Below are 111,581 nucleotides of genomic sequence, written 5' to 3' on the forward strand. Positions count from 1 at the left end.
ACTCGATGTTCACACCGGTGCTCGTGAGGTCGTCATGGACCTCACGAGCCGGTGTGAACAGTTCGTTTCGGGGCGCGGCGACGGACTGCTGCACGTCTTCGTCCCGCACGCGACCGCCGGCGTCGCGATCCTGGAGACCGGCGCGGGCAGCGACAGCGATCTGCTGGCCGTGCTCGAGGACCTGCTGCCGCGGGACTTCGGCTGGCGGCACCGGCACGGCTCGCCCGGACACGGCCGCGATCACGTGCTGCCCGCGCTGATCCCGCCGTACGCGACCGTTCCGGTGCTCGCCGGCCGGCTGACGCTCGGCACGTGGCAATCGATCTGCCTCGTCGACACCAATCGCGACAATCCCGACCGGCATGTTCGGCTGTCGTTCCTGGCCGGTTAGTGGACTACCCGGTAACTCCCGGCGGACGTATTTTCGTGACTTATCGTGATGTTGCGGATGGCGTTACGTTTGCGAAACACGACTCCGCTTGAATTGCAGCATGGCAGCCCTGGACACCCTGCGCGACGTCACCGTTGAGCTGCTGGTCCGCGCGACCCGAGGGGTTTGTGACGGCAGCTTGCTGAATGCCGATGCGGGTCGCGCCGACACCAGCGCGCGTCTCGACGACTGGTCCGGCATCCTTTCTTTGTATACCGCCGAAAATGAATCCCACCCGGTTCGCGCAACTGCTTGAAACACGTATTTCTGATCCCGCAGCTATTCCCTTCAGGCGCATTTTCGTTGCTTCGGTCAACAAGTTCTGTGACCCAGGCCGCATCCCGCACGCCGGTCGACCCCGCCACACAAGCCCTGGTCACGCTATGTTGTGACAGGAACGTGGGGCCTCCAGAGGGGTGACATGCTGTGTCGGACACGGATGGCCGGGCTGGCGGTCGGCGGGGTTTCGCCGATCTGTTGCTCGACCTCAGGGTCCAGGCCGGATTGTCCCAGGAGGAGCTGGCCGACCGCGCCGGGCTGAGTGTGCGCTCGATCCGCGAGATCGAGGCCGGCCGGGTCGCGCGGCCGCGCAAGGATTCGGTCCGGCTGCTGGCGTCTGCGCTGGGTCTGCAGGACACGTCGCAGTTCCTCGCCGCGGCCGGTCACGGTACTGCGCGTCGCGTCGTACAGCCGCCCGTCGTTTCGGTTGCCGACGCCGCCCCAACCGGTCTGCGCTGGCGTGGCACCCGGCCGATCCCGGACGGACTCGTCGGCCGTGAGCAGGAGCTGTTGGAGCTGGAGTCGCTGCTGCGGCAGAACCGGCTCGTCACGCTCGTCGGCCCCGGCGGCGTCGGCAAGACCGAGCTCGCACTGGCCGCGGCCGACCGCTTCTCCGGTGCGGAGACAACCGTCGTGGTCGTCGACCTCACGACCGTCCAGCGCGATGCCGCCGTACCGTCGGCCATCCTCGACGCCTTCGGCACAGCCCCAGGTACGTCGGACCTGGACGACGTGCTGTCCGGTCGCAAGCCGGGTGATCTGGTCATCGTCGAGGACAACGCCGAGCACGTGCTCGACGGCGTCGCAACAGTCGCCAACCGGATGGTCCGCAGCTTCCCGGGCGTCGGCGTGCTGGTGACGTCACGCATCCCGCTGGGCCTGCCGGATGAAGTCGTACGTCGGGTGCAGGTGCTCGGCGTACCGGCGAACGACGAGAACTTCGAGGAGATCGCGGCGTCACCGGCCGTCGAGATGTTCTGCCGCCGGGTGGCGCGGGTCAGGCCGGACTTCGTGCTGACGCCTGCCAACGCTCCGACCGTGGCGCGGCTGTGCCGGCGGTTGGACGGCCTGCCATTGGCGCTTGAGTTGGCGGCTGCGCGGGCTGGGTCGCTGTCGGTGGAGACGATCCTGGCGGCCCTGGACGACCGGTTCCGGTTGCTGTCGGGGCCGCGGCGGTTCGGCGCACCCCATCAGCGGACGCTGGCCGACACGATCGCCTGGAGCGTCGACGCGCTCTCCGATGCGGCGCGGCAGCTGCTGTACCGGTGCTCGGTGCTCGGTTCGCCGTTCACGCTCGAGGCGGTGGCCGGGGTATGCACGGGCGATCCGATCGACGGTCTCGACGTACCGATGCTGCTGGCCGAGCTGGTGGAGAAGTCGTTGCTGCAGCCGGTGCTCGAGTTCGAGCAGTTGTACGGCTCGCGGTACAAGCTGCTGGAGACGATCCGGGAGCACGCGTACGCAGGTCTGTCGTCGCAGGGCGGTGATCTGGTCGAGTTCCGGGACCGGGCGGTCGCGTGGTGTTCGACGTACGTCGCGGGGCTGGAGGGCGCGTGGTCGTCGCCGGACCGCGACCGGCAGTACCGGGCGGCACATGCGAACTCTGCGCTCTTCGAGGTGGCCTTGGAGCGGGCAGGCGAGCTGGGGGAGTGGGACGCGGCTGCCCGGATCGTGCTCGGCTTCCGGATCGCATGGCAGTACCAGGCGAGTGTGGCCGAGAGCGGGATCCGGTGGGCGACGCTATGCGCTTCTCAGGTGTCCGACAAAGAGGTCAGCGGGCGCCTACTTGCTATCGCGGGCCGGCTGTCCAGCCTGACAGGTGACATCCGTGGAGCGCGCCGGCACTACGAGGAAGCGCGCACACTGATCCCGGGTGAGACCGAGATGGGGCTGGTCGCTCGCGGCGGGTGGGTGTCGTCCGGTTCGCACCTGCTCGATACCCAGAGCCTGGCCGAGATCCCGGCGCTGGTGGATGACGCTCGCAAGCATGGCGACGTACAGCGGTCCGCGACCGTGCAGGCGACCTGTGGGCTGGCCTTGCTGCGGTGGGGTCGTCTGGAGGAGGCCAAGGAGCTTCTGCTCGCGTGGGAGGCCGCACTGGTCAATCCGGGCGTCTACCCGGACGAGATCGCGTATATGGCGCTCAGCCGGGTCGACCTCGAGTTGGGGAACCTGCCCGAAGCACGTCACTGGGCAGTGCTCGCTCGCGACAGCCAGGCGTCGGACGATCCGGAGCGGACCAAGGTGGCCGGGTGTCTGGCGATGGTCGAGTTCCACGACGGCCGGTACGAGGAGGCGCGGGCTCTGCTTGATCAGGCCGACGCCGACATCCGCGGACACCGCGGGTACTTCGACTATCTGGTGATGCTGTACCGGTCCCGGCTGGCGCGTGCCGCGGGTGAGGTCGAGCAGGCGCGGGTGTCGATCCGGGACGCCGTGAACCGGCTGCTGCTCGAAGGGCGGGTCGTGTACCTGCTCGAAGTACTGCCGGAGGCTGTGGCGGTGCTGCACGCGCTGGGTCGCTCGGAGGCGGGAGACGCGCTGTGCGGGCAGTTGCTGGCGTGGCAGCGGTCGATGGACCCGCCGATGTTGCCGACGGCGTGGGCGGTGCTGCAGGAGTCGTGTGAGAGCGCTTCGGTCGCGGACGGGTGGCCCGAGCCGGATCCGGCGGCTGCGGTGCAGCGGCTGGCCAACGACGTACTCGCTGCGCTGTCTTGAGCTGTTGCGCTTTTATGACGCCGATCGGCGGAAGCTGCCGGGTAACTGCCGGTTGATCTGCCTCGTCCTGACATGGCTGCCGGACCAAGAATTACAGCCGTAGGGCAGGTTCCACGAAGCAGAGTCCGACACCGGGCGGCGGCAGCGAAGGGGTGGTGAATCATGAAGAGGCCATGGGGCACCGCCGGACTGCCGAGGAGCGCGGCGAAGGCGACGCGGAGGGCATCCGGCGGCTGGTTGGTGGGGGCGCCGAGCGGCTGCCGAGAGCTCCGGGGTGCTGTCGAGTGTGGATCTGTCCTGCCTGTACCGGACGCAGTGCACCGTCAGGGCACCGCTTTCGGGGCGGGGTCCCAGCAGCGGGTCAGGCACACGACACAGGGGACGAGTGTCACGACCCGGTTGGCACGGACAACCGACGGGTTTGGTCACCCGTCGTCCGGCCGGCCGCTGGGGCCTCCCGGAACCTCGACGAGCTCGCGGTCAGGCCGGACCCGTGTGGTCCGGATACGGGGAGTAGCTCGTCGAGGCTCCATCAACTTCAGCTGACAACCAGGGGGAGTCAGCAGGACAAGCCGGGCTGATGGCGCACGTGGGGACGCCACCAGCCCGGCATAAGTCCCAAGCGAGGTGAAGGCTTCGGAGGGGTGGCCTTCACCTCGCTGCCGTTCGGGTTCGCGCGGCGGGGTTTCAGTTGTCTTTGAGGATCGCCGCTTTGTCGAAGGCGTAGCCGACCATCCAGTGGGGCTGCAGGCGGCAGTACACGATGTCGTCACCCCAGCTCGACGGTGAACTGCCGTAGTGGTTGGTGAGGTGCTCCTCGATCTCCACGAAGTCCCGGTGCTCCGGAGTCAGGAACTCGACGTTTCCATGGCTGAACACCCCGATCCGCTCGCCGTCGACGTACGAGATGCTCGCCGCCGGCCGCTTCTTCAGCTGCCGCGCCTTCGCCGCCGACCCTGAAGTCGTGAACACCCACCGGCCGTGCAGGAAGTGTCCGTCCACCGCACTGATCCGGGGCTCACCCCGCGCCGTCACCGTGGCGAGGTTCAGCGTGCACATCCCGGTCAGGACCCGCACGAGGTCCTCGGCATCCAGCCGGCGCGGATCCGTGATGATGTTCCGCAGATGCTGGGTCGACCGCGCGTACGCCGCCTCCAACAGCCGCTGCAGCTCCGTGACTTCTGCCTCTGTCTCCCTCATCTGTGGAGTTTGGCACTGGGCTTGTGGACTTTGACACTGCGCTAGGACGTTAACTGTCCGGTAACCTCGCTGCATGTCAGCCCGCGTGCATGTCGTCACCGACTCCACGGCCGGCCTGTCCACGCACGAGGTGCTCCGCCACCCGCTGACCGTCGTACCGCTCCAGGTCGTGATCGGCGGCACGTCGTACGACGACGGCGCGACGTCGGCCGACGCGGTCGCGGAGGCGCTCAAGACCTTCACGCCCGTCTCGACCAGCCGGCCCGCGCCGCAGACCTTCGCCGACACGTACGCCGCCTGCGCTGCCGACGGCGCCGAGGCAGTGGTGTCGATCCACCTGTCGGGCGACATGTCCGGCACTTTCGAGGCCGCGATGATCGGGGCCAAGGAGTCGCCGATCCCGGTCAGGGTCGTCGACTCCCGCTCGCTCGGCATGGGCCTCGGCTTCCCGGTCCTCGCCGCGGCCGCCGCAGCCTCCGCCGGGCAGGACGCTGCTGCGGTCGAGGCGGCGGCGCGCGCCACGATGAAGTTCACCTCGGCGTACTTCTACGTCGACACCCTCGAGTACCTCCGCCGCGGCGGCCGCATCGGCGCCGCCCAAGCCCTCTTCGGTACGGCGCTCGCCGTCAAACCACTGCTCACGATCAGCGGCGGCCGGATCGTCCCCCTGGAAAAGGTCCGAACCTCCAGCCGCGCCATCGCCCGCCTGGCCGACATCGCCGTCCAACGCGCCGGCGACACCCCCGTCCAACTGGCCGTCCACCACCTGTCGAGCCTGGAGAAGGCCCAATCCCTGGCCGACGACCTAGCCAACCGCATCCCCAAAGCCGAAGAAATAGTCCTCCGCGAAGTAGGCGCCGTCATAGGCGCCCACGTAGGCCCCGGCCTCCTCGCCGTAGTAGTCAGCCCCCACTAACCCACATCGCACGGCGGGGCGGCAGCCGCAGGTTTGTGGATCGGCGGCGGTCACGGGCGCTGGTCGGAGCGGTGTGTTCGGCGGTTGGTGCGGCGACGGCGGAGTCGCCAGATGACAACCCCGGCGATGGCGACGGTCAGGACAATCAGCGCGGTCGCGCGACCGAAGGTCTTTTCGATGGTGCCGTAGGAGTTGCCGGCGAGGTAGCCGAGGAGCACGACCGCGCTGCCCCAAACGAGTCCGCCGGCGGCATTGAAGGCAAGGAATTTCGGGTAGCGCATGCCTGCGGTCCCGGCGAGCGCGGGCATGATGGCGCGGAAGAACGCGACGAACCGGCCCAGGAACACCGCGACCCCGCCGCGGCGTGCGAGCAGCTCGCGCGCGGAGTCGATGCGATCGCCCCGCTTCTCCAGGACTCTGGTGCGCAAGATCCGAGGACCCAGCAGACGCCCGATCTCGTACCCGACCGTGTCGCCCACAATCGCCGCCCCGACCACGACGACCAGCATCACCGCCAGCGATGCGTGCCCGCGGCTGGCAGCGACGCCACCCACCACGGCGGCGGTCTCCCCGGGCAGCACGAAGCCGACGAACAGCGCATCTTCGGCGAACACAAGCAACCCAACCAGCCCGTACACAGGCAGCCCGTGCAGCCCAAGGAGCCAGTCGATCAGCCGGTTCATGACAGTCGCGGCCGACCCGCGGTCACGCCGATAGGCCGTAGCCGGGCACCAGCCGTGGCGCCGACAAGGTGTGTCAGTGGTCGGCGTTCTGCTCCGAGCTGGCGCACGTCTCCGTCCAGCGAGGCTGCAAGCAGCCGGATAAGCGCGGCTGCATGCACGATCGCCCGGTTCGCGGGCAGCAGGAGCAGCGTGGGGCCACCGGCGGTGATGGTTCCAGCGACCCGCGACTCTTCGCTGCGCCGGCCGATCCACCAACTGCCCAGCAGCAGACCCGCGCACAAGCCCACGCCGTACCCGACAGATGCCTGCCCGCCACCGCGCAGCCACGACGTCGCCTCGGCGAAGGCGTTGATCCGCTCCAACGACCACTGGTTCATTCCGACGTCCTGTCTACCACGATGAACGCAACACCTGGCGACGACGGAGCAGGGGGCTTGCCCGGTTGTCCCATTCAGGCGGGATGCCCACGGGTGGCGACGGTTCGTTGACACGAAGACCTAGGCGCGCTTTAACTACTATCTATCTTAGTATTTCGTGGGTGGCGACTGACGCCACTCAGAGCGCGAGCCGGGGGGCCTTGTGCGCAATCCACGACCTTCGAGCGCCGGTGACGTCGGCGTCGACACGGCAACCTTAGGGCCGCGCCGACGCCAGCTTCGCCGTCAGCTCAGAGACCAAGCGACCCACGCGCAGTACCGCACACCAGCGTCCGCCTCGAGGTATGGGGATGCGTACGAGGGCTGGGGATCGGTTGCCCGGTTCAACCGGTCTCGACGGCACGCTGTCGACGAAGCCATCCTCGGATCGCAGGGCGATCTGGTGGACATCGGCTCCGGCCCAGGGATGTTTGTGCGACACCTCCTCGACACTCGGCCGGGCGATTTCCGCATCACCGCCTGCGACCGGTCGCCTGCCATGATCGATGCGGCGGCCGGCCGGCTGACAACGGCCGACCCGGAGGTGTGCCTGTCGGTGAGCCGGATCGAAGACCTGCCGTTCGACGACAGCAGCTTCGACGTCGCCCTTGCGCTCGGCGTACTCGAGTACGTCGACATTGCCAAGGCATTGCCGGAGGTCTCGCGGATAGTCCGTCCCGGTGGCCTGGTCGTGGCCACCATGCTCAACCCAGCGAGCCCCTACCGCCTGTTCGAGTGGTGCATCTACTGGCCGGCTCGACGTCTTGCTGGCCGCATCGAAGGTCTGCTCGGCATACAGCCGAATCGGCGACACGGCGCCCGCCGCTCGGGCATCCACGCCGTACGCCGCGGCCGCCTCGCCCGGCTCATGCGAGCAGCCGGTCTCACGCCGTACGACGTTGTCGCATTCGACATCACGTCGACCGTCCCACCGCTCGACAAGCTCGTACGCCGCCACAGCCGACGTTGGCGCGACCACCCTGAGCGCACCGTCAGCCGAGGACTGCGCGGGCGCATGGGGACCGGCTACCTGATTGCCGCTCGGAAGGTGTCGTGCTGACTGCCGGGGACGTCTGGTCACCGGCAGACGGCCTGCGACCGGGTGGTCTACCGTGTTCGGTACAGAGAGTGGGGGCCACGGTGCGTGGGTTCGGCGAGCTTGAGGCAGCGGTGATGGACCGCCTGTGGTCCTGGGGTCGTGCCGCGATCGTGCGCGACGTGCTCGACGACCTCAACAAGGAGCGCGACCTCGCCTACACGACGGTGATGACCGTGATGGACAACCTGCACCGCAAAGGCTGGCTGACCAGGGAACGCGACGGACGCGCCTACCGGTACGCGCCGGTCGCCACGCGGCAGCAGTACAACGCCGAACTGATGCGCGAGATTCTCGCCGATAGCGGCGACCAGGCGGGCACCCTGCTGCGGTTCGTCGAGACCGTCACCCCTGAGGAGGCCGACGCGATTCGGCGGGCTCTGCGGTCTCGAGGACCTGGCCGATGACGACGATCGCGACCGTCCTCTTCGGGTACGCCGCTGTGCTCGCGGTTGTCTCACCGCGATTCCTGACCAGCCAATGGCTCACTCGCTCGCCACGGCTGGCTTTGGCTCTATGGCACTCGTGCGCCGTGTCGGTCCTGCTGGCTTCCATCCTGGCAACCGTCGCCTGTTACGCCGACGACGGATTGCTGCGTGGCTGGCTGACTGGCATCGACGGCAGCCGCGGCGTACCAGGGATCTTCGCCGCAGCCGTCGCCGTCCTGGTTCCCACTGTGCTGATCGGCCGTGTCACGCTGACCGTCTGGCAGGTACTGGCACGCCACCGGGTTGAACGCGATCGCCATCTGAAACTGGTGTGCCTGCTCGGCCGACACGACCATAGGCTCGGCGTAGCCGTCATCCCGGCCGATGTGCCTGCGGCGTACTGCGTTCCGGGGTCAAAGCAGATCGTTCTGACCAGGGGAGCGATGGCGATCCTCCGCGACAGCGAGCTCCGCGCCGTCCTCGCGCACGAGCGCGCGCATCTCGCGGGCCGTCATCATCTCCTGGTCGCCTGGGCAGACGCGCTGCAGAAGGCCTTTCCCAGGGTTCCGCTCTTCAGTGCGATGCAGCAGTCCACCGCCCACCTCGTCGAGCTCCTCGCCGACGACCAGACTCTCCGGCGCGAGTCCGCGGAGAGCCTCGCATCCGCAATCGCCGCACTGGGATGCGCCCGCACCCCGACGGCCGCCCTCGCCGCAACCGGCGGCTCAGTGCTCACCCGCGTCGAACGCCTACTCGCACCCCCAGCACCGCTACCAGTGGCGACCCGCGTCGGCGCCGCCGGCGCAGCAATGTCGCTCGTGGTCCTACCAATCCTCCCGACTCTCATCCTCGCCGCCGGCCACATGGCCTGCCCACACCTCTTCGGCTAAGCGACTCCGAACGCGCATAGTAGTTGGCGCATTTCTCCACAGATTCGAATCCGCGGGTTGAGCAAGGCCACGAACTCGTACTTTCTCTGGGCGTGAAGGTCTTTCGACGTACCCCCATCCCCGAATCGAGCGCCCGAGAACGAGCCCTGGCCCGCCTCGCCGCCCGCCCGCCAACCCACCCCCGCCCAGCCCCCACGGACCTCCCACCCAACCAACCCGCACACGCCACCGGGCAGGGTGCTGGCCAGCCTGCCTACGGCGCTAGGTCGGGTGCCAACCAGCCCGCGTACGTCGTCGTCCGCGACGCCGACCAGCCCGCGCAGATCGCCGGGCGGGGTGCTGACGAGCCTGCGGACGTCGCCGAGCGGCGTGCCGACCAGCCTGCGTACGCCGTGGTCCCCGATGCCGACGGGCCTGCGTACGTCGCCCGGCCCGTGGACGACGAGCTCGAGTACGGCGTTGGGCGCGACGCCGACGAGCCTGCGTACGTCGTTGGGCCGGGCGCCGATCAGCCTGCACACGGCGCCCGGCCGGGTGCCGACCAGTCTGCGCGCGCCGCCGGGCGGGGTGCCAACCAGCGCGCGTACGTTGTCGTCCGCGACGCCGACCAGCCCGTGCAGGTCGCCGGGCGGCGTGCTGACCAGCCCGCGCACGTCGCTGGGTCGGGTGCCAATCAGCCCGCACGCGTCGTTCGGCGGGGTGCCGACCAACCTGCGCACGTTGCTGGGCGGGGTGCCGACCAGCCCGCGCAGCTCGACGGGCGGGGTGCTGACCAGCCTGCGTATGTCGCTGGGTCGGGTGCCGAACCCGAGCACGGCGCTGGGCCGGGCGGCGACCGACCCACCTCCGCCGTCAGTCGCGGTGGCGGCGAGACCCTTCACGACCCGACCGACCCACGCCGCGGGAACCGCCGCGACGACGACTATCTAGAGGAGCGTGATGATGAGGTGCGCGGTGGATGGATACCCGAACAGATCCGGCCCGAACGACTTCGAGACGCCCGCTGGACCCTCACCCCACGCCACGTCCTGGTCCTACTCGCCGTACTCGCCATCGGCCTGTCCTGGGCCGCCTGGACCTTCCTCCGAGCCCGCCCCGAAACCCTCCCGACCATCCAGCCCACCATCGCCACCCCCGGCTCACCCGTCGCCCAACCAACCCCGGGCCAGACCCAACCCGGCACCAGCCAGACCCAACCCGGGGCCAATCAATCGCCAGGAACCAACCCATCACCCGGCCCCAACCATCTGTCAGGCCCCAGTCAGCCCTCGGGCACCAACCAGCCGCCGGGCATCAACCAGTCAACGGGCGCCGCGAGCTCACCCGGCCAACCGCTTCTCGTCGTGTACGTCGCCGGCAAAGTCCGCCGCCCCGGCCTCGTCCGCGCACCCACCGGCTCACGCGTAGCCGACGTACTCGCCCTAGCCGGCGGCCCACTCCCCGGCGTAGACCTCACCACCCTCAACCTCGCCCGCCAAATCACCGACGGCGAACAGATCAACGTCGGCCTGCCAAGCCAACCCCCACCCACCAACCCACCAGGCACAACGACCTCGTCCACCCCGAGCGCAGCATCCACCGACCCCGTCAACCTCAACACCGCCACCCTCGCCCAGTTGGACGCCCTCCCCGGCGTCGGCCCCGTCCTGGCCCAACGCATCCTCGACTACCGCACCGAGAACGGCCCCTTCACCACCATCGACCAACTCCAGGAGGTCCCCGGCGTAGGCCCCAAGAAGTTCGACTCCCTAAAACCCCATGTCCGCCTCTAACCCCACCACCGACCCATCCGCGACCGACCCACCAGCCGTCGACCCACCAGCCGCCGAACCCCACGACCCGCCAGCCGCTGACCCGCACGCCCTGCTGGTCGCTGAAATGCATGACCCGCACGCCGTTGAGATGCACGACGCACCTGCTGGTGAAGGGCTCGATGTGCGGTTGTTGGTCCCGGCTGCGGTGGGCTGGCTGACGGCGGTCGTACTGGTCGGGCAACGCCCGCTCACTGCTGCACTTGTCTCCGCCGTCGCGCTCGCCGCTGCCATCACCCTCGGCCTCGTGCTGCGCAACCACCCCACCCACCCACGACGAACGATCGGATGGACAGCAGCCGGCTCGCTCGTCGCCATCGCCGGACTCGGCGTCGCGGCCGCCCTCCAATCCGCAACCCTCCGCAGCGGCCCGATCCGCGACCTGGCCGCCGCCTCCGCGACCGTCAACGTCCGCCTCAAGATCGAAGGAGACCCGTCACTTCGTCAAAGCACCACCAGCCGCCGCCCGCCGTACGTAGTCGTCAAAGCAACCATCGAGGAGGTACGCACCCACTCACGCCCAGCGGGCACAACCACAACCCGCATCCATACGCCGGTGTTCGTCATCGGCACCGCCAAGTGGCAGACCGTCAGATACGGCCAGCACGTCGACGCCGCCGGCAGGTTAGGAGCTGTCGAAGACGGCTCGGACGTAGCCGCGATGCTCTCGACACGCTCGCCACCGCGAATCGTCGACCAACCACCCTGGTGGCTGCGCGCCGCCGAGCAGGTCCGCGCCGGCCTCCGCAAAGCCGTAGCCGACGAGCCTGACGACGTCCGCGGTCTCGTCCCAGCCCTCGTGATGGGTGACGTGTCCGGAGTCTCCGCCGAGCTGAACGCTGACTTCCAGACCACCGGGCTAACTCACCTCTCGGCCGTTTCCGGCACGAACCTCACGTTGTTGCTCGCGTTCGTACTCCCGCTGGCGCGGCTGGTCGGGGTGCGTGCCCGCGGTTTAACCGTGGTCGGCGTGGTGATGGTCGTGGTCTTCGTCGTCCTCGCCAGACCACAGCCCAGCGTTCTGCGAGCAGCCGCGATGGGCCTGATCGCGCTGCCCGCGATGACCAGCGGAGGAGCCGGGCGTCGCGCCGTACGCAGTCTGTCGGTTGCGGTGATCGTGTTGCTGCTGCTCGATACGTCGTTGGCGCGTTCGGCCGGGTTCGCGTTGTCGGTGCTCGCGACCGCGGGAATTGTCCTGCTCGGACCTGGTTGGCGTGATGCGTTGGCGAGATGGTTGCCGCAGTGGCTGGCCGATGCGATCTCGTGCCCGCTTGCTGCTCAACTCGCGTGTACGCCGGTCGTCGCCTGGCTCTCAGGACAGGTGTCGCTGGTCGCAGTCGCCGCCAACCTGCTGGCCGGACCGGCCGTCGGCCCGGCGACGATCCTCGGCTTCATCGCGGCTGGAGTCGCCTTGCTGAGCACCGAACTGGCTCAACTCGTCGGCTGGGTCGCAGGCTGGCCTGCCCGTTGGATCATCCTGGTCGCGCGCGAAGGCGCCGACCTGCCGGGTGCCGCCAACGCCTGGCCGGCAACCGCAGTCGGGATCGTCGTCCTTACCCTTCTCTGCCTCGCACTCGTGTTCGGTCTGCACCGCATCCTGGCGCGCCCGATCGCGATGATCCTGGCGGTCGTCGTACTGACCGTCGTCGTACTGCGTCCCGTCGGCTCGCTCGGTTGGCCGCCGGACGACTGGGTCTTCGTGGTCTGCGATGTCGGACAGGGAGACGGCCTTGTGCTCAGAGCAGGTGAGGGTACGGCGGTTGTCGTCGACACCGGGCCGGATCCGGCCGCGATGGATCGATGCCTGCGGGACCTGGGGATCAAGCACATTCCGGTGCTCGTACTCAGTCATTTCCATGCCGATCACGTCGGCGGGCTGGCCGGCGTACTGAACGGGCGGAAGGTCGACGAGATCGAGGTGACGCCGTACTTCTCGCCGCGAGCGGAGTACAGCCGGGTGGTCGATCTCGCGGCGCACCATGGGATCGGCTTGCGGACGGTCACGTTCCACGAGAAGCGGGTGGTCGGTCAGCTGAGTTGGACGACGCTGTGGCCGGCGCGGGTACCGGCGCTGCCTCCGCCTGGTACGTCGTCGGCGACCTCGTCGGACGAAGGTTCGCCGGAGAACAACGCCAGCATCGCGATGATGGTCGAGGTCGGTGGTCTCCGCATCCTGCTCACCGGAGACCTCGAACCCGAGTCCCAGCGAGCCGTCCTGGCATCAGGCGTCGATCTGCGGGCCGACGTCCTCAAGGTGCCGCACCACGGTTCAGCTCAGCAGGACCCCGAGTTCATCGCAGCCACCCACGCCCGCCTGGCCCTCATCTCCGCCGGCCGCGACAACGACTACGGCCACCCGGCCCCCAGAACCCTGGACCTCCTGTCCCACGACGCCATCCGCACCGCCACCACCAACATCAGCGGCCCCCTCACCGTCACCAACACCGACAACCACCTAGCTCTCACCACCACACATCCCGCACCATGACCACTCCCACTTCGCCGTGGGTTGGGGCTACGAGAACGTGATGGCTTTGGTGGGGACGGTGGTTTCGGCTTGGTTGCCTAGGGACCAGGCGGCGACTCGGGAGGCGATGTGGGCGGGGATCTCGGCGGAGACGCCTGGGAGGGCGGGGATGTTGTAGGTGGCGTGGGCGTCGTGGGGGAGGACTACGTGGTAGCCGCGTGCCAGTGCTGTCTTGGCTGTTGCGGCTACGCACATTTCGGACATGACGCCGCAGATGGCCAGCGAGCGTATGCCGGCCGCGACCAAGATCTGCCCGAGCGCCGTCCCGTCGAAGCCGTCGTCCCTCGGCTTTCGGACAACGTGCTCGCGTGCGCCGGTCTTCACCGTGAGGTATAGCTCCCAGCCCGGCTTCTCCGGCTCGTCATCCGCGCCGGGCGGACCGTCGTTCTGGAGATGTACGACGACCGCGCCCGCCTCACGCGCCCGCTCCAACAGCTCACCGACCCGCTCTAGTAGCCGATCCGCCCCAGGTACGGCATCCGGGCCCGAGACGAACGCGGTCTGCATGTCCACGACGATCAAAGCGTCGGCAGGTTGGGTCATGGGGTCATCTTGGTTGGTTCGGCGAGGGTGCGCACTCGGATTGTCGGGGCGGCGTGGGATGCTGGTTCGGTGGCTGCTCGTAGGGGTTCTGCGCCGAAGCTTGGTGATGTGTTGCTGGTGACCGGGACCGAGTCGTTCCTCGCGGATCGGGCGGTGCGGTCGGCGATCGCGGCGGTGTCGAAGGACGCTTCCGAGGTCGAGGCGACTGACGTCGACGCGGCCACGCTGGATGTTGGCGTGTTCGCCGAGCTGACCGGGCCGTCGTTGTTCGCGAGCGAGCGGGTGCTGGTGCTGCGGTCGTTGGAGAACCTGCCGAGCGAGATGGTGCCGCACCTGATCGAGTACGCCGGTTCGCCGTCGGACGACGTACTCGCGGTGCTGGTGCACTCGGGCGGTCAGAAGGGCAAGGGCGTTCTCGACAAGTTGCGGAAGGCATCGGTCAACGAGGTCGTCGCGACGGCGCCGAAGGCCTGGGAGTTGCCGCAGTTCGTGGCGGGGGAGATCCGGCTGCACGGCGGGACTGTCGATGAGGGCGCGGCGTCGGCGCTGGTGGACGCGGTCGGGCATGACCTGCGGGCGCTGGCCGGGGCGTGTTCGCAGCTGGTGTCAGACTCCGGCGGTCAGGCGGTGACGGCCGAGTTGATCGGGCAGTACTTTGGTGGGCGCGCGGAGGTCACGAGCTTCGCGGTCGCGGATGCGGCGATCGCCGGGCGGACCGAGCCGGCGTTGGAGCAGTTGCGGTGGGCGCTGGACTGCGGGGTTGCGCCGGTGCTCGTCACGAGCGCGATGGCGGGCGGGTTGCGCGGGCTGGCGAAGTACTCCAGTGCGCCGAGCGGGATGCGCGAGGCGGATCTGGCGCGCGAGGTCGGCGTACCGCCGTGGAAGCTCAAGCAGCTCAAGCAGCAGTCCCGTGGCTGGACTCCCGGCGGACTCGCGACCGCGATCAAGGCCGTCGCTCAGGCTGACGCCGACGTCAAAGGTGCCTCCGGCGACGCCGGGTACGCCCTCGAGCGCATGGTCCTAACCATCACCCGAGCCCACGGCCGCCGCTAACCCGAGCCTGCTGCCGACGCTGAGCCCGAGGCTGCTGCCGACGCTAAGCCCGAGCCCATGGCTTGCGGAGTGCGGACAACCTGGGTTTGGGGACGCAAAAACGATCGGCCGGTCGTTGGGGACGGGCCGATCGTTTGGGGCCGCGCCGTTAGGGGCGCGGCTGGGGCCTCAGAGGGAGGCGGCCTTCTTGAAGAGGGCCGACTTGCGGTTGGCGGCCTGGTTGGCGTGGATGACGCCCTTGCTGACGGCCTTGTCGAGCAGGCGGCCGGCCTTGCGGGCGGTCTCCTGGGCCTTGTCGGCCTCGCCGGCCTCGACGGCCTCGTGGAAGCGGCGCACAGCCGTCTTGAGGGTCGACTTCACCGACTTGTTGCGAAGTCGCGCAGCCTCGTTCTGGCGGTTGCGCTTGATCTGGGACTTGATGTTCGCCACGAAGAAGAGCCTCGATCAGGTGTGTGCGGTCAATACGGAAGGTGTCGCGGCGCACGGCTATACACCGCCCGTGGGCGCGCGAAGAGCCAGATTACCAACAAGCCGACCCCAGCTCCAAACTCACTCCCGCGTGAGCGCCGACTCGGCGGCCGATTTCAGCCGCACCAGAGTGGTGTGGATCCCGTCCGCGTTGCGCGGAGTGCGGTTGCCGAAGACGGGACGGAAGACCGCCCGAAGGGCCCTCGGACGGCGATCGGTCCAGGATTCGGTGATCTCGCAGCCGCTCGCGGTGCGCGTGAACGAGTACTCCCAGAGCGAGATCGGGATCGGCCCGAAGTGGATGGAGAAGGTGAACCGACGGCCCGGCTCGGCGGCCTCCACGCGCCCGAAGGTGAACCAGCGCACCACGCCGGCCCGGTTGTGGCCGATGAACCGCCGGCCGGCAACCGAACCAGACGAATCCGATCGCGACGACGTTGTCCAGGTGACCCGGGTGCACTCGGGGCTCCACTCGCGCATCCGAGGTAGATCGCTCACCAATGAATAAAGGGTCGCGGGCGAGGCAGCCACCGAGATCGACTCGGTCAGATCGGGCATCGGGTTTTCCCTTGCTGTTGGCATCGGCCTGCTGAAGTGAGGGTGACACTGTCGGCGGCTGACGGCATACTCAGGGCCCCGCGAGCCAACGCTCCACCATTGCGCCGTCCAGCCCTGGAGGATCTCCGTGACCCGCAAACGCCAGGCGATCATCGTCGCCTCAGCGCTGATCGCCGCAACCGCCGGCGTGCCGCTGCTGGTGAACGCCGCCAACGCCAGCCAACCGGCGGCGACCCGAATCGCCGCCCCGGACGTCAAGCGCTCCGAGACCGGTGCGTACATCGTCCAGCTCGACGACTCCCCGGTCGCCGAGTACGACGGCGACATCGCCGGCCTCGCCGCCACCAAGGTCGCGCCCGGCGGCAAGCTGCTGAAGACCGCCGCCCCGGTGATCGACTACGTCAAGCACCTGGCCGGTGAGCGCGACCAGCTGCTGAAGACGAACAACGTCAAGAAGCTCTACGACTACAACTACACGTACGCCGGTTTCTCCGCCGAGATGTCGTACGACGACGCGGTCAAGCTGGCGAAGTCGTCCGGGGTGAAGAGCGTCGAGCCGAGCGAGATCGAGCACGCCGACACGGTCGATACCCCGCGGTTCCTCGGCCTGTCCGGCAAGGGCGGCGCGTGGCAGCAGGCCGGCGGCGTCGACAAGGCCGGCGACGGCGTGATCATCGGCATGATCGACTCCGGGTACACCCCGGAGCGTCCGAGCTTCGCGCCGATGAAGACCACCAAGCAGTCCGACGCGATCATCGCGAAGAAGTGGAAGGGCACCTGCCAGGCCGGCGAGGAAGCGCCCGTCACCTGCAACAACAAGGTGATCGGCGCCCGGTACTTCGACAAGGGCATCGGCACCCGCCCGATCCCAGAGGAGTACAAGTCGCCGCGTGACTACGGCGGCCACGGCACGCACACCGCGAGCGCTGCGGCCGGCAACTATGGCGTCGAGATGAGCGTCATGGGCCGCGACTACGGCAAGGGCTCCGGCATGGCGCCGCATGCCCGCCTCGCGATCTACAAGGCGCTGTGGGCAGTCGACGCGACCGGTGGCGGCAGCGGTACCGACGCCGACATCGTGGCCGCGATCGATGCCGCGGTCGCGGACGGCGTGGATGTCATCAACTACTCCATCTCGGGCAGCGGATCGTCGTACGTGAATGCCACCGGCCTCGCCTTCCTGAGGGCGGCCAAAGCCGGCGTCTTCGTCGCGACCAGCGCCGGCAACACCGGCCCGGGCGAGGCGACGGTCGGCAAGACGTATCCGTGGGTGACGTCGGTTGCCAACGGCACCCATGACCGCGACATCCAGACCACGGTCACGCTCGGGAACGGGAAGTCGTACACGGGCGCGGGCATCGGCGCCGGCGTGCCACAGACGTCGGTGATCCTGGCCAAGGATGCGGGCCTCGCAGGCGCCGACCCCGCCAACCTCACGCTCTGCCAGGCAGGCACGCTCGACCCGGCGAAGGTCAAGGGCAAGATCGTGGTCTGTGACCGTGGCGTCAACGCCCGCGTCGACAAGAGCCTGCAGGTGAAGAACGCCGGCGGCGTCGGCATGATCCTGCTCAACCTCACCCCGAGCACGCTCGACTCCGACCTCCACTCGGTCCCGACCGTCCATCTCGACGACAAGGCCGCCCCGGAGGTCAAGGCGTACGTCGGTGGCACGACCAACCCGACCGCGACGATCAGCGCGGGTACGCCGGTCCGCGTGACCGCACCGATGGTGGCCGCTTCCTCCAGCCGCGGCCCGTCCCCGGCCGGCAACGGTGACCTGCTCAAGCCGGACGTCATGGCGCCGGGCACGAACGTCCTGGCCGCGACGACCGCGTTCAGCGCCGCCGGTGGCGAGTACGCGTTCATGAGCGGTACGTCGATGTCTACGCCGCACGTCGCGGGCATCGCCGCAGTACTTAAGGCCAAGCACCCGGCCTGGTCCCCGATGGCGATCAAGTCCGCGATGATGACGACCGCGACCGACAAGGACACCGCAGGCAATCCGATCAAGAACGACTCCGGCTCGCAGGCGAACCCCTTCGGGTACGGCGCAGGCCTCGTGCAGCCGAAGCTGGGCATGGACCCCGGCCTGGTCTACGACTCGACGTACACCGACTGGACGAAGTTCGTCTGCGGCTCCGGTCAGGTCCCGGCCACGCACGAGTTGTGCGCGGACGGCAAGATCGACCTGAGCGATCTCAACTACCCGACGATCGCGATCGGCGATCTCGCTGGCAGGCAGACCGTGACCCGGACCGTGACGAATGTCGGCAAGCTGCCCGAGGTCTACTTCCCGAAGGTCGAAGGCCTGAAGGGTCTCAAGGTGACCGTGTCGCCGCGGATCCTGGTCACGCTGCCCAGCCGCAGTACGACGTACAAGGTGACGTTCGAGAACAGCGGTGCCCCGCTCGAGCAGTACTCGTTCGGCCGCCTGGTCTGGAAGTCGACGAAGCACTCCGTGGCCAGCACTCTGGCGATCAAGCCGCTCACGGTGAAGGCGCCGACTCAGGTCAACGGCACTGGGACGAGTGGCTCCGTGCAGGTCCCGGTCACGGCCGGGTACGCCGGGACGCTCAACACGACGGCCGTCGGTCTGGACGCGGCCGCGGTCGGCGAGGCAGCACTGAAGAACCCTGGTGGCGTGGCGTTCCCGACGACCGCCCCGAAGGCCAACGATCACGTCGCGAAGTTCACGGCCAACGTCCCGGCTGGTACGACGCACGCCAGGTTCTCCACGTTCGACGCGGACTACCCGGCAGGCACTGACCTGGATGTGTTCGTCTACCGAGCCGGGACGACCACTCTGCTCGGTAGCAGCACAGGTGGTTCGGCCGAGGAGGAGGTCAACCTCCCACGGCCGGCAGGCGGCCCGGTGGACGTGTACGTCGACCTGTACGCGGGAGCGAACGAGCAGACCGTCAAGCTCAACCACTGGGAGCTGCAGAAGGCTGCGGGCAACCTGGCGGCCACCCCGGCTAGCCAGCAGGTAACAGTTGCCGGCCAGACCAGCGTCACGGCGTCCTGGACTGGTCTGACTGCCGGCACCCGGTACATGGGCCAGCTCGGCTTCTCCGACGGCGCAGACGGCTCCGGCTCCACCCTCGTCCGAGTCGACGGCTAAGACCGAGACATCGGCTCAGCACGCAACAAAGCGTGCTGAGCCGATGTGAGCTGATCAGGGCTGTACTTGGCGAATCGTCTCGTCGGGCTTGACGATCGCGACCTGCTTGCACTCGCCGGTCTCGACCGCGCACCGGAAGAGCTTCTGGGCCGGACCGGCCTCGTCGACCACGATCACATTGTCCGGATCCTCGAAGACCCCGTCTTCGAACCACTTCGTGCCGGCCGGCAGCCTCAGCTTGGCGACCTTCCCGGTGGCGACGTCGACCGCGACCCCGATGTTGCTGATCGTCATCGTCGATCCGTCCGGTGCAACCGACACGGACGCCGCGGCCATAGGGGGCTTGAAGCAGTACTCGCGCTTCACGTCGAGCCCGTTGGCTCCCAACGTGGCGGCTGCGACGCAAGTCTTCCCGTTCTTGTAGCTCACGTGCGCGACGGTGCTGGTGGTGCGGGTGACTTCCAGTTGGCCTGTGAACGTTCCGGCGGCCCGAAGGTCCTTCGATCCTGGCTGCCACACCTTCACCGCCCGGGCGTCCGGAGAATGCTCGCCCATCCAGATGCCGTCCTTGTTCCAGCCGTAGAGCTCCAGATTCGGGATCTTGACGGTCAGGCTCGCCACCTCCTTGCCGGTCCGGACGTCGACGACGACCACGCGATTGTCCTGCCGGCCGTACTTCGCGACCGCGACGGCGACCTGCTGCCCGTCGGGTGAGCGCCACGGGGTGTCGGCGCCGAGCGGGCCGATCGGCTGGAGCTTGCCGGCCGGTGAGAGGACGGCGACCTGTGACTTGGCGTGATCGGGGTAGCCGGTGGTGACGAGCCAGCCGCCTGCGGTGCGCGCGATGACGTCGCCCTTGATGCCCGGGTTCTTTACTGTGGTGCCGCCGTCGTGGAGGAGGGTCCACCAGGTGTCGAGCGGGTTGTCCGGATTGTTCTCGACCAAGGTCGTGTAGGGAATCCGGGGCGCCCCGGTCGACACCGGGCCTGCGCTCGGCAGGCCGGCCACGGACGGCTGGTCGGGCTTGGCCAGGCCGTGCAGGTACGGCACGGCCAGGGTGAGCACCGCGGCGATGCCGGCCGCGGCCAGTGCCATCGGCGCCCAGCGGCGGCGGGCGGACGTGCCGGTGCTGTCCAGTTCCAGGCCGGGGCCGTGGGCGGAGTCGGGCACGGTGTCGGCCTTGGCGTGCAGGTAGTCGCGCAGCCGGGTCTCGGTGTCGTTCATCGCAGTTCCTCGAGTTTCTTGGTGAGAGCCGTCAGGCCGCGCGACGCGGTCGCCCTGGCGGTGGATGCGCTGATGCCGAGGATCTCGGCGATCTCGTCGAAGGGCAGGTCCAGGTAGTAGCGCAGGACGAGCACCTCGCGCGGCCGGGTCGCCAGCGATTGGAGCGCCTGCCGCACCTGGAGCCGTTCCTCTCCGAGCACGGCGGTGGTCTCCGCGGAGTCCTGTGGCGCCTGGTGCGGTGGGGTGTAGAGGCGGGCCACCCTGCGGCGCCGCAGCGCGGACCGGCCCGCGTTGAGCACGGTCGAACGCAGGTACCCGAGCGCCTTGTCGGAGTCCTCGAGCGGCCATCGCCGGTACAGCTGGGCGAACGCCTCCTGGACTATGTCTTCGGCTGTCTGTCGGTCATCGATCACCAGGACGGCCAGGCGCACGAGACCGCGCCACTCCCGGCCGTACAGCGCTGTCACGGCGTCACGTGCCTCGTCGCCGGCGGCCGCCTGGTGAGGATGCTGCTCGATACTCACCACTAGATTCGTCACACCCTGAGAGACGTCCGTCTGCCGGGAACGCTGCATCAGAGCCGATGGCGTACCCAGTCGAGGTGGACGAGGGCGCTCTCCCGCTGCCATGTCCTCATAGTGGGGATCCCAGGGGGCGCCGGCTGCGCCGAACCCCACCACAGCCCGCCTCCCACGGCCGCGATGAACCCCGTGATCGCCTCGTCGTCAGGCAGGTCAGGCAGTACGACGGACCCTCGCATCTCGGCGTGCAGGATGACCGTGTCGGTCCAGCGGGGTGCCAGCCCCGGGTGCGCCCAGTCGATGAACACCACCCGGTCGTCGGTCAGGATGATGTTGTCCGCGCGCAGGTCGTAATGCGCCAGCGCCTTACCCTCAGCCAGCGCGCGGAGTCCCTTCCGCGCCAGCTCCGCGAACTCCTCGACCCGGCCCTCCATCCAGGACGGTACGGCGAGACCGTCCTCCAGCACGTTGTCCCACCGGCTCAGGAAGTCGTGGCTCCGGACAGCTACCACAGGCGCATCCGGCCACGGCGAAGGGTCCAGTACGTCGGTCAGCTCCGCCAGCGCGTCGAGCACCCGGTCCGCGTCAGCCTGCTCCCACGGGTGTGCAGGCAGTCGCCCGGAGATGTCTTCGTACAGCATCCCGACCCAGTCGCCGTCGTCGTACACGTCGTACAGCCGCGGAGCCATCGGGAGCGGGCCGATGGCCTGCATCGCGGTGATCTCCTGGCGGAACAGCACCGGCGTCTTCGGGTTCAGCGACGTACCGACGGCCTTGACGAAGGCCCGGCGGCCGGAGGCGGTCACCAGGCGGGCGGCGACGCCGGGGGAGAAGCCGCCCTGCTGGGTGGCGGCCGACACGACCGTCGACCCGAGCACGCGCTCGACCCAGTCCCGGACCGGCACGGGCATCTTCTCGTAGGGCAGCCTGACCCCAGCAGCGTGCGCCATACCTCACCACGCTATCGGGCCCTCGCTAGTGATTTTCGAATCTGCTGGACCCGCATGGGATGATTGACCGGATATCACCCTAGAGACCAGAACTGGATCCCCTCCGTGCCCGTTGGCCCCACGAAAGTGCCGCAGCCGGGTCGTACCGACCCGTCGCTGATCCGGAACTTCTGCATCATCGCCCACATCGACCACGGCAAGTCGACGCTGGCCGATCGGATGCTGCAGATCACCGGTGTGGTCGACGACCGCTCGATGCGGGCGCAGTACCTCGACCGGATGGACATCGAGCGCGAGCGCGGCATCACGATCAAGTCGCAGGCGGTCCGGCTCCCGTTCACGCCGGGTCCGGACACCCCGGGCGGCCTGCTGGCGCCGGACGGTACGACGTACATCCTGAACATGATCGACACGCCGGGTCACGTGGACTTCACGTACGAGGTCTCGCGGTCGCTCGAAGCGTGTGAAGGCGCTGTCCTGCTGGTCGACGCGGCGCAGGGGATCGAGGCGCAGACCCTGGCGAACCTGTACCTCGCACTGGGCGCGGACCTACACATCATCCCGGTGCTGAACAAGATCGACCTGCCCAGCGCCCAGCCGGAGAAGTACGCGGCCGAGCTGGCGCACATCATCGGCTGCGACCCGTCCGACGTGCTGAAGGTCTCCGCGAAGACCGGTGAGGGCGTCGAGGACCTGTTGAGCGAGATCGTCGCGCAGATCGACCCGCCGAAGGGCATCAAGGACGCTCCGCCCCGGGCGCTGATCTTCGACTCGGTCTACGACACCTACCGCGGTGTGGTCACCTACGTCCGGGTCGTGGACGGCGAGCTGACCCACCGGGACCGGATCAAGATGATGTCGACCGGTGCGGTGCACGAGATGCTCGAGGTCGGCGTCATCTCCCCGGAGCCGATGAAGTCGCCGAGCATCGGCGTCGGCGAGGTCGGCTACCTGATCACCGGCGTGAAGGACGTCCGCCAGTCCCGGGTCGGTGACACGGTCACCGCGGCCGTGCACGGCGCGACGGAGCCGCTCGGCGGCTACAAGCACCCCCAGCCGATGGTGTACTCCGGTCTGTTCCCGATCGACGGTGACGACTACCCGACGCTGCGTGACGCTCTCGAGCGCCTGCAGCTGAACGACGCGGCCCTGCAGTACGAGCCGGAGACCTCGGGCGCGCTCGGGTTCGGCTTCCGCTGCGGATTCCTCGGGCTGCTGCACATGGAGATCGTCCGCGAGCGGCTCGAGCGCGAGTTCGACCTGGACCTGATCTCGACCGCGCCGAACGTGGTCTACCGGGTCGAGATGGAAGACGGCAAGGAGTTCGTCGTCACGAACCCGAGCGAGTTCCCCGAGGGCAAGATCGCCGATATCTACGAGCCGGTCGTCCGCGCGACGATCCTGAGCCCGAAGGACTTCATCGGCGTCATCATGGAGCTCTGCCAGTCCAAGCGGGGCAACCTGCTCGGGATGGAGTACCTGTCCGAGGACCGGGTCGAGCTGCGCTACACACTGCCGCTGGCCGAGATCGTCTTCGACTTCTTCGACCAGCTCAAGTCGAAGACCAAGGGGTACGCCTCGCTCGACTACGAGCCGACCGGCGAGCAGTCGGCCCAGCTGGTGAAGGTCGACATCCTGCTGCAGGGCGAGACCGTCGACGCGTTCTCCGCGATCGTGCACCGCGACAACGCCTACGCGTACGGCGTCGCGCTGGCCGGCAAGCTGAAGGAACTGATCCCGCGGCAGCAGTTCGAGGTGCCGATCCAGGCCGCGATCGGGTCCCGGATCATCGCCCGCGAGTCGATCCGCGCGATGCGCAAGGACGTGCTGGCGAAGTGCTACGGCGGTGACATCACCCGGAAGCGCAAGCTGCTCGAGAAGCAGAAGGAAGGCAAGAAGCGGATGAAGATGGTCGGCCGCGTCGAGGTCCCCCAAGAGGCCTTCATCGCCGCCCTCCGCACCTCCGAACCAGCGGAGAAAGCAGGCAAGAAGTAGGTGCCGGTCGACATTCCTGCTGGTCTGCTTGCGGTTGCTTCGCGGGGGCAGGACTGGGCGGATTGGCTGGATCGGCTTCCGCGGCTGCTGCGGGACCTGCTCGGCGAGTGGTCGTTGCAGGTCGACGGTACGGCGGCGTACGGGAGCTGCGCGATCGTCGTGCCGGTGCTTGCCGACGGGCAGCAGGCCGTACTCAAGGAGCAGTTCCCGCACTGGGAGGCTGAGACCGAGCACCTCGCGCTGCGAACCTGGGCCGGCAACGGCGCTGTGCAGCTGCTGCGCGCCGACCCGCGGCGGTTCGCCTTGCTGCTGGAGCGGTTGGAGTCGCGCGACCTGACCACGATCGACGCGCTGGACGCCTGCGAGATCGTTGGCCAGACCTACAAGCGGCTGCATGTCGCCGCCGGCCCGCAGTACCGGCCGTTGTCAGGGGAGCTGAAGCGCTGGGTGGAGGGCTTCCGCAGGCTGCCCGCGTCGGCGCCGGTGCCGCATCGGTACGTCGAGCAGGCGATCTCGTTGTCGGAGGACTTCATCGCCGACCCGGCCACCGACGGCAAGCTGATCCACACCGACCTGCATTACGAGAACATGCTGGCCGCGGACCGCGAGCCCTGGCTGGTGATCGACCCGAAGCCGCTGTCCGGTGACCCGCACTTCGAGGTCGCGCCGCTGATCTGGAACCGCTGGGACGAAGTAGTTGCCGCCGGCGACCTTCGGTTCGCGGTCCGGCAGCGGTTCTACACGGCGATCGACGCCGCTGGCCTGGAGGAGGATCGCGCCCGTGACTGGGTCATCGTCCGGCAGATGGTGAACGTGCTGGGAACACTCGAGAACACCGACGGCACGCTGCCCCAGGACTGGCTGACCCGCAACATCGCGATCGTGAAGGCCATACAGAATTAGACCCAGCCAGGACTAAGGCACTAACCCTGCCGCGTTGCCGCCCGGCGCCGGAGCACCAGCAACGCGGCGGCCACCAGCATCAACCCGAGCAACGCGACCGCGCCGACGGCCAGCCCCATCCGTGTCCCGACAAGCCGGTACGCGCACGACACGTCAGACGCACCCGCCGGTGCCGCGACCGCGATCAGACCGCCACGGGCGCTGGGATTGCGGCTCGCCTTGCCGTCCACCGAGCACCGCCAGCCGTCGATCCGGACCACCGCGATCACGACCGCCGCGGCCTCGCCCGGGTGCAGCCGGACATGAATGCTGTGACCGCCGACGGTCACCGCGGACACCTTGCTCGCGCCGAACTGGGCCGCGGCGGCCTCGAGCCGGTCCCGGTGCAGGCAGCCGATCGGCGACGAGGGCAGCTTGGTGCGCGCCGCAAGCCGCAGCTGCACCTCGACCTTGCCGTCCGCTCCGGCGGTCCCCACCCGGAGCATCGGCGCGCCGGAGTAAATGCCTGGGCTCTTCGCCTTCGTGTCCAGGTTCGTTACCCAGTGGCGGCCGTCGACGAGTACGTCGCCGACATAGATCGGTGCGGCGAACCAGACCTCGGAACCAGGCGCACAGGTCGCGTGCAACCGCGTCTCGAGCGGCAACGCGGCGCCTGCAGTCGGTACGAGCGTCAGCCCGCCCCGCCGATCAGACACACTGACATCCGGGTCCTTCTCGCCCAGCACCTTCGGGATCGTGTAGACGTCAGCGCCCAACGCCGTCTCCTGGACCCCGAACGGCCCCGGATCGCGGGAAGTGAAGGGTTTCCCCGGCCGCACGGTGACCAACGGCGCGGCGTCGTAGGTTTCGAGCTTCGGCACATCGTCGTCGCCGACGACCACCCGGTGGCGGATCGCGAACGCGGCGTCGATCACCGGGTTCTGCGGGTCGATCGTCGCCCGCCCGTAGGAGCTGTACCCGAATCCCAGGTCCAGCAGTTGCTGCGAAACCCGGTCCGGAATGGTGCTCGAGTAGTACTGCGGCCCTTCGCCACCGATCAGCATCGGATCGTTGACGGTCTGGTCCGCGCCCGGGGCCGCGCGATGCGTCGGCCAGTCCGCAACCGACTCGACCAGGCCCCGGATCGCCGTGTGCTGCTCGCCCCACGGCGCCTTCGCGCTGAGGATCTTGCTCCGCTGCGCGTCGATCGCCGCCGACGAGACCGAGACCTCGGCGATGACCGCGCCGACCAGGAGGGTCACCGCGGCGCTCCTGAGCCGATCCGGCCGCCGGCTCGCCAGCCACGCGGCGACGCTGATCACGATCAGCAGCGGTACGACGACTCGGGTGGTCGTCGTGGTGGTCCGGACGTTCCACATCACCACGTACAGAACGAGTACGACGCCGACCGGCGCCGCGACGGGCAGCACCGTACGGAGCCCGGACGCGGCGGACATCCAGCCGACGATCACCAGCAGGCCGGCGACGACGAACGCCTGCCGGTACTGGCTGCCGTTCGGGGTGTCGAACCCGTGCCACACATCGTGGGTGAAGTCCACCTGCATGCTGAGCATGGTCAGAGCGACCGTCACCGTCCAAACGATTCGCTCCCGCCCCGGAATCGCCCGGTTGAAGGGGAAGCTGACCGCGAGCAGCAACAGCACCGTCCCGACCGCGAGCCCCGGCGTGGCCCCGACACCCTCGCTGCCGGGCAGCAACCTGGCCAGGAAGTCGATCGCGCCGATCGGCCTGAACGCGACATCCGGACTCGGCCGCGCGGCCTGCACGATCCGGAACGTCGGCACCAGTAGCGGCGCCGCCAACCCGATGCCGAGGCCGACGGCAACGATGCAGCGGACCGCGCCGGTCAGTCGATGCCACCACGACACGCTTGCGTCGTACGCCAGGATCCGCGCCGCTACGACGATCGAGGCGCCGATCGTTGCCATGTAGACCGTGTAGAAATGCGACGTCCAGAGCAACGCGACCACGAGTGGTGAGACGAGAAGCGAGACTGCCGACCGCCGGCTGAGGATCCACTCGCACAGCAGGCAGAGGATCGGGAACGCGATCAGACCGTTCAACCAGACGCTCATGTACGCCGCGTCGTCGATCGCCCAGCCGCACGCGCCGTAGGAGATGCCCGCGACGACCGCGATCCAGGCCGGACCCGGACGCAGGCGCCGTAGGTACGCCGTCATCGCACCGGCCGCGATCCCGATCGCGAACACGTCGACCAGGAACAGCGCGAGGTCGATGTGGTCGCGGGGGAACAGCAGCACGATCCAGGAGAGCGTCGAGCCGACGTACGCCATGAAGTCGCCCAGGAACGGTACGCCGAAACCGCTCGACCAGTTGAACAACAGGTCCCCGACGCCCTGGCCGGTGAGCATGTCGCGGTAGTGCGCGTACATCGGGACGAACTGCTGCCCGAGGTCGTTGGTGCTCCGCGAGCCGTCCCCGAACGGATAGGTGCCGCGGATGACGCCGCTGATCACGAACGTCAGCCCGGCTGCGACCGCGGCGGCGAGCACGGGCCATTGTCGCCGGATCCCGGCCCCGGGACCTCGCCTCATCCCACCGTCCGGCGTGCGTCGACACCGGCCTCCGCAGACTCGAGGAGCTGCGTCGGCGCGGGGTGCCTGAGGTAGCTGAGCCGGGCCGCCTCCTGCCGGCTCCTGCCGACCGCGTCGAGCAGATAGCCGAGCACCGCCAGCAGAATCGCGATCAGTCCGATCGACGACGCCAGGATCGCTGTCGGGAAGCGTGGCACCAATCCGGTGTCGAGGTATTCGAGGACGACCGGCAGGCCGAGCACCATCGCCAGCAGACCGAACAGCGCGGCGAGTGCGCCATGGAACAAGGTCGGTCGCTCGAGCCGCGCCAGGTGCAGGATCCAGCCCAGGATCCGCACACCGTCGCGGTACGTCCGGAGCTTGCTCTCGCCGCCCTCCGGCCGCTCCTTGTACCCGACCTCGACCTCGGCCACCGGGACCCGCAGGTGCAGCGAGTGGATCGTCAGCTCGGTCTCGATCTCGAACTCCTGGGACAACGCGGGGAACGACTTGACGTAGCGCCGGGAGAAGGCGCGGTACCCGCTGAGCATGTCGGTGATGTCGCGGCCGAACAACGTGCCGACGGCACCGGTCAGCATCCGGTTCCCGAGCGTGTGCCCCGGGCGGTACGCCGCCACGGTCGAGTGGCGTCGTACGCCGACGACGTGGTCGTACGGCCCGGTCAGTAGGACGTGGACCAGCTCGGCCGCGCGGGCGGCGTCGTAGGTGTCGTCACCGTCGATCAGCAGGTACACGTCGGCCTCAACGTCCGCGAACGCGCGCCGGACCACGTTGCCCTTGCCCTTGCGCGTGACCCGTCGCACGATCGCGCCGGCGTCCGCGGCGATCGCCCCGGTGCCGTCCGTCGAGTTGTTGTCGTAGACGTAGATCCGCGCCGTCGGCAACGAGTCGCGCAGCTCGGTGACCACCTTGCGCACCGCTGCTGCCTCGTTGTAGCACGGCACGATCACGGCGATCTCGGCTTCCCCCGTGGTGTGCACCTGTCTCATGCCCCCTCCGTCGACCTCCCCCGAGGTACATACGACAGATGCTCCGGGCCGCCTGTTCGGTTGCGTGAACGCCAGAAATAGTCATCTAGACCAGAAATCTTTACATTCGGTGAGCTGTCTGCGACGTGACGCTCACCACGGGTCAGGGAACGGAGTTGAAGTTAGTAGTTACTACCTACTAACTTCGTCGGTATGCGGATGACTGGGCAGGAGCGGCGCGAGCAGATCCTCGGGATTGCCGAGGAGGAGTTCGCGACCGCCGGGTTGTACGGCGCGTCGACCGAGACGATCGCGCGGCGGGCGGGGATCACGCAGGCGTACGTGTTCCGGCTGTTCGGGACGAAGAAGCAGTTGTTCCTGGCGTGTGTGGATGCCGCGTTCGGGCGGATGGCGCTGGCGATGCTGGCGGCCGCCGGCGGGTCGACCGGGATCGAGGCGCTGACGGCGATGGGGCAGGAGTACAACGACATGCTCGCCGATCGCACCACGCTGCTGCTCCAGCTCCAGGGCACCGCTGCCGCGGCAGCCGGCGACGGTGAGGTGCGCGACGCCGTCCGGGCAAGCTTCGCCCGGCTGTGGCAGGCCGTTGCCGACACCGCGCAACTGGATCCGGTCACGATCAAGTCGTTCCTTGCCTTCGGCATGCTTCTCAACACCAACGCCGCCCTCGACCTGCCGCAGGTCGACGAACCGTGGTCCCACCAAGCCAGAACCCGAATAAAACCAGGCCTCTTCAACCACATCACCACCGAGACGAACCGATGAACACCGCCACCAGGCGCGCCCCGGCGCCGGGGCTGCTGGCCGGGTTCCTGGTTTCCGTCGGCCTGGCCGGTGCGGTGATCGGCAGCCTCGGCGCACCCCTGATCACGGCGGTGGCCGAGGAGTACGACGTTTCGCTCGCCGCCTCGCAGTGGACGTTGACGATCGCGCTGCTGGCGGGGGCCGTCGCGACGCCGGTGTTCGGTCGGCTCGGGGCCGGCCCGCGGCGGCGTACCGTCGTACTCGGGATGCTCGGGGCAGTGGTCGTCGGCAGCCTGCTGACCGTTGTGCCGTTGCCGTTCGCGTTCCTGTTGGTCGGCCGCGCGTTGCAGGGATCCGGGCTCGGCCTGGTGGTGCTGATGATGGCCGTTGCGCGGGACCATCTCGAGGAACACCGCGCGGCGCGGACGATCGCCTTGCTGTCGGTCGCGTCGACGGCGGGAATCGGCATCGGCTATCCGTTGTCCGGTCTGCTCACCGACCTCGCCGGCGTCCGCGCGGCGTACGGGCTCGGCCTCCTGATCACCGCGGCCGCCTTCATCGCCGCGGTGTTCGCCCTGCCGCACGCACCGGAGCGCCCGGCGTCACGGCTCGATGTCCGCGGCGCGATCCTGCTGGCGATCGCATTGCCCGCCCTGCTCCTCGTCATCGGCGATACCAGCCTCTGGCGGCATCACGCGGGCTTGGCGATCGGTATCCTCGCGGCTGCGCTACTGCTCCTCGTCGGTTGGACCATCCTCGAAGCTCACACCGAGAAGCCGCTGGTCGACGTACGCCTGCTCCGTCATCCTGCGGTCGCCGCCGCCAACCTGGTGATGCTGACCGGCGGCGTCGGGATGTACCTGCTCTTCAGCCTCATCACCCGCTACGTGCAGACCCCGGTCGAGGCCGGTTACGGCTTCGGGCTGAACACCTTCGAAGCCGGTCTGGTGCTCGTCCCGTTCTCGATCCTCGGCTTCGTCGCCGGCCGGCTCGTCCCCGGTTGGCGGGACCGCCTCGGCGCCCGATGGTTGCTGGCAGCAAGTACTGCGGTGGTCCTGGCGGCGTTCGTGCTCTTCGCGGTCGCCCGCTCACATCTGATCGAACCGATCCTTGCCATCGGCATCCTCGGGTTCGGCGTCGGCGCGTTCTCCGCGGCTATGCCCGCCGTCATCCTGACTGTGACGCCGACAGCCGAGACCGCGAGCGCGATGAGCGTGAACGCCGTCGTACGCAGCGTCGGCTTCTCCACCGGCAGCGCCCTCGGCGGCCTCATCCTCGCCGCCCACACGACGGGCGTCTTCCCCACCGAGTCCGGGTACGCCGCGGCCGCGTGGATCGGCGCCGCCGCGACCGCGGCGACCCTGGTGATCATCGCCATACTCCCGCTCAAGCGGCAATAACCGGTGGTTCGCGGGCAGGCGGGCGGGGAGGATGCTGGTATGCGCGTACTGACGGTCAATGTGGTGGAGAAGCTGATCCCGGGTCCGAAGGAGACGGGATTCACCGCGATCGACAAGCGGCCGCAGCCCGGCCGGGTCCGCGTCGGTGAGCTCGGCCTGGCCGGCGACCGCGTCTGCGACACCCAGAACCACGGCGGCCCGGATCTCGCCCTCTATGCGTACGCCGAAGAGGATGCGAACTGGTGGGCCGCCCAACTCGGTCGCGACATCCCGACCGGCCTGTTCGGCGAGAACCTGCGCACCGAAGGGCTCGACATCAACGGCGCGCTGCTCGGTGAAGTGTGGCGGATCGGTGACGAGGTCGAGGTCATGGTCCGCGCGCCGCGCATCCCGTGCATCACCTTCCAGCACCGCATGCAGGAGCCCCACTGGGTCAAGCGCTTCCATCAGGCAGGCCGGCCCGGGGCTTACTTGAAGGTGCTCCGCGAAGGCACGATCGGCGCCGGCGACCCGATCGAGATCGTCAGCCGCCCGGACCACGAGGTCACCATCGCGCTGATGTTCGCCGAGCAGGATGCCCTGAAGATGCAGCAAATGCTCAGGTCCGGCGTCGATCTGATGGAGGAGCTCCGCGACGCCGCGGAACGCGTGGTAGCGCGCGGATGAGCGTGCCGCCGGTCGCGGTGTAGGGGTCAGTTGGTCGGCTCGCGGTAGCCGAGGGCGGCGGAGATCTTCCGGGCCGCCTCGATCGCGGCCGGGGCCATCAGCGCCACCTGGGCGATCGACTGCTCCAACGACAACGTGGAGATGCTGACCGCGGCGACGGCCGCGCCGGTGTGGTCGTGGATGACGGCGGCCACACAACGGATCCCGGGCTCGTTCTCCTCGTCGTCGAGCGCGTAGCCGCGAGCGCGCACCTGCGCGAGATCCGCCTTGAGCGCGGCCGCGGTGGTGTGCGTGAGCGGCGTACGCGCCGGAAGACCTGTCCGGGTGATGTGGACGTCGAGATCCTCTTCGTCCTTCTCCGCGAGGAGCGCCTTGCCGATGCCGGTGCAGTGCAGCCAGATCGCCTTGCCGACGCGCGACGGCATCCGGTACGGCTTCGGGCCGTCGAGGCGGGCGACGTAGATCGCCTCGTCGCCGTTCAGCAGCCCGACGTGCACCGTGCAGCGCGTCTGCGCGACGAGGTCCGCGAGGACCGGGCGAGCGACGGTGGCCAGGTCGACGTTCGTCAACGCGTGACCGGCCAGTCGGAGCGCCTTCGGGCCTGGGTGGTACGACCCGTCGTCGGCCTGCGTGACGAACTCGTGCTCGACCAGCGACGCCATGATCCGGTGCACGGTCGACTTGGCCAGACCGGTCGCGTTCACGACGTCGGTGAACCGCGAGTGCTCCAGTACGGCGTCCAGCACCATCAACGTCTTGTCGATGGCCGAGGGCGAACTCATGTCGCTCATCCTGCCACTCCTCTCCGGACGAATTATCTGGCCAGCCAGCCGCCGTCGACCGCGAGAACGTGGCCGTTGACGTAGTCGGCCGCCGGGGAAGCGAGGAACACCGCCGCGCCGACGACGTCCTCCGGCCGTCCCCAGCGACCGGCCGGGATGCGCTGCCGGATCGCGGCCTCGCGGGCCGGGTCCGCGCGCAGCTCGGTGGTGTTGTCGGTACTGATGTACCCGGGCGCGATCGCGTTGACCTGCACTCCGGCCGGACCCCACTCGTTGGCCAGCGCCCGGGTCAGTCCCGCCACCGCATGCTTGCTGGCAGCGTAGGCCGGAACCGTGATCCCACCTTGGAAGCTCAGCAGCGAGGCGATCGTGATGATCTTCCCGGTATTCCGTTCGGCCATCGCGGCCCCGATCGGCCGGGTGACTGCCCAGGTGGAGTTGAGGTTCACGTCGATCACGTGCTGCCAGTCCGCGGTCGACGTCTCGGCCGCCGGCGCGCGCCGGATCGTACCGGCGTTGTTGACCAGGATGTCGATCCTGCGTTCCCGAGCCAGCCCGGCAGCGGTCGTTTCGACGGCAGCAGGATCCGCGAAATCGGCGATCACCACGGTTGCCTCGCCGCCGCCGTTCTGCTTGATCGCCTCGAGGGTGTCCTCGAGCGCCGCGTCCCGTGCCATCAGGATCAGCTCGGCGCCGGCCGCGGCGTACCCCGCTGCGATGGCGGCGCCGATGCCGCGACGCGCGCCGGTGACGAGCGCAGTACGCCCCTCGAGGCTGAACGTCACCGCAGGTCCTGTACGTCGACACCGTCCATGTCGCCGAACGCCTGGTTCTCGCCGGCCATCGCCCAGACGAAGCTGTACGACGACGTGCCGCAGCCGGAGTGGATCGACCAGCTCGGCGAGATGATCGCCTGCCGATCCGCGACGAGCACATGCCGGGTCTCGTCGGGTTCGCCGAGGAGGTGGACGATCCGCTCGGTCTCGGGGAGACCGAAGTACAGATAGCACTCGGTACGGCGGTCGTGTGTATGGGCGGGCATCGTGTTCCAGGTGCTGCCCGCGTGCAGCGTCGTCACGCCGAGCACGACCTGGCAGCTCTGGACGCCGTCCGCGTGGATGTACTGGTCGATCGTGCGACGGTTCGCGGTCTGCTGATCCCCGAGCTCGAGCCGGTTGCCCTCACCGGGATTGACCTGTGCGGTCGGGAAGGCGGTGTGGGCGGGCGCGGAGAAGACGTAGAACGCTGCGTCGGGCCCCTCGAAGACGACCTCGCGTACGCCGCGTCCGACGTACAGGCAGGCGCCGGTGGTCAGCTCGTACTTCGTGCCGTCCGCGGTGACTGTGCCGGGTCCGCCGACGTTGACGATGCCGGCCTCGCGGCGTTCGAGGAAGTACTCGCTCCGCAGTTGTGGATAGGTCTCCAGCGTCAGCGGACCGTTCGTGGGGCTGGCGCCGGCGAGCACGATCCGGTCGTGGTGGGTGAGCACCGCGGTGATCGCGTCCGGGACGAAGAGGTCGTCCACCAAGTAGTGGCGGCGCAGCGCGGCGGTGTCGAAACCGGGCAGCTGCTCGGGATGGGTGGCGTGCCTGATCTGCAGATTCACAGAACTAGGTTCTACATGGCGGAACCTCTCTGTCAATCATTGAACCGTTGGAACCCGGACGCGAAATGTTCCAGGTTCCGTGTCTTGACACTGAGTTCTGGTCAATGGAACCTTCCAGTCAATCGCCCATCGCCCCTGGGAGGATCCTGATGACCACTCTGGACTGGACGGTCCTGGTCGCGTACTTCGTGTTGATGGTGCTGATCGGGCTCTGGTCGCGCACCAAGATCAAGACCGTCGTGGACTACTTCACGACCGGCGGCCGGATTCCCTGGTGGTTGTCCGGCATCTCGCATCACATGTCCGGCTACAGCGCGGTCATGTTCGTCGCCTTCGCGGCAGTTGCCTACAGCTACGGCATCACGGTCTACGTGTGGTGGGCCATGACGATCGGCGTCGGCGTCGGTATCGGCGCGTTCCTGTTCGCCGCCCGCTGGAATCGTCTCCGCGCCAAACACGGGGTTGTGTCGCCTCTGGAGTACCTCGCACGCCGGTACAACCTGCCGACACAGCAGGCGCTCGCGTACTCCGGTGCCGCGTTGAAGGTCGTCGACATCGCGTCGAAGTGGGTCGCGATCGCCGTGCTGCTGAACGGATTCACCGGAGTGCCGATGCGGTGGGGGATCCTGCTGACGGGCGTGGTGACGATGCTGTACGCCACGCTCGGCGGGCTGTGGGCCGACGTACTCACCGACTTCGGGCAGTTCGTGATCCAGTTCGGGGCCGGCATCGCGATGTTCATCGGCGTGCTCGCGCATCTGGACGGCGTACCGACGTTGTGGAGGATGTGGGACCAGCTGCCGGCCGGGCATGGTCACGCGCTGAACGGGCCGTACACGCCGATCTTCCTGATCGCGTTCCTGTTCATCAAAACCTTCGAGTACAACGGCGGCATGTGGAACCTGGCGCAGCGTTACATGGCCGCGCCGTCCGGATCCGCGGCGAAGAAGTCCGCCCTGCTGTCGTCGGCGCTCTGGCTGGTTTGGCCGTTGGTGCTCTTCATCCCGATGTGTGCCGCGCCGCTGCTCGTGCACCCCGGGAAGCCGGAGCAGTCGTACGTCGAACTCTCGCAACTGCTCCTGCCGAGCGGGCTGATCGGGCTCGTGCTGGCCGGCTTCTTCTCGCACACGATGGCGATGGTGGCCTCCGACGCGAACGCGATCTCGTCGGTGATCACGCGAGATCTCGCGCCGGTGCTGGTGCCCAAGGTCCGTCGGCTGACCGACGGGGCGACGTTGAAGATGGCGCGGATCGTGACGTTCACCTTCGTCACGGCGAGCATGCTGATCGCGATCGCCACCAACGGCGAAGGCGTCGTACTCAAGATCGTCGTCGACCTGGTCGCCGCGACGATGGGACCGATCGCGATCCCGCTGATGCTCGGGTTGCTGCCGTGGTTCCGGCGGAGCGGACCGCGTGCCGCGCTGGCGTCGTGGGCGATCGGCCTGATCGCGTGGGCGATCGTCAAGTACGGCGTCGGCTCCACCGACCAGACCCTGGTCGTTGCGTTGCCGCTGGCAACTTCCCTGGTCGTGTACATCGGCCTCGGCGTGCTGCTGCCGGAGCACCGCTCGGAGGTCGACGACCTGGTCGACTCGCTGAACACCGATCCGGACGAGACCGCCGCCCGCCCCGCCGCGGTCCTGTCCTGAAACACTGGCCCGACCCCAACCCTCAGGAGAACAACCCCATGCCGAACATCACCGTCGAACTCCTCTCCGGCCGCACCCTCGACCAGCGCCGCGAGTTCGTCGCCGCCGTCACGGACTCCGCCATCGCCATCCTCGGCGCCAAGCGCGAGTCCGTTCGCATCGTCTTCCAGGAGATCGAAAAGACCGACGTCGCCAACGGCGGCACCCTCGCCGCCGACGCCTGACCGGCCCGGCGTCCTTGGGCACCCATCAACCACTTTCGCGCCCCCGGAATGGTTGGTGGGTGCTCAAGGTCGCCGGATGGTGAAATGCGCGCAAGCGCGGCGGGCGGGGGGACTAGGGTTTTGTTATGCGAGTCGGTGTTTTCGGAGCCACGGGCCAGGTTGGAAGCGTCATGCGGGAGCTGCTCATCGAGCGGAAGTTCCCGGTGGACGAGGTGCGGTTCTTCGCGTCGGCGCGATCGGCGGGGAAGACGCTGCCGTTCGGTGATAACGAGATCACTGTCGAGGATTCCGCGACGGCGGACTTCTCCGGGCTGGAGCTTGCGCTGTTCTCCAACGGGAAGACGGCGTCGAAGGAGCTCGCGCCGAGGGTCGCCGCGGCCGGTGCCGTCGTCGTGGACAACTCGTCCGGGTGGCGGATGGATCCCGACGTGCCGCTCGTCGTCTCCGAGGTGAACCCCGAGGACCTCGACACGATCCCCAAGGGCATCGTCGCCAACCCGAACTGCACCACGATGGCCGCGATGCCGGTCCTCGCCCCACTGCACCGGTCGGCGGGGCTGACGCGACTGGTGGTATCGACGTACCAGGCCGTGTCCGGCTCCGGTGGTGTCGGCGTCAGCGAACTCGAGGACCAGGCCCGCGCCCTCGCCGTAGAAGGCGGGAGGCTTGCTCGCGGGACCGAAGGCATCACACTGCCGGAGCCCAAGGTGTACGCCGGCCCGATCGCCTTCAACGTGCTCCCGCTCGCCGGCTCGATCGTTGCCGACGGCACCGGTGAGACCGACGAGGAGCAGAAGCTCCGCAACGAGAGCCGCAAGATCCTGCACATCCCGGACCTCCCCGTCGCCGGCACCTGCGTCCGGGTGCCCGTCTTCACCGGCCACTCCCTCAGCATCCACGCCGAGTTCGCCGAGCCGATCACCCCGGAGCGCGCCACTGAGATCCTCGGATCCGCACCGGGCGTGGCCGTCACGGACCTCCCGACCCCGCTGCTCGCCGCCGGCCAGGACCCGTCGTACGTCGGACGCATCCGCCAGGACCAGTCCGTGCCGGGCAACCGCGGTCTCGTCCTGTTCGTGTCGAACGACAACCTCCGCAAGGGCGCCGCCCTCAACGCCGTACAGATCGCGGAGCTGCTCGCACAGCGCTGAGTTCTCTCGTGACGCACGGTCTGCGGGTCGCGACGGATCAGGGTATGTTGCGGAAACGTGATGGAGAACGTGCTGGCAGGCGCGCGAGTGCCATGGTCAGGACCAGCTGCTTGCGATTACCCTCCAGTCACTTGACCCCCAACGGAGGCCAGTTATGAAGCCTGTCGCTGATTCCGGCCAGCTCGCTCTCCTGAGCAACCGCAAGGACACGATGGCCCAGATGTTCCTGGAGCGCGTGGAGGCGACTCCTTCGCGGGAGGCGTTCCGGTTCCCGCGTGGGGAGCAATGGACGTCGGTGACGTGGCGGGAGACCGAAGCGTTGACCCGCCGGCGCGCGGCCGGGCTGATCGCGCTCGGCGTCGAGCCGGAGCAGCGGGTCGCGATCGCCTCCAGCACCCGGATCGAGTGGATCGAGTGCTACCTGGCCGCCGTACTCGCGGCTGCCGCGACCACCACGATCTACCCGACGACGATCTCGTCCGACGTGGCCTTCATCGTGGCCGATGCCGACGTACAACTCGTGTTCGCCGAGGACGCGGGCCAGGTCGACAAGCTCCGCGAGCGCCGGACGGAGACGCCGTCGCTGCGCAAGGTCGTGCTGATCGACGGTACGCCGGAGGAGAGCGACGGCGATTGGGTCATCTCGCTGGGGGACCTCGACGCGCTGGGCGACGAGTATCTCGCTGAGCACCCGTCCGCGGTCGACGAGCGGATCGCGGCGATCAAGCCGGACGATCTGTGCACCCTGATCTACACCTCCGGTACGACGGGCCGGCCGAAGGGCGTGCGGTTGCCGCACTCGGCGTGGACGTACGAAGGCGTCGCGGTCGAGGGGATGCGGGTGCTGTCGCCGGACGACCTGCAGTTCCTCTGGTTGCCGTTGTCGCACGTGTTCGGGCAGGTGCTGGTCGCCGTACAGTGCCAGATCGGGTTCGCGACCGCGGTGGACGGACGGATCGACAAGATCGTCGACAACGCGGCCGTCGTCCAACCGACGTTCATGGCGGCGGCGCCACGGATCTTCGAGAAGGCCCATGCGCGGATCCGGACGATGATCCAGTCCGAAGGCGGCGCGCGGGCGCGGATGTTCGACTGGGCGTTCGGCGTGGGGGCCAAGGTCTCCGCTCTGCGGCAGGCGGGACGAGAGCCCTCCGGTGTGCTCGCGGCGCAGTTCGCGGTCGCGGATCGGCTGGTGCTGTCGAAGATCCGGGCTCGCTTCGGTGGACGAATCCGATTCTTCGTCTCGGGTTCGGCGGCGCTGGACAAGACGCTGGCCGAGTGGTTCCACGCGGCCGGGTTGCTGATTCTCGAGGGGTACGGGCTGTCCGAGACGTCGGCGGGCTCGACGTTGAACCGGCCCTCGCAGTACCGGCTCGGGAGTGTCGGGCCGGCGTTCCCGGGGACGCAGTTCAAGATCGCCGAGGACGGGGAGATCCTGATCAAGGGCGACGGCGTGATGAGCGGGTACCACAACCAGCCCGCGCAGACGGCCGAAGTGCTGGACGTCGACGGGTGGTTCCACACCGGGGACATCGGTCATTTCGAGGACGAGTTCCTGTTCATCACCGACCGGAAGAAGGATCTGTTCAAGACGTCGGGCGGGAAGTACGTCGCGCCGCAGGTGATCGAGGGCCGCTTCAAGACGATCTGCCCGTATGCGAGTCAGTTCATCGTCCACGGCAACAAGCGGAACTTCGTCTCGGCGCTGGTGACGCTGGACCCCGATGCCGTCGAGGGCTGGGCCGCGGCGAACGGCATGGGCGGAAAGCCGTACGCCGAGATCGTGACGTCCGACGCAGCGCAGGCGATGGTCCAGGGCTACGTCGACGAACTCAACGCGACGCTCAACCGCTGGGAGACGATCAAGAAGTTCACGATCCTCGACCGCGACCTCACGGTCGAGTCCGGCGAGATGACGCCAAGCCTGAAACTCAAACGCAAGTACGTCGAGACCGAGTACGCCGACGTACTCGACAAGATGTACGAGTAGCAGCCTTAAGCCGGAGTCTGTTCGAGGAGCTGCTTCAACGCGGCGAGGTTTGCGGCGACCGCCGACTTGATGCGGCCAACGGCGATAGGGGCCAGGAGCTTCAACGGACCCGACGGCTGGAGGTCGACCGTGTTGGTGAGGATCACCCCACCCTCGACGGCTTCGAGGGTGTAAGTGAGGACGGCCGGAAGAGAGCTGAGTGTGCCGGAGACGGTGAGTTTCTGATCAGGGACTAGCTCGGTGATTTCCAGGGATTCCTCGCTGTGGACGGGGATCGTCCGGGTCTGCAGGTAGCGGGTGCCCACTCCGGGTGGACCGGGGGTGAGCTGCCGGGTTTCGGACAGCGCGTAGTTCCACCGCGGGAGGTTCTCGAGGTTCGCCAGGTAGGCGAAGACCGTGGCCAACGGACGTTCGATGGGGATCGTGTTGGTGAATTTCATTGCGGGCGCCGTGAGCTGTCGATGAGGCGCTGGGCCGCGGTGGGGTCGTGGGCGGGGAGGACGACGAGGCCCGGCAGGTGTTCGGCGAGGGTCAGGACCTTGTCAGTGGTCCGTGCGAGTTCGCCGCGGTCGCCGACTCCGGGAAGCTGGCGGCGTTCGAGCAGGCCGGCCTCGTACGTCAGGTCGCCGACCATCAGCAGTGGCGGCAGCTCGCGCCGGCGTACGAGCATCGAGATCGACCCCGGCGTGTGACCGGGCGTGGGGAACAGCAGGATCGATCCGTCGCCCATGACGTCGAACGCTCGAGGAAACGGCGTCAGGTCGACGTCGGTGGTGAAGTCGATGTGCTTCCAGCGCGCACCGGGTACGTCGATGTGCGACCGGAGAAAGCCGCGCCCCTCGGGCGAGAATCCGGACAGCTGGTCCCATTCCGCCCGGGTGATCAGCAGTTCGCTGCCGCCGAGGTGGGGGATCCCGCCGATGTGGTCCTGGTGCAGGTGCGAGATGACCGCCTTGTCGACGTCGGCGGTCGAGTACCCGAGGGTGCCCAGTTGCGCGTCGAGTGTTTCGTGCTCGGCAATGTGGAACTTGGCCAACCGGTCGTACACGACCCCGTTGAACCCGCCCGGGAAGTACGACGGATCGGTCACCGAGGCGCGATCCTGACCGGTGTCGAACAACACCAGTCCGTTCGCGTGCTCGATGACGTACACGTTGATCGGGCGCGGCGGCAGCCAGCGGCGGGACGTGAGCAGCCACCAGTACAAAGGCTTCCGCGAGCCGTAGGCGTGTTCGGGGTGGATCTCGACGCTACCGGTGCTGATCACCGACACCGCCTTGACGGGGTCACCGGTGCCGGTCCGCGCCGGCAATCTGGTCGCTTTCGTGGACATCTGAACTCCCTCCAGGCCCCGACGGATTCGGGGCCGAGGGCATCAGTCTTCGGGAGAGCTGCAGCCGCGTCTGTGACTTTTGTAGTGCGCGGGCGTAACCGAGGTCACGCGTCGTCCGGGTTCCAGGTCTGGTCGTGGAGACCGGTCGGATCGAGGACGTGGACCTTGTCGGCGGACGTGGCAACCAGCCCGGCCAGCCGGAACTCGCGCAGTACGCGCGCCACCACCTCGCGGACCGAACCGACGGAATCCGCCAGTTCCTGCTGGGACACCCGCGCGACGAGCTCGCCGCGGGGACCCTGCTGAGTCGACGCTAGGTCGAGCAGGTGAGAGGCCACCCGCTGTCGCACTGTGCCGAAGGCGTTGACCGCGGTCTGCTGCAGGTTCTCGTACAGCCGTCGACTGAGCTCCTCCGCGAGCACCCACCCGACCCGGCTGTCGGAGCGCGCCGCAGTCGTCAACAACCCGGCGTCGATCCGGAAGAGCGTGCATTCGGCCAGCGTCTGTACGCCGACATCGGCCGGGCCCGCGACCAGTACGGCGATCCCGAGTACGTCGCGAGCCCGCGCGTACCGGACTGTCACCTGACGCCCTTCCGGCGAGGACATGTAGACGCGCAGCAATCCCCGAACAACCAGCACGGCGCGCGGCGTGGACCGCTCGCGATACAGCGTGCTGCCGGCCGGGTAATCGATCCGATCACCCGTCGCCAGCAACCGCTCGATCAGCTCAGCCGGCAGCCCTCCGAGGAAGCTGCCGGCCAGAGCCGCCGCCACGTCCCCATCAGCCATCCCCCAAGCATGAGGCACCCGGCGAAGCTACGGAGTACTGGCCAGGGCCGCGGCGTGTTTGCCCGTGGTGAGCGATTGGCCCTGATCAATCATTTGTTCGGCGATGCGGTCCACGGCGTGGGAGAAGGCTTCGGAGTTCTCGGGGTCCCAGTCGGTGAGGCGGTCGAGCATCCAGATGCGGAAGGCGCCGACGAAGCGCTGGAACATCTCCATGCCGAGTTGGGTGAAGCGGTAGTGCCCGAGCGTCTCGGAAAGGTAGCCGTCGGCAACCAGTTGGTCGGCGAGCGGTTCGAGCGCGCCGGGTGGCATGCGCAGGTCGCCGGTGATCTCGGCCAGGGTCGCCGAGCCTTTCTCGGCGCCGCCGCGGAAGACGCGCATGATCATCCAGGCCTGGGCGTTGGTGAGCGGGATACCGGACTCGGCCAGGACCTCGGGCGCGGGGTTGCGCTTGTGGTGTTGTACGACGAGTGCCGCGAGCTTCTGCAGCTCGTGCTCGGAGTCGAACGACGCCGGGGCCGCGAAGTTCTCGCCGACATCGGAAGCGGCCATGCGCGCGGAGTCGCGGAGCGGGACCTCCTTCAGCAGCAGCGCAGTGATGAACCCGAGTGCGGCCACCGGGACGGCCCACAGGAACACGGTGTGCAAGGAGTCGGCGTACGCCGCTGTGACCGCCGACCGCATCGAGTCAGGGAGCTTGCGCACGCCGTCGACCGTCGTCACCACGCGGGGATCCGCGCCGGTGGCCCGGACGGCTTCGGCCAGGTGAACCGGCAGTTGGTGGGAGTAGATCGACCCGAACACTGCCACCCCGAACGAGCTGCCCATCGTGCGCAGGAAGCTCACCCCGGACGTCGCGACGCCGAGATCCGCGTAGTCGACGGTGCTCTGGACAACGACCGTCGGGACCGGCATGCACAGGCCGACACCCAGTCCGAGGACGACCATGTAGCCGGCCGTCACGACGTACGACGTGGAGTTGTCGAGCAGGGACAGCAGGAACAGCCCGACCCCGATGAGGATCGTGCCGACGATCGGAAACACGCGGTAACGACCCGTCTTGCTGATCGTCTGACCGGTTACGACCGACGCAACCAGCAGACCGCCGACCAGAGGCAGCATCTGCAGGCCGGACTCGGTCGCCGAGGCGCCGTGCACGAACTGCAGGTACGTCGGTAGGTACGTGACCCCGCCGAGCATCGCGAACCCGATGATGAAGCTCATCACCGCGCATACCGTGAACACCCCGGACCGGAACAAACGCAACGGCAGCAACGGCTCCGCGGCTCGTTGCTCGACCAGGACAAAGAGGCCGAGGGCAACCAGTGAGCCGATCGCCATCGAGATGATGACGGGCGACGTCCAGTCGTACTCGTTGCCGCCCCAGGTCGTCACCAGCGTCAGCCCGGTCGCGGCGAGACCGATGAACAGGATGCCGAGATAGTCGATCTTCGGCTCGATCGCGGCCTTCACCGACGGCAACGTGATCGAGGCAACGACCAGTACGACGATGCCGAGCGGGATGTTCACGTAGAACGCCCAGCGCCAGCTCAGGTGGTCGACGAACAGCCCGCCGAGCAGCGGACCGGCGACGGTCGAGACACCGAAGACCGAGCCCATCACGCCCTGGTACTTCCCGCGTTCGCTCAGCGGTACGACGTCCGCGATCACGGCCATCGCGGTCACCATGATCCCGCCGGCGCCGAGGCCCTGGATCGCGCGGGAGCCGACCAGCCACAGCATCGAGTCGGCCATCCCGCACAGGGCCGAGCCGGCGAGGAACAGCACGACGCTGATCAGGAACATCGGCTTGCGTCCGTACAGGTCGCCGAACTTGCCGACCAGCGCGGTCATGATCGTCTCGGCGAGCAGGTACGACGTGACGACCCAGGACAGGTGGTTGGCGCCGCCGAGGTCACTGACGATGGTGGGCAGCGCGGTTGCGACGATCGTTTGATCGAGGGCCGCGAGCAACATTCCGAGCATGATCGCGACCACGACCGCGTTCCGGGTGCGACGTCCGACAGGCTGAGCCTCGGTGTCCATACGCCGAATGTAGCCATTTCCGGACATCGTGTGACCACGGAACGACGGAGATCCGATCAAGAAAAAGAGGTCCGTAGGATAGGTGGGTGCCGTCAACAGTGCCCGAGGGGGAGGTTGCGCCCCGGGACGGGGCGTTGCCGGAGTCCGCCGTGCGCGAAGCCGCGGACCGGCCGTTGGGGTTCTACCTTCATGTGCCGTTCTGTGCCTCGCGGTGCGGCTACTGCGACTTCAACACGTACACCGCCAAGGAGCTCGGTGGCGGTGGGTCGCAGGCGTCGTACGCCGAGACCGCCGTCCGCGAGGTGCGACTGGCTCGTCGCGTGCTGGGGGAGCTCGACCGTCCGGTCGACACCGTATTCTTCGGGGGCGGTACGCCGACGTTGCTGCCGGCCGCCGATCTCGGGAAGATGCTGGCCGCCGTTCGCGACGAATTCGGGCTGGCTCCCGGCGCGGAGGTGACGACCGAGGCCAACCCGGAGTCGGTCGACCCCGCGTACCTCGAGGAGCTGCGGGCCGTCGGCTTCAATCGGGTCAGCTTTGGCATGCAGAGTGCGTCGTCGCATGTGCTCAAGATCCTCGACCGCCAGCACACCCCTGGGCGCGCGTTGCAGGCGGTCAAGGAGGCGACCGCGGCCGGCTTCGAGCACGTCAACCTCGATCTGATCTACGGCACCCCGGGCGAGTCACTGGACGACTGGCGCGCCTCGCTCGAGTCGGCGCTGTCCGCTCAGCCCGACCACGTCAGCGCGTACGCGTTGATCGTCGAGGACGGGACGCAGCTCGCGCGGCGGATCCGGCGCGGTGAACTGCCGATGCCGGACGACGACGATCTGGCCGACAAGTACATCCTGGCCGACGAGCTGCTCTCCGCCGAAGGTCTGCGCTGGTACGAGGTCTCCAACTGGGCCCGCAGTACGGCGGCCCGCTGCCGCCACAACGAGCTCTACTGGCGCGGCGACACCTGGTGGGGCATCGGCCCTGGCGCCCACAGCCACGTGGGCGGCACCCGCTGGTGGAACGTGAAGCATCCCAGCGCATACGCCGAACGCCTCAACGCCGACGAAAGCCCGGCCCAAGCCCGCGAAATCCTCGACGAGGAAACCCGCCGCATCGAACGAGTCCTCCTCGAGGTGCGCTTGGAGGCCGGCCTACCGCGAGAGGTCCTGGACGAGCCCGGCCGCGCCGCCGCTGCTCAGGTAGTCGAGGACGGCCTCGCGGTGCTGACCGGCGACCGCCTGGTGCTGACCGACCGAGGCCGGCTGCTGGCCGACGCGGTCGTTCGCGACCTGCTGCCCTGAGGCCGGTCACTCACAGCTAACTCCCAACGTGTGCATCCCTCGGTGATCGTCGGGATTCGCAGGGTGACCAGCGGTGACACTATGTCAGGACTTGGTGGGGGTCGTATCTCAGGGTGACCGGGGAGTGCTTGACATATCCGGTTTGGACGATTGAGACTCAGGTCACTTTCGCGATCCGAGAGCGCTCTCAACTCCGTCCAAGTTCCAGGGAGCACGTCACATGCGGCCCAGTGCCCGCTACCGCCCCATCGCCGGACTGCTGGCCTGCGCCGCGGTTCTGCTCGTCACCGCGGCCTGCGGCGGCGGTTCCAGTTCGTCCGATCCGAGCGCTGCCACGAAGAACGGGCCGAAGATCGAGCTCACCATCGCCACGTTCAACGAGTTCGGGTACGACGACCTGTACGCGGAGTACGAGGCCGCGCACCCGAACATCACGATCGTCCAGCAGCACGCGAAGACGGTCGACGACCACGTCAAGAACCTGGACGCGAACCTCGCGTCCGGGACCGGTCTGGCCGACATCGAGGCGATGGAGGTCAGCTGGATCTACAAGTACCTGGCCAAGGCCGACAAGTTCGTCGACCTGCGGCAGTACGGCGCGAACGACCTGAAGGACCGCTGGCTCGACTGGAAGGTGGCCGGCGCGACCACCCAGGACGGGAAGATCATCGGGTACGGCACCGACATCGGGCCGGAGGCGATCTGCTACCGGCGCGACCTGTTCGCGAAGGCCGGGCTGCCGACCGACCGGACGGAGGTCGCGAAGCTGTTCCAGGACTGGCCGTCGTACTTCGCGACCGGGCGGAAGTTCAAGCAGCGCGTTCATGGTTCGGCCTGGTACGACTCCGCCGTACTGACCTGGGAGGCGATGCGCAACCAGCTGATCCAGGCGTACTACTCCAACGAGGACCGCTTCCTCGCCGACGAGAACCCGCGACTGAAGTCGACCTGGAACCAGGTCGTGGCCGGGAGCAAGGACGGTCTGTCCGCCGGGCTCGTCGCCTGGAGCGACGAGTGGAACGCGGCCTTCCGCACCGACAAGTTCGCGACGATGGCATGCCCGGGCTGGCTGCTCGGCGTGATCCAGGACAACGCGGGCAGCTTCGGGAAGGGCAAGTGGGACGTCGCCGACGTGTTCCCCGGCGGTGGCGGCAACTGGGGCGGCTCGTACCTGACCGTGCCGATCCAGTCGCCGCAGCCGGAGGAGGCAGCGAAGCTGGCTGCCTGGCTGACCGCTCCCGAGCAGCAGGTCAAGGTGTTCAAGAAGATCGGTTCGTTCCCCTCGACGCTCGACGCGTACAACGACCCGCAGGTGAAGTCCCAGGTCAATCCGTACTTCAACAAGGCGCCGGTGGGACAGATCTTCATCAACCGGGCCCGGAACGTGATCCTCAAGCAGCACAAGGGTCCCCGCGACGGTGAGATCAACCAGATCTTCAGCGCCGCGCTGGCGCGGGTCGACAACGGCAAGCAGTCGCCGGATGCTGCGTGGGACCAGGCTCTCGACCAGGCAGAGAAGGTTGCCGATACCCGGGTCGGGAACTGAAGAAATCTGTCAACACGCCCCGGCGGGTGGCCAACGGCTGACGCGCGTTCGACCTAGGACGTACTACCGTGTGAAGGCAGGCCGATCGACAGCCGAGGAGGGCCGATGGACGGGTCTGGTTCTCCGACGCTGGAACAGGTTGCGGCGGTCGCCGGGGTGTCGCGCGCGACGGTCTCGCGGGTTGTGAACGGCTCGCCGAAGGTGTTGCCGGAGACGGTCGCCGCGGTCGAGCAGGCGATCCGGCAGTTGGGGTATGTGCCGAACCGGGCGGCTCGCGCGCTGGTGACACGTCGTACGGATTCGGTGGCGATCGTCGTACCGGAGCCGGACAGCCGGGTGTTCTCGGACCCTTTCTTCGCTGGGATGCTGAGTGGGGTCAGCCGGACGTTGGCGCCGACGTCGTCGCAGTTGGTGCTGTTGATCGAGCCGGCTGAGGGGGACGACCAGCGGTTCATCCGGTACTTGCGCGGCGGGCATGTGGATGGCGCGATCATCATCAGCCACCACGGTCGTGACAACGTGCTGCAGGAGTTGGCGCAGTTGCCGTTGCCGATCGTTTTCAGCGCGCGGCCGCTCGGGGTCGACGTACCGGTGGCCAGCGTCGACGTGGACAACGTCGCCGGTGCGCGGACCGGTGTCGAGCATCTGCTCGCGATCGGCCGGCGGAAGGTCGCGACGATTGCCGGGCCGCTCGACATGACTGCTGGTCTTGACCGACTGACCGGCTACAAGGATGTGATGAAGGAAGCCGGCTTGCCGGCGCTGATCGAGTACGGCGACTTCACGGCGGACGGCGGCGAGCAGGCGACGCTGCGGTTGCTGGATGCGCATCCGGATCTTGATGGTCTGTTCGTTGCGTCGGACCTGATGGCGACTGCTGCTCTTCGGGTGTTGTCCGAGCGCGGGCGCCGGGTTCCGTCCGACGTCGCGGTGGTCGGCTTCGACGACTCGGTCCTGGCCACCACGACCACACCCAAACTCACCACAGTCCGCCAGCCGGTCGAACAACTCGGCGCCCGCCTCGCCGAAATCCTGCTGGCCAAGATCGGCGGAGCACACCTCACCAGCCCCGAGATCTACAACACCGAACTCATCATCCGCGACAGCGCCTGACCTTCGTCCGACCTGCTTGGGGCTAGGGCGGGTCGTTCTGGAATTGGAACTGGACGCGGATCGAGTCGTCGAGGGGGATGACGACGGTGGTGTTGGAGGGGGACCAGGTCTGGGGGACCAGGAAGAGGCGGTTCTGGCCTACGACGAGGAGGCGGAGGCCTCGGTAGCGGTAGTTGAAGGTCTGGCCGGTGCCGGCGCGGAGGGTGGTTTCTTCGATGCCGGGAGAGCGGAGGGCCAGCTTCTCCTTGGTGTCGAGGATGACGACCGGGAAGCGGTTCAGGTGGCGGGCGTCGGCGCGGGCCAGGCCGCGGCCGGAGTACTGCGCTGTGGTCGCGGTTGCCCAGAAGGCGCAGGTGACGGTCGCGACGGCGAGGAGCGCGATGAGGACGCGTTGCGGGCCGAGGGTCGGGTCGGCTTTGCGGCGGAGATAGGTGAGGTAGGCAAGCGCCGCGGCCGCGAACCCGATCACGGCGGGGACGATCAGGGCGTAGTACGGAAGCTGGCCGATGAGTGGATAGGCGAGGAGACCGGCTACGCCCACGACGAGGATCAGTACTGCGACGCGGGCGGCGCGGCGTACTGCGACGGGGGTCGGGTGGATCGCGTTGTGCAGAAGAAGAGCGGCCACCGCGAGCAACGTGATCACCAGGAGCGGGACGAGCAGCGGCTGTGGACTGCGCATCACGTAGTCCTGCGTGCTCAGGCCGATCGTGTCGACGTCGATCCCGAAGTACTCGTACTGCGAACGCGAGGAGACGTAGCCGAAGTAGAACAGCAGTGCGCTGAGCAGCGTCACCGGCGTGATGATGCCGGCGGCGAAGCTGATCCAGCGCTCAGCCTGCGACCGTTCGTCGGCCATCTCAGCCCGTCGGCGTTTCAGGCGTTTCGGGCGTCTCAGGCGTCTCGGTCGGCACGGCCGTCAGGACGATCTGGCTGCCACTCCGGCCGAGCAGACTGTCGCAGTCGGACTGACTCTCGCACGTTGCCTGGCCCGGAACCTCGAGAGTGGTGCTGCCGGAGCCGGCGAGCTGGCGGACGCCGACGTAGCAGGTGTCGTGCTGGTCGGCCGTCCACCGGACGCCGGGGCAGGCTGGAAGGTCTCCGGGGCAGGACTGCTGATCAGCCGCGAAGACGCCCTCGGGCTTGAAGGTTGCCGAACCCAACTCGATCGTGGTGCCGGCCGGGAGCGAGGTGTCGGTCAAGCTGACCGAGTAGCAGTTCGGATGCTGGTCGTCGACGGACGAGCCGCCGATCGGGAGCGACGCGATGCTGATCGACGGTTGTTTCTGCTCGGGTTGGGTCGACTCGGCATCGGTCGGTTCGGGTGCCGGTTCAGTGGTGTCGTCGGCGGTCACGGTCACCGCGGGCGTCGGCGTACCCCCATCGCTCGACGAGCACCCCGTCAGCAACAGGACTGCCACCGAGACCGTCGCAACCAACGCTCGCATGACAACCACCCCCACGACCCAGAATGACCCTCTGTGCAGACCGCGACAACCTTTTGTTCACTCTCCGCTGCGACAACGGTGCATCCGTGATATCCCTAAGAACAAAAGGGGGACCTGAATGACCGACCACGAGATCCGGATCGCGCTGGTTCTGAACGGTGGTGTCAGCCTGGCGGTCTGGATGGGCGGGGTGACGCACGAGCTGGATCTGATCCGGCGGGCGTCCGGCGGGTCCGACGCGCCGCCGTCCCAGCCGTACGACGCTGTGCTAGCGGACCGCTGGCGGGAGTTGTGCCATCGGGGCGAGGAGCGGCGGCGCGTGGTGGTCGACGTGATCGCGGGGACGAGTGCCGGCGGGCTGAACGGTTCGTTGCTGGCGACAGCGATCGCGAACGGTTCGACGCTGGACCCCGACGGCGACGACGGTCCCTGGCTGCGGCAGAAGTGGGTCGGGCTCGGATCGCTCGACGTCGGCAAACTGGTGCCGTCGGCCGGCGTGAAGACGACATCGGTGCTCGACGGCAAGTATTTCCTGCAGCAACTCGAGGACCTGCTCAAGGGCGTGGCCGACGCGGGTGACAGCGACGCCGAGGAGCCTGTGACGTTGTTCGTCACGGCATCCGGGCTCGGCGTGCAGCAGTTCAAGGCCCGGGACGCGGCCGGGCAGGCATTCGTCGTGCCCGATCATCGGTACCTGTACGGGTTCACGAGCGAGGATGCCCCGACGTACGACGGGGCCAGGCGCAAGTTCTCGGTCAAGGACAAGAACGGGCTGAAGGACACCGAGCTGCTCGCGCGGGCGGCGCGCGCGTCCGCGTCGTTCCCGGCCGCGTTCGGTCCGGTGCTGGAGACGCCCGAGCTGGCCGCGAGCCCGCCGCGGATACAGCCCGGTCCGGCCGAGGCGGGATCGTGGCTGGTGGACGGCGGCGTGCTCGACAACGCGCCGTTCGGTCCGGTGCTCGACGTGGTCGCCCGGCGGCCGGTGACCGGCAAGGCCACCCGCTACGTGCTGTACGTCGTGCCGTCCGCGGGGATCGGGCACGCGTCGACTGCGTTGCCAGGTGCGAAGGAGCCGAGCTGGCGGGTGGCCGCATTGTCCGCGGTGCAGTTCCCGCGCGAGGTGGACTTCCGGTCCGACGTCGAGCAGCTCGAGCGGTTGCTGCTGGAGGCGGACGCGTCCTGGTCGGATACCCAGCGGCTCTTCGACCGTTGCCTGAAGCAACCAGAAGAGCGCGCCCGGTTGAAGGCGGCCGCGACCGCGCTGCAACCGGTGTACTCGCGAGGTCGTGCGGCCGGCGGGGTGTGGGAGGCCGTGACGATCGCGAGCCACGACCAGTCGACCGTGCTGGATGCCGCGACCGCGCTGTCGGAGTCGGAGATCGACGAGATCCTCGCGACAGAGCATCCGTGGGTGCCGGGGCCGGACGGTTCGACGACCGCCGTACGCAACGATGCCGACGGCAACCCGAGCTGGCTGTGGGGGACCGGGGCGGCCGAGCGCACCGTCCGGCTGATCCTGCGTTCGCTGCGCAATCAGATCAGCAAGGCGCCGCGCGCCGAGCGCGCGGAGCTGGACAAGCGGCTGACCGCCACGAGCGATTGTCTGATGAAGGTGCAGGCCGTCCGCGACGCTCTCGACGTCGCGTTGGCCGCGGCGGATCTGGACCTGCGACCGGCCGGTGGCGCGGAGGCTGTTGCGGTCGGGCTGAACGACATCTTCGAACAGTTGCAGATCCAGCGAGCGCTCGGTGACGCGTTCGCCGAGCTGGTCGCGGTCGTCGGCTGGGAGCTCGTCGACACCGCGCTCGAAGTAGAGATCGTGTCTCGTTGTACGTCGGCACGCACGCCGCAGCAGCGCAGCGCGCCGTTCCAGTTCCTCCGGCTCGGGCCGGACATCCCACTCGCCGTACTCGACGAACTCCAGGAAGGCTCGATCGCGAACCAGCTCAACGAGCGCATCCTGTACGGCAGTCAGGTCGGGCACTTCGGCGCGTTCGGTGCGGCCGACTGGCGGCGGTGGGACTGGTTGATGGGCCGGCTGCACTGCGTCGCGCATCTCGGCGCGATGCTCGGTGCGGACGGGGACTGGATCCGCGAGACCCAGCGGCAGGTGCTGCAGGCCGAGGGCTGGGAGATCAAAGCGGTCGCCGAGCGGATCGAGCGGCTGGCCAGGGACTTCCCGGTCGATGCCGGCATCGGCGCGCTGGTGACGATGCGCAACGAGCTCAACGCGTCGCCCGAGGGCCGTGCGATCACCAAGGGCATTGCCGACCGGATGGTCGACGTCTCGTCCGGTCTCGGTCCCGAGGTCGGCAACTGGGTGAAGGCAGCTGCGGGCCGCAAGCACCAGCCCGGTTCGTGGCTGCTGCGTACGGCGCGCTGGTTCACCGAGCCGGCCCGGCAGACGGCCTGGGAGCGGATGGTCCGCGGCGCCAAGCTGACGCCGGCGCAGCGGCCGCAGATCTTCGAGCCGTGGTTGCCTGCAGCAACAGCTGTGATCGGCATCCTGCTGCTGATCCTCGCGGGCACCGTCGACGCCGTACGCATCATCGCAGCGCTTCTCGCCGGAGCAGTGCTTGCCTTGAGCGCCGTGCTCGGCGTCGTCACCTGGTATGTACGACGCGCCCGCCGCCGGATCCGCGCGTGGCTCGAGCGGCGGATGCCGGAGATCAGTCCAGAGTCACGAAATCGATGAGCTCCTCGACCCGGCCGAGCAGCGCCGGGTCCAGGTCGGCGAAGCTGTTGACCTTGGACAGGATGTGTTTCCAGGCGGCGGCCACGTCGGCCTGATCGGTGGCCGGCCAGCCGAACGACTGCAGCACGCCCTTCTTCCAGTCCTGGCCCTTCGGGATCCGCGGCCACGCCTTGATCCCGACCGACGACGGCTTCACCGCTTCCCAGATGTCGATGAACGGGTGGCCGACAACGTGCACGTAGCGGTTGCTGACCTGCGCGGCGATCTTCGACTCCTTCGATCCCTCGACCAGGTGATCGACGAGTACGCCGAGGCGCCGGCCGGGGGCGGGCTGGAACCGGTTGACGATCTCGACCAGATCGTCGACGCCCTCGAGGTACTCGACCACGACGCCCTCGATCCGCAGGTCGTCACCCCAGACCTTCTCGACCAGCTCGGCGTCGTGCCGGCCCTCGACGTAGATCCGGCTGGCGCGCGCGACCTTGGCCCGGACGTTGTCGACCGCGACCGAGCCGGACGCGGTGCGGGTCTTCTTCGCCGGGCCGGCCTTCTTCGGCGGCCTCAGGCTGACCGGTTTGCCGTCGATCCAGAAGCCCGGACCGAGCGGGTACGTGCGGATCTTGCCGTGCCGGTCCTCGAGATCGACGACGCCGTGCTCCCAGCGCACGATCGCGCCGACGAACCCCGACGTGGGCTCCTCGACGACCATCCCCTTCTCGATCGCGACCTCGACGGTCCGCCCGTTCTTCGGCTTACGCCAGTCCCCACTGAGTACGTCGTTCCCATACCTGTCAGCCACGCGCCCACTCTAGTAAGACGGAGCGGCATGCGACGCGGTCGACTGGCGGCTCGGCGCGGTCAGTGTGAGGGCGAAGTACGCCAGGAAACCGACGACCAGACCGACGGCCCACGAGTAGTCGTAGAGCGGCTTGAGGAACGGGATCAGGCCGTCCTGCGGGAACGGGCCGGCGCCCGGGTTCGAGTACGCGCCTCCGACCGCGAGCAGTGAGCCGAGGAGGGTCGCGACGACACCGCGCCAGTTCCAGCCGGCGGAGTACCAGTAGCGGCCGTTCGGTTGGTACAGATCCGCGAGGAACAGGTTGGTGCGGTCGATCAGCCAGTACCCCGCGATCAGCACACCGGCCACCGAGGCGAGCAGACCGCCGTAGAACGACAGCCAGACGAAGATGTAGATCGACGGGTCCGAGATCAGCCGCCACGGCTGGATCACGATGCCGATCACGCCGGTCACCAGACCCGCGGTCCGGAAGTTCAGCCAGCGCGGCAACGCGTTCGCGAAGTCGTACGACGGACTCACCACGTTGGCCGCGACGTTGCAGGACATCGTCGCGAGGATCGCCATGATCAGGCCGATCGTGACGATCACCGGGTTCTCGAACCGGCGGGTGAGCTCGACCGGGTCCCAGATGGCCGAGCCGTACAGCACGACAGTGCCGGAGGTGGTGATGATCGAGACCAGTGCGATGAACGACATCGTCGTCGGCAGCCCGATGATCTGTCCCCAGACCTGTTGCCGCTGGCCCTTTCCGAACCGGGTGAAGTCCGGCATGTTCAGCGACAGCGTGGCCCAGAACGCGATCATGCCCATCAGCGACGGCGCGAAGATCTTCCAGAAGTCGGCGTCCCAGCCGAGTTTCGACGGCTGCGACAGGATCGGCCCGAAACCGCCGGCCTTGACCAGGATCGCGACCATCAGCGCCACGAACGCGACCGTCACCAGCGGCGCCGCCCAGTTCTCGAACCGGCGCAGACCCTCGATACCGCGGAAGATCAGCACCATCTGCAGCACCCAGAAGAACGCGAAGCTCAGCCACATCGTCCATGGGTGGCCGCCGATCGCCGACGCGTTCAGCCAACCCTTGCCGAACAGTTCGCCGACGATGACGTAGATCGCCTGGCCGCCGATCCAGGTCTGGATCCCGAACCAGCCGCAGGCGATGAACGCCCGCAGCAGCGCCGGGAAGTTCGCACCGCGGACGCCGTAGAACGCCCGCGCGAACACCGGGAACGGGATGCCGTACTTCGTTCCGGCGTGACTGTTCAGCAGCAGCGGCACGAGCACGATCAGGTTCCCCAGCGTGATCGTGAGGAACGCCTGCAGCCAGTTCATCCCGATCGCGACCAGCCCGGAGGCGAGCAGGTAGCTGGGGATGTTGTGCGCCATCCCCATCCACAACGCCGCGTAGTTGTACGTCGTCCAGGTCCGCTCGGGCAACCGGGTCGGCGCGAGTTCGGCGTTCGCGTACGGACTGTTCGCCAGCGCGTCGGGATCGGTCAGTTCGACTCGTCCATCGGAGTGAACAGTCTGCTCAAGAGTGGCCACAGGTCCCACCTCATCCGGGTCGGGCGATGTCCGTTCCGAACAAGTTGCGCGACGAGATGACGTCGTGTCAACGGACAACTACCCGAAAGGTCATCCCGGGCCGAGAAGCGGCAGGCTCGGCCGTTGCGGCGTGCCCAAGGCCTGGTAGCCGCGGCGGATCGCGTCCTGGAGTTTCTCGACCGGCCACGGCCAGTCCTCGGTGTGCTCGAGCGCAGCGTCGAGCGGCGTACCGGCGTGGTGCAGCGTCGAGATCGTGTTGGCGACTCTGCCGAGCTCGATCGCCTGGTCGCGGGCGAACTCGATGTCGACGACGGCGCCGTGCCCGGGAACGATCTTGGTTGCCGCGGTCATCATCCCGACCGCGGCCTCGATCGTGTCCGGCCACTCGAGCGGGAACGAGTCCTCGCCGTACGACGGGGGCGCCGACTCCTCGATCAGATCGCCGACGAAGACCACATCCACATCCGGTACGACGACGACCGTGTCGCCGGACGTGTGCGCGTTGCCGACGTACAAGAGCTCGACGCGACGGTCGCCGAGGTCGATCACCTTGGCGGCGGCGAACGTCGTACCGGCGAGGTTCTCTTCGGCCGCGGCGTTCTCGTGCAGGTAGACGGTGGCGTCGGTGAAGACGCTGTTGCCGGCGACGTGGTCGAAGTGTGCGTGGGTGTTGACAACCCAGCGGACGGGCAGGTCGGTCAGCTCGCGGATGTGTTCACGCAACTGCTCGGCCTCTTCGGTGGTGGCGCGGGTGTCGATCACCAGAGCGCCTTCGGATCCGACGACCAGGCCGACGTTCAGGTCCCATTCGTCGTACCGCCGAACCCAGGTGCGATCGCCGATCTCGGTCCACTCACTCATGGCTCCGACACTACTTGCCGATTTACTTGCTCAGTACGTCGCCCTTGATGACCTGGTCGCGCTGGATGCCGCGGAGCAGCAGGCCGACGTTGTCGCCGGCCTTCGCGGTCTTGACGATCTTGCGGAACATCTCGACGCCGGTGACCTCGACCTGCAGGATCGGCTGCCCGGCACGGCTGAGCAGCACCTGCTCACCGACCGACACCGTGCCGGCCTGGACCCGGCCGGTCACCACTGTGCCGCGCCCAGTGATCGAGAACACATCCTCGACCGTCATCCCGAACGACCCGACCGGCAAGGTGTCCTGCGGCCGCGGCGCTCCAGGGAAGCTCGGAGCGTCCTTCTTCCAGAACTTCCAGCTCATCCTGTGAGCCTAGGGCACGCCCGGTGTTGGCAACCCTTCTCCAGGGACTTAGGCTCGCAAGTGTTCCGATCGGAACGTCGAAACTTTCGAAGGGTGGTCGGTGTGACGACACGACGTGCTGTGGTGGTCCGAGGTGGCTGGGAAGGGCACTCCCCGGTCGAGGCGACCGACCTGTTCATCCCGTTCCTGAAGGAGAACGGTTACGAGGTCACGGTCTCCGACACGACCGCGAGCTACCTCGAGCTCGACGGCGTCGACCTCGTCGTGCAGTGCGTGACGATGAGCGAGATCGAGGACGACCACTTCAAGGGTCTGGAGGCGGCGATCCGGCGCGGCACCGGGTTCGCCGGCTGGCATGGCGGGATCGCGGACTCGTTCCGCAAGAACGTCGACTACAGCTTCATCACCGGCGGGCAGTTCATCTCGCACCCGCACGGCTTCACCGATTACCGGGTCGACATCGTGCCTGAGAAGGCCGACCACCCGATCGTCCAGGGCATCGAGCACTTCGACGTGCACACCGAGCAGTACTACGTGCACTACGACCCGACCAACAACGTGCTCGCGACGACGACGTTCGAGTCGCACCCGGACTACCCGTGGATCGAGGGCGCGGTGATGCCGGCGGTCTGGACCCGCACCTGGGGTGAGGGCAAGGTCTTCGTCTGCACGGTCGGCCACAAGCTGGACGACCTGGAGACGCCCGAGGTACGCACGATCATCGAGCGGGGGCTGCTGTGGGCGAGCAAGTGACCAACATCGGCATCGTCGGCACCGGAGTCATCTCCGGCACGTACCTCGACCACCTGGGCAAGCTGCCTGGTGTCGACGTGGTCGCTGTGGCCGACCTGGACCGTAGCCGCGCCGAAGCGATCGCGGACCAGCACGAGGGCATCCGCGCACTCACCCCGGACGAGCTGTACGCCGCGGACGACGTCGAGATCGTGCTCAACCTGACCATTCCGGCGGCGCACGCTCCGGTGCACCAGGCCGCGATGGAAGCCGGCAAGCACGTGTACGGCGAGAAGCCGCTGGCCGCGGACCGCACCGCCGCCGAGCCGCTGCTCAAGTACGCCGCCGCCAACAACCTCCGCGTCGGCTGCGCACCGGACACCGTGCTCGGCACCGGGACCCAGACCGCTCGCGCGGTGATCGACCGCGGCGACATCGGCGTACCGCATGCTGCCTTCGCGGCCTTCACCACACCGGGCCACGAGCTGTGGCACCCGGCGCCGGAGTTCTACTACCAGCCGGGTGGCGGCCCGGTCCTCGACATGGGGCCGTACTACGTGACCAGTCTGGTCACCCTGCTCGGTCCGGTACGCCGGGTCACCGCGCGAGCTGGTCAGTCGAAGCAGGAGCGCAAGGTCCACACCGGTCCGCGGGCTGGTACGACGTTCCCGGTCGAGGTGCCCACGCACGTCACGGGCGTGCTGGAGCACGAGTCCGGTGCGCTGACCACGGTGTTGATGTCGTTCGACGTCTGGGCCGCCCGGCTGCCGCGGATCGAAGTACACGGGACCGAGGGCAGCCTGTCGGTGCCTGACCCGAATGGCTTCGACGGCACGGTCGAGATCGCCACGGCGGCGCAGCGCGAGTGGACCGAGGTCCCCGTCGCCGGTGGGTATGCCGGTGCTGGTCGGGGCGTCGGTGTCGCGGACATGGCACGGGCATTGCGTCGCGGTGAGCCACACCGTGCTGACGGAGCGTTGGCCTACCACGTGCTCGACGTACTCGAGTCACTGCTCGATGCGGCGGTCCAGGATCAGCCTGTGGACGTCGCGAGTACGGTCGAGCGGCCTGCCGCCGTACCGTTGGGAGCGTCGCCCGAGACAGCATGAGATCCGCCCCACGCCGCAGCGTGTCCGTGTCGGCTCCCACGGCTCGGTAGACTGGCACTCGGAACTTTCGAGTGCCAAGGTCGATCGAGAAAGGGTGGTGCGCGCGTGCTGGACGACCGCAAGCTGGATGTGCTCCGCGCCATCGTCGAGGACTATGTGGCGACCCATGAGCCGATCGGGTCGAAGGCGCTGGTGGACCGGCACAATCTCGGCGTATCGCCGGCCACGGTCCGCAACGACATGGCCGCGCTGGAGGAGGAGGGGTACATCACCCAGCCGCACACCAGCGCCGGCCGGATCCCGACCGACGCCGGATACCGGCTGTTCGTGGACAAGCTGAGCACGGTCAAGACGTTGTCGGTCGCGGAGAAGAAGGCGATCACGTCGTTCCTGGCCGGTGCGGTGGACCTGGACGACGTCGTCCGCCGTACGGTCCGGCTGCTCGCGCAGATCACCCGCCAGGTCGCGATCGTGCAGTATCCGTCGCTCAACCGGTCGAGCGTGCGGCACATCGAGGTCGTCACGATGAGCCCGCGGCGGCTGTTGCTGGTGCTGATCACCAGCAACGGCCGCGTCGAGCAGCGGATCGTCGAGCACCCGCACGACGTCGACGAGCAGCTGATCGCAGACCTGCGTTCACGACTCAACACCGTCCTGGCCGGGCAGCGGCTGACCGATGCGACCACGTCGCTGGCGGGCGTGCCCGAGCTGTTCGCGCCGGCGGACCGGTCGCTGGTCGCGTCGATCGTCACCACGCTGCTCGAAGCGTTCACCGACGAGGTCGGCGAGCAGCGGATCGCGGTCGGCGGCGCCGCGAACCTGACGCGCTACGGCGATGACTTCGAGCGCAACGTCAAGCCGGTGCTGGAGGCGCTCGAGGAGCACGTCATCCTGCTCCGGCTGCTCGGCGAGGCGACCAACCCGCAGACCCTGACCGTCCGCATCGGTCACGAGAACCCGTTCGAGGAGCTGGCCACCACGTCGGTGGTCGCGACCGGCTACGGGTCCAAGTCGGAGGCGCTGGCCACCCTCGGCATCGTCGGCCCGACCCACATGGACTACCCGAGCACAATGGGCGCGGTGAGGGCTGTCGCGCGCTACGTCAGCCAGATCCTCGCCGAATCCTGATGATGACAACCCCCTGGTCTGGAGTATGAGCACCGATTACTACGCCGTCCTCGGCGTCAGCCGTGACGCGTCAGCGGACGAGATCAAGAAGGCGTACCGCAAGCTGGCACGCCAGTACCACCCGGATGTGAACGACTCCGAGGACGCCCACCAGAAGTTCCAGGAGATCGGGCGCGCGTTCCAGGTGCTCAGTGATCCGCAGAAGCGGCAGATGCACGACCTCGGCGGCGATCCGTTCGCCACCGCGGGCGCCGGGCCTGGTGGTGCCGGGTTCGGGCAGGCGTTCACGTTCACCGACATCATGGACGCGTTCTTCGGCCAGACCGGCGGCGCGACCCGTGGGCCGCGACCGCGGACGCGGCGCGGTCAGGATGCACTGATCCCGCTGCGGATCGACCTGGCCGAGGCGGCCTTCGGTACGACGCGGGAGCTCAAGGTCGACACCGCCGTACTGTGTCCGACCTGTAGCGGGTCCGGCGCTGCTGCCGGGTCCGAGCCGGTCACGTGCGAGATCTGCCACGGACGTGGCGAGGTCACGCACACGCAGCGGTCGTTCCTCGGCGAGGTGCGGACGATGCGCCCGTGCCCGAACTGCCGCGGCTACGGCACCACGATCCCGAGCCCGTGCGTCGAGTGCGCCGGCGACGGACGGGTGCGCTCGCGCCGGACCGTCACCGTGAAGATCCCCGGCGGCGTCGACAGCGGGACCCGGGTGCAGCTGTCCGGCCAGGGCGAGGTCGGCCCCGGCGGCGGACCGGCCGGCGACCTGTACGTCGAGATCGAGGTCGAGCCGCACGACATCTTCACCCGCAACGGCGACGACCTGCACTGCACGGTCACGCTGCCGATGACGGCGGCCGCGCTGGGTACGACGATCGACCTGCCGACCCTCGAGGGCGAGACGACGCCGCTGGAGATCCGGCCGGGTACGCAGTCCGGGACGGGGCTGACGTTGACCGCGCGCGGCGTACCGAGGTTGCGTCACGCGGGCCGCGGCGACCTGATCGTCCAGGTGATCGTCGAGACCCCGACGAAGCTCGACGACGCCCAGGCCGACCTCCTGCGCCAACTGGCGGTCGCCCGCGACGAGGAACGCCCCCAGGGCCAGGTCCAAGCCACCCACAAGGGCGTCTTCGGCCGCCTCCGCGACGCCTTCGGCACCCACTAAATGGGTGTCGCGGTCTTCCACCTGGAAGACCTGTCCGGTGCCGAGCTGACCCTGGATGGTGCAGAGGGGCGGCACGCGGCGGTTGTCCGGCGGATCGGGCGTGGGGAGCGCGTTCGGCTGACGGATGGGCGCGGGGCCTGGGCTGAAGGGCCCGTGGTGGATGCTTCGAAGACTGCGTTGACGGTGGCGGTTGACGAGCGCGGGAGTGCGCCGGCGCCCGCGCCGCGGGTGGTTGTGGTCCAGGCGGTGCCGAAAGGGGAGCGGGCCGAGCTCGCGGTGGAGATGCTGACCGAGGTCGGCGTCGACGTGATCGTGCCGTGGAACGCGGAGCGCAGTCAGTTCCGGGCGAACCCGGAGCGGGTGGAGAAGATGCTCGCGAAATGGCGGGCGTGGGCATTCGAGGCGAGCAAGCAGTCGCGGCGTCCGTGGTTCGCGGAGGTCGCGCCGCTCGCGTCGACGGCCGACGTCGCGGAGTTCGTGGCCGGCGCAGCGCTCCCCGTCGTACTGCACGAAGAGGCAACCGTCCCACTCGCGTCGCTGGACGTCCCGACGTCGGGCGACATCGTCCTCGTCATCGGCCCGGAAGGCGGCATCGCCCCGACCGAGCTCAAGACCTTCGAGGTCGAGCCGGTCCGCCTCGGCGACACTGTCCTCCGCACGTCGACCGCGGGAACAGCCGCAACCGCAGCCCTCCTCGCCCGCTCGCGCTGGACCTAACCTCGGACGGCTTGCTGATAGGCGGCGAGCGCCTCGGCATCGTCGATGCTCCCGTGGTGATGCACCTGCTGCCACACCCCGTCGTACGCGAAGATGCGCGTCGTCCGGATCTGCAACGGCCGTTCACCCAACTCCGGATGCCGGTAGGTCCCGACCTCGCGCCCCGCGAACACCACCGAGCCCTCCAGCCAGTACGTCGCCGCGTCGCCGAACGTCACCTGCACATCCAGCGACCCCGCGAACAGCCGCTGATAGAGCGACCGCACAGCTTCCCGCGACCGCAGGATCCCGCCGATCGGGTTGTTCAACTGCACCAACGGATCATCGGCCCAGCCGGCGACCAGCGTCTCCAGGTCCTTGGTGTTGAGCGCGTAGTAGAACGTCTCCAGCGCCGCCAGCGCACCCTCCCGCCCAGGCAGGCGCGCCTCCTCCGCGCGCGACCGCGCTCCCGGCCCGAATCCGTAGTCGACCAGCTCGATCATCGCGAACCCCTCGCTAGACTGTTAGACAGGAACCGAACATAACTGTACGACAAGGATCGAACACCATGGCCGTCGAGTCAGCCCGCGCCCGCACGCTCAGCCACGTGGATCCGGCCGAGGTGCCGCTGCAGTCGGCCCTGGACGCGCTCGCGGACCCGGTCCGGCGCTCGATCCTGCGCGACCTCGCCACCCACGACGACTGGACCCGCGCCTGCGGCACGTTCGACCTCCCGGTCAAGAAGGCGACCGCCAGCCACCACTTCGCCGTACTGCGTTCCGCCGGCCTGATCGAACAACGCGACGAAGGCGCCCGTCGTCTCAACCGCCTCCGCCGCGAGGAGTTCGACCGGTCCTTCCCCGGCTTGCTGTCCGCCACCATCGACCGCGCGGACTGACGAACTCTTACAAACCCCGAACACTGCCCCGAACCTCCTCGAACGCCTGCCGGGGAGAGTTGTTCTCGTCAGCATCACAAGCACGAACGAGAACGAGGAGCAGAACATGCGCAGGTCTGTGCGCGGCGCGATCGCGGCCGGTACGTCGGCCGTCGTCCTGGTGGGCGGACTCGTCGGGAGTACGACGATCGCCGCGGCCGATCCGACCCCGACCCCGTCGCCCTCGGCGGGTACGTCGTACAAGCCGGTCACGCTGAGCCCCGAGGAGTCGCAGAAGCTGTGCGCGGAGCGGCTGCCGAAGATGATCGCGCGGCGCGACAAGCTGGCGCAGCGGATCAACGGTGGCGCCGACGTGAAGGGTTCGATCGCGTGGCTCAAGGCGCGCGCGGCCAAGCAGAAGGCGGACGGCCACGACAAGGTGGCCGCGCGACTCGAGAAGCGGGCCGAGCGCCGCTCGGAGCGGCTGAAGCAGCTCGGCACGGTGAAGACCAAACTCGAGGCCTTCAAGACCGAGCACTGCCAGGCGGCCAAGTGATGCGTAAGGCGCTGGCCGTGCTGCTCGGTACCGCGTGTCTCGGCCTCGGACTGTCCGCCTGCGGCAGCTCGGGGGACAGGCACGGCAACCAGCCCGGTGGGCAGGGCACCGGTCCTGCTCCGGCGACCCAACAGGTGGGGTCGCCGGAGCAGGAGCTGGATCAGATCGGGTCTACCCTGGACGCGATCGATCGCGAACTGGCCGGGGACGACGCACCCTGACCGAGAGTCTCCAGGAGCAGAGGATGGCCGCAGCCGGCCGCGGGCTGGTTCTGGTGGTGGAGGACGAGGCGGCGATCGCCGAGGTGATCGAGCTGTACCTGCGCCGGGACGGTTTCGACGTCCGGCTCGAGTCCGACGGCGAGGCAGCTCTCGCCGCGTGGCGCCGCTTGCACCCGGTCGCGGTGGTCCTCGACATCGGTCTCCCGGGACGCGACGGCGCGGACGTCTGCCGGACGATGCGCGCGACGGGGGACTGGACGCCGGTCCTGTTCGTCACCGCCAGGGACGATGAAGTCGATCGTCTGCTGGGGCTGGAACTCGGCGCGGACGACTACATCACCAAGCCGTTCAGCCCGCGGGAGCTCGCCGCCCGCGTCCGGACCGTCCTGCGGCGCACGGCAGGCGGTGTTCCGGCGGCGGGCGAGGTGCTCTCGGTGGGTCTGGTGCGGGTCGATATCGGTCGCCGCCGGGCCTGGGCGGGTGAGACCGAGGTGAGCTTGACGTCGACCGAGTTCGACCTGCTGGCGCAGCTGTTCCGGCGCCCGGGCCGGGTGTTCGAACGCGACGAGCTGCTCAGTTCGGTCTGGGGCTACCAGTCCGCCGCAGGCACCCGGACCGTCGACGTCCACATCGCCCAGTTGCGCGCGAAGCTCGGGGCGGCCAGTCCGATCCGGACCGTGCGCGGCGTCGGCTACGCGGCCGACCGCGACTGATGGTCGACTGATGCCCGTGGAGGTCCGGACCCCCGACGAGGCCGGCCGTGGCTCCCTGGCCACCCGGATCGTGCTGACCTGCGTGGCTGTCGCAGGGGTCGCCGTACTGGTGGCGGGTCTGGTCATGGCAGGGCTCGCGAAGCGGTCCGCCCAGACCGTCCTGCAGCAGTCGCTGGCGGCGCAGGCGGACGTGATCGCCGGCCAGGTGGACCAGCGTGGCCTGAGTTCGCGTGCGGCCGGGCTCGGAAGGGTTGCGCAGGTCGTCCGCGGCCAGGGCATCGTCGTCGTACTGCTCCTGCCGCGGCGGGGGATCCAGTCGACCGACGGATCCTCCACCCAGGCGGCGATCACGGCCGGCCTCGACGGCATCGGCAGTACGCAGCGGATCTCCACCAAGGTGCAGGTCGGCGGTACGGACTATCTGGTCGAAGCTCGCGGTCTCGGCGACGGCTCGGGGTTCGCCCTGGTCGAACCGGTTCGGCTGGCCGCCGACACCCAGCGGATCCTCATCCGCAACATCCTGCTCGCGCTCGGCGCCGGTCTGCTGGTCGCCACCCTCGCCGGTGCCCTCCTCGGACGGCTCCTGGGCCGTCCACTACGTCGTACGGCGGACGTCGCGGCCGCGATGCGTCAGGGCCGGCGTGATCTGCGGGCACCGGTCGAGGGACCGACCGAGGTGGCCGAGGTCGCGGCCGCGGTCAACGAACTCTCGATCGCCCTGCAGTACAGCGAGGCGCGGCAGCGCGAGTTCCTGCTCTCGGTCTCGCACGAGTTGCGTACTCCGCTGACCGCGGTTCACGGGTTCGCCGAGTCGCTCGCCGACGGGGTCGCGACCGATCCGCGGCGTGCCGGGCAGGTGATCCAGCAGGAATCGCAGCGGCTCGAACGGCTGGTCAGCGACCTGCTGGACCTGGCGCGGATCGGTGCGGATCAGTTCCAGCTCGACCTCGCGCAGGTGGACCTGCGCGAGACGCTCGTAGCGTGCGCCGAGGTCTGGCGCGTGCGCTGCGAGCGGCAGGGCGTCCGGTTCCACCTCGAGCTGCCGCCGGTGCCGGCCGTCGCGACCACTGACCCGCGAAGGATCCGTCAGGTCCTGGACGGTCTGGCCGAGAACGCTCTCCGCGTCACGCCGGCAGGTGCACAGCTGACGATGTGGTTGGGCCGGTCGCCGGGACACGTCACGATCCAGGTCCGCGACGGCGGTCCGGGCCTGTCGCCGGAGGACTACGCGGTCGCTTTCCAGCCCGGCGTACTCAACCAGAAGTACCGCGGGCGACGGCCGGTCGGTTCGGGGATCGGGCTCGCGCTGGCTCAGGGGCTGGTCACCAGGCTGGGCGGCACGCTCACGGCCGGGCCCGCGCCGGAGGGCGGCGCCGGGTTCACGATCGTGCTGCCGGCTACTTGACCAGGATCGTCTTCGAGTCGGTGTTGGTGATGCTGCCGTCCGCGTCGGAGATCAGATACGCCTCGATCTGCCACGGCCCGGGCGTCAGCGAGACCGAGAACGTGAACGGCGAGAACGTCTGACCTTCCTTGGTGCTGGTGAAGCTCTTCTTCGTCTCGCGGGTCTTCAGGTTGGTCAGCTGATAGTTGACGGTCGCCTCGAACGCGCTCGCGGTGCCCTGGACGGTGACCTTGCCGCCGGTGACCGCGCCCTCGCTGGGCGAGGTGATCCAGACGAGCGCCTGCACATCCGCCGCCTGCGCCCGGCCGAGCGGAGTACTGGTGTCGACCTGCCCGAAGAGCTTCTGGACCGCGCGGCCGGCCTGGGTGACCTGGATCGACGTGGTGTCGTCCTGGAGCGCGCCCTGCACGGTGTAGATCAGCTGCTGGGCGGCGACCTTGGCGAGATCGGGGTCGAGGTCGGTCTTCGGGAGCTGCGTGAAATCGACCGTGACGACGTCGTCCGAGCGGGTGACCCGGTTCACCGCGGCGCCGCGCCAGACCGAGTAGTAGTCCGGGTCCTCGGGCTGCTTGGTGGTCATGATCCGGACCGCTTCTTCGGCCGGGCGGCCGCTGACCTTCGCCCAGGTGCGGTACAGCTTCGCGGCAGACTTCTTCGGTACGCCGACCTGCTGACCGAGCCAGTAGACCGGTACGACGGCGCTACGCACCGACTGCTCGGGGACGCCAACGCCGGTCGGGCCGACCGTCTTCACCGCTGCCGATGTCGACGCGGTCGGCGGCTGGGTGGCCACGGTCGGGACCGGCGACGGTGCGGGGGAGGCGGCGGACGGCGACTGGCTGGGGAGGACGCCGGTCGCGCTGGTCGTCGTACCCGGACCGGCGACCGCGTCGCCGTCGTTCGCGGTCGTGTCGTTCCCGTTGAACACTGTGAACGCCCCGACCGCCGCAGCAGTGCCCAGTGCGGCCACGCCGGCGGTCAGGAGCCAGGGGCGTCGGGCGACCGGCCGGCGCTGGGCGTGCGCGCGGGCGCGGATCTCCGGCAGCGCGTCGGCCGGCTCGATCCGGTCCGCCTCGTTCCGCAGGGCCCGGCGCATCAGCTCGTCGAACGGGTCGTTCGGGTTCTGGTCGTTCATCGAATTGGTCACGGCATAGTCCCACTCCCCAAAGCGGAGGCGAGCCGCGACTCCCTCCCTTCGGAGGCAGAGAACTGTCGGCACCAACTGATTGGATAGGCGATATGTCCCGGTTTCGGCTCTATCCTGCTCCGGCCCAGCAGGCTGCTCTGTTGGAGCTGTGTCGACACGCCCGGTACATGTGGAACCTGGCGCTCGAGCAGTGGTCGATGTGGACCGCGGGCAGGCGTCCGGCGCCTGGGTACGTCGAGCAGGCGCGGCAACTGACCGAGGTGCGGGGCGCGTTCGAGTGGCTGCGCGCTGGGTCGCAGACCGTTCAGCAGCAAGCGCTGCGCGACTTCGATCAGGCCGTAAAGACCTTCTACGCAGGCATCCACCGACGTCCGACCTGGCGCAAAGCCGGGGTGCACGAGGGATTCCGCGTGGTCGGTGGTCAAGCATCCCGGGTCATGAAGCTGAATCGGAGATGGGCGCAGGTCCTGGTGCCGAAGGTCGGCTGGGTGCGCTTCCGGCTGTCTCGTCCCGTTCCCTTCGCGAAGTCCTACCGAATCACCTGCGATCGCGTGGGCCGGTGGCATCTCGCGTTCGCGGTCGTACCGTCGTCGATTCCCGCACCTGGCGCAGGTCAGATCGTCGGCGTGGACCGAGGGGTGACTGTTTCGGCTGCCTTGTCCACCGGTGACCTGCTGTCCTGCCCCGGGATGAGCAACCACGAATGGAACCGGCTCGCTCACCTGCAGCGTCAGCTGGCTCGATGCCAGCGTGGCTCCAAGCGGCGTGTGCGGCTGAAGGTCGCGATCGCCAGGCTGCATGCTCGGGCGCGCGACCGTCGTAAGGACTGGGTCGAGAAGGTCAGCACCGACCTCGCGCGGCGGTTCGACGTCATCCGCGTTGAAGACCTCAGGATCACCCAAATGACCAAACGACCGAGTCCCAGGGCTGACCCGAAACGACCCGGCAGCTACCTGCGGAACCATCGCAGCGCCAAGGCCGGATTGAATCGTGGCATCCTGACCGGCGGCTGGGGCTTGTTGGTACTTCGTCTCGAGCAGAAGGCCGCCGGTCGGGTGGAGAAGGTCAACCCTGTGTACACATCCCAGACCTGTAGCCGATGCGGGCATCGTGCACCTGAGAATCGCGAGAGCCAAGCGGTCTTCCGGTGCGTGGCCTGCGGACATCAGGCGAACGCGGATGTGAACGCGGCGATCAACATCGCGGCCGGGCGGGCCGTCAGCGCACGCAGAGAGACGCCCAGCTGGGTCTCGTCGAAGCGTGAACCTCAACACGCTACCTCCGCGTAGTAGTTGGAATCCCCGTCCCTCTGGGGCAGGGAGGACGTCAAAGGTTCTGCTCCAGGACCTGGCGCAGCGACTTGGTCGCGCGCGCGGCGTGGCTCTTCACGGAGCCCCGGCTGATGCCCATCGTGTCGGCGATCTCGGCCTCCGACAGGTCGCCGTAGTACCGCAGCACCATCACGGTGCGCTGCTTCTCCGGCAGGGTCCGCATCGCCTCGATGACGCGGTCGGTCTCCGCTGTCCGCAGTACGGCCTGCTCAGCGCTGGGTTCATCGGGAAGGGTCTTCGGGGTGTGCTTGTCCACCACCACCAGGTGCCGCTGGCGGGACCGGCAGCGGTTCACCACCGCGGTCCGCAGGTACGCGAGCGCCTTGTGAGGGTCGCGCAGCCGGTGCCAGCGTCCGTGCATCGCGACGAACGCGTCCTGCACGATCTCCTCCGCCGCCCCGGTGTCGCGCAGCAACAGGGCGCCGAGGCGGACGAGCGAGGTGTAATGAGCGGTGTAGACAGCCGTCAGCGCCTCGTCGGCATCCCACGAGGACTCATGTGTCACGCACTCTTCGTACACCACGGCCGGTTGAGCCACGAAAAGACGACGCCAAGACCCTGTCCCAGGTTGACAACAGGTTGGCCCGATCTGGTGGGAACCTGAAGGGATGAAGCAGCGCGGTGACGGTCGGTGGTCGGGCCATCACGACATCACGTACGCCGCGGTCGCGCGGCTGTACCAGCACGTTGCCGCCCCGGATCGGACTGTTCGCGGTCTGCGAGAGGACGAGTACGCCGCCGCTGTCGACAAGGCCCAGGCCTATCAGGACCGCCCGTTCGGCGTGGGCGTGATCACGAACTTCGGCGGACTCGGCAAGTCCTTCCCGTACGTCGGTCTCGGGCCGACCGCGCACTCGGCATACGCGAACCCGGACGCGCAGCGCGAGCACTTCATGGCCGACCCGTTCCGCAAGGGCTGGGACAACCTGGACACGAACGCGGCGTACATCTTCGAGCAGTTGGCGGCCGCGCAGGCCTCGCCGCGCCTCGAGTTCAGCCATCTCGGTGCGGCCGCTCATGCCCTGCAGGACAGCTACTCCGGAGCGCACGCCTGGCGCGAGGACTCGGTGTACGACGGTGATCCGACCGCCCCGGTCGTCTCGCTGCACGTGTTCACACCGGCGCACACGGTGGGAGTCGACGACGGCCGGAACACCCACTCCGACGAGTTCGACACCCCGCCGGCGACCTCCGGGTCCACGCGCGCGGCGGTCGAGGCGACGTACCGGATGCTGCGTTCCTACGAGCTCAACCGGGGATCTTCGCTGGAGAACGCGCTGCGGGCCGACCTCGGCCCGATGCTTCGACCGTCCCCGGCCGGTGTCACCGTCAGCCTGCACCCGTCCCGGCAGTGGACCCTCGAACGGAACCGGCGGCTCGCGCTCGAGCACGGTGTGCTTGCGCCCGGTCCGGAGGCGGACGAGGTCGCCCGGCTGAGCGGGATCCTGGCCCCGAACGCCGCACCGGGCCGGGCGAGCAAGCAGCAGACAACGCCGCAGAGGCCTTCCGGGAGCGTGTCCCGGGGAATTACGAGTGAGGGTGTCGGACGGGGCGGCTAGCATGGGAGGTCACATCACCCGTACTCAGGAGGAAGAGCCTGTCCAGGCCACGCAGTATCGAACCGGAGGCGCGCGCGAACGGCACAGTCCAAGGCGCCGCCGCCAGCGCGCAGGCATCACACAAGATCGTCGTGCCGAACAGCATCGACATGGTGGCCCTGCTCGGAGCCCGGGACGAGTTCCTCCGCATCGTCGAGAAGGAGTTCGCCGCCGACATCATGGTCCGCGGCAACGAGATCACGCTGAACGGTGAGCCGGCCGAACTGGCCCTGGCCGAGCGGCTGATCGACGAGCTGATCGCGGTGGTCCGGACCGGGCACGGGCTGACCGCCGACTCGGTCGAGCGCAGCATCGCGATGATCAAGCAGGCCACGGTCGAGAGCCCGGCCGACGTGCTGACGCAGAACATCCTGTCCAGCCGCGGCCGCACGATCCGCCCGAAGACGCTGAACCAGAAGCGGTACGTCGACGCGATCGACAAGAACACGATCGTCTTCGGCATCGGCCCGGCCGGTACCGGCAAGACCTACCTGGCGGTCGCCAAGGCGGTCCAGGCGCTGCAGGCCAAGGAGGTCAACCGGATCATCCTGACCCGGCCGGCCGTCGAGGCCGGCGAGCGGCTCGGGTTCCTGCCCGGCACCCTGTCGGAGAAGATCGACCCGTACCTGCGCCCGCTGTACGACGCCCTGCACGACATGCTCGACCCGGAGTCGATCCCGCGGCTGATGACGGCTGGCACGATCGAGATCGCGCCGCTGGCCTACATGCGCGGCCGGACGCTGAACGACGCCTACATCATCCTGGACGAGGCCCAGAACACCTCGCCGGAGCAGATGAAGATGTTCCTCACCCGGCTCGGTTTCGGCTCGAAGATGGTCGTCACCGGCGACGTCACCCAGGTCGACCTGCCGACCGGAACCAGGTCGGGTCTGCGGGTTGTCCAGGACATCCTGGAAGGCGTCCAGGACCTGGCGTTCTGCCGGCTGACGTCGCACGACGTGGTCCGGCACAAGCTGGTCGGCCGGATCGTGTCGGCGTACGAGAACTACGAAAGTGACGCTGAGCCCCGAGCATGAACGTAGAGGTCAACAATGAGTCCGGGGTGGAGATCGACGCCCACGGACTGATGCGGCTCAGCCGGTTCGTGATGTCGTCCCTGCGGCTGCACCCGGAGTGTGAGCTGTCGATCAAGCTGGTCGACGAGGACACCATGGCGCGGTATCACGTCGAGTTCCTGGACCTGCCGGGTCCGACCGACGTGATGTCGTGGCCGATGGACGAGCTGCGGCCCGGTCCGTCCGACGACGACGACGGCGACCTGCCGCTCGGTCATCTCGGCGACATCGCGCTCTGCCCGACCGTCGCGGCCGCGCAGGGCGCCAAGGCCGGCCACGGCACGTGGGCCGAGCTGGAGCTGCTGACGGTGCACGGCATCCTGCACCTGCTCGGGTACGACCACGCGGAACCCGCCGAGAAAGCGGAGATGTGGGACGTCCAGGGCCGCCTGCTGGAAGCATGGCGGGCACCTGGGAACCGGCTCGAGAGTGTCTGAGGCAGGGGTGACGTTGCGGTGACCTCCCACGACCTCGTTCTCCTGGTTGTGGCTGCGGTGCTTGTCCTGCTCGCCGGCTTGTTCGCCGGCGCCGAGGCAGCGCTGTCGTCGTACTCGAAGGTGCGCGCGAACGAGCAGGTCGAGCTGGGCAACCTGCGGGCCGTCCGGCTGCGGGACCTGCTGTCCGACGCCCCGCGGTACCTGAACTCGCTGCTCCTGCTACGGCTGATTTGTGAGATCACCGCGATCGTGCTGGTCACCCAGGCGCTGTCCGGAGTCCTCTCGGTGACCTGGGAGCACATCCTGATCACCGCGGTGGTGATGGTGCTGGTGTCGTACGTGATCATCGGGGTCGCGCCGCGGACGCTCGGCCGGCAGCACTCGGACCGGTTCGCGATCATCTCGGCCGGGCCGGTGATGGCGCTGACCAGGATCCTCGGGCCGCTGCCGAAGTTCCTGATCCTGATCGGCAACGCGCTGACCCCCGGCAAGGGATTCGCCGAAGGCCCGTTCGCGACCGAGGCCGAGCTGCGGGCGCTGGTCGACTACGCGGAGAAGTCGGCGGTGATCGAGTCCGGCGAGCGGCAGATGATCCACTCGGTCTTCGAGCTCGGCGACACGATCGTCCGCGAGGTGATGGTGCCGCGGACCGACATGGTCTACATCGAGCGGCACAAGAAGCTCCGCCAGCTCACCTCGCTGGCGCTGCGCTCCGGCTACTCGCGGATCCCGGTGATCGGCGAGTCGCTCGACGACATCCTCGGCGTCGCCTACCTCAAGGACGTGATGCGCCGCGTCTACGACAACGCCTCTGCCGAGTCGACCGAGCGGGTCGAGTCGGTGATGCGGCCGTGCATGTACGTCCCGGACTCCAAGCCGGTCGACGAGCTGCTCCGCGAGATGCAGGCCGCCCGGATGCACCTGGCGATCGTCGTCGACGAATACGGCGGTACGGCGGGACTCGTGGCGATCGAGGACATCCTCGAGGAGATCGTCGGCGAGATCACCGACGAGTACGACGAGGACCCCGACTCGGTGCAGGAGCTGTCCGACGGCTCGTACCGGGTGTCGAGCCGGTTGCCGATCGACGAGCTCGGCGAGCTGTTCGGCGTACCGCTGGACGACGACGATGTGGACACCGTCGGCGGCCTGATGGCCAAGCTGCTCGGCAAGGTGCCGATCCCCGGTGCCGAGGTCGCGATCGCGGGCCTGTCGCTGACGGCGGAGCGGCCGTCCGGCCGCCGCAACCAGGTAGGTACGGTTCTGGTACGACGTGAGGAGCCCACCCCCGCGCCCCAGGACCAGAACCACCAGCACGCCTAGCCCACCACCCCTCCTTCTTTCCTTCCTTCCTTTGGAGTTTTGTTGTCAGACCTCTCGGCGGAGGACGCCAAACTCGTCACGCTCGCACGAGCTGCCCGGGCCCGGACACGGGCCGCTGAAGGGGCCGCGGTCCGCGACTCCGACGGACGGACGTACGCCGCGTGTACGGTCGCGCTCGACACGGTCGAGTTGACCGCCCTGCAGCTGGCGGTCGCGATGGCGCTCGCGTCGGGTGTGAAGGGTCTGGAAGCCGCCGCGGTCGTCACCGACGCCGATTCCGTCGATGTCGGGGTCGTACGGCACTTCGCCGGCGCCAACATTCCCGTCGTATATGCCAATGGCACCGGAGAGGCCCGCGATGTCGTCCACACCTGAGAACTTCAAGGCAGGGTTCGCCTGCTTCGTGGGTCGGCCCAACGCCGGCAAGTCCACGCTCACGAACGCGCTGGTGGGCAAGAAGATCGTCATCACTTCGTCGAAGCCGCAGACCACGAGGCATGCGGTCCGCGGGATCGTGCACCGGCCGGACGCGCAGCTGATCCTGGTCGACACCCCGGGGCTGCACAAGCCGCGCACGCTGCTCGGCGAGCGATTGAACGATCTGGTGAAGACCACCTGGGCCGAGGTCGACGTGATCGCGATCTGCCTGCCGGCCAGCGACAAGATCGGGCCCGGTGACCGGTTCCTGGTGACCGAGGCGGCGAAGGTCGCGAAGACGCCGAAGGTCGCGCTTGCCACCAAGGCCGACCTGGTCGAGCCGGACCGGATGGTCGAGCACCTGGCCGACATCGCCAAGCTGGGGGAGTCGGTCGGGATCGAGTGGGCGTCCGTCGTTCCGGTCTCGGCGACGTCCGGTTACCAGGTCGACGTGGTCGCCGACGAGCTCGTGAAGCTCCTGCCGGCGGGTTTCCCGCTCTACCTGGACGGCGACATCACCGACGAGCCGGAGGAGACGCTCGTCGCCGAGCTGATCCGCGAGGCCGCGCTGGAAGGTGTGCGGGACGAGTTGCCGCACTCGATCGCGGTCACGATCGACGAGATGAACCTGCGCGAGGACCGTCCCGAGGACAAGCCGCTGCTGGACATCTACGCGAACATCTTCCTCGAGCGGGAGAGCCAGAAGGGCATCGTGATCGGTCACAAGGGCGCCCGCCTGCGCGAGGTCGGCGCGGCCGCTCGCCAGCAGATCGAGGCCCTGCTGGGTACGCCGGTGTACCTGGACCTGCACGTCAAGATCGCCAAAAACTGGCAGACAGACGCGAAGAACCTGCGCAAACTGGGATTCTGATGAATCTGCAGAATCCCGTGTACGCCGCTCTCACCGGCCCGCACGCGCACCTCGCCGAAGTCCGCCGCAACGCCCGCCGGTACCCGGCCGCGATGGCGCCGTTCCTTGCTGTGCCGGATGAGCCGACCGAGGCCGACTGGGCCGATGCGGCGGCGCTGGTCGGGCCGGGTCAGACGGCTGCGTTGATGCGGCCGGAGTTCCCGGTGCCGGCCGGGTTCAAGCTCGAGGTCGCGATCGACCTGGTCCAGTTCCTCGCTCCGGCGGACTTCGGGGCGGACGAGCCGGAGGCAGTCGTCCTCGGGCCGGACGACGTGCCGGACATGCTCGGGCTGGTGGCGGTGACCGATCCCGGCCCGTTCCGCTCCCGGACGATCGAGGTCGGCACGTACCTCGGCGTCCGGCGCGACGGCGAGCTGATCGCGATGGCGGGGACGCGGTTCGCGCTGCCGCGGTACACCGAGATCAGCGCGGTCTGCACCCACCCGTCGTACCAGGGCCAGGGCTTGGCGAGCAGGCTGATCCGAGCCGTTGCCCACCGCATCGAGTCGGCCGGGCGCACCCCGTTCCTGCACGCCGGTGCCGCCAACAGCAGCGCGATCCGGCTGTACCGCTCGCTGGGTTTCACCCTCTCCAACGAGATGAAGGTCACAGTGGTCCAGGCGGTCTAGCCTGGAACCGTTGCAACAAGGTGCAAAAGCGCCGCGGTGTGTCCCCCGCGCACGTTATGCTCGCGCACGATCTCGAGGCCCATCGAGGTCACACATGTCCTGAGGGGGACTCCCAGTATGAAACTGCAGCGCTTCGCGCTTGCCCTGGCCGGGGTCGGCATGCTCGCCGCCACGGCCGCTGCCGGCCCGGCGACCGCCGCCGTCCGGTCCAACCCGACGCCGGCGATCGCCCACTCGGCCAATGGCAACCTGAAGACCACGCCGAACACCAAGCTCGCCTCCGCGGGATGCCTGCAGGATGTCGGCTTCAACACCCCGACGCCGGGGATCAACGACGTCCTGGTCACGCCGGCCAAGCCTCCGCGCGGTGAGTTCTTCGGGGAGTTCAAGTTCGTCGGCACCCGTCTCAACACCACGTGGTACGGCGTGCAGACCGACGCGCACTTCTACTACCACAGCCTGTTCGTGCAGGGCGGCACGCTGTACCGCGGTGTCACCTACTTCGACACCGACAACGCGCGGCCGACGTACGCGCGGATCGGCTCCGGCTGGACCAGCTTCACCCAGCTCGTGACGTCGAACTACGCGATCACCGCGCCGAACCGCTCGTACCTGTACGGGCTGAGCACGAACGGCAGCCTCTACCGCTACGCGGCGTCGGGTGCCACCTTCCGGGCGCTCGGCCACTTCCCGGGCTTCAAGGGCTTCAAGGCGATGACCGTGATCTCCGAGACCCCGACCTACGACACGCTGCTGATGACCACCAAGGCGGGCGCGCTCTGGACGGTCCGGATCCCGGCCGCGGCCTCGACCAAGCCGATCCTGAAGCTGGTCCGGAGCACGGGCTTCGCGGCGTACGAGTCGCTGGCCGCCAGGGAGTGCGGTGTCAAGGGCGGCACGCTGGTGACCGGTTTCGACAACGACACCGACTCGGCGTACCAGTACGCGATGAGCAAGTTCAACGGCTCGGCGACCGCTGTCACGTCCTACGGCCGGGTCACCGGCGGCACCATCCCGGGCACCGGCATCTTCTCGATCACCGGTCACTGGAACCAGCTGATCGGCGAGTGAGCTTTCAGCGGTAGAAGCCGGGGGCGTCGCTGGTTGCGGCGCCCCCGGTCTGTTCAGAGCTTCTTCTGGTAGGCCAGGATCCGGGCGACGATCCGGTAGTTGAGTTGCTCGTTGATGCTGATCATGTGGTTGTTGGATTCGGCGTTCCAGGTGTCGACCTGGGTCAGGGCCGGTTCGGCCTCGCGGAGCCAGAGGAGCATGGCGGACTTCACCAGCGCGCCGAGGCGGTGGCCGCGGTGGGCTCGGTCGACCGCGGTGTCGTGCTGTTCGCCGATGTGGGGGCGTTCGCGCTCGACCGCGATGACCGTGTGGCCGGCCAACGCGCCGGTGGACTTCTCCCGCGCGATCACCCGATAGACGGTGTGATCGCTCCTTGACTGCGCCTCTTCGTACGCCCGCAGCCGCTCGGGGCTGTAGACGTCGTCCTCCATGTCGAGGTCGTCCTTCGGGGCATCGTTGATGGAGGCGGTCAGCGTGACCATGTCCTCCAGCAGCTCCTCAGGCAGCGGCCCGGTCAGCTTGGTCAGCTCGTACGCCGTGGAGGCGGCGACCGCATCGTCGTACAGCCGCTGCACCACCCTGTAGTCCAGTCCCGTCAGGTCCTGCCGGCGGTTCACCTCGACGGCCTTCTGGACGAACCCGTGCCGCCGGGCGAACGCGTCCGCCTTCGGCAGGTCGATGCAGCCGTAGCCGACCGTGTCCCGGCCGAGCTCGCGGGCGAAGCCCTCGGCGTACTCGATCAGCGCCGACCCGACGCCACGGCCGCGATGATCCGGATGGACGTCGACGTCGACCCAGATCTGGTTCGTGTTGTCGTAGGTGTTGACGCCCACGGCCAGGAGCCCGACGGCGGTCCCGTCCGCCTCCCGCGCCAGGTAGGCATACTCGGGCTCCATGTCCCACCCGTAGCGCAACATGTTCGCGAACCCACGCGCCGTGGGCTCCAGCATCTCGGGGCAGTCGAGCTTCAGGCCGGCGCTCTTCAGCGCAACGGCCTCGGCGCACCCGGCTTCGTCGTCGGGGGACAGTCTCGTGATCTCCACCGGCCCAGCGTCCACCGAGCGACCGGTTTACCGCGACTGGTTTATCCGCGGTCGAGAAGTTCCTCAGGAGGCGAGGAAGCGGTTCACCTCACCGGTCAGCACCGGCCAGGCGGCCTCGTCCGCGGTGATGATGTGGTTGCCGCTGTCGAGGAAGACCAGCCGGCTGTCGGGGATCAACCGGGCCAGCTCGAGCGCCTGCGAGTCGGGCACCCGGATGTCCCGCCGCGACTGCACGATCAGCGTCGGACAGCGGACCTTCGGCGCCACCGCGGACACGTCGATGTGCGCGAACGCATCGAGGAACCGTACGACGTTCTCCACCGACGTCGTCGCGCGCTGCAGCTCGTTGAACGCCTCCCACGTCTCACGCGGCGCGTCCGGCAGGAACTGGCTCGCGAACACCTGCCGGAACGCGGCGTCGTCCCGCCGCCAGCTGACCCGGCCCAGCGCAAGATCCAGCGACGCCTCCTGCCGTTCCTCCTCGGATCGTGCCCGCGCGAGCCGGCCGCGGCAGTACGCGCCGACCAGCACCAGCCGGCTGACCCGGTCCGGATGCCTTTGCGCATAGGCGATCGCGACCGCGCCGCCCTGCGAGACGCCGAGCAGCGGGAACCGGTCGACGCCGGCCGAGTCGACCACGAGCTCGAGGTCCTCGACCCAGGCATCGAGACCGAATTCGGTCACGTCCCAGTCCGACAGTCCGCAGCCGCGTTCGTCGTACCGGACCAGGCGGTGCGCTCCGGCCAGCCACTGGATCCAGTGCCGCCAGATCGGACTGCTCCACTCGTGATCGAGATGGGTCAGCCAGTTCGCTGCCTTTACCAGCGGCGGGCCGTCGCCGCAGACCGCGAACGCCAGCCGGACATCGTCCGGCGAGTCGCAGTACCGGATCTCCTGTGCCAGGCAGGCGGGATCGAGCGTCGCCGGCTCGCCGAGCAGCTCGACGGGTGCGACGAAGCGGTATCCGACCCCGTGCACCGTCGCGATCACCTCCTGCCGGTGCCCGTCGTCCCCGACCGCGCGGCGCGCGTCCTTGAGCCGGCTGGTCAGCGCGGAGTCGCTCACGAACCGGTTGCCCCAGACCGCGTCGAGCAGCTCGGCTTTCGGTACGACGCGGTCCCGGTTCTCGATCAGGTGGACCAGGACACCGAAGACCTGGCGCTCCACGCGCACCTGCTCGTCACCCCGGCGGAGCACGAATCCGCGGGGATCCAGTTCGCACTCGTGGAAGCGATACATGGTCCGGCCCCTCTGTCGTGAGTGTCGCACGTCCGCACGCGATCTCGGGACCCTCTGCAGATCTTCTCCATGACTCCGCGCGCAACGGTTGCGACCGTGATTCGACGGGATCGCGGCCGGGGTGGCCGCCCCGGACTTCCGAGGGGGAACCAGAAATGACCGAGGACCGACTGGGCCACGCCGTGGTGATCGGCGGCAGTATGGCCGGACTGCTGACCGCTCGCGTGCTGAGTGACAGTTTCCGCAGCGTCACCGTCGTCGAGCGGGACCGGCTGCCCGACGGTCCGGATGTCCGCAAGGGGGTGCCGCAAGCGCGTCATCTGCACGCGTTCTGGGCCGGCGGGATGGAGATCGTCGAGCGTCTGCTCCCTGGCGTCGGGACCGACCTGGTGGCCGCCGGCGCCGTGCCGCTGGGTCTGCCCACGGACATGGCCTGGCTGACTCCCGCCGACCGGTGGACGCAGCCGTTCCCGGCGACGCAGCGCCTGGTCTCGGCGACCCGTTCGCTGCTCGAATGGACCGTACGGCGTCATGTCGAGAACGTGGCCGGTATCAGTTTCCGCACCGAGCACGAGGTCACCTCGCTGAAACTCGGGCCGACCGGCGAGGTGTCCGGGCTGACCGTGCGCAACCGGAGTACCGGAGCCCGGACAGACCTGTCCGCCGATCTGGTCGTCGACGCCAGCGGCCGGAGCTCGAAGCTGCCCGACTGGTTGGGGGAGATCGGCTACGCGGCGCCAGAGGAGAGCACGGTCGACTCCTTCCTGGGTTATGCGACCCGGATGCTCGAGATCCCGGCCGGTTTCACTTCCCGCTGGAAGGCGGTCTACGTCCAGCCGGCCCCGCCCGTGCATCCGCGCGGCGGCATCATGTTCCCGATCGAAGGCAACCGCTGGGTGTTCACGGTGAGCGGCGGTGGCGGCGACTACCCCCCGATCGACGAGCAGGGATTCCGGGAGTTCGCAGCGAGTCTGCGCAGTCCGTTGCTCGCGAACGTTCTCGAGGTCGCCGAGCCCATCTCGCCGATCTGGGGATATCGCCGCACGGCGAACCGCTGGCGTCACTACGAGAAGCTGACGCTGCCGGGCCGCCTGCTGGTGATCGGGGACAGTCTCTGCGCCTTCAACCCCGTCTACGGCCAGGGGATGACGGTCGCCGCGAAGGAGGCCGAGGTACTGGCGGGCATCCTCGCCGGCTGCGCCTCCCCGGCCGACCTGCCGCGCGCACTTGCCGGCGCGCAGGCCTCCATCGCCGAGCGGGCGAAGGGGCCGTGGATGCTCTCCACCGGCTCGGACCTGCGCTACCCGACGACCGTCGGCGCGACCACGACCCGGGTGGACAGGCTCGTGAACAAGTACCTCGACCGCGTGTTGACGGCGGCCGCCGATGACGCGGCGGTGAACGCTGCGTTCCTGCGCGTCCTCAACCTGATCGACGAGCCGCAGGCCTTGTTCTCCCCACGGCTGATGCCACGCGTACTCCGGCGCCGCCGCCTGGGACCGGCTCCCGCGAACGACTTCGTCGTTTCCGAGCCACTGGTCGCGCGGCGATGAACGACCTCACCTCGCTGCTGGGGATCGACGTACCGATCGTGCTGGCGCCGTTCGGTCCCTGGGAGGAGGTTGAACTCGCGGCCGCGGTTTGCAACGCGGGCGGCCTGGGCAGTCTGGGCACCGCGCTGCGGAGTGCGAAGGAACTCCAGGAGCAATGGCGGCGGCTGCGCGACCTGACCGATCGGCCGTTCGCGATCAACCACACCGGTCGGCCGCTGGACCGCGAGGCGTTCGAGGCGACTCTCGACGCGCAGCCGGCGGTGATCTCGTTCCATATGGGCATTCCCGCCGAACTGATCGCCCTGGCCCACGACCGAGGGATTCGCTGGATCCAGGCGGTCGGGGACCTGGACGGCGCGGAGCGAGCGCTTGAGGCCGGTGCCGACGTGCTCGTTGCCCAAGGCTCCGAGGCCGGCGGGAACGCGGGCTGGATCTCCACGCTGGTCCTCGTGCCCGCTGTCGTCGATCTGGCCGGCTCGACCCCGGTGGTCGCGGCCGGCGGCATCGCCGACGGGCGGGGTCTCGCCGCCGCGCTCGCCTTGGGAGCCCAGGGAGCCAGCCTCGGCACGCGCTTCCTGGCGACCACCGAGATGACGATCGCCCGGGAGTGGAAGGACCGGATCGTCGCCGCGCACGCCCAGGACACCGTCAAGGTGCCGCATTCGGAGTTGGTCATGCCGCCGTTCACCCTTCCGCAGGTCGGCGCGGCCTTCGCGCCCCGGGTACTGCGGACGCCGCTGACCGACCGACTCGAAACGGATCCGGCCGGCGTGGACCCGGCCGCGCTCGCCCAGCAGGTCCGCGAGGAGGTCGGCGCGGGCCGCGGACAAGACCTGCTGCCGTTCACCGGGCAGTCCGCCGAGCTGGTCCACGACATCGTCCCGGCCGCGGAGCTGGTGGCCCGGCTGATCGCCGACTGCCGGAACGCGCTCGATCGCGCGCGCCTCGTCTACGGCTTAGGCATCCCGTAGGCGTGGTCGACGGTCATCGAGAACATCAGCCGCTTGTCCTCGACCATCACCGCGCGGTACTCGTCCCAGTTCGGGTGCTCGCCCGACGCGGTCCGGTAGTAGTCGACCAGGTCCTCGACGACGGCGTCGTGCGGGTCGGCAGCGACCGGGCTGAGCTCGGCCTTGCCTTCCAGCACGACGTACGTGCGCCCGCGCGGACCGTCGACGTACAGGCTGGCGCGCGGGTCGCGGCGCAGGTTCCGGGTCTTCGCGCGGTCGTCGGTCAGCGAGACCCGGACCCGGGTGCCGTCGAACACATACGTGACGTTGGACAGCTGCGGGCGTCCGTCGCGCTTGATGGTGACCAGGACGCCGAGCCCGTGCGTGCCGATCCGGTCGAGGAGGGATTCCGTCATACCAACAGCTTAAAATTTCAAGTGCCCTTGAAGGCAAGGAACGACAGCGTCACTCTGAGTGTCTCGTCCGTCGAGACCCCCGGTTCGACGGCCCGGGGGAGTTGTGCATAGAGTGGTTACCATCATGCGGCACCAGCTTCTCCTCCTTCGCTGCCGCGGCGAGGCCTGTTAAGGCCGGTTCCCTCGCCGCGGAGTTCTGTCGTTCGCCGGTCGTCCTAGCGACCCCGTCAGTAGACAGCTTCTCGAGGAGAACCCCCGTGGCACCGAAGAACCAGCCCAAGCCCGTCCAGCAGCCGTCCGGTATGCCGACCCACCGCTACCGTGCGTTCCCGCCGATCGACCTGCCCGACCGCACCTGGCCGGCCAAGTCCGTCGACCGTACGCCGCGCTGGCTGTCCACCGACCTCCGTGACGGCAACCAGGCCCTGGTCGAGCCGATGTCGCCGGCCCGCAAGCGGCGGATGTTCGACCTGCTGGTGAAGATGGGCTACAAGGAGATCGAGGTCGGCTTCCCGAGCGCCAGCCAGTACGACTTCGACTTCGTCCGCAGCCTGATCGAGTCCGACGCGATCCCGGACGACGTGACGATCTCGGTGCTGACCCAGGCCCGCGAGGAGCTGATCGAGCGGACCGTGCAGTCGCTGCAGGGCTCGCCGAAGGCCACGATCCACCTGTACAACGCGACTGCGCCGCTGTTCCGCCGGGTCGTGTTCAACGTCGACAAGGCCGAGTGCCGCAACATCGCCGTCCGCGGCACCGAGACCGTGATGAAGTACGCCGACGAGATGCTCGGTGACTGCGAGTTCGGGTACCAGTACAGCCCGGAGATCTTCACCGGCACCGAGCTGGAGTTCGCGCTCGAGGTCTGCGAGGCGGTCAGCGACGTCTGGCAGCCCGCCGAGGGCCGCGAGATCATCCTGAACCTGCCGGCCACCGTCGAGATGTGCACCCCGAACGTGTACGCCGACCAGATCGAGTGGTTCGGCCGGCACCTGACCCGGCGCGAGCACAGCGCGATCAGCCTGCACCCGCACAACGACCGCGGTACGGCGGTGGCGGCGACCGAGCTCGCGCTGATGGCCGGCGCCGACCGGGTCGAGGGCTGCCTGTTCGGGCACGGTGAGCGCACCGGCAACGTCGACCTGGTCACGCTGGGGATGAACCTGTTCAGCCAGGGCATCGACCCGCAGATCGACTTCTCCGACATCGACGAGATCCGCCGTACGGTCGAGTACTGCACGCAGATGCGCGTTCCCGAGCGCCAGCCGTACTCCGGCGACCTGGTCTACACCGCCTTCTCCGGCTCGCACCAGGACGCGATCAAGAAGGGCCTGGAGGCGCTGGACAAGCAGGCCGCGGCCGAGGGCAAGCCGGTCGGCGACATCGCCTGGGAGGCGCCGTACCTGCCGATCGACCCGAAGGACGTCGGCCGCAGCTACGAGGCCGTGATCCGGGTCAACTCGCAGTCCGGCAAGGGCGGCGTCGCGTACATGATGAAGTCCGAGCACCGCCTCGACCTGCCGCGTCGGCTGCAGATCGAGTTCAGCCGGGTGATCCAGCAGCACACCGACAACGAGGGCGGCGAGGTCGGCCCGCAGCAGATGTGGGACATCTTCGCGGCCGAGTACCTCGCACCGGGCAAGCTGTCGCTGCTGAGCGTCAACTCGACCTCCGGCGAGGGGCAGGGCGACCAGCTCCGGGTTCAGGTCTATTCCAATGGTGTGCCCCACGAGTTGGTTGGTGAGGGCAACGGACCGGTGTCGGCCTTCGTGGACGCGCTCAAGCCGCTCAAGTACGACGTACGCGTACTGGATTATCACGAGCACGCGCTGTCCGCCGGCGGTGACGCGCTCGCCGCGGCATATGTCGAATGTGAGGTCGGCGACGAGGTTTTCTGGGGTGTCGGGCGGGACGCGAACATTCTCACGGCCTCACTGAAGGCCGTCGTCTCGGCTGTCAACCGCGCCACGCGCTGACTGCGTCACATTCTTCCGGCGAATCGCCCGTCTCTGTTTCAGAGGCGGGCGTTTCCAGTACGCCCCGGTACCGTTGCGTCACTGACCGCAACGTTGTCTCAACGTTGCCTCAAGACGTTGACTCGATGACCGAGGTTGCGCACACTGTCGTCACTATGCGCAGATCCTTGCAAGACAGCGTTACTAAGTCGTGCTGTTGAGTGGTCTGCGCCACCGACTTTCCCTGGCAGTCGCGTGGAGGTGAGCAGTGAGCGGTGCGGTCGAGACACCCGCGTCGAAACTGATCGAAGGACCGGTTGTCGAACCGAGACCCTCGGCTGTTTCGCGCTTCTTCAACGCCTGGCTTGTCCGAAGACTCTTCAAGGCCGTCTTGACCGTCTTCATCGTCACCAGCGGTACGTTCTTCCTGGTGCGGCTGCTGCCGGGTAACCCGGTCGACACCTACATCCAGACGCAGATCGCGCAGACCGGCATCTCGTACGAGGCCGCCGCCGCGCAGGCGAAGAACCTGTTCTCCCTGGATCCGAACGCCCCGCTGATCCAGCAGTACGCGACGTACATGGTGAACCTGCTGCAGGGCGACTTCGGCAACTCGGCGCTCTCGCCGGGCACGACCGTTGCCTCGGTCATCAGGACCTATCTGCCCTGGACGCTGTTCTCCGTCGGCGTGGCCACGGTGTTCGCGTTCCTGATCGGCATCGCGGCCGGCATGGTCATGGCGTATCGCCGCGAGACCTGGATCGACCATCTGCTCACCTCGATCGGCGCGTTCCTGCACGCGATCCCGAACTACATCCTGGCGATCCTGATCGTCGTCTTCCTCGGGGTGAAACTGCAATGGTTCAACCTGACCGAGGCGCGCGGTTCGTACACGCCAGGCGTGCATCCGTCGTTCAGCCTCGCCTTCCTGAACGACATCTTCTACCACGCGATGCTGCCGATCCTCGCCTACACACTGACCACCGTCGGCTCCTGGGCGCTGGTGATGAAGTCGTCGACGGTCGAGACGCTCGGTGAGGACTACGTGACCGTCGCCCGGGCCCGCGGCCTGTCCGACTCGCGGATCAGGAACGGGTACGTCGGCCGCAACGCCGTGCTGCCGCTGTTCAGCCAGCTCGCGGTCTCGCTCGGATTCGTGGTCGGCGGGTCGATCTTCGTGGAGAAGATCTTCGGGTACCAGGGGATCGGGTTCAGCCTCTTCAACGCGGTCAACGGCCGCGACTACGCGGTCCTGCAGGGAATCTTCCTGGTCATCACGATCTCGGTGGTGGCGGCCAACCTGCTCGCCGACATTCTCTACAGCCGGCTGGATCCGCGGATCCGCGTCCAGGGCAAGGGGTGACGAGATGACTGAAGCAACGATCCCGGTCACCGCGATCGGAACCACCGGCGTATCCCGTTTCGCCGGCATCCTGAAGTCGCTGCGGCGCAGTCCGGCCGGATTCATCGGCTTCGTGCTGGTGGCCCTGCTGGTGCTGATCAGCGCGATCGGCCCGTTCTTCACCCCCGAGGTGGCTCCGAACGTCAAGGAGATCCTGCTTCCGGCGGGGACGCCCGGCCACCTGCTGGGTACGGACAACGAAGGCAAGGACGTCCTGATCCAGATGATCGCCGGCGGCCGGACGGTGATCTTCGTCGGCTTCGTCGCCGCGGCGATCTCCACCGCGATCGCCATCGTGCTCGGCTCACTGGCCGCCTACCTCGGCGGCTGGGTCGACTCGGTCGTGGTCACCCTGGCCGACGTGTTCCTGACCATCCCGCAGATCGTCCTGCTCGCGGTCCTCGGCGCGTTCTTCAAGCTCGACTCGCCGGTCCTGCTGGCGCTCCTGGTCGGCGGCCTGTCCTGGCCGGTGCTGACGCGTGCGGTCCGGGCTCAGGTGTTCTCGCTGAAGGAACGCGAGTTCGTCGAAGCCGCGCGATTACTGGATCTCGGTACGCCGCGAGTGGTGTTCGTCGAGATCCTGCCGAACATGGCCAGCTTCATCCTGATGAACTTCATGATCGGCGTGACGAACGCGATCTACCAGCTGGTCGGCCTCTACCTCCTCGGTCTGGCGCCGCTGACCGGTTCGAACTGGGGCATCATGCTCAACCGCGCCTGGATCGCGGGCGCGATCTTCAACGACAACAGCCTGGCCTGGATCCTCAGCCCGATTGTCGCGATCATCCTGCTGCTGCTCGGATTGGTGATGATGACGAGATCCCTCGAAGAGATCCTCAACCCGCGTCTCCGGGACCGGTGACGATGGTGACGACAACTCCTTCGGGCAAAACCAACACAGCCGGTACCCGCGCGGTGCGTGGCGGCGAGGGCAAGCCCCTGCTGTCGATCCGTGACTTCAAGGTCGAGTACCGCACCGGCGGCGGCACGACCGTGCAGGCGGTCCGCGGCGTCGACCTCGACCTCTACCCCGGCGAGAGCCTCGCCCTGGTGGGGGAGAGCGGCTGCGGCAAGACGACGTTCGGGCTCGGGCTGCTCCGGCTGCTGCCGCGGCTCGGTCACGCCAGCGGCAAGGTGATCTTCAACCGCGGCGACGGCACCGAGATCGACGTCCTGGGCCTGGACGGACGTGACCTGCGGCAGTTCCGCTGGCGGGACGCGGCGATGGTCTTCCAGGGCGCGATGAACGCGTTCAACCCGGTGCTGAAGATCCGCGCGCACATGCACGACACGATGCGCGCGCACACCAAGGCGACCCGGCAGGAGATCGAGGACCGGGCCGGTGAGCTGCTCCGGCTGGTGCGGCTCGAGCCGGAGCGGGTGATGGACTGCTATCCGCACGAGCTGTCCGGCGGTATGCGGCAGCGCGTGCTGATCGCGATGAGTCTGCTGCTCGAGCCCGAGGTGCTGATCCTGGACGAGCCGACCACGGCGCTCGACATCCTCACGCAGCGGTCGATCGTCGACGTACTGCACGAGGTGCGGGAGCGGCTCGGCTTCTCGATGATCTTCATCTCGCACGACCTGTCGCTGGCCGCCGAGCTCGCCGACCGGGTCGCCACCATGTACGCCGGACGCCTGGTCGAGACCGGCGGCGTACGGGATCTGTTCTACCGTCCGCGGCACCCGTACACGCTCGGCCTGATCAAGGCCGTGCCGCCGATCGTGGGCGATCTGCCCGACCTGGAGTCGATCCCGGGCGGTCCGCCGAGCCTCGCCGCGCTGCCGAAGGGCTGCACCTTCAACCCGCGGTGCAAGTTCGCCACGGACGAATGCAGACAGGACGAACCGGACCTGCTCCCGGTGACCGACGAGCCGGGCAGCGCCCACGACGTCGCTTGCATCCACTGGAAGGACGTGCACCTCGACCGCGAGGTGCCCAGCCAAGACTTGGGGACCGCGTCATGAGCGCGCTGGAGAAGACCCCGGAGACCGCCGCGGAGAGCCGTACGCCGCTGATGACGCTGGCCGGCGTCAGCCAGGTGTTCGACACCAAGGCCGGTCCGATCCGCGCGGTCGACAACATCGATCTGTCGGTCAACCCCGGCGAGGTGCTCTGCCTGGTCGGCGAGAGCGGCTCGGGCAAGACCACCGCGGCCCGGATGGCGGCCGGTCTGGCCCGGCCGACCGACGGGAAGGTCGAGTTCGGTGGCAACGACATCTGGTCGATGAACCGCAACGACTTCGGCAGCTTCCGCCGCAGCGTGCAGTACGTCCACCAGGACCCGTACGCGTCGCTGAACCCGACCCGCACGATCCTGCAGACGATCACCGCGCCGCTGCTCAAGCACGGCGTTGTCAAGGGCAACAAAGCGGCCGCCGACAAGGCCGCCGAGCTGCTCACCAAGGTCGACCTGACCCCGCCGGAGAACTACCTGCCGAAATTCCCGCACCAGCTGTCCGGCGGACAGCGCCAGCGGGTCGCGGTCGCGCGGGCGCTCACGCTGGACCCGAAGCTGATCATCGCGGACGAGTCGACCTCGATGCTCGACGTGTCGATCCGGATCAGCGTCCTGGCGATGCTCGGCCGGCTGCGCGACGACCTCGGCGTCGGGTTCCTGTTCATCACCCACGACCTCGCGATCGCGAAGTACTTCGGCTGGAACGGCAAGACCGCGGTGATGTACCTCGGCCGGATCGTCGAGTTCGGTCCGACGCCGAAGATCATCAACGCGCCGACGCATCCGTACACCCGGGCGCTGATCGACGCGATCCCCGAGCCGGATCCGGACCTGACCAAGACCAAGGGCCGGGAATCGCTGCGCAGCCTGGAGATCCCGAGCCTGGCTCACCTGCCGAGCGGATGCTCGTTCCACCCGCGCTGCCCGCTGTTCGAGGACGGGCTGTGCGACGGCGAGGTTCCGCAGCTGGTCGAGATCCGTCCCGGTCAGTCCGCGGCCTGCCACGTGGTGGCCCGCGACGGCGCCGGGGAGGTCCGGCCCGATGAGCCGGTGGCCTGATGTCACCGCAGATCGGCCGGGCGGCGCTCGGCTGGGCGGCGTTCCTGATCCTGGCCAGCGGAGCGTTGCTGCTCACGCTGTCGCCCGGTACTCCGGAGTTCGTCGTCACCCTGTTCACCTTGTGTTTGGGCCTGCTACTGGGCCTGATCGTCGTCGTCGGGGTCCTTTGGACCCGCCGGCGGGAAAAACGCGAGGGCGGTTCGCAGTAACTCAAACCAGTAGTGCCTGACCCACACAGTCGTGCGGTCAGATCAGAAAGGACGAAGGAATGAGTCCCACCGGCACCAACGATTCCGGCACCAACCCCCCGGGGCCCAACCCCCGGACCAACGCGATCTCGCGCCGGCACGTGCTCCAGCTGTTCGGCATCGCCGGTGTCGGCGTGGCCGGCATCGGGTCGCTGGAGGCTTGCTCGCCGAGTTCCCCGAACAGCAACAGCGGGGACAGCAGCAAGAACGCCAACAAGGAGTTCCACGGGGCGTACCCGTACCAGCTGCCGCCGAAGGGTCACTTCAACCTGGCCGCCGGTGTCACGGACGGCATCCAGCAGCAGAGCCCGTACCTCGACCTCGTCTACCCCAGCGGCGGCCTGTACTACTGGGCCGACAAGAAGTGGGAATGGATGATGGCCGAGTCCGGCACGCTGGACGAGGCGAACAAGACCTACACGATGAAGCTGCGGTCCGGGCTGACCTGGAGCGACGGCAAGCCGGTGACGGCGAAGGACGTCGTGTCTACGTTCAACCTGCAGTGGCTGATGCGTCAGCCACCGTGGACCTTCCTGTCCGACGTCACGGCGAAGGACGACACCACCGCTGTGTTCACCATCGGTACGCCGTCCACCGTGCTCGAGCGCTACATCCTCCGCGCCCCGATCCTGCCCGACTCGGTCTACGGCGAGTGGGCCACCAAGGCCGAGACGATGCGCAAGGCCAAGACCAGCCTGGACAGCGCCGAGGGCAAGCAGCTCAACGGCGACTTCCAGAAGTTCCGCCCGGAGAACCCGGTCGTGTCGGGTCCGTTCAACTTCGACGCGAAGAACATGACCAACGCGCAGATGACGCTGGTCAAGAACGACAAGGGCCTGTTCGCCGACAAGATCGGCTTCAGCAAGGTTCTCCTGTACAACGGTGAGACCTCCGACATCACCCCCGTCGTCCTGAACAAGGACGTCGACTACGCGACCCACGGCTTCGCGGTCGCGACCGAGAAGACGCTGCAATCCAGCGGCTTCCGGATCCTCCGGCCGCCGGTGTACTCCGGTCCGGCGCTGGTGTTCAACTACACCGCGCACCCGGAGCTGTCCGACCCGAAGGTGCGTCAGGCGATCGCCTACGTCCTCGACCGCGCCGAGAACGGCACGGTCGCGCTCGGCGACTCCGGCAAGCCCTGCAAGTTCATGGCCGGCTTCTCCGACATCGCCGTACCGGACTGGATCTCCGACGCGGACCAGAAGAAGCTGAACGCCTACGAGAAGGACCTCGCCAAGGCCACCAGCCTGCTGCAGTCAGCGGGCTGGAAGCAGTCCGGCGGCAAGTGGATGCTGCCGAACGGCAAGCCGGCGGCGTACGACATCAAGTTCCCGACCGAGTTCGCCGACTGGAACCCGGCCGCCACCAACGCGGCCGACCAGCTGAACAAGTTCGGGTTCAACATCACCAAGCGGGGTATCACCTTCACCCAGCTGAACCCCGACGTCCTGGCCGGCAAGTTCGACTTCGCGATCCAGACCTGGGGCGCGTCGAACCACCCGCACCCGTACTTCGCGTTCGTCCAGGACCTGTACACGTTCAACTACGTGATCGCGGCGAACTCCGGCGGCAAGGGGATGAACTTCCCGCTGAAGCAGACCACCTCGGCCGGTCCGATCGACCTGCAGGCCGTGGTGGACAAGTCCGCACAGGGCCTGAACCTCGACGAGCAGAAGAAGAACGTCACCGCCGCGGCGATGGCCTTCAACGAACTGCTGCCGATCATCCCGCTCTGGGAGCGCTACGGTAACAACCCCGCGCTCGAGGGCACCCGGGTGGCGAAGTTCCCGGCCGACGACGACCCGATCCTGAAGAACGCGCCGTACGCGGACAACTTCGTGATCATGTACATGTACCAGGGCAAGGTCGCACCGGTTTAAGCGGTGGCTTTTGGCCTGCTTGTCTGATTGGGTCGGCCGGGTGATCTTGGTACGCGAGATCGACCCGGCCGACCTGGCCTTGTTCGACGAGTGGTACGACGCCTTCCGGGCCGGTGCCGTCGCCGGCCGGAAGGCTGCCCTGGTCGCCGCGCGCGAGACGCTCGGCTATTCGCTGCGCAACCCCAGCCCGCTGAAGCAGCGGATCGCTGTCGGCGCGTTCGAGGACGACCGGGTGCTCGGCGGGATGCTGTTCGAGTACCGGCTGACCGACAACCTCGACACGGTCGAGGTCGAGATCGACGTACCCGCGGAGCACCGGCGGCGCGGGATCGGCACGGCCCTGTGGCAGTGGGCCGTGACGCGCTCGGCCCAGCTCGGGCGGACCATCGTCCAGACGGAGCTCGGTGTCCCGTGTGAGCCTTGGGCGGGTGCCGCGTTCGCGGAGCGGCTCGGCTTCCAGGTGGAACACGTCGAGGAGCACCTCGTCGTACCGCTGCCGTACGACGACCTGCGGCTGGACGAGCTGAGGGAGTCAGCGGGGCGGCTGGACGGGTACCAGCTGACCTCGTGGGCGGGCGTGTGCCCGCCGGAGCATCAGCAGGCGTACGCCGATCTGCACACCGCGATGGATCTGGACGTGCCGACCGGTGGCATGACCCGCGAGCTGGTGCCGTGGACGGTCGACAAGCTCGAGGCGAGCGAGGCGCGGATCGACCGCAATTACCTCGCCCTGGTGACGATGGCCCACACGCTGGACGGCAGGCCGGCGGGGTACACGTTGCTGTACCTGCCGCGGGCCGACGCCGAGCACGCCCAGCAGGACGACACGCTGGTACTGCGCGAGCACCGCGGCCATAACCTCGGCACCCACCTGAAGCTGGCGAACCTCGAGCAGCTGGCAAAACACCGTACGACGCAACGCTTCCTGCACACCTGGACCGCTCTGTCGAACGCGCCGATGCGCAAGGTCAACGCCCGCTTCGGCTTCCGCCCGGTCGAGGAGCACCGCGAACTCGAGCTGCGCCTACCGAGGCTGCGCCCGGCGGCTCGTGCGGTGATCGTGGACGAGGCCGAGCGCATCTTGCTGGTCCGGTTCGAGTTCGACGACGGCCCGCTGTGGGCGACGCCCGGCGGCGGTCTCGAGCCCGGCGAGACCGTGGTGGAAGGGCTCCGCCGCGAGCTCGTGGAGGAGGTCGGCCTGCGCGACTTCGCCGACCCGCCACACCTCTGGCACCAGGAAGTCGTTGCCGAAGGCCACGCCACCGGCTACGACGGCGTCCTCAACGACTACTTCCTGATCCGTACCGCGGCGTTCGATCCGGCCGGCACACTTAGCGCAGCCGAGCTCCGCGCCGAGAACGTCCACGCGATGAAATGGTGGACCCGATCCGAGTTGGCGGCGCACGAGGGCCGCTTCGCTCCGCGCGACCTACCGAGCCTGATCGACCGCCTGCTGACGGCCGGCCCACCAACCACACCCACGCAATTGGCCCTGTGATCGTGCGGATACAGCTCGATCCGACGCTGATCGGCGTACCGGTCAGAGGCGCCGTAGCCAGCTGAGGTGGCCCTCGTCCATCACGGCGTGGCCGTCGGCGCTGTCCGCGACATTCGGGTCGTGGGTGGCGATCACGACGGCCGCGCCGCGGCGGGCCTCCTCGTGCAGCAGGTCGAGGACGCGCTCGCGGTTCGTGCTGTCGAGTTCGCTGGTCGACTCGTCCGCAAGGATCACCCGGCCCCGCTGGGCGATCCCGCGAGCGACCGCGACGCGCTGCTGCTCGCCACCGGACAGCTCCTCGACCAAGTGGTCGCCGCTCTCCTCGAGTCCGACACCCGCGAGCGCCCGCTCGATCGTCCGCTCGACCTCTTCACTCGGCTTGCGCTCGGCCAGCAAGGGGATCGACAGGTTCTCACGCGCGGTCAGCACTCGCGCGAGTCCGTTGCCCTGCGGGATCAGTACAACGCCGTGCGCGGCCGCCGTCGGACGGTCGGTGATCACCAATCCGTCGATCTCGACCTGTCCTTTCGCCACCGGCACCGCACCGGCGATTGCCCACAGCAACGAACTTTTGCCGGCACCCGACGGCCCGCTGACCGCGAGCACGAAACCCGGTGGGACCGTGAACGACACGTCCGACACCGCGGTCAACTCGCCGTACCGCACGGTCACCTGGCTGACGTTGATCACTGGTTCCCCTCGTGCTCCACGGGGGTGAGCCGGATGACGCCGTCGTCGGTCGTGACCTGCACCAGTGTTCCGGGCGGCAACAGCTCCGCGACATGCGGTGGCAGCGGCAACGATCCGTCCACCGCGACCACGGCGTACTCCTCACCGGACCTGCCCTCGGAGGCGATCCGGCCGTCGCGGATGGTGATGGTGCGGGGGAGGGTCGCGGCGACTTCCGGGTCGTGGGTGACGAGCAGGACGGTCATCCCGGTTTCCGTGTTGATCGTGCGGAGCGCCGCGAGGACCTCGTCACGGGCGTGGTGGTCGAGCTGGCTGGTCGGTTCGTCGGCGAGCAGCAGGCCGGGAAGGGTTGCGATGCCGACGGCAACGGCACACAGCTGCACCTGGCCAGGCGTCAACTGGGACAGGGGAGTCGCCGCATGGTTGCCCAGGCCAACGAGTTCGAGGATGGTCTCCGGCGTCGGGAGGTCGCGCTCCTCGGACGCGGCCTGCTGGGCGTAGCGGATGTTGTCGGCCGGCGTGAGGTACGGAATGAGGTTGCGTCCGGCACCTTGGAGCACGATGCCCACGTCACCGGACCGCATCCGGTCCAGCTCGGCGTCGGTCATCGTGGCGACGTTGTGCTCCCCGACCTGCAGCCGGCCCGCGCTGGGCGTGAGCAGGCCGCCGCACAGTTGGAGCAACGTCGACTTCCCGGCACCGGACGGTCCGAGCAGTCCCACCAGTTCGCCGGGCCGGACGGTGATCCCGATACCGGACAGCGCGGCGACGTCGTGACCGTGCGCACGGTAGATGTGCACCAATCCCGTCGTACTGATCGCGAGACCGGTCATGTCAGCTCCTCCCGGATGCGGTTGTAGGTGGAGCGTCTGTTGACGCCGCTGCCGAGGAACAACGTCACGGTGGCGAGGATCGCCGTACCTCCGGCCCAGAGGATCACTGCGACCGGCCAGCTGATGCCGAGGTCGAGCGGCACCGGGCCGCCGCTGGTCGCGAACAGCGGTATCAGCGGCAGCGCGACATGCACGCCCACCAGCCCGCAGGTCGTCCCGAGCAGGACGGCCAGTGCGACCGGACCGGTCTGCTCCCAGCGCGCGGCCCGGCCGGTCGCCCTCGCCGGTACGCCGGTGATCTTCAGGCTCGCGTAGTCCTGCGCCCGCGACCGCCACGACGTCACGACGGTCAGCAGGAGTACGACGATGGCCAGCACCCACGCCGCGATGCCGACCACCGGCGTCAGCTGCAACGCGAGCGCGCTCGCCGAACGCCCGTACGCCGCGATCCGGTCGTCCCGGCGATCCACCAGGTCGGCGTTGTATCCGGCCTTCGCGAGCTTGCCGGTGATCGTGTCGACGTTCGCGAGACCGTCCTTGTTCAACCACAGCTCGAAGTCGGTCCCGCCTTCGTCCACGACGCCGCCGAGCCGCCGTACCGTCTCCAGATCGACCACCGCGGTCCGATCGCCGTGCCTGTTGACCGGTCCGCGCAGCCGGTCGATCCTGGCCAGTGTCATCGGGCTGCCGTCGGCCGCTGGGCTGGTGGTGGCACCGTCGACCCAGTGGTACTCCGGTGTGACCAACGCCGGCACGATCGGCGGCACGGTCGCGTACTGGAGGAACTCGTCGTTGCCGAAGCTCTTCATCGCGATCGTCAGCTCACCGCCCGGCTAGGCCGTGACCGAGCTCTGATCGGACCCGAGTTGCGGGACCGTCCGCCAGGCGTCCGACCCGCCGAGCGCGATCGTCGGGTGGTCATCGCTCGAGAGCTTGCTGATCACCAGATTGCCCTGCAGACCGGCCGGGTCGAGCGCCTCGCGGCCGATGCCGAGCCGCAACAGGTCGCATCCGCCCAGACATTCGACAGGTGCCCGCAGTACGACCGGCTTCGTCGCCGGGAAGCGGACCGGCGGGAAGGAGACCAGGAAGCGGGAGCCGTCGCGATGGCTGACCACGTTCGCCCGCAGGACGACGGACTTCGGCGTACCGCCGTCGATCGTGTCGCCGTTCGCGGCGCGGCTGATGAGCGGCTTGATCGCGTTCACCGCGACCGTGGCGGTCAGCTGCGAACTGCGGAACTGGATCGGGGCCACGTTCGCCGGTGCCTGCAACGTCTGCCAGCCCTGCGCGTCGGTCAGCCGGTCACCCTGGAACGCGATCCGCCGGAAGCTGGCCGGCTCGATCATCTCCGACTGCAGCGTGTCGGGCGAGGGCGGATGGGCCATCACCACCGGCGTCAGCCAGTGGCGGTCGGGGTCGATCTGGTTGACGGTTTGCAGGAACGATCCGAGATAGAGGGCGTTCATCCGCAGTACGCCCTCGGCGCCGGTCTCGTAGCCGGAGCGGGTTTCACGGTTGGCAGCGGCGATCGACGAGGCCTGGCCGGCGAACGTGAGGAGCGCGGCGGCGACCGCGACAGCGGCGACGATCCGGGTCACGGCGGGACGGCGCGAGATCTGCAATGCGCCGAGCGCGAGGCCCAGCCTCCCTTGCCGGAGTGCGCTGCGGCTGACCAACCCGGCCGTCGGAAGCAGCAGATGCGCGAAGGTCAGGCCGGCCGCGAGCCCGAGCAGCGCGGGCGTGAGGACTGGCAGCGGACCGCGGCCGTCACCGGTGAGCGCGGCGATCAGCCCGGCTACGGCGAACACGATGATGCACAGGTCGGCGACGCCGATCGTCCGGCCGCGGCGGCGGGGAAGCACGCGCCGAAGCAGGTTGGAGATCGACTGCCGGACGGTGCCCCGGACCTGGAGTACTACGACGATCAGCGCGAGTACGGCGGCTACCGCGAGCGCGGCCGGGACCGTCCAGGGCAGTTCGACCGGGGCGCCGTGCCGTAGCCAGGTCGCGCAAACGATCAGCAGCAACCCGAAGCCCGCCAGCCCGCCGAGCAAGGTGCCGACGAGCACCGGTAGACCGAGTTCGATGCTCAGAGCGCGCTGGGTCCGCCTGGTGGATGATCCACGCAAGCGGGACAGCGCGATCTCGGGGCGCCGCTGGTCGACAACAGCAGCCAATGCAAGCGCGAGTACGACGACCGCGAACAACGCGACCTGCACCATCACCAGCGGGATGATCGTGGTCGCCTGCTTGCGTTCCGCCTGGATCTGATCGACGAGAGTGGCCAGTGAGGACGTGTTCTGCGCGGCGACGCCGATCTCCCTGGCGTTGCCGTTGACGGTCTCGGTCGCTTCCTTGAGGCGATCCAGGTCACCGAGCCGGGCGACCCCGGGGATCGGCCGGAAGTCCGACGTGACCCGTTGCGACCACTGGGTGCCGGCGAAGGTCGCGCTGTCGGTGAAGAACTCGTTGGCGGCACCCGGGTCCTTGTCGGCCGGCTGGTGCGAGTGGCCGGTCGGATAGTCGCCGTACCAGAAGTCGCCGCGCGCTTCCTTGGGCTGGTAGAAGCCGACGATGGTGAGTCGGCCGCCGCCCTTGCCGACGTCGCTCGGCGTGGCGGTCAGGGTCGTGCCGACGCGGAAGTCCCACGTCGTCTTGTCGACGGTCGAGGCGATCACCTCGTTCGCCGCCTGTGGGCAGCGGCCCTCGGTGACGTCGAGTTGAGCGCAGTACCCGTCCCGCCAGCGCACCCGAGCGCTGGGCGATTGGTCACCCTCGGTAGCCGGTGTGCTCCAGCCGACGTCGTTGTAGATGCCGTGCAGGGGCGGGGTGAAGAGCGGCTTCAGGTTGGCGGGAAGCAGCTTGTCGAGGTCCTCCGGGCGCGTCGCGGTCCCGGTCTGCGGACCTGTCGAGGCGAGCAGCCAGGACGCGGGCAGGCGCTGCCCGGACAGCGTCTCGGTCATCACGGTCTGCTCGACGGCGCGGGCGAACCACGGCCCGAAGACGGCGCAGGCGCCGATCAGCAGGCTGATGCCGGTCAGTACCAGGGCCTGTGCCCAGCGGTACCGCAGCGCCCGACGCAGGAACATGTCCACCCCTTTTGCTGCTTACTCGTGCCAGCCGAAGATATGGAATGTTGCGGCCTGTGTGCCTCGCGACGGCAAAATGTCACATTACTGTTGTCTGGGCAGGAACATGTCTCACCTCCCCGTGCCCCCTGCCCCCGTCGGCGCGTCGCGGCGGTAGGTTCGGGACATGCGTGAATCCCAGCTCGGTGACCTGACCGTTTCCGCCCTCGGCCTCGGCTGCATGGGGATGTCCCAGTCGTACGGCGTCCGCGCGGACGACGCCGAGTCGATCGCGACGCTGCACGCGGCCATCGACGCGGGCTGCACCTTCCTCGACACCGCCGACGTGTACGGCGACGGTGCGAACGAGGAGCTGGTCGGCCGCGCGCTGGCGGGGCGCCGCGACGAGGTGGTGCTCGCGACGAAGTTCGGCTTCAAGCGGCCGTCCGCGGACGCGGTTGTGCCGACCGTTGTCGACGGCTCGCCCGCTTATGCGCGTGAGGCTATTGATGCGTCGCTGCGACGGCTCGGCGTCGACCATGTCGACCTGTGGTACCTGCACCGGCGCGACCCGGCCGTGCCGATCGAGGAGACCGTCGGAGCGATGGCTGAGATGGTCGAGGCCGGCAAGGTCCGGTACCTCGGGCTGTCCGAGGTCAACGGCGAGACGGTGCGGGCGGCACACGCAGTACATCCGATCACCGCCGTACAGAGCGAGTGGTCGTTGTGGACGCGCGACCCGGAGACCGTCGTACTGCCGACGCTCCGGGAGCTCGGCGTCGGGTTCGTGCCGTTCAGCCCGCTCGGTCGCGGGTTCCTGACCGGGCAGATCAAGTCGGAGGCGGACTTCCCGGACGACGACATGCGGCGCGGGCTGCCGCGGTTCCAGGGTGAGAACTTCCAGCGCAATCTCGACCTGGTCGCGAAGGTGCAGGCCTTGGCTGCCGCGAAGGGCGTGACACCCGGACAGCTGGCGCTCGCGTGGTTGCTTGCTCAGGGCAATGACGTGGTGCCCATTCCGGGGACGAAGCGACGGACGTACCTGGCCGAGAACCTCGGTGCTCTGGATGTTGTGCTGTCGGCGTCGGAGCTGGCCGAGCTGGACCAGGCGTTCCCGCCGGACGCGGTCGCCGGGCAGCGGTACACCGACAGCGGGATGGGCCTGGTGGGCAAGTGATCGGTGTCACCGGGTCGACCGGACAGCTCGGTTCCCGGATTGTCGCGCGGTTGGCCGGCGTACCGCTGCGGTTGATCGTGCGCGATCCGGGCCGGGCTCCTTCGGTGCCCGGTGCAACGGTCGCGCAGGCGGCGTACGGCGAGCATGCGGCACTGCTCAACGCGCTGGACGGGGTCGACGTACTGATGTTGCTGAGCGCATCGGAGTCGGCCGATCGTGTGGCGTTGCACAAGGCAACCGTCGACGCTGCGGTGGCTGCTGGGGTGCGGCGAATCGTTTACACGTCGTTCGTGGGGGCGTCGCCGGGGACGACGTTCACGTTCGCGCGGGATCACTGGCATACCGAGCAGCACATCCGGTCGACGGGCGTCGACTTCACCTTTCTGCGGGACAACCTGTACCTCGACTTCGTCCTCGGAGGCGTAGGCCAGGACGGCGTCATCCGCGGCCCGGCCGGCGACGGCCGAGTCGCCGCCGTCTCCCGAGACGACGTAGCCGCCGTAGCCGCCACAATCCTCCACACCGCCAACTCCACCCCTGCGGATCCCTCGGCCGGCTCATCCGGCTCGGCTGGTTCGGTCGACGAGCATGTGGGGGCGACGTACGACCTGACCGGGCCGCGGGCGTTCACCCTCGCCGAGGCGGCGGCGGTGTTGACCGACGCCTGGGGCCGCAAGATCCGCTACGAGCCCGAGACGCTCGACGAGGCCTACCGATCCCGCGAGTCCTACGGCGCTCCCGCGTGGGAGGTGGCCGGCTGGGTCACGTCGTACGCCGCCATCGCCAGCGGCGAGCTGAGCCAGGTGTCCACCGCCGTACGCGATATCACCGGCGTCGAGCCGACCGGCTTCGAGGAGTATGTCCGCGCTCAGTGAGAGACTGGTGCGGTGCCGCTCTACCGGGATCAGGCGATCGTGCTGCGCACCCAGAAGCTGGGTGAGGCGGACCGCATCGCCACGCTCCTGACCCGCGCCAACGGCAAGGTCCGAGCGGTCGCCAAAGGAGTCCGCCGTACGTCGTCGCGTTTCGGCGCCCGCCTGGAGCCGTTCAGCCACGTCGACCTGCAGCTCGCGACCGGCCGGACCCTCGATGTGGTCACGCAGGCCGAGTCGATCGCGGCGTACGGCGAGGGCATCGTCGGCGACTACGCCCGGTACACGACCGGCACCGTCCTGCTCGAGACCGCCGACCGCCTCGTCGTAGAGGAGAAGGAACCCGCCACCCAGCACCACCTCCTGCTGGCCGGCGCCCTCCGCGTCCTCTCCACCGGCGAACGCGAGCCAGGCCTGGTCCTCGACTCGTTCCTCCTCCGCTCCCTGGCGATCTCCGGCTACGCCCCGTCCTTCGACGACTGCGCCCGCTGCGGCGAACCAGGCCCCCACCGAGCCTTCAACCCCGCCTCCGGCGGCATGGTCTGCACCACCTGCCGCCCCCCAGCCTCAGCCATGCCCGCCTCCGCCACAGTCACCCACCTAGCCGCCCTCCTCACCGGCGACTGGCCCACCGCCCTAAAAGCCGACCCCAGAACCCGCCGAGAATCCACCGGCCTGATAGCCGCCTTCTTCACCTACCACCAAGAAAACCAACTCCGCTCCCTCCCCCACCTGGACCTCACGTCAGGTGCCTCCTGACAGCACCTCCGCCTGCGCGGCGTTCAGCTTCTCCGCGAAGGATCGAAGTTCGTGCTCACCGTCCGGCGCGATGATGAGCGTGGCCAGCGTTGCCCGCTCCCGCCCGCTGCCGGCCAGTACCGTCTGCAGTCCGTCCAGGACCCGATGCGGATCCTCCTCGAGCTTGCGGTTGAGGAACTGGTTCACGCCTTCGACCCGCATCGCATACGGCCCTGTCGACGGCGGGTCGAATTCCGTGCGACTTCCGGTGACAAGCACCTGCGACTTGCTCTGCACCGCACCGGCCAGAACATGCTGGTACTTTGGCGTCGCCCGTACCTCGTCGTGCAATCCCCGCGGTGGAGGCTCGATCATGGCCCGCTCGAACGCTTGGTTCATCCTCGCGATGCGCTGGTCCGGTACCCCTGTCCGGCGCAGCTCGTCGACCACGCGCTGGGTCCAGCGCGGCTCGAAGATGTCCTGATCAGCCAATGACAGCAGGACGGCGCTGGTGTACCGGCTCCGGAGCACGCTCGCGTCCAGGAACGCCCGCTCGAGATCGGAGGTACGCAGGTACGGCGACTCGGTCATGCCGCCTATTCCTCGTCGTCCGCGAACATCTCATCGAGAATGGCGCGGCGGCGCCCTCGCCGTTCGCTGTCCCATCGGATGACATCGGCCAACTGAACCCAGTCCACGTACTCCGTCGACCGAAAGAGAATGTTTCCGTCCGCGGCGTGCTTGCGCAGGTCATCCCTCCCGATCCCGATCGCATCCGCCGCGTGGTCGATCGGCAATTCGGTCCGCAACGGGACCACTTTGACCGCCTGCCCGGCACGCATCGCCTGAACGACATGCCACACCGCCTGATACACCACCGGAGGGATCTCCTCCCGAACCCCGTCGGTCCTGATCACTGCGGGGCCCTCCGGGACGACCTGCGGCTCGTCATCGTCCAGCAGATAGATCCGCGCATCACGCGTCGGTCCATGCATGCTCAGCTCCCTAGCCGTCGTTCGCCACCATCACTTACCTTGCTCGGCGTCCTTGGCCTTCTCGACACCCTGCCCGCCACTGGCCTTCCGCGCTTCAGGTGTGGTCTCCGGCGCATGCGCCATACCAGGCCGAGCGACGCCTTCCAACGCGGTGTACCGAGCAGACCCACGCCGATTCGCCGTCAACACCGGTGAGGTACCCCGCTGCTCCGGCGGCACCACCGAATTGAGCTTCTGCGCAAACCCCCGAAGCTCCTGCCCCTCAGCCATCGAATCGATCAACGCCGACATGGTCTTCGGCTCACGTCGGTTGCGGTCCACCAACGCCTGCAAGCCTGCCTGGACTCGCTCCGGCTCCTCGCCCAGCTTCCGGTTCAGGAACTGGTTGAGACTCTCGACCCGCATCGCGTTCGTACCCGACGACGGCGGACTGAAGTCCTTCAGGTTGTCGGTGACCAGCACAGCCGACTTGCTGTGGACGGCTCCTGCCAGGACGTGCTTGTCCTTCGGGTCCGCCTGCATCTGATCCTGCAGCTCCTGCGGTGGCGCCTCGGTCATCGCGTCCTCGAACGCGGCGTTCATCCTGGAGATGCGTCGGTCGATGGCCTTCTCCGATACCCCCGGCGGCCGGTTGCGGCGCATCTCGTCGATGACCTGCTGGGTCCAACGCGGTTCGAAGACGCCCTGGTCGGCCAGGGACAGCAGCACGTCGTTCGTCTGCTGTCCACGGATGACGTTGGCGTCCAGAAATGCGCGTTCGCCGCCTCGTCGAGGGGCCGGCGAGCTCGATTCGGTCACCGGCGTTACTCTTCGTCGTCTGCGAGGTCGTCAGCCGCCATCTCGTCCAGGATTGCGCGACGGCGGGCGATCCGGGCGTTGTCCCAATTGATCACGTCGGCCAGCTTGACCCAGTCGACGTACTCCGAGGAGCGGAACGGGATTTCGCCGGCGCCGACATGTTTGCGGAGGTCATCACGCCCGATACCGATCGCGTCCGCCGCCTCGTCGATCGGCAACTCGGTCCGCAGCGGCACGATCTGCACGGCCCGCCCTGCCCGCATCGCGTCGAGCACATGCTGTACTGCCCGATACACCAGCGCGGGGATCTCCTCCCGAACCCCATCAGGCCGAATCACCGCCGGCCCGCCTGGTACGAGTCCCCGCTGGTCGTCGTCAAGCAAATAGATCCGCGACTCAGTCTCCGGTCCAAGCATGCTCGGATTGTAATCGCTCATGATTCTCACATTTCTGACTCACGCACCAGCCCGTCAACACGCAGCTTCAACGGGGCGCAGCCGAGCTACCGCCATCGGGATCAACCAGCACCGGCACAGCCTCGCCGATTCGGAGTTGCGTCGTGGCCTCTTGGGTTGTTGAGATCTGACCGGTGTCACCTAGCGTGCTCTGCCAGGTGATTGCCCACTGCGCGGTGGCAGTCACCGGGTACTTGCAGTTCTGAAATTTCTGCGACGTCTTGGCATACCGGTGTCCGCAGTCGGGCGAATCCTTGATGCCCATGGACTGGTCGTACGGCGTACCCGCGCCGTCGCAGCGGACCGTGTCGCCGTCTCCCATGGACCAGTTGATCGCCTTGACCTGCGCAGTCGCCGTAACCGACAACCCCGGCACGCTCGCTTCGCGCGTGATCGGTCCAAAGGTGTTCTCACTCTTCGTGACCCACATCCACACCGGCATGTTCACCAAGCCGATCTGGTCGGCGCCGGGTGCTGTCTTTACGACGGGCGGCTCAAGATTCATTGCTGCGATCGCTCGGTAAGCCAAGGTCAGGGGATCGATGACCACCGTGTCTGGCTCTCCTGGAAGCCAGACCCACTCGGTCACCAGATGCCTGCCCTCGTCGTACCCCTGCTCGCGAATGCAGGCCCAAAGGCTCCCGTCCGTATGTCCTTGCCACCGAGGATCGCTGAACGGCGGTTGGGGTGCCTCTCGACGCATGTAGCACTGATGGCTGTTGGACCAATTGCCGAGTGAGGACGTGCAGGCTTGGGCAGCGCCGTTGAACTGACACATCGGTTTCTTGATCGATTGCGGATCCTTGCCCTTCTCCTCGGTCTCTTTCTCGCCTGGGAGACGTGCAATGAGCACCAAGTTGTATTCGCCAGTGTCCGGGTCCTGGATCCACATATAGCCAGCCGGCGGCGTTGGAAGAGCGAGAGCGGGGCCGGCAATGAGGCAAGCAACAGCCACTCCCGCTGTCATTACGAGCAATGCCGACTTGAGGGCGCTCAGCATGCCCCAGCCGCCTTCTCTTCGATCAAGAACCACATCTTCTTGCCCGCGGCGTTGGCAGCGTAGACGAATCGTGCATTGACGCCGTGCTTGCCGCCGCCGACCGTGCTCGCCACTGGCACCGGCTTTCCAGTTGCTCGATATCGCATCTGAACCCCGGTTCCGTCGATGCAGCTCTTCAGGATGACGGTCGGCTGTTCCGTATTCAGATCAACCGAGCTTGGCTCGGTCGAGATGATCCTGCTGGTGCCACTCTGGTAAAGCCCGTTTCGCGTGAAGAAGTCCAGCCGCTCCAGGATCGATTGGAGCCACGCACCGCCGTTGCCGGCGGCTTCGAGGACCGGACTCCGCACACCTTCGGGCTTTTCGAGTGCCTTTCCTGCTGCGGCGCGAGCAGCGAGGTAACGCGCCTTAGCGGCGGTGATGGCGGCTTGCTCCTCCGCGGTCCATCCAGGTGTGGACGGCCCGCTTGGCGTGGGGCTCGGGCTCATGGTGGTGGAGCTTGGGGTGGGGGTGGTGTTGGGGTGGCCGGCTTCGGGGGAGCCTTGGCACGCGGTGAGCGTCGTGGCGGCGCAGAGGGCGGCTAGGGCTGGGGCGAGGGCCGGTCGGCGGGGCATGAGGTGGGGCTCCGTTCTTGGGTGCTGTTGGTGTAAGGGTTGCATACGGAGGGTGTTCGTCGGGGTGGGTTATCCACAGGTTGCAGGTTGTTGCAGGGACGGCGGGGCCGGGGGTTGGGTGGGCGTGGGAGTGGGGCGGGCTGGGTGGGAGGATGCGGGGTATGTCGCCTATTGGTCGTCGTCGGGGTCGAGGGGTTTTGGGGGGTTCGGGGGAGAAGAAGGTGGTGGTGCCGCCGGAGCCGCATCCTTCGGGGGCTCGGGTGCCGGAGGTTCCCAAGGAGTTGGTGCCGCGGCACGTGGCGATCGTGATGGACGGGAACGGGCGGTGGGCCAAGCAGCGGGGGCTGGCGCGGACCGAGGGGCACAAGGCGGGGGAGGCGAGCCTGCTTGATGTGATCAAGGGCGGGATCGAGATCGGGGTGAAGTACATCTCGGCGTACGCGTTCTCGACGGAGAACTGGGCGCGCTCGCCGGAGGAGGTGCGGTTCCTGATGGGGTTCAACCGGGAGGTGATCCATCGGCGCCGTGACGAGCTGGATGCGATGGGGGTCCGGGTGGTGTGGTCCGGGCGGCGGCCGCGGTTGTGGAAGAGCGTGATCGACGAGCTCGAGTACGCGCAGGAGCGGACCAAGGACAACGACACGATCACGCTGCAGTTCTGCGTGAACTACGGCGGTCAGGCGGAGATCGCGGACGCGATGAAGTCGATCGCGGCAGAAGTTGCCGCAGGCAAGCTCAAGCCGGACCGGATCACCGAGAAGACGATCGCGCGGCACCTGTACGCGCCGGACATCCCCGAGGTGGACCTGTTCGTCCGCTCGTCGGGGGAGCAGCGCACGAGCAACTTCCTGGTGTGGCAGCTGGCGTACGCCGAGATGGTGTTCCTGGACACGCTCTGGCCCGACTTCGACCGCCGCGATCTGTGGCGGGCGATCGAGCTGTACGCGCAGCGCGACCGCAGGTACGGCGGCGCGATCCCGAACGAGGTTGCCACCGACGCCTGACCTTCGGCCGGCAACGCACCGGGAACCGCCGGTCGACCTCGTTGCGTCTACGCTCGTTGTTCGAGGCATCAATCATGACGGGAGCGCGGGCCGGACCGGCGCGCGGCGGACGAAGGCGAGCTGATGGCGAACGAGGCGGAATTCGCCCACTACACCGACCAGATCGCGAGAGCGGTGACCGAGGTTCACGCAACGCTGCGGTCGGTCACCTACGAGCTCGGCGACGACCAGATCGGCCGGATGCTGGAGCGCCGGTCGGAGGATCTCGCGATGCTGCGGCCGGGCGTCGAGGGCCTCGCGGCGGCCGAGCACAGGGCGCAGGTGGCCGAGGGCGCCGCCAAGGCGCCGGCCGGGGAGAACCTCGTCCGCACGTTCGCGACGTACCAGGGCGACGTCGAGCAGCAGTCGGCGCACCTCGGCCGGGTGCAGCGACAGCTGGGCAGTCTGAGCACCGGCATGACGCCGGAGGACCGTCATTGTCTGCAGGCCGGATCGCAGGCTCTCGAAGGCGCTCTGCGGGACCTGGACAGGATCGAGCAGATGCCTGATCGTTCGACCGACGACGTGGCGAAGCTTCGTTCGGGTGTCGAGTTCCTGAAGACTGTCGTCGACGACGTCGACAAGCGGGTCGAGGCGATGACCGCCCAACTGTCGGACGGCCGGCAGGCGGCGTACAGATTCCACACCGCCGTGCCCGCGGACGTGCAGCCGTCGGCCGCGCTCCGGCAGACGATCGGCCGGATGGATGATTCGATCGCGCGGACCGGCGAACACGTTCAGCGCGTGCACGCAGCTCTCGCCAGGAGCAGCGAGGGGTTCAACGCCGTCGCCGAGTTCTCCGTCAACGTCGCTAATGGCGCGCTGGCCGAGAAGCAACAGGCCGACAAGGAAGCCGCGCAGTTGGCCGATGCGGTGCGCGCCGGCGTCAACCCGACCGCACGCGCCGACCAGCACCCGGTTGCGCACCAGCCGGAGTCGAGCCTCAGCCGTCGCCTCGACGGTCCCGCCCAGGAGGGCGGCCTGAAGCTCTAACGCCCCGGCGAAGGCAGCAGGCCGCGTTCGATGGCGACCGTGACAGCACGCGTGCGGTCGTCGACGTCCAGCTTGGCGAAGAGACGCTGCAGGTGCGTCTTGACCGTGGCCTCGCCGATGAACAGCTCTCGCCCGATCTCCGCATTGCTGAGACCTCGGGCCACAGCGGCAAGCACCTCCAGCTCACGCGGAGACGGCAGGGCGGCGGCAGGTGCAGCCGGCGTACGCAGCCGAGACATCAACCGCGCCGCAACCGGCGGAGCCAACACCGTCTCACCTCGAGCCGCGGCGCGGATCCCGTTCAGCAACTCGGCGTGCGGGGTGTCCTTGAGCAAATACCCGGCCGCGCCGGCCTCAACGGCATGCAGGATGTCGGTGTCCGTGTCGTACGTCGTCAACACCAGCACCCGGGTCGACGGATAGCCGGACACGATCGCCCCGGTAGCAGTCACGCCGTCCATCCGCGGCATCCGCAGATCCATCAGTACGACGTCGGGCCGCGTCGACTCAACCAGCGCCACCGCTTCCGACCCGTCCCCGGCCTCGCCGACGACGGAGATGTCCTCGGTCACCGACAACATCCCGGTCAGCCCCGACCGTACGACCGGATGATCGTCGACCACCAGAACCCGAATCACGCATCCTCCTGAACAGCCGGGATCAATACCTGCACACGCGTACCGCGCCCCGGCGCACTCTCCACCTGGACCGAACCGCCCGACTCCTCGACCCGCCCGCGCATCGCGGTCAACCCGAATCCGGGCGCCTCGGCGCCCGGCGTGAACCCGGACCCGTCGTCGCGGATCTCGATCCACACCCCGTCGTCCGACAACCCGAGCGTGATCAGCACCTGCGTCGCCCGCGCATGCTTGCGTACGTTGGCCAGCGCCTCCTGCGCCGACCGCAACAGCACGACCTGCTGCGCCTGCGGCAGCGCCGCGACCTCGTCATCAGGCAGGTCCAGCGACACCTGTACGTCGACTCCCGTCTCGGCCGCGAACCTCTCCGCCTGCCGCCGCAGTACCTCGGCCAACGTTGCCTCCGACAACGCAACCGGGGTGAACGCGGCAACCAACGCCCGCGCCTCGGCCAGGTTCTCCCGGGCGGTGTCCTCGATCGCCGCCAGTCGCGCCGATGCATCGGCGCCCCGCTGCAACTCCACCGCCGCCGTCTGCGCCAGCATCACGATGCTCGTCATCCCCTGCGCGAGCGTGTCGTGGATCTCCCGCGCCATCCGCTCCCGCTCAGCCATCACACCCGCACTGTGGTGCGCCTCGGCGAGCTCGTCACGCGCGGCCTCGAGCTGCTCGATCAGCTCGGCGCGCTGCTGACTCTGTGTGATGACCTTCTCGATCCAGATCCCGAACAGCAGACTGACCACGAGGCTGACCAGCATCCACGGCAGGATCTCCCAGAACGCCGTCCAGCCCCAGCCCGCGCTCCACAACTGCGCCGTACCCACGCCGACCACCAGCAGCAGGCTGAGCCCGATCCCTTCGCGGACGTCCTCGCACAGCAACCAGATCTGGGCCGACGCGATGAACATCAGGAAGACCGACTGCGGATAGATCCCGATCAGCACCACCAGCGATGCGATCAGCACCAGCCGATAGGCGTACGACGGGAGCGCCCGCCGCGAGCGGATCGCGGGCAAACCGATGAACTGGTACGCCGCTCCGAGCACCACGACCGTGCCGGCGAACACCGCCTGCCGGACGGCACCGAGGTCCCCGAGGAACGACAGCGCCAGCGTCATCCCGAGCAGCACCCAGAAAACGATGTGCCATCCGATCAACGCCCGGGTCCACACGGGCTGTCCGGCGCCACCGCTCGAGCTCTGCACGGACCCCATCTTCCTCCACATCAGGATCCACACACGAGGTCCGGTCCAGGCCGGCGCCGCCGAGACCTCTGCCGACAGCCCGGTACGACGCCGGTCCGGAAGCTCCGGCGTCATACCGGTGACCTCGTTCATCAGCCCGCGTCCCGGCGGGTCCAGCGGAACACCCGCTGGGCGAGGAACAGGCCGACGACCAGCCAGATCGAGAGCACGATCGCGCCGGTGCCGAGCTGCCAGGACTTGGCCGGCTCGGTCAGCTCGAACCCGTCCGGCAGGAACACCGACCGCATCCCCTGGGCGAGCCACTTCAGCGGGAACACCGCGGCCACGTTGCGCATCCACGCCGGCAGGCTGCTGTAGACGAAGTACACACCGGACATGAACTGCAGCAGCAGGACGATCGGGGTGATCACCGCGGACGCCGCCTTGCCGGACTTCGGTACGACGCTGAACGCGATCCCGAGCACCGAACCGGACGCCGTGCCGAGGATGAAGATCCAGACGAAGTTCAGCCACCTGTCCGGCTCGGTCGGCAGGTCGACGCCGAGCAGCAACCCGGAGATTGCCAGCAGCAACACGATCTGCGCGATCGAGGTGATCAGGACCTGGCCGATCTTGCCGATGAAGTAGGCCTGCGGGGGCATCGGCGTACCGCGGAGCCGCTTCAGCAGACCCTCGTCACGCTCGAGCGCGATGCTGATCGAGAGCGACTGGAAGCTGCTCAGGAAGATGCCGGACGCGATCATCCCGGGGGTGAAGTAGGTCGCGGCGTTGACGCCGTCGAAGTCGGTGCTGCCGAAGACGGCGGAGAAGATGGCGAGGAAGATGATCGGGAAGAAGAAGGTGAAGATCAGCGCTTCCCGTTCGCGGAAGAACTCTCGGACCTCGAGCCTGGTCCGGGCCAGGCCGACCGAGAGTGTGGACGGCAACGCTTTGGTGTCGGCCATCAGAGCGCTCCAGCTTCCATCGCAACGGCAGGGGTGTCGCCGGCAACCGCGGCCTTGCCGATCAGGTCCAGGTAGATGTCTTCCAGGCTCGGGCGCCTGACCTCGAGCTCGGGCACCTCGCCGCCGAAGCGGGCCATCAGCGCGGCGACCTCGGCGGTCGGCTGGTCGGTGCGCAGCTCGTGCGGTCCGTCTGCGTCGGACCAGGAAACCCGTGCGGTCCGGGCGCCGCGCCCGCCGAGCGTCTCCGGCGTACCGATCTCGATCATCCGGCCGTCCGCGATCACGCCGACCCGGTCGGCCAGGTGCTCGGCCTCGTCCAGGTAGTGCGTGGTGAGCAGGATCGTGGTGCCCTCGGTGCGAAGTTCCTCGATCAGCGTCCAGAACTGCCGGCGTGCTTCCGGGTCGAACCCGGTCGTCGGCTCGTCCAGGAACAGCAGCTCCGGGTTGCCGATCACCCCGAGCGCGACGTCGAGCCGCCGGCGCTGTCCGCCGGACAGTTTGCGTGGCCGGGTCTTGCGCTTCTCCTCCAGGCCGACGGCGGCGATCACCTCGTCCGGATCGCGCGGGTTCGGGTAATAGCTGGCGTAGTGGTTGACCAGCTCGGTCACCGTCGACTCGGCCTCGTCCCGCGAGGTCTGCAGCACGATGCCGAGTCGCGCCCGCCAGGACCGGTCGCCGTTGGCCGGGTTGGTCCCCAGCACGCTCACTTCACCGTCGTCGGCCCGGCGATACCCCTCCAGAATCTCCGTCGTCGTCGTCTTCCCGGCCCCGTTCGGGCCGAGCAGGGCGAAGACCTCGCCCCGGTGGATGTCCAGATCGACACCGTTGACCGCGACCTTGTCCGGGTACCGCTTGACCAGGCCGCGCACCCTCACTGCGTTGTCGTTCTCCATGCCTCAACTCTCCCGTCGCGCCACCCTCCCGAGGGAGCACCACCCGGCTGACTCGCTGTCCCCCGACCGGTGGACAGCAGCCGTCCCCACACCGTCGTCAGGTCGACTTTGAGAAGCCACCGACCATTTCGCGGCCCGAAAAATGGTCGGTGGCTTCTCAATGTCGGGGTGTGGGGGGTGGGGGCGCCACGCGTGTGGCGTGACGGAGGGGTGGTCGGGCGGTTAGGTTCGGGGAATGGCTCAGACGGTGCGTGGTGTGGTGGCGGCGGGCAAGGGTGCGCCGGTGACGATCGAGGAGATCACGATCCCGGACCCGGGTCCGGGTGAGGCGGTGGTGAAGGTCCAGGCCTGCGGGGTCTGCCACACCGACCTGCACTACCGGGAGGGCGGGATCAACGACGACTTCCCGTTCCTGCTCGGGCACGAGGCGGCCGGCATCGTGGAGTCGGTCGGCGACGGCGTAACGGACATCGAGCCGGGCGACTTCGTCGTACTGAACTGGCGGGCCGTCTGCGGGAACTGCCGCGCCTGCCTGCGCGGCCGGCCGTGGTACTGCTTCAACACGCACAACGCCAAGCAGAAGATGACCCTGAAAGACGGGACCGAGCTGAGCCCCGCGCTCGGGATCGGCGCGTTCGCGGACAAGACCCTGGTCGCGGCGGGTCAGTGCACGAAGGTCGACCCGGCCGCGAAGCCCGAGGTCGCCGGCCTGCTCGGCTGCGGCGTGATGGCCGGTCTCGGCGCCGCGATCAACACCGGCAACGTCGGCCGCGGCGACACGGTGGCGGTGATCGGTTCGGGCGGCGTCGGTACGGCGGCCGTGGTCGGAGCCCGCCTCGCCGGCGCCGCGAAGATCATTGCCATCGACATCGATGACCGCAAGCTGACCGTGGCGCAGGAGCTCGGCGCGACCCACGCGATCAACTCCAGGGACCTCGACCACGACGCAGTCGTCCAGGCGGTGCAGGAGCTGACCGGCGGGTTCGGCGCCGACGTCGTGATCGACGCGGTCGGCCGCCCGGAGACGTGGAAGCAGGCTTTCTACGCGCGGGACCTGGCCGGGACGGTCGTGCTCGTCGGCGTACCCACTCCTGACATGACGCTCGAGATGCCGCTGCTCGACTTCTTCGGCCGCGGCGGCTCGCTCAAGTCCAGCTGGTACGGCGACTGCCTGCCGAGCCGCGATTTCCCGATGCTCATCGATCTCCACCTCCAGGGCCGTCTCCCGCTGGACCGCTTCGTCTCCGAGACAATCGGCTTGGACGACGTCGAGGCCGCTTTCACGAAGATGCATCACGGCGACGTACTGCGTTCGGTGGTCGTCTTCTAAGCCTGGTGGACGTTGCGGGCAAGGAAGCTGCCCGCGACGATGCCGATCGCTGCCATGAGGGCGAGGAACCAGCTCGTTGTGGTGAGGGAGCCTCCCGACAGGTAGAGGGTGCCGAAGATCGCGACGCCGCCAACCTGGCTCAGTTGGATGGTTGTGGTGAGGACACCGCTCGCGTCGGCTGCTCTGCTCAGCGGGACGTGGACCAGGGACTGTGTGACGACCGGGCTGGCGGACAGGCCCATGCCTGCTCCGGCGAGCACCAGCGCGGGCCACACGAGCGAACCGGCGCCGAGCTGAGCGAGTCCGATGCCGGCGTACCCGAGCACGCACAGAGCGAGGCCGGTGGGGACGACCACGTAATGCAGCCGGCTCGGGAGCGAACGCCAGAAGTAGCCGACCAGGCCGAAGGTGACGGCGAACGGGAGCCAGGTCAGCGCGGAACGCAGGGCCGACTCATGGAGACCGTTCTGCAGATGCAGGGTGAAGCTGAACATGAACCCGGCAACGGCCAGCAGGGTGCAGGCGAGTGTCGCGATGCCTGCCCCGAGACCGCGAGCACGGAGTACGTCGAGGTTGAGCAGCGGATCGGCAACCCGCCGCTCGAACCGCACGAAGACGACGGCGAGGACCAGCCCCAGGGCGAAGCAGACGAACGTCCACCGCGGCCAGCCGAGCTCGTGCCCGATCACCATCGGAAGCACCAGCAGGAGTACTGCGAAGGTCGATATCGCCAGCCCGGCGAGGTCCAGCCGACGAGCGGCCATCGGCTGGTCGGCCGGGACCAGCCGGGGCACCAGGACCGCGAGCAGAATGCCGACCGGGACGTTGATCAGGAAGATCGGGCGCCACTGGGACCCGAACAGGTTTGCGGCCAGGAGCAGGCCGCCGACGACCAGCCCGGCCACCTGGCCGGCGGACAGCGTCGCACCGTACGCCGATAGGGCCTTGGCGCGGGCGGGACCGGCGAAGTGGGTCTGGATCACGCTGATGATCTGCGGCACCATCACCGCCGCTGCCATTCCTTGAGCGAAGCGGAACAGCACCAACGGCAGGATCCCCGGCGCCAGACCGCAGGCGAGCGAGGCGAGCGTGAACAGCGCCACGCCGATCAAGTACATCCGGCGGCGGCCGTAGAGATCACCGAGCCGGGCGCCGGTGATCAGCGTCATCGCGTACGCGACCATGTAGCCGCCGACGACGAGTTGCAGCCAGGCGCCCGACGCGTGGAACGCGGCGCCGATGGTGGGCATCGCGACATTGACGACGGACGTGTCCAGCAATGCCATGAACTGGCCGAGCAGCAGCACGGCGAGCATCGGTCCGCGCCGGGTGCCGACGTCAGCCGGGCGGTTGATCATCACAGCAGCCATCAGGTCATCTCCCTCGGTGAGTCAGAACGTGGGTATGTACCTGGCGCACCTCGCCGATTCATCGGCCGTGCAGCGATGAATTCCGCCGAGCGGCGCGGTATGTACTTCCACAGACCTCGACAAGTGGGAGGCTCGCGCCGTGGACCGTGACGACTTCGACCAGCAGGTGGCGCCGTACCGGCGGGAATTGCTGGCGCACTGCTACCGGATGCTCGGATCGGTGCACGATGCGGAAGACCTCGTGCAGGAGACCTTCCTGCGGGCCTGGCGCGCGATCGACACGTACGACGCCGGGCGTGCCTCGCTGCGGACCTGGCTCTACCGGATCGCGACCAACGCCTGCCTGACGGCGCTCAAGGGACGGGGACGGCGTGCTCTCCCGTCAGGTCTGGTCGCGGCGGCGACCGATGCCCAGGCACCGATCGAGCTGGCTCTCGATGTGCCCTGGCTGCAGCCGTTCCCCACCGATGACGACCCTGCTGCGGCCGTGGCGGCCAAGGGGAGTCTGCGGCTCGCGCTGGTGGCCGCGATGCAGTATCTGCCCGCTCGGCAGCGGGCAGTCCTGGTACTGCGCGATGTCCTGGACTGGTCCGCAGCCGATGTGGCGGAAGCGTTGGAGACGACCCCAGCCTCGGTCAACAGCGCACTCCAGCGTGCCCGCGCGCGCCTGGCCGAGGTCGATGTCAGCGAGGACGACGTCGACGAGCCCACGGACCGCCAGATCCGGGCGATCGTCGACGACTACGTCCGTGCCTTCGAAGCGGCCGACGTACAAGAGTTGAGCCGGCTACTCGCCGAGCGCGTTGTGCTCGAGATGCCGCCGGCGCCGCTGTGGTTCGTCGGACGCGAGGCGTACGGCGCGTTCATCGAGCGTGTGTACGCGATGCGCGGCCCGGCCTGGCGGATGGTGCCGACGACGGCGAACGGCCAGCCCGCCGTCGGCGCGTACGTGCGCACCGACGACGGGCGCTACCACCCTCACACCCTCCAGGTCTTCACCGTCGCCAAGGCGGGGATCACGCACAACATCACGTTCTTCGACCAGGGCCTCTTCGAGTACTTCGGGCTGCCGTCACACCTTGAATGAGATCCACAGGTCCGGCGTGGCATCGGGGTTGCCCGCGATCGGCCGGGCCTCCTGCGTCCACACGTCGCCGGACACCTCGGTCGCGACGCGCTGCCAGAACCGGACGGCTTTCTCGTTGTTCCCCTGGAACGCGACGTCGCACGGCCCCGGGTGGTTCGACAGCACCTCCTGCACCGCCCGTAGTCCCAGGCCGCTGCGGCGCACCGGACGGACCATGAAGAACGCGTTCAGCACGCGCACCGGCTGCTGCAGCGCACGCATGAAGCAGAAGCCGACCGGGTTCTCACCGATGGAGATCAGGTATCCGGCCCACTCCGGATCCCCGGTCAGGACCTTCTCCAACCACTCGGTGCGGTAGCTGCCGTCAGGCCGCGGCAGCTGCCCCTGGAACTCGGACATGTCGTGACGGAACAGCAGCCACAGCCGCTCCATCACGGGCCGGTCGGACGCGTCGACACGGCGTACCACGAGATCAGACATGGGTCTCCTCAACTGGATCAGAACGCAGAAAAGCCTCCCGCCGGAAGAGTCCGGTACGGAAGGCTTACTGCGGTCAGTTTATCAGTCCTGGGGCGCGGTCTGCCCGGCGACCCAGCTCATGTCCGGGTAGCGGGTGCCGACCGGGGTCAACTTCGACAGCCCGGCCAGATCGTCCGCGGACACCTCCAACTGCAGGGCTGCTGCGTTCTCCTCCAGGTACTTGCGCCGCTTCGTCCCCGGGATCGGAGCCACATCGTTGCCCTGCGCAAGCACCCAGGCGAGGGCGACCTGGCCCGGCGTCGCGTCGTACCGGGCCGCGACCGAGCGGATCTCCTCGACCAGCGCGAGGTTCGCGTCGAGGTTGTCGCCGGAGAAGCGCGGCAGGGTACGGCGGAAGTCGTCGGCCGGAAGCTCCGACGGCAGCGCGCCGGTCAGCATGCCGCGCCCGAGCGGCGAGTATGGCACGATCCCGATGCCGAGCTCGCGGCACGTCGGCAGCACCGACTCCTCGATGTCACGGCTGAACAGCGACCACTCGCTCTGCACCGCGGTGATCGGATGGACGGCGTGCGCGCGCCGGATCGTCTCCGCCGACGCCTCCGACAACCCGAGGTAGCGCACCTTGCCGGCCTCGACCAGCGAAGCCATCGCACCAACGGTCTCCTCGACAGGTACGTCGGGATCCATCCGGTGCTGGTAGTACAGGTCCACGTGGTCGACGCCCAGCCGCTGCAGCGATGCGTCGATCGCGGACCGGACGTACTCCGGCGACCCGCTGATACCGCGCTTCGACGGGTCGCGCGGATCGCCGGTGATCCCGAACTTCGTCGCCAGGAAGACCTTGTCCCGGCGGTCGGCGATCGCCGCGCCGATCAGTTCCTCGTTGGCGCCGAAGCCGTACATATCGGCGGTGTCGAGGAACGTGATGCCGAGGTCCAGCGCGCGGTGCAGGGTCGCGACGGACTCGTTGTCGTCGGCCGCGCCGTACGCGAAGCTCATTCCCATACAGCCGAGTCCGAGCCGGCTGACCTCGGCGCCTTGAGTACCCAGTTTCATCAGAATCTCCCTGAAAAATGGCATGGCTCCGCCCGGGATCCCCGGGGTGAGCGAGGAAAAGTTACGGAGTGGCGGTGCCGCCGTACACGTCGATCTTGTAGTCGGTGACCGCGAGGGCGAGCTGCAGCTCACGCAGCTGCCGGTGGATCTTGGCGCGGTGCTCCTGCATCAGGGCGAGCCGCTGGGGTGCGGTGTGGTCGCCCTCGAGCACCAGCGCCAGGTAGTGGCTTAGTGTGCCGATCGGCATGCCGGAGGCACGCAGCCGGCTGATGAACACGATCCGCGCCATCGCCCGCCGGTCGTAGCTGCGGTAGCCGGCCGCGTCCCGGCGTACGTCGAGCAGCCCGATCCGCTCGTAGTACCGCAGGGTGTGGGCGGTGAGGCCGGTGAGCTCGGCGGCCTCGGCGATCGACAGCTGCTCGGGCAGATCGTCCGGGAGCTCGAGCAGGCAGAGCAGCTCCGGGTCGACAGGCTCCAGCTCCGGGTGGTGTGCCGCGATGGCGGCGCGGCGGTCCGTGAGCAGCTCGGTCGCGTTCATGTCCCTGACCGTACGCCTTAGAGCGCGCTCAAAGGCAAACCCCGGGATCAGGGCTGCTGGCAGTCGGCGCAGGTGCCGAAGATCTCCAGCGTGTGGCTGATGTCGGCGTACCCGTGCTCGGCCGCGACCTTGTCGGCCCAGCGCTCCACGGCCGGTCCCTCGACCTCGACGGTGCGCCCGCAGTTGCGGCAGACCAGGTGGTGGTGATGACCCTTCGAACAGCGCCGGTACGCCGTTTCGCCGTCGGCGTTGCGCAGCACGTCGACCTCGCTGGAGTCGGCGAGCGCCTGCAGGGTCCGGTAGACGGTGGTCAGGCCGACGTTCTCACCGGCGGTCCGGAGGTCCTGGTGGATCTCCTGGGCGGTCCGGAATTCGTCGAGCTTGTCGAGCGCTTGAGCGACCGCCGCGCGCTGACGGGTCGAGCGTGTTCCGATAGCCACCGTTCCTCCTGTCATATCGCCACCACGCCCAATTCTCTCAGAAGTCAGCAAGTGTCAGTGCTCATCCCAGTGATCCCCGTGCGCCGCGTGCAGGTGGCCGTCGTGCACGTAGTCCACATGGTCGCCGTGCTCGACCTTCTTGTGACCGCAGACGGGGTTGTGCGCGTGCGGGTGCCCGGGACTCACCACATGCGGCTCAGGCGCCGGCACGCCGACCTCGGGCTCCTCGTCCGCGAGTGGGCGGG

The 111,581-nt window shown here is 68.3% G+C and carries 111 protein-coding genes (2 of these 111 only partly in view); 60 read left to right on the plus strand and 51 right to left on the minus strand.

What is annotated here, in order from left to right; all coding sequences use genetic code 11:
* From AB0J62_RS08115 to AB0J62_RS08125, 3 genes are all read left to right on the plus strand, one after another.
* On the plus strand, positions 1 to 391 hold the 3' portion of the coding sequence (locus AB0J62_RS08115; protein ID WP_363865712.1) for a YjbQ family protein. The gene continues 14 nt to the left of window position 1, outside the view; 391 of the gene's 405 nt are visible here — the last part of the coding sequence; its start codon lies off the left edge, out of view; the stop codon is at positions 389 to 391.
* A 100-nt stretch (positions 392 to 491) separates the two neighbouring features.
* Positions 492 to 686, plus strand: coding sequence for a hypothetical protein (locus AB0J62_RS08120; protein ID WP_363865714.1), 195 nt, complete (start codon positions 492 to 494; stop codon positions 684 to 686).
* Between the two features lie 170 nt (positions 687 to 856).
* Positions 857 to 3,427, plus strand: coding sequence for a helix-turn-helix domain-containing protein (locus AB0J62_RS08125; RefSeq protein WP_363865716.1), 2,571 nt, complete (start codon positions 857 to 859; stop codon positions 3,425 to 3,427).
* A gap of 687 nt (positions 3,428 to 4,114) precedes the next feature.
* Here the strand turns inward: AB0J62_RS08125 and AB0J62_RS08130 are convergent.
* A complete protein-coding gene (locus AB0J62_RS08130; protein WP_363865718.1) occupies positions 4,115 to 4,627 on the minus strand; it encodes a pyridoxamine 5'-phosphate oxidase family protein in 513 nt (170 codons plus the stop codon).
* Between the two features lie 73 nt (positions 4,628 to 4,700).
* Here AB0J62_RS08130 and AB0J62_RS08135 point away from each other — a divergent pair, with 73 nt between their 5' ends.
* Entirely contained in the window at positions 4,701 to 5,543 is an 843-nt protein-coding gene (locus AB0J62_RS08135; protein ID WP_363865720.1) for a DegV family protein, read from the plus strand.
* Between the two features lie 50 nt (positions 5,544 to 5,593).
* Here the strand turns inward: AB0J62_RS08135 and AB0J62_RS08140 are convergent, their stop codons facing one another.
* Entirely contained in the window at positions 5,594 to 6,226 is a 633-nt protein-coding gene (locus AB0J62_RS08140) for a DedA family protein (RefSeq protein ID WP_363865722.1), read from the minus strand.
* Positions 6,223 to 6,603 carry a hypothetical protein gene (locus AB0J62_RS08145; protein ID WP_363865724.1) on the minus strand — a complete coding sequence of 127 codons (381 nt, stop codon included), beginning with the start codon at positions 6,601 to 6,603 and terminating at the stop codon, positions 6,223 to 6,225. The genes AB0J62_RS08140 and AB0J62_RS08145 overlap by 4 nt, the downstream gene beginning before the upstream one ends.
* 202 nt (positions 6,604 to 6,805) lie before the next feature.
* Here AB0J62_RS08145 and AB0J62_RS08150 point away from each other — a divergent pair, with 202 nt between their 5' ends.
* The 3 genes from AB0J62_RS08150 (at position 6,806) to AB0J62_RS08160 (ending at position 9,056) form a co-directional block, all read left to right on the plus strand.
* A complete protein-coding gene (locus AB0J62_RS08150; protein ID WP_363865726.1) occupies positions 6,806 to 7,702 on the plus strand; it encodes a class I SAM-dependent methyltransferase in 897 nt (298 codons plus the stop codon).
* Positions 7,703 to 7,770: 68 nt separating this feature from the next.
* A complete protein-coding gene (locus AB0J62_RS08155; protein ID WP_363865728.1) occupies positions 7,771 to 8,145 on the plus strand; it encodes a BlaI/MecI/CopY family transcriptional regulator in 375 nt (124 codons plus the stop codon).
* On the plus strand, positions 8,142 to 9,056 hold the full coding sequence (locus tag AB0J62_RS08160) for a M56 family metallopeptidase (protein WP_363865730.1): 915 nt from the start codon (positions 8,142 to 8,144) through the stop codon (positions 9,054 to 9,056). Before AB0J62_RS08155 ends, AB0J62_RS08160 begins: the two co-directional genes overlap by 4 nt.
* Here the strand turns inward: AB0J62_RS08160 and AB0J62_RS08165 are convergent.
* Positions 9,053 to 9,937, minus strand: a complete 885-nt coding sequence (locus AB0J62_RS08165; protein WP_363865732.1) for a hypothetical protein — start codon at positions 9,935 to 9,937, stop codon at positions 9,053 to 9,055. The genes AB0J62_RS08160 and AB0J62_RS08165 overlap by 4 nt on opposite strands.
* A gap of 66 nt (positions 9,938 to 10,003) precedes the next feature.
* Between AB0J62_RS08165 and AB0J62_RS08170 the strand changes: the two genes are divergently transcribed.
* A complete protein-coding gene (locus AB0J62_RS08170; RefSeq protein WP_363865734.1) occupies positions 10,004 to 10,828 on the plus strand; it encodes a helix-hairpin-helix domain-containing protein in 825 nt (274 codons plus the stop codon).
* Positions 10,829 to 10,934: 106 nt separating this feature from the next.
* A complete protein-coding gene (locus AB0J62_RS08175) occupies positions 10,935 to 13,355 on the plus strand; it encodes a ComEC/Rec2 family competence protein (RefSeq protein WP_363865736.1) in 2,421 nt (806 codons plus the stop codon).
* 27 nt (positions 13,356 to 13,382) lie between these two features.
* Here AB0J62_RS08175 and AB0J62_RS08180 read toward each other — a convergent pair whose 3' ends face one another.
* The gene (locus tag AB0J62_RS08180; protein WP_363865739.1) at positions 13,383 to 13,937 is read right to left on the minus strand and encodes an isochorismatase family protein; all 555 of its coding nucleotides are present in this window, start codon (positions 13,935 to 13,937) and stop codon (positions 13,383 to 13,385) included.
* Between the two features lie 69 nt (positions 13,938 to 14,006).
* On the opposite strand from AB0J62_RS08180, the gene holA reads away from it, so the two are divergent.
* Positions 14,007 to 14,990: a DNA polymerase III subunit delta gene (gene holA / locus AB0J62_RS08185; RefSeq protein WP_363865742.1), complete on the plus strand. Its 984-nt coding sequence runs from the start codon at positions 14,007 to 14,009 to the stop codon at positions 14,988 to 14,990.
* A 168-nt stretch (positions 14,991 to 15,158) separates the two neighbouring features.
* Here holA and rpsT read toward each other — a convergent pair whose 3' ends face one another.
* Complete coding sequence (gene rpsT, locus AB0J62_RS08190; protein ID WP_134097262.1) at positions 15,159 to 15,419, minus strand: 30S ribosomal protein S20; 261 nt, start codon at positions 15,417 to 15,419, stop codon at positions 15,159 to 15,161.
* Between the two features lie 120 nt (positions 15,420 to 15,539).
* On the minus strand, positions 15,540 to 16,016 hold the full coding sequence (locus AB0J62_RS08195) for an SRPBCC family protein (RefSeq protein ID WP_363865747.1): 477 nt from the start codon (positions 16,014 to 16,016) through the stop codon (positions 15,540 to 15,542).
* A gap of 127 nt (positions 16,017 to 16,143) precedes the next feature.
* On the opposite strand from AB0J62_RS08195, the gene AB0J62_RS08200 reads away from it, so the two are divergent.
* Positions 16,144 to 19,137, plus strand: a complete 2,994-nt coding sequence (locus tag AB0J62_RS08200) for a S8 family serine peptidase (RefSeq protein ID WP_363865750.1) — start codon at positions 16,144 to 16,146, stop codon at positions 19,135 to 19,137.
* 54 nt (positions 19,138 to 19,191) lie between these two features.
* Here the strand turns inward: AB0J62_RS08200 and AB0J62_RS08205 are convergent, their stop codons facing one another.
* The 3 genes from AB0J62_RS08205 to AB0J62_RS08215 are packed head-to-tail and all read right to left on the minus strand — an operon-like array spanning position 19,192 to position 21,832.
* A complete protein-coding gene (locus AB0J62_RS08205) occupies positions 19,192 to 20,361 on the minus strand; it encodes a hypothetical protein (protein ID WP_363865753.1) in 1,170 nt (389 codons plus the stop codon).
* A complete protein-coding gene (locus AB0J62_RS08210; RefSeq protein ID WP_363865756.1) occupies positions 20,358 to 20,900 on the minus strand; it encodes a sigma-70 family RNA polymerase sigma factor in 543 nt (180 codons plus the stop codon). Before AB0J62_RS08210 ends, AB0J62_RS08205 begins: the two co-directional genes overlap by 4 nt.
* 35 nt (positions 20,901 to 20,935) lie before the next feature.
* Positions 20,936 to 21,832 (minus strand): hypothetical protein, encoded by an 897-nt coding sequence (locus AB0J62_RS08215; RefSeq protein WP_363865759.1) that lies wholly within the window; start codon positions 21,830 to 21,832, stop codon positions 20,936 to 20,938.
* Between the two features lie 105 nt (positions 21,833 to 21,937).
* Between AB0J62_RS08215 and lepA the strand changes: the two genes are divergently transcribed.
* Together lepA and AB0J62_RS08225 are read left to right on the plus strand one after the other, a co-directional pair.
* On the plus strand, positions 21,938 to 23,827 hold the full coding sequence (gene lepA / locus AB0J62_RS08220; protein WP_363865762.1) for a translation elongation factor 4: 1,890 nt from the start codon (positions 21,938 to 21,940) through the stop codon (positions 23,825 to 23,827).
* Positions 23,828 to 24,730 carry an aminoglycoside phosphotransferase family protein gene (locus AB0J62_RS08225; RefSeq protein WP_363865765.1) on the plus strand — a complete coding sequence of 301 codons (903 nt, stop codon included), beginning with the start codon at positions 23,828 to 23,830 and terminating at the stop codon, positions 24,728 to 24,730.
* Between the two features lie 20 nt (positions 24,731 to 24,750).
* On the opposite strand, the gene AB0J62_RS08230 is transcribed toward AB0J62_RS08225, so the two are convergent.
* A complete protein-coding gene (locus AB0J62_RS08230) occupies positions 24,751 to 27,285 on the minus strand; it encodes a YfhO family protein (RefSeq protein WP_363865768.1) in 2,535 nt (844 codons plus the stop codon).
* Positions 27,282 to 28,274: a glycosyltransferase gene (locus tag AB0J62_RS08235; RefSeq protein WP_363865771.1), complete on the minus strand. Its 993-nt coding sequence runs from the start codon at positions 28,272 to 28,274 to the stop codon at positions 27,282 to 27,284. Before AB0J62_RS08235 ends, AB0J62_RS08230 begins: the two co-directional genes overlap by 4 nt.
* A gap of 192 nt (positions 28,275 to 28,466) precedes the next feature.
* Here AB0J62_RS08235 and AB0J62_RS08240 point away from each other — a divergent pair, with 192 nt between their 5' ends.
* The 3 genes from AB0J62_RS08240 to AB0J62_RS08250 are packed head-to-tail and all read left to right on the plus strand — an operon-like array spanning position 28,467 to position 31,084.
* A complete protein-coding gene (locus AB0J62_RS08240; RefSeq protein WP_363865774.1) occupies positions 28,467 to 29,039 on the plus strand; it encodes a TetR/AcrR family transcriptional regulator in 573 nt (190 codons plus the stop codon).
* The gene (locus tag AB0J62_RS08245; protein ID WP_363865777.1) at positions 29,036 to 30,418 is read left to right on the plus strand and encodes an MFS transporter; all 1,383 of its coding nucleotides are present in this window, start codon (positions 29,036 to 29,038) and stop codon (positions 30,416 to 30,418) included. Before AB0J62_RS08240 ends, AB0J62_RS08245 begins: the two co-directional genes overlap by 4 nt.
* A 39-nt stretch (positions 30,419 to 30,457) precedes the next feature.
* On the plus strand, positions 30,458 to 31,084 hold the full coding sequence (locus AB0J62_RS08250) for an MOSC domain-containing protein (RefSeq protein ID WP_363865780.1): 627 nt from the start codon (positions 30,458 to 30,460) through the stop codon (positions 31,082 to 31,084).
* Positions 31,085 to 31,110: 26 nt separating this feature from the next.
* On the opposite strand, the gene AB0J62_RS08255 is transcribed toward AB0J62_RS08250, so the two are convergent.
* The 3 genes from AB0J62_RS08255 to kduI are packed head-to-tail and all read right to left on the minus strand — an operon-like array spanning position 31,111 to position 33,472.
* Complete coding sequence (locus tag AB0J62_RS08255; protein WP_363865783.1) at positions 31,111 to 31,875, minus strand: IclR family transcriptional regulator; 765 nt, start codon at positions 31,873 to 31,875, stop codon at positions 31,111 to 31,113.
* A 23-nt stretch (positions 31,876 to 31,898) separates the two neighbouring features.
* The gene (locus tag AB0J62_RS08260) at positions 31,899 to 32,651 is read right to left on the minus strand and encodes an SDR family oxidoreductase (protein WP_363865786.1); all 753 of its coding nucleotides are present in this window, start codon (positions 32,649 to 32,651) and stop codon (positions 31,899 to 31,901) included.
* Positions 32,648 to 33,472 (minus strand): 5-dehydro-4-deoxy-D-glucuronate isomerase, encoded by an 825-nt coding sequence (kduI, locus tag AB0J62_RS08265; RefSeq protein WP_363865789.1) that lies wholly within the window; start codon positions 33,470 to 33,472, stop codon positions 32,648 to 32,650. Before kduI ends, AB0J62_RS08260 begins: the two co-directional genes overlap by 4 nt.
* A gap of 149 nt (positions 33,473 to 33,621) precedes the next feature.
* Between kduI and AB0J62_RS08270 the strand changes: the two genes are divergently transcribed.
* From AB0J62_RS08270 to AB0J62_RS08285, 4 genes are all read left to right on the plus strand, one after another.
* The gene (locus tag AB0J62_RS08270) at positions 33,622 to 35,124 is read left to right on the plus strand and encodes a sodium:solute symporter family protein (RefSeq protein ID WP_363865792.1); all 1,503 of its coding nucleotides are present in this window, start codon (positions 33,622 to 33,624) and stop codon (positions 35,122 to 35,124) included.
* Positions 35,125 to 35,162: 38 nt separating this feature from the next.
* Positions 35,163 to 35,348: a tautomerase family protein gene (locus AB0J62_RS08275; protein ID WP_363865795.1), complete on the plus strand. Its 186-nt coding sequence runs from the start codon at positions 35,163 to 35,165 to the stop codon at positions 35,346 to 35,348.
* A gap of 125 nt (positions 35,349 to 35,473) precedes the next feature.
* Positions 35,474 to 36,499 (plus strand): aspartate-semialdehyde dehydrogenase, encoded by a 1,026-nt coding sequence (locus AB0J62_RS08280; RefSeq protein WP_363865798.1) that lies wholly within the window; start codon positions 35,474 to 35,476, stop codon positions 36,497 to 36,499.
* A gap of 154 nt (positions 36,500 to 36,653) precedes the next feature.
* Positions 36,654 to 38,489 carry a long-chain fatty acid--CoA ligase gene (locus tag AB0J62_RS08285; RefSeq protein WP_363865800.1) on the plus strand — a complete coding sequence of 612 codons (1,836 nt, stop codon included), beginning with the start codon at positions 36,654 to 36,656 and terminating at the stop codon, positions 38,487 to 38,489.
* A gap of 5 nt (positions 38,490 to 38,494) precedes the next feature.
* Here AB0J62_RS08285 and AB0J62_RS08290 read toward each other — a convergent pair whose 3' ends face one another.
* From AB0J62_RS08290 to AB0J62_RS08305, 4 genes are all read right to left on the minus strand, one after another.
* A complete protein-coding gene (locus tag AB0J62_RS08290) occupies positions 38,495 to 38,929 on the minus strand; it encodes an SRPBCC family protein (RefSeq protein ID WP_363865803.1) in 435 nt (144 codons plus the stop codon).
* Positions 38,926 to 39,822, minus strand: a complete 897-nt coding sequence (locus AB0J62_RS08295) for an N-acyl homoserine lactonase family protein (protein WP_363865806.1) — start codon at positions 39,820 to 39,822, stop codon at positions 38,926 to 38,928. Before AB0J62_RS08295 ends, AB0J62_RS08290 begins: the two co-directional genes overlap by 4 nt.
* 104 nt (positions 39,823 to 39,926) lie before the next feature.
* Positions 39,927 to 40,613, minus strand: coding sequence for a Crp/Fnr family transcriptional regulator (locus tag AB0J62_RS08300; protein ID WP_363865809.1), 687 nt, complete (start codon positions 40,611 to 40,613; stop codon positions 39,927 to 39,929).
* Between the two features lie 27 nt (positions 40,614 to 40,640).
* Positions 40,641 to 42,656, minus strand: a complete 2,016-nt coding sequence (locus AB0J62_RS08305; protein WP_363865812.1) for an MDR family MFS transporter — start codon at positions 42,654 to 42,656, stop codon at positions 40,641 to 40,643.
* An 86-nt stretch (positions 42,657 to 42,742) separates the two neighbouring features.
* Here AB0J62_RS08305 and hemW point away from each other — a divergent pair, with 86 nt between their 5' ends.
* From hemW to AB0J62_RS08320, 3 genes are all read left to right on the plus strand, one after another.
* A complete protein-coding gene (gene hemW / locus AB0J62_RS08310) occupies positions 42,743 to 43,954 on the plus strand; it encodes a radical SAM family heme chaperone HemW (protein ID WP_363865815.1) in 1,212 nt (403 codons plus the stop codon).
* Positions 43,955 to 44,174: 220 nt separating this feature from the next.
* Complete coding sequence (locus AB0J62_RS08315) at positions 44,175 to 45,500, plus strand: extracellular solute-binding protein (protein ID WP_363865818.1); 1,326 nt, start codon at positions 44,175 to 44,177, stop codon at positions 45,498 to 45,500.
* A gap of 105 nt (positions 45,501 to 45,605) precedes the next feature.
* On the plus strand, positions 45,606 to 46,613 hold the full coding sequence (locus AB0J62_RS08320; RefSeq protein WP_363865821.1) for a LacI family DNA-binding transcriptional regulator: 1,008 nt from the start codon (positions 45,606 to 45,608) through the stop codon (positions 46,611 to 46,613).
* A gap of 22 nt (positions 46,614 to 46,635) precedes the next feature.
* Here AB0J62_RS08320 and AB0J62_RS08325 read toward each other — a convergent pair whose 3' ends face one another.
* Both AB0J62_RS08325 and AB0J62_RS08330 read right to left on the minus strand, forming a co-directional pair.
* Positions 46,636 to 47,472: a hypothetical protein gene (locus AB0J62_RS08325; RefSeq protein ID WP_363865824.1), complete on the minus strand. Its 837-nt coding sequence runs from the start codon at positions 47,470 to 47,472 to the stop codon at positions 46,636 to 46,638.
* Position 47,473: 1 nt separating this feature from the next.
* Positions 47,474 to 48,061, minus strand: coding sequence for a hypothetical protein (locus tag AB0J62_RS08330; RefSeq protein WP_363865827.1), 588 nt, complete (start codon positions 48,059 to 48,061; stop codon positions 47,474 to 47,476).
* A gap of 118 nt (positions 48,062 to 48,179) precedes the next feature.
* Here AB0J62_RS08330 and AB0J62_RS08335 point away from each other — a divergent pair, with 118 nt between their 5' ends.
* Positions 48,180 to 50,756 (plus strand): DUF3376 domain-containing protein, encoded by a 2,577-nt coding sequence (locus AB0J62_RS08335; protein WP_363865830.1) that lies wholly within the window; start codon positions 48,180 to 48,182, stop codon positions 50,754 to 50,756.
* Here the strand turns inward: AB0J62_RS08335 and AB0J62_RS08340 are convergent.
* The 4 genes from AB0J62_RS08340 to AB0J62_RS08355 all read right to left on the minus strand — a co-directional run bounded on the left by AB0J62_RS08340 (position 50,731) and on the right by AB0J62_RS08355 (position 54,325).
* Positions 50,731 to 51,555, minus strand: coding sequence for a DUF3097 domain-containing protein (locus tag AB0J62_RS08340; protein ID WP_363865833.1), 825 nt, complete (start codon positions 51,553 to 51,555; stop codon positions 50,731 to 50,733). The two genes, AB0J62_RS08335 and AB0J62_RS08340, sit on opposite strands and share 26 nt — an antisense overlap.
* 9 nt (positions 51,556 to 51,564) lie before the next feature.
* On the minus strand, positions 51,565 to 53,100 hold the full coding sequence (locus tag AB0J62_RS08345) for an NCS1 family nucleobase:cation symporter-1 (RefSeq protein ID WP_363865836.1): 1,536 nt from the start codon (positions 53,098 to 53,100) through the stop codon (positions 51,565 to 51,567).
* Between the two features lie 90 nt (positions 53,101 to 53,190).
* Complete coding sequence (locus AB0J62_RS08350; protein ID WP_363865839.1) at positions 53,191 to 53,961, minus strand: MBL fold metallo-hydrolase; 771 nt, start codon at positions 53,959 to 53,961, stop codon at positions 53,191 to 53,193.
* A 22-nt stretch (positions 53,962 to 53,983) separates the two neighbouring features.
* Positions 53,984 to 54,325: an EF-Tu/IF-2/RF-3 family GTPase gene (locus AB0J62_RS08355; RefSeq protein ID WP_363865842.1), complete on the minus strand. Its 342-nt coding sequence runs from the start codon at positions 54,323 to 54,325 to the stop codon at positions 53,984 to 53,986.
* Positions 54,326 to 54,427: 102 nt separating this feature from the next.
* Here AB0J62_RS08355 and AB0J62_RS08360 point away from each other — a divergent pair, with 102 nt between their 5' ends.
* From AB0J62_RS08360 to AB0J62_RS08380, 5 genes are all read left to right on the plus strand, one after another.
* The gene (locus AB0J62_RS08360) at positions 54,428 to 55,078 is read left to right on the plus strand and encodes a ThuA domain-containing protein (protein ID WP_363865845.1); all 651 of its coding nucleotides are present in this window, start codon (positions 54,428 to 54,430) and stop codon (positions 55,076 to 55,078) included.
* Complete coding sequence (locus AB0J62_RS08365) at positions 55,063 to 56,166, plus strand: Gfo/Idh/MocA family oxidoreductase (protein WP_363865848.1); 1,104 nt, start codon at positions 55,063 to 55,065, stop codon at positions 56,164 to 56,166. The genes AB0J62_RS08360 and AB0J62_RS08365 overlap by 16 nt, the downstream gene beginning before the upstream one ends.
* A gap of 105 nt (positions 56,167 to 56,271) precedes the next feature.
* On the plus strand, positions 56,272 to 57,294 hold the full coding sequence (gene hrcA, locus AB0J62_RS08370) for a heat-inducible transcriptional repressor HrcA (protein ID WP_134097340.1): 1,023 nt from the start codon (positions 56,272 to 56,274) through the stop codon (positions 57,292 to 57,294).
* A 25-nt stretch (positions 57,295 to 57,319) separates the two neighbouring features.
* Entirely contained in the window at positions 57,320 to 58,462 is a 1,143-nt protein-coding gene (dnaJ, locus tag AB0J62_RS08375; protein ID WP_134097342.1) for a molecular chaperone DnaJ, read from the plus strand.
* On the plus strand, positions 58,463 to 59,179 hold the full coding sequence (locus tag AB0J62_RS08380; RefSeq protein ID WP_363865853.1) for a 16S rRNA (uracil(1498)-N(3))-methyltransferase: 717 nt from the start codon (positions 58,463 to 58,465) through the stop codon (positions 59,177 to 59,179).
* Here AB0J62_RS08380 and AB0J62_RS08385 read toward each other — a convergent pair.
* Positions 59,176 to 59,661, minus strand: a complete 486-nt coding sequence (locus tag AB0J62_RS08385) for a nuclear transport factor 2 family protein (protein WP_363865856.1) — start codon at positions 59,659 to 59,661, stop codon at positions 59,176 to 59,178. The two genes, AB0J62_RS08380 and AB0J62_RS08385, sit on opposite strands and share 4 nt — an antisense overlap.
* A 65-nt stretch (positions 59,662 to 59,726) precedes the next feature.
* Here AB0J62_RS08385 and AB0J62_RS08390 point away from each other — a divergent pair, with 65 nt between their 5' ends.
* The 5 genes from AB0J62_RS08390 to AB0J62_RS08410 all read left to right on the plus strand — a co-directional run bounded on the left by AB0J62_RS08390 (position 59,727) and on the right by AB0J62_RS08410 (position 62,930).
* Positions 59,727 to 60,056, plus strand: a complete 330-nt coding sequence (locus tag AB0J62_RS08390) for a helix-turn-helix domain-containing protein (RefSeq protein ID WP_363865859.1) — start codon at positions 59,727 to 59,729, stop codon at positions 60,054 to 60,056.
* 106 nt (positions 60,057 to 60,162) lie between these two features.
* Positions 60,163 to 60,591, plus strand: coding sequence for a hypothetical protein (locus AB0J62_RS08395; RefSeq protein WP_363865862.1), 429 nt, complete (start codon positions 60,163 to 60,165; stop codon positions 60,589 to 60,591).
* Positions 60,591 to 60,812, plus strand: coding sequence for a hypothetical protein (locus tag AB0J62_RS08400; protein WP_363865865.1), 222 nt, complete (start codon positions 60,591 to 60,593; stop codon positions 60,810 to 60,812). The genes AB0J62_RS08395 and AB0J62_RS08400 overlap by 1 nt, the downstream gene beginning before the upstream one ends.
* Before the next feature lie 23 nt (positions 60,813 to 60,835).
* Complete coding sequence (locus AB0J62_RS08405) at positions 60,836 to 61,525, plus strand: response regulator transcription factor (protein ID WP_363865868.1); 690 nt, start codon at positions 60,836 to 60,838, stop codon at positions 61,523 to 61,525.
* 10 nt (positions 61,526 to 61,535) lie between these two features.
* Complete coding sequence (locus AB0J62_RS08410; RefSeq protein ID WP_363865871.1) at positions 61,536 to 62,930, plus strand: HAMP domain-containing sensor histidine kinase; 1,395 nt, start codon at positions 61,536 to 61,538, stop codon at positions 62,928 to 62,930.
* On the opposite strand, the gene AB0J62_RS08415 is transcribed toward AB0J62_RS08410, so the two are convergent.
* Entirely contained in the window at positions 62,923 to 64,077 is a 1,155-nt protein-coding gene (locus tag AB0J62_RS08415; RefSeq protein ID WP_363865874.1) for a Gmad2 immunoglobulin-like domain-containing protein, read from the minus strand. The two genes, AB0J62_RS08410 and AB0J62_RS08415, sit on opposite strands and share 8 nt — an antisense overlap.
* 92 nt (positions 64,078 to 64,169) lie before the next feature.
* On the opposite strand from AB0J62_RS08415, the gene AB0J62_RS08420 reads away from it, so the two are divergent.
* Complete coding sequence (locus tag AB0J62_RS08420; protein ID WP_363865877.1) at positions 64,170 to 65,366, plus strand: transposase; 1,197 nt, start codon at positions 64,170 to 64,172, stop codon at positions 65,364 to 65,366.
* Positions 65,367 to 65,403: 37 nt separating this feature from the next.
* Here the strand turns inward: AB0J62_RS08420 and AB0J62_RS08425 are convergent, their stop codons facing one another.
* A complete protein-coding gene (locus AB0J62_RS08425) occupies positions 65,404 to 65,913 on the minus strand; it encodes a SigE family RNA polymerase sigma factor (protein ID WP_363865880.1) in 510 nt (169 codons plus the stop codon).
* Between the two features lie 103 nt (positions 65,914 to 66,016).
* Between AB0J62_RS08425 and AB0J62_RS08430 the strand changes: the two genes are divergently transcribed.
* The 8 genes from AB0J62_RS08430 to AB0J62_RS08465 all read left to right on the plus strand — a co-directional run bounded on the left by AB0J62_RS08430 (position 66,017) and on the right by AB0J62_RS08465 (position 72,869).
* Positions 66,017 to 66,967, plus strand: a complete 951-nt coding sequence (locus tag AB0J62_RS08430; protein ID WP_363865883.1) for a hypothetical protein — start codon at positions 66,017 to 66,019, stop codon at positions 66,965 to 66,967.
* Positions 66,968 to 67,116: 149 nt separating this feature from the next.
* Positions 67,117 to 68,043 carry a PhoH family protein gene (locus AB0J62_RS08435; protein ID WP_363867715.1) on the plus strand — a complete coding sequence of 309 codons (927 nt, stop codon included), beginning with the start codon at positions 67,117 to 67,119 and terminating at the stop codon, positions 68,041 to 68,043.
* Positions 68,040 to 68,519, plus strand: a complete 480-nt coding sequence (gene ybeY / locus AB0J62_RS08440; protein WP_130447149.1) for an rRNA maturation RNase YbeY — start codon at positions 68,040 to 68,042, stop codon at positions 68,517 to 68,519. The genes AB0J62_RS08435 and ybeY overlap by 4 nt, the downstream gene beginning before the upstream one ends.
* Before the next feature lie 18 nt (positions 68,520 to 68,537).
* Positions 68,538 to 69,842 carry a hemolysin family protein gene (locus AB0J62_RS08445; RefSeq protein ID WP_363865887.1) on the plus strand — a complete coding sequence of 435 codons (1,305 nt, stop codon included), beginning with the start codon at positions 68,538 to 68,540 and terminating at the stop codon, positions 69,840 to 69,842.
* 39 nt (positions 69,843 to 69,881) lie between these two features.
* On the plus strand, positions 69,882 to 70,217 hold the full coding sequence (locus tag AB0J62_RS08450) for a cytidine deaminase (protein ID WP_363865890.1): 336 nt from the start codon (positions 69,882 to 69,884) through the stop codon (positions 70,215 to 70,217).
* Complete coding sequence (gene era, locus AB0J62_RS08455; RefSeq protein ID WP_363865893.1) at positions 70,201 to 71,130, plus strand: GTPase Era; 930 nt, start codon at positions 70,201 to 70,203, stop codon at positions 71,128 to 71,130. The genes AB0J62_RS08450 and era overlap by 17 nt, the downstream gene beginning before the upstream one ends.
* Complete coding sequence (locus tag AB0J62_RS08460) at positions 71,130 to 71,798, plus strand: GNAT family N-acetyltransferase (RefSeq protein ID WP_363865896.1); 669 nt, start codon at positions 71,130 to 71,132, stop codon at positions 71,796 to 71,798. The genes era and AB0J62_RS08460 overlap by 1 nt, the downstream gene beginning before the upstream one ends.
* 117 nt (positions 71,799 to 71,915) lie before the next feature.
* Complete coding sequence (locus tag AB0J62_RS08465) at positions 71,916 to 72,869, plus strand: hypothetical protein (protein WP_363865899.1); 954 nt, start codon at positions 71,916 to 71,918, stop codon at positions 72,867 to 72,869.
* 53 nt (positions 72,870 to 72,922) lie between these two features.
* Here the strand turns inward: AB0J62_RS08465 and AB0J62_RS08470 are convergent, their stop codons facing one another.
* Entirely contained in the window at positions 72,923 to 73,912 is a 990-nt protein-coding gene (locus AB0J62_RS08470) for a GNAT family N-acetyltransferase (protein ID WP_363865902.1), read from the minus strand.
* A gap of 63 nt (positions 73,913 to 73,975) precedes the next feature.
* Positions 73,976 to 75,151 carry an alpha/beta fold hydrolase gene (locus AB0J62_RS08475; protein ID WP_363865905.1) on the minus strand — a complete coding sequence of 392 codons (1,176 nt, stop codon included), beginning with the start codon at positions 75,149 to 75,151 and terminating at the stop codon, positions 73,976 to 73,978.
* A 155-nt stretch (positions 75,152 to 75,306) separates the two neighbouring features.
* On the opposite strand from AB0J62_RS08475, the gene AB0J62_RS08480 reads away from it, so the two are divergent.
* Positions 75,307 to 76,704, plus strand: coding sequence for an FAD-dependent monooxygenase (locus AB0J62_RS08480; RefSeq protein ID WP_363865908.1), 1,398 nt, complete (start codon positions 75,307 to 75,309; stop codon positions 76,702 to 76,704).
* A complete protein-coding gene (locus tag AB0J62_RS08485; protein ID WP_363865911.1) occupies positions 76,701 to 77,675 on the plus strand; it encodes a nitronate monooxygenase in 975 nt (324 codons plus the stop codon). The genes AB0J62_RS08480 and AB0J62_RS08485 overlap by 4 nt, the downstream gene beginning before the upstream one ends.
* Here AB0J62_RS08485 and AB0J62_RS08490 read toward each other — a convergent pair.
* The gene (locus AB0J62_RS08490) at positions 77,654 to 78,070 is read right to left on the minus strand and encodes a PPOX class F420-dependent oxidoreductase (RefSeq protein ID WP_363865914.1); all 417 of its coding nucleotides are present in this window, start codon (positions 78,068 to 78,070) and stop codon (positions 77,654 to 77,656) included. The genes AB0J62_RS08485 and AB0J62_RS08490 overlap by 22 nt on opposite strands.
* Before the next feature lie 302 nt (positions 78,071 to 78,372).
* Between AB0J62_RS08490 and leuA the strand changes: the two genes are divergently transcribed.
* From leuA to AB0J62_RS08530, 8 genes are all read left to right on the plus strand, one after another.
* Positions 78,373 to 80,046, plus strand: coding sequence for a 2-isopropylmalate synthase (leuA, locus tag AB0J62_RS08495; protein ID WP_363867718.1), 1,674 nt, complete (start codon positions 78,373 to 78,375; stop codon positions 80,044 to 80,046).
* A 370-nt stretch (positions 80,047 to 80,416) separates the two neighbouring features.
* Positions 80,417 to 81,388, plus strand: coding sequence for an ABC transporter permease (locus tag AB0J62_RS08500; protein ID WP_363865917.1), 972 nt, complete (start codon positions 80,417 to 80,419; stop codon positions 81,386 to 81,388).
* Between the two features lie 4 nt (positions 81,389 to 81,392).
* The gene (locus AB0J62_RS08505; protein WP_363865920.1) at positions 81,393 to 82,289 is read left to right on the plus strand and encodes an ABC transporter permease; all 897 of its coding nucleotides are present in this window, start codon (positions 81,393 to 81,395) and stop codon (positions 82,287 to 82,289) included.
* A gap of 2 nt (positions 82,290 to 82,291) precedes the next feature.
* Positions 82,292 to 83,395 carry an ABC transporter ATP-binding protein gene (locus AB0J62_RS08510; RefSeq protein ID WP_363865923.1) on the plus strand — a complete coding sequence of 368 codons (1,104 nt, stop codon included), beginning with the start codon at positions 82,292 to 82,294 and terminating at the stop codon, positions 83,393 to 83,395.
* Positions 83,392 to 84,447, plus strand: a complete 1,056-nt coding sequence (locus AB0J62_RS08515) for an ABC transporter ATP-binding protein (protein WP_363865926.1) — start codon at positions 83,392 to 83,394, stop codon at positions 84,445 to 84,447. Before AB0J62_RS08510 ends, AB0J62_RS08515 begins: the two co-directional genes overlap by 4 nt.
* Positions 84,447 to 84,656, plus strand: coding sequence for a hypothetical protein (locus AB0J62_RS08520; RefSeq protein WP_363865929.1), 210 nt, complete (start codon positions 84,447 to 84,449; stop codon positions 84,654 to 84,656). Before AB0J62_RS08515 ends, AB0J62_RS08520 begins: the two co-directional genes overlap by 1 nt.
* 59 nt (positions 84,657 to 84,715) lie before the next feature.
* Positions 84,716 to 86,578: an ABC transporter substrate-binding protein gene (locus AB0J62_RS08525; RefSeq protein ID WP_363865932.1), complete on the plus strand. Its 1,863-nt coding sequence runs from the start codon at positions 84,716 to 84,718 to the stop codon at positions 86,576 to 86,578.
* Positions 86,579 to 86,618: 40 nt separating this feature from the next.
* Complete coding sequence (locus AB0J62_RS08530) at positions 86,619 to 88,076, plus strand: GNAT family N-acetyltransferase (protein WP_363865935.1); 1,458 nt, start codon at positions 86,619 to 86,621, stop codon at positions 88,074 to 88,076.
* A gap of 42 nt (positions 88,077 to 88,118) precedes the next feature.
* Here AB0J62_RS08530 and AB0J62_RS08535 read toward each other — a convergent pair whose 3' ends face one another.
* Genes AB0J62_RS08535 through AB0J62_RS08550 form a run of 4 tightly spaced genes read right to left on the minus strand, consistent with a single transcriptional unit; the run spans position 88,119 to position 92,691 of the window.
* On the minus strand, positions 88,119 to 88,766 hold the full coding sequence (locus AB0J62_RS08535) for an ATP-binding cassette domain-containing protein (RefSeq protein WP_363865938.1): 648 nt from the start codon (positions 88,764 to 88,766) through the stop codon (positions 88,119 to 88,121).
* On the minus strand, positions 88,763 to 89,599 hold the full coding sequence (locus tag AB0J62_RS08540) for an ATP-binding cassette domain-containing protein (RefSeq protein ID WP_363865941.1): 837 nt from the start codon (positions 89,597 to 89,599) through the stop codon (positions 88,763 to 88,765). Before AB0J62_RS08540 ends, AB0J62_RS08535 begins: the two co-directional genes overlap by 4 nt.
* Positions 89,596 to 90,408 carry a hypothetical protein gene (locus AB0J62_RS08545; protein ID WP_363865944.1) on the minus strand — a complete coding sequence of 271 codons (813 nt, stop codon included), beginning with the start codon at positions 90,406 to 90,408 and terminating at the stop codon, positions 89,596 to 89,598. Before AB0J62_RS08545 ends, AB0J62_RS08540 begins: the two co-directional genes overlap by 4 nt.
* A 24-nt stretch (positions 90,409 to 90,432) precedes the next feature.
* A complete protein-coding gene (locus AB0J62_RS08550) occupies positions 90,433 to 92,691 on the minus strand; it encodes an FtsX-like permease family protein (RefSeq protein ID WP_363865947.1) in 2,259 nt (752 codons plus the stop codon).
* A gap of 166 nt (positions 92,692 to 92,857) precedes the next feature.
* On the opposite strand from AB0J62_RS08550, the gene AB0J62_RS08555 reads away from it, so the two are divergent.
* Genes AB0J62_RS08555 through recO form a run of 3 tightly spaced genes read left to right on the plus strand, consistent with a single transcriptional unit; the run spans position 92,858 to position 95,478 of the window.
* A complete protein-coding gene (locus AB0J62_RS08555; protein ID WP_363865950.1) occupies positions 92,858 to 93,847 on the plus strand; it encodes an aldo/keto reductase in 990 nt (329 codons plus the stop codon).
* Positions 93,844 to 94,722, plus strand: coding sequence for an SDR family oxidoreductase (locus AB0J62_RS08560; protein WP_363865953.1), 879 nt, complete (start codon positions 93,844 to 93,846; stop codon positions 94,720 to 94,722). Before AB0J62_RS08555 ends, AB0J62_RS08560 begins: the two co-directional genes overlap by 4 nt.
* A 12-nt stretch (positions 94,723 to 94,734) precedes the next feature.
* The gene (gene recO, locus AB0J62_RS08565; RefSeq protein ID WP_363865956.1) at positions 94,735 to 95,478 is read left to right on the plus strand and encodes a DNA repair protein RecO; all 744 of its coding nucleotides are present in this window, start codon (positions 94,735 to 94,737) and stop codon (positions 95,476 to 95,478) included.
* Here the strand turns inward: recO and AB0J62_RS08570 are convergent.
* The 6 genes from AB0J62_RS08570 to AB0J62_RS08595 form a co-directional block, all read right to left on the minus strand.
* Positions 95,464 to 96,048: a PIN domain-containing protein gene (locus AB0J62_RS08570; protein WP_363865959.1), complete on the minus strand. Its 585-nt coding sequence runs from the start codon at positions 96,046 to 96,048 to the stop codon at positions 95,464 to 95,466. The genes recO and AB0J62_RS08570 overlap by 15 nt on opposite strands.
* Before the next feature lie 5 nt (positions 96,049 to 96,053).
* On the minus strand, positions 96,054 to 96,452 hold the full coding sequence (locus AB0J62_RS08575; RefSeq protein ID WP_363865962.1) for a hypothetical protein: 399 nt from the start codon (positions 96,450 to 96,452) through the stop codon (positions 96,054 to 96,056).
* 30 nt (positions 96,453 to 96,482) lie between these two features.
* A complete protein-coding gene (locus tag AB0J62_RS08580) occupies positions 96,483 to 97,250 on the minus strand; it encodes a PIN domain-containing protein (RefSeq protein WP_363865965.1) in 768 nt (255 codons plus the stop codon).
* Between the two features lie 5 nt (positions 97,251 to 97,255).
* Entirely contained in the window at positions 97,256 to 97,666 is a 411-nt protein-coding gene (locus AB0J62_RS08585) for a hypothetical protein (protein WP_363865968.1), read from the minus strand.
* A 67-nt stretch (positions 97,667 to 97,733) separates the two neighbouring features.
* Complete coding sequence (locus AB0J62_RS08590) at positions 97,734 to 98,705, minus strand: hypothetical protein (RefSeq protein WP_363865971.1); 972 nt, start codon at positions 98,703 to 98,705, stop codon at positions 97,734 to 97,736.
* Positions 98,699 to 99,193, minus strand: a complete 495-nt coding sequence (locus AB0J62_RS08595) for a hypothetical protein (protein ID WP_363865974.1) — start codon at positions 99,191 to 99,193, stop codon at positions 98,699 to 98,701. The genes AB0J62_RS08590 and AB0J62_RS08595 overlap by 7 nt, the downstream gene beginning before the upstream one ends.
* Before the next feature lie 278 nt (positions 99,194 to 99,471).
* Here AB0J62_RS08595 and AB0J62_RS08600 point away from each other — a divergent pair, with 278 nt between their 5' ends.
* Together AB0J62_RS08600 and AB0J62_RS08605 are read left to right on the plus strand one after the other, a co-directional pair.
* The gene (locus AB0J62_RS08600; RefSeq protein WP_363865977.1) at positions 99,472 to 100,323 is read left to right on the plus strand and encodes an isoprenyl transferase; all 852 of its coding nucleotides are present in this window, start codon (positions 99,472 to 99,474) and stop codon (positions 100,321 to 100,323) included.
* A 123-nt stretch (positions 100,324 to 100,446) separates the two neighbouring features.
* The gene (locus AB0J62_RS08605; RefSeq protein ID WP_363865980.1) at positions 100,447 to 101,355 is read left to right on the plus strand and encodes a hypothetical protein; all 909 of its coding nucleotides are present in this window, start codon (positions 100,447 to 100,449) and stop codon (positions 101,353 to 101,355) included.
* Here the strand turns inward: AB0J62_RS08605 and AB0J62_RS08610 are convergent.
* Genes AB0J62_RS08610 through AB0J62_RS08625 form a run of 4 tightly spaced genes read right to left on the minus strand, consistent with a single transcriptional unit; the run spans position 101,352 to position 105,035 of the window.
* Positions 101,352 to 101,993 (minus strand): response regulator transcription factor, encoded by a 642-nt coding sequence (locus tag AB0J62_RS08610; protein WP_130447114.1) that lies wholly within the window; start codon positions 101,991 to 101,993, stop codon positions 101,352 to 101,354. The two genes, AB0J62_RS08605 and AB0J62_RS08610, sit on opposite strands and share 4 nt — an antisense overlap.
* Positions 101,990 to 103,330 (minus strand): sensor histidine kinase, encoded by a 1,341-nt coding sequence (locus AB0J62_RS08615; protein WP_363865985.1) that lies wholly within the window; start codon positions 103,328 to 103,330, stop codon positions 101,990 to 101,992. The genes AB0J62_RS08610 and AB0J62_RS08615 overlap by 4 nt, the downstream gene beginning before the upstream one ends.
* Complete coding sequence (locus tag AB0J62_RS08620) at positions 103,330 to 104,142, minus strand: ABC transporter permease (RefSeq protein WP_363865988.1); 813 nt, start codon at positions 104,140 to 104,142, stop codon at positions 103,330 to 103,332. The genes AB0J62_RS08615 and AB0J62_RS08620 overlap by 1 nt, the downstream gene beginning before the upstream one ends.
* Positions 104,142 to 105,035 (minus strand): ABC transporter ATP-binding protein, encoded by an 894-nt coding sequence (locus AB0J62_RS08625; RefSeq protein ID WP_363865991.1) that lies wholly within the window; start codon positions 105,033 to 105,035, stop codon positions 104,142 to 104,144. The genes AB0J62_RS08620 and AB0J62_RS08625 overlap by 1 nt, the downstream gene beginning before the upstream one ends.
* Positions 105,036 to 105,270: 235 nt before the next feature.
* On the opposite strand from AB0J62_RS08625, the gene AB0J62_RS08630 reads away from it, so the two are divergent.
* Positions 105,271 to 106,365: an S-(hydroxymethyl)mycothiol dehydrogenase gene (locus AB0J62_RS08630; protein WP_363865994.1), complete on the plus strand. Its 1,095-nt coding sequence runs from the start codon at positions 105,271 to 105,273 to the stop codon at positions 106,363 to 106,365.
* Here the strand turns inward: AB0J62_RS08630 and AB0J62_RS08635 are convergent.
* The gene (locus tag AB0J62_RS08635; RefSeq protein ID WP_363865997.1) at positions 106,362 to 107,735 is read right to left on the minus strand and encodes an MFS transporter; all 1,374 of its coding nucleotides are present in this window, start codon (positions 107,733 to 107,735) and stop codon (positions 106,362 to 106,364) included. The two genes, AB0J62_RS08630 and AB0J62_RS08635, sit on opposite strands and share 4 nt — an antisense overlap.
* A gap of 139 nt (positions 107,736 to 107,874) precedes the next feature.
* Here AB0J62_RS08635 and AB0J62_RS08640 point away from each other — a divergent pair, with 139 nt between their 5' ends.
* Positions 107,875 to 108,822, plus strand: a complete 948-nt coding sequence (locus tag AB0J62_RS08640) for a sigma-70 family RNA polymerase sigma factor (RefSeq protein WP_363866000.1) — start codon at positions 107,875 to 107,877, stop codon at positions 108,820 to 108,822.
* Here AB0J62_RS08640 and AB0J62_RS08645 read toward each other — a convergent pair.
* The 5 genes from AB0J62_RS08645 to AB0J62_RS08665 form a co-directional block, all read right to left on the minus strand.
* Complete coding sequence (locus tag AB0J62_RS08645; protein WP_363866003.1) at positions 108,808 to 109,302, minus strand: GNAT family N-acetyltransferase; 495 nt, start codon at positions 109,300 to 109,302, stop codon at positions 108,808 to 108,810. The genes AB0J62_RS08640 and AB0J62_RS08645 overlap by 15 nt on opposite strands.
* 81 nt (positions 109,303 to 109,383) lie before the next feature.
* Complete coding sequence (locus AB0J62_RS08650; protein ID WP_363866006.1) at positions 109,384 to 110,358, minus strand: aldo/keto reductase; 975 nt, start codon at positions 110,356 to 110,358, stop codon at positions 109,384 to 109,386.
* Between the two features lie 61 nt (positions 110,359 to 110,419).
* Positions 110,420 to 110,896 (minus strand): MerR family transcriptional regulator, encoded by a 477-nt coding sequence (locus AB0J62_RS08655; RefSeq protein WP_363866009.1) that lies wholly within the window; start codon positions 110,894 to 110,896, stop codon positions 110,420 to 110,422.
* Between the two features lie 47 nt (positions 110,897 to 110,943).
* Complete coding sequence (locus tag AB0J62_RS08660) at positions 110,944 to 111,336, minus strand: Fur family transcriptional regulator (RefSeq protein ID WP_363866012.1); 393 nt, start codon at positions 111,334 to 111,336, stop codon at positions 110,944 to 110,946.
* A gap of 54 nt (positions 111,337 to 111,390) precedes the next feature.
* On the minus strand, positions 111,391 to 111,581 hold the 3' end of the coding sequence (locus AB0J62_RS08665; RefSeq protein ID WP_134097441.1) for a metal ABC transporter permease. Its footprint extends 814 nt past the window's final position; the window shows 191 of its 1,005 coding nt (coding positions 815-1,005); its start codon lies off the right edge, out of view; the stop codon is at positions 111,391 to 111,393.

This window comes from Kribbella sp. NPDC049584 (assembly GCF_040675555.1).
Taxonomy (GTDB): domain Bacteria; phylum Actinomycetota; class Actinomycetes; order Propionibacteriales; family Kribbellaceae; genus Kribbella.

What these genes read in the sequence shown, in the direction of transcription:
- AB0J62_RS08285 (WP_363865800.1), top strand. Translation starts at nt 36,654, where the DNA reads ATGAAGCCTGTCGCTGATTCCGGCCAGCTCGCTCTCCTGAGCAACCGC.
- AB0J62_RS08400 (WP_363865865.1), top strand. Translation starts at nt 60,591, where the DNA reads ATGCGTAAGGCGCTGGCCGTGCTGCTCGGTACCGCGTGTCTCGGCCTC.
- AB0J62_RS08490 (WP_363865914.1), bottom strand. Translation starts at nt 78,070, where the DNA reads ATGACGGAATCCCTCCTCGACCGGATCGGCACGCACGGGCTCGGCGTC.
- AB0J62_RS08405 (WP_363865868.1), top strand. Translation starts at nt 60,836, where the DNA reads ATGGCCGCAGCCGGCCGCGGGCTGGTTCTGGTGGTGGAGGACGAGGCG.
- AB0J62_RS08475 (WP_363865905.1), bottom strand. Translation starts at nt 75,151, where the DNA reads ATGTATCGCTTCCACGAGTGCGAACTGGATCCCCGCGGATTCGTGCTC.
- AB0J62_RS08605 (WP_363865980.1), top strand. Translation starts at nt 100,447, where the DNA reads ATGGCGAACGAGGCGGAATTCGCCCACTACACCGACCAGATCGCGAGA.
- dnaJ (WP_134097342.1), top strand. Translation starts at nt 57,320, where the DNA reads ATGAGCACCGATTACTACGCCGTCCTCGGCGTCAGCCGTGACGCGTCA.
- AB0J62_RS08320 (WP_363865821.1), top strand. Translation starts at nt 45,606, where the DNA reads ATGGACGGGTCTGGTTCTCCGACGCTGGAACAGGTTGCGGCGGTCGCC.
- AB0J62_RS08655 (WP_363866009.1), bottom strand. Translation starts at nt 110,896, where the DNA reads ATGAACGCGACCGAGCTGCTCACGGACCGCCGCGCCGCCATCGCGGCA.
- AB0J62_RS08280 (WP_363865798.1), top strand. Translation starts at nt 35,474, where the DNA reads ATGCGAGTCGGTGTTTTCGGAGCCACGGGCCAGGTTGGAAGCGTCATG.
- AB0J62_RS08590 (WP_363865971.1), bottom strand. Translation starts at nt 98,705, where the DNA reads ATGCTGAGCGCCCTCAAGTCGGCATTGCTCGTAATGACAGCGGGAGTG.
- AB0J62_RS08620 (WP_363865988.1), bottom strand. Translation starts at nt 104,142, where the DNA reads ATGGCCGACACCAAAGCGTTGCCGTCCACACTCTCGGTCGGCCTGGCC.
- AB0J62_RS08575 (WP_363865962.1), bottom strand. Translation starts at nt 96,452, where the DNA reads ATGCATGGACCGACGCGTGATGCGCGGATCTATCTGCTGGACGATGAC.
- AB0J62_RS08290 (WP_363865803.1), bottom strand. Translation starts at nt 38,929, where the DNA reads ATGAAATTCACCAACACGATCCCCATCGAACGTCCGTTGGCCACGGTC.
- AB0J62_RS08270 (WP_363865792.1), top strand. Translation starts at nt 33,622, where the DNA reads ATGACCACTCTGGACTGGACGGTCCTGGTCGCGTACTTCGTGTTGATG.
- ybeY (WP_130447149.1), top strand. Translation starts at nt 68,040, where the DNA reads ATGAACGTAGAGGTCAACAATGAGTCCGGGGTGGAGATCGACGCCCAC.
- AB0J62_RS08615 (WP_363865985.1), bottom strand. Translation starts at nt 103,330, where the DNA reads ATGAACGAGGTCACCGGTATGACGCCGGAGCTTCCGGACCGGCGTCGT.
- AB0J62_RS08435 (WP_363867715.1), top strand. Translation starts at nt 67,117, where the DNA reads ATGGTGGCCCTGCTCGGAGCCCGGGACGAGTTCCTCCGCATCGTCGAG.
- AB0J62_RS08385 (WP_363865856.1), bottom strand. Translation starts at nt 59,661, where the DNA reads ATGATCGAGCTGGTCGACTACGGATTCGGGCCGGGAGCGCGGTCGCGC.
- AB0J62_RS08350 (WP_363865839.1), bottom strand. Translation starts at nt 53,961, where the DNA reads ATGAGTGAGTGGACCGAGATCGGCGATCGCACCTGGGTTCGGCGGTAC.
- AB0J62_RS08305 (WP_363865812.1), bottom strand. Translation starts at nt 42,656, where the DNA reads ATGGACACCGAGGCTCAGCCTGTCGGACGTCGCACCCGGAACGCGGTC.
- AB0J62_RS08480 (WP_363865908.1), top strand. Translation starts at nt 75,307, where the DNA reads ATGACCGAGGACCGACTGGGCCACGCCGTGGTGATCGGCGGCAGTATG.
- AB0J62_RS08315 (WP_363865818.1), top strand. Translation starts at nt 44,175, where the DNA reads ATGCGGCCCAGTGCCCGCTACCGCCCCATCGCCGGACTGCTGGCCTGC.
- AB0J62_RS08380 (WP_363865853.1), top strand. Translation starts at nt 58,463, where the DNA reads ATGGGTGTCGCGGTCTTCCACCTGGAAGACCTGTCCGGTGCCGAGCTG.
- AB0J62_RS08420 (WP_363865877.1), top strand. Translation starts at nt 64,170, where the DNA reads ATGTCCCGGTTTCGGCTCTATCCTGCTCCGGCCCAGCAGGCTGCTCTG.
- AB0J62_RS08600 (WP_363865977.1), top strand. Translation starts at nt 99,472, where the DNA reads ATGCGGGGTATGTCGCCTATTGGTCGTCGTCGGGGTCGAGGGGTTTTG.
- AB0J62_RS08180 (WP_363865739.1), bottom strand. Translation starts at nt 13,937, where the DNA reads ATGACCCAACCTGCCGACGCTTTGATCGTCGTGGACATGCAGACCGCG.
- AB0J62_RS08235 (WP_363865771.1), bottom strand. Translation starts at nt 28,274, where the DNA reads ATGAGACAGGTGCACACCACGGGGGAAGCCGAGATCGCCGTGATCGTG.
- AB0J62_RS08215 (WP_363865759.1), bottom strand. Translation starts at nt 21,832, where the DNA reads ATGGCGCACGCTGCTGGGGTCAGGCTGCCCTACGAGAAGATGCCCGTG.
- AB0J62_RS08255 (WP_363865783.1), bottom strand. Translation starts at nt 31,875, where the DNA reads ATGAGCGACATGAGTTCGCCCTCGGCCATCGACAAGACGTTGATGGTG.
- AB0J62_RS08390 (WP_363865859.1), top strand. Translation starts at nt 59,727, where the DNA reads ATGGCCGTCGAGTCAGCCCGCGCCCGCACGCTCAGCCACGTGGATCCG.
- AB0J62_RS08510 (WP_363865923.1), top strand. Translation starts at nt 82,292, where the DNA reads ATGGTGACGACAACTCCTTCGGGCAAAACCAACACAGCCGGTACCCGC.
- AB0J62_RS08330 (WP_363865827.1), bottom strand. Translation starts at nt 48,061, where the DNA reads ATGCGAGCGTTGGTTGCGACGGTCTCGGTGGCAGTCCTGTTGCTGACG.
- AB0J62_RS08295 (WP_363865806.1), bottom strand. Translation starts at nt 39,822, where the DNA reads ATGTCCACGAAAGCGACCAGATTGCCGGCGCGGACCGGCACCGGTGAC.
- AB0J62_RS08240 (WP_363865774.1), top strand. Translation starts at nt 28,467, where the DNA reads ATGCGGATGACTGGGCAGGAGCGGCGCGAGCAGATCCTCGGGATTGCC.
- AB0J62_RS08245 (WP_363865777.1), top strand. Translation starts at nt 29,036, where the DNA reads ATGAACACCGCCACCAGGCGCGCCCCGGCGCCGGGGCTGCTGGCCGGG.
- AB0J62_RS08160 (WP_363865730.1), top strand. Translation starts at nt 8,142, where the DNA reads ATGACGACGATCGCGACCGTCCTCTTCGGGTACGCCGCTGTGCTCGCG.
- era (WP_363865893.1), top strand. Translation starts at nt 70,201, where the DNA reads ATGTCGTCCACACCTGAGAACTTCAAGGCAGGGTTCGCCTGCTTCGTG.
- AB0J62_RS08335 (WP_363865830.1), top strand. Translation starts at nt 48,180, where the DNA reads ATGACCGACCACGAGATCCGGATCGCGCTGGTTCTGAACGGTGGTGTC.
- leuA (WP_363867718.1), top strand. Translation starts at nt 78,373, where the DNA reads ATGCCGACCCACCGCTACCGTGCGTTCCCGCCGATCGACCTGCCCGAC.
- AB0J62_RS08250 (WP_363865780.1), top strand. Translation starts at nt 30,458, where the DNA reads ATGCGCGTACTGACGGTCAATGTGGTGGAGAAGCTGATCCCGGGTCCG.
- AB0J62_RS08650 (WP_363866006.1), bottom strand. Translation starts at nt 110,358, where the DNA reads ATGAAACTGGGTACTCAAGGCGCCGAGGTCAGCCGGCTCGGACTCGGC.
- AB0J62_RS08460 (WP_363865896.1), top strand. Translation starts at nt 71,130, where the DNA reads ATGAATCTGCAGAATCCCGTGTACGCCGCTCTCACCGGCCCGCACGCG.
- AB0J62_RS08410 (WP_363865871.1), top strand. Translation starts at nt 61,536, where the DNA reads ATGCCCGTGGAGGTCCGGACCCCCGACGAGGCCGGCCGTGGCTCCCTG.
- AB0J62_RS08630 (WP_363865994.1), top strand. Translation starts at nt 105,271, where the DNA reads ATGGCTCAGACGGTGCGTGGTGTGGTGGCGGCGGGCAAGGGTGCGCCG.
- AB0J62_RS08275 (WP_363865795.1), top strand. Translation starts at nt 35,163, where the DNA reads ATGCCGAACATCACCGTCGAACTCCTCTCCGGCCGCACCCTCGACCAG.
- AB0J62_RS08550 (WP_363865947.1), bottom strand. Translation starts at nt 92,691, where the DNA reads ATGTTCCTGCGTCGGGCGCTGCGGTACCGCTGGGCACAGGCCCTGGTA.
- AB0J62_RS08515 (WP_363865926.1), top strand. Translation starts at nt 83,392, where the DNA reads ATGAGCGCGCTGGAGAAGACCCCGGAGACCGCCGCGGAGAGCCGTACG.
- AB0J62_RS08135 (WP_363865720.1), top strand. Translation starts at nt 4,701, where the DNA reads ATGTCAGCCCGCGTGCATGTCGTCACCGACTCCACGGCCGGCCTGTCC.
- AB0J62_RS08145 (WP_363865724.1), bottom strand. Translation starts at nt 6,603, where the DNA reads ATGAACCAGTGGTCGTTGGAGCGGATCAACGCCTTCGCCGAGGCGACG.
- AB0J62_RS08430 (WP_363865883.1), top strand. Translation starts at nt 66,017, where the DNA reads ATGAAGCAGCGCGGTGACGGTCGGTGGTCGGGCCATCACGACATCACG.
- AB0J62_RS08595 (WP_363865974.1), bottom strand. Translation starts at nt 99,193, where the DNA reads ATGAGCCCGAGCCCCACGCCAAGCGGGCCGTCCACACCTGGATGGACC.
- AB0J62_RS08300 (WP_363865809.1), bottom strand. Translation starts at nt 40,613, where the DNA reads ATGGCTGATGGGGACGTGGCGGCGGCTCTGGCCGGCAGCTTCCTCGGA.
- AB0J62_RS08545 (WP_363865944.1), bottom strand. Translation starts at nt 90,408, where the DNA reads ATGAAGAGCTTCGGCAACGACGAGTTCCTCCAGTACGCGACCGTGCCG.
- AB0J62_RS08325 (WP_363865824.1), bottom strand. Translation starts at nt 47,472, where the DNA reads ATGGCCGACGAACGGTCGCAGGCTGAGCGCTGGATCAGCTTCGCCGCC.
- AB0J62_RS08520 (WP_363865929.1), top strand. Translation starts at nt 84,447, where the DNA reads ATGTCACCGCAGATCGGCCGGGCGGCGCTCGGCTGGGCGGCGTTCCTG.
- AB0J62_RS08195 (WP_363865747.1), bottom strand. Translation starts at nt 16,016, where the DNA reads ATGCCCGATCTGACCGAGTCGATCTCGGTGGCTGCCTCGCCCGCGACC.
- AB0J62_RS08645 (WP_363866003.1), bottom strand. Translation starts at nt 109,302, where the DNA reads ATGTCTGATCTCGTGGTACGCCGTGTCGACGCGTCCGACCGGCCCGTG.
- AB0J62_RS08175 (WP_363865736.1), top strand. Translation starts at nt 10,935, where the DNA reads ATGCATGACCCGCACGCCGTTGAGATGCACGACGCACCTGCTGGTGAA.
- AB0J62_RS08540 (WP_363865941.1), bottom strand. Translation starts at nt 89,599, where the DNA reads ATGACCGGTCTCGCGATCAGTACGACGGGATTGGTGCACATCTACCGT.
- AB0J62_RS08485 (WP_363865911.1), top strand. Translation starts at nt 76,701, where the DNA reads ATGAACGACCTCACCTCGCTGCTGGGGATCGACGTACCGATCGTGCTG.
- AB0J62_RS08205 (WP_363865753.1), bottom strand. Translation starts at nt 20,361, where the DNA reads ATGAACGACACCGAGACCCGGCTGCGCGACTACCTGCACGCCAAGGCC.
- AB0J62_RS08355 (WP_363865842.1), bottom strand. Translation starts at nt 54,325, where the DNA reads ATGAGCTGGAAGTTCTGGAAGAAGGACGCTCCGAGCTTCCCTGGAGCG.
- AB0J62_RS08555 (WP_363865950.1), top strand. Translation starts at nt 92,858, where the DNA reads ATGCGTGAATCCCAGCTCGGTGACCTGACCGTTTCCGCCCTCGGCCTC.
- AB0J62_RS08625 (WP_363865991.1), bottom strand. Translation starts at nt 105,035, where the DNA reads ATGGAGAACGACAACGCAGTGAGGGTGCGCGGCCTGGTCAAGCGGTAC.
- AB0J62_RS08525 (WP_363865932.1), top strand. Translation starts at nt 84,716, where the DNA reads ATGAGTCCCACCGGCACCAACGATTCCGGCACCAACCCCCCGGGGCCC.
- AB0J62_RS08395 (WP_363865862.1), top strand. Translation starts at nt 60,163, where the DNA reads ATGCGCAGGTCTGTGCGCGGCGCGATCGCGGCCGGTACGTCGGCCGTC.
- AB0J62_RS08585 (WP_363865968.1), bottom strand. Translation starts at nt 97,666, where the DNA reads ATGCTTGGACCGGAGACTGAGTCGCGGATCTATTTGCTTGACGACGAC.
- AB0J62_RS08130 (WP_363865718.1), bottom strand. Translation starts at nt 4,627, where the DNA reads ATGAGGGAGACAGAGGCAGAAGTCACGGAGCTGCAGCGGCTGTTGGAG.
- AB0J62_RS08465 (WP_363865899.1), top strand. Translation starts at nt 71,916, where the DNA reads ATGAAACTGCAGCGCTTCGCGCTTGCCCTGGCCGGGGTCGGCATGCTC.
- AB0J62_RS08570 (WP_363865959.1), bottom strand. Translation starts at nt 96,048, where the DNA reads ATGACCGAGTCGCCGTACCTGCGTACCTCCGATCTCGAGCGGGCGTTC.
- AB0J62_RS08230 (WP_363865768.1), bottom strand. Translation starts at nt 27,285, where the DNA reads ATGAGGCGAGGTCCCGGGGCCGGGATCCGGCGACAATGGCCCGTGCTC.
- AB0J62_RS08140 (WP_363865722.1), bottom strand. Translation starts at nt 6,226, where the DNA reads ATGAACCGGCTGATCGACTGGCTCCTTGGGCTGCACGGGCTGCCTGTG.
- AB0J62_RS08635 (WP_363865997.1), bottom strand. Translation starts at nt 107,735, where the DNA reads ATGGCTGCTGTGATGATCAACCGCCCGGCTGACGTCGGCACCCGGCGC.
- AB0J62_RS08120 (WP_363865714.1), top strand. Translation starts at nt 492, where the DNA reads ATGGCAGCCCTGGACACCCTGCGCGACGTCACCGTTGAGCTGCTGGTC.
- AB0J62_RS08505 (WP_363865920.1), top strand. Translation starts at nt 81,393, where the DNA reads ATGACTGAAGCAACGATCCCGGTCACCGCGATCGGAACCACCGGCGTA.